The sequence below is a fragment of the Neptunomonas sp. CHC150 genome (genome assembly GCF_030397555.1).
GTDB classification, from domain to species: Bacteria; Pseudomonadota; Gammaproteobacteria; order Pseudomonadales; family Balneatricaceae; genus Neptunomonas; species Neptunomonas phycophila.
Window position 1 is genome coordinate 57,672 of the sequence record NZ_JAPNXU010000003.1, and the last position, 115,343, is coordinate 173,014.

At 44.4% G+C, this 115,343-nt stretch carries 105 protein-coding genes, 1 tRNA gene and 2 pseudogenes (2 of these 108 cut by a window edge); 35 read left to right on the top strand and 73 right to left on the bottom strand.

Annotated elements, in window-relative coordinates:
• From cyoB to OW491_RS02810, 4 genes are all read right to left on the bottom strand, one after another.
• On the bottom strand, nt 1-331 hold the 5' portion of the coding sequence (gene cyoB / locus OW491_RS02795) for a cytochrome o ubiquinol oxidase subunit I (protein WP_075180120.1). 1,646 nt of this gene lie to the left of the window's left edge; only the first 331 of its 1,977 coding nucleotides appear in the window; it begins with the start codon at nt 329-331; its stop codon lies off the left edge, out of view.
• Nucleotides 331-1,257 (bottom strand): ubiquinol oxidase subunit II, encoded by a 927-nt coding sequence (gene cyoA, locus OW491_RS02800; RefSeq protein WP_083609937.1) that lies wholly within the window; start codon nt 1,255-1,257, stop codon nt 331-333. The genes cyoB and cyoA overlap by 1 nt, the downstream gene beginning before the upstream one ends.
• Nucleotides 1,258-1,406: 149 nt before the next feature.
• Entirely contained in the window at nt 1,407-1,703 is a 297-nt protein-coding gene (locus tag OW491_RS02805) for a hypothetical protein (RefSeq protein ID WP_075180119.1), read from the bottom strand.
• A 395-nt stretch (nt 1,704-2,098) separates the two neighbouring features.
• Complete coding sequence (locus OW491_RS02810) at nt 2,099-2,308, bottom strand: cold-shock protein (protein WP_075171840.1); 210 nt, start codon at nt 2,306-2,308, stop codon at nt 2,099-2,101.
• A gap of 320 nt (nt 2,309-2,628) precedes the next feature.
• Here OW491_RS02810 and msrB point away from each other — a divergent pair.
• Both msrB and msrA read left to right on the top strand, forming a co-directional pair.
• Nucleotides 2,629-3,069 (top strand): annotated as a pseudogene (msrB, locus tag OW491_RS02815) (peptide-methionine (R)-S-oxide reductase MsrB); the annotation flags it as partial.
• 21 nt (nt 3,070-3,090) lie between these two features.
• Nucleotides 3,091-3,603: pseudogene (msrA, locus tag OW491_RS02820) on the top strand (peptide-methionine (S)-S-oxide reductase MsrA); the annotation flags it as partial.
• A gap of 61 nt (nt 3,604-3,664) precedes the next feature.
• On the opposite strand, the gene OW491_RS02825 reads toward msrA, so the two are convergent.
• Genes OW491_RS02825 through OW491_RS02845 form a run of 5 tightly spaced genes read right to left on the bottom strand, consistent with a single transcriptional unit; the run spans nt 3,665 to nt 8,022 of the window.
• Nucleotides 3,665-4,111 (bottom strand): hypothetical protein, encoded by a 447-nt coding sequence (locus OW491_RS02825; RefSeq protein ID WP_075171838.1) that lies wholly within the window; start codon nt 4,109-4,111, stop codon nt 3,665-3,667.
• 17 nt (nt 4,112-4,128) lie between these two features.
• Nucleotides 4,129-4,905 (bottom strand): heme ABC transporter ATP-binding protein, encoded by a 777-nt coding sequence (locus OW491_RS02830; RefSeq protein WP_075180116.1) that lies wholly within the window; start codon nt 4,903-4,905, stop codon nt 4,129-4,131.
• Nucleotides 4,906-4,938: 33 nt separating this feature from the next.
• Nucleotides 4,939-6,033 (bottom strand): iron ABC transporter permease, encoded by a 1,095-nt coding sequence (locus tag OW491_RS02835; protein WP_290034571.1) that lies wholly within the window; start codon nt 6,031-6,033, stop codon nt 4,939-4,941.
• Nucleotides 6,026-6,934 (bottom strand): hemin ABC transporter substrate-binding protein, encoded by a 909-nt coding sequence (locus tag OW491_RS02840; RefSeq protein WP_290034572.1) that lies wholly within the window; start codon nt 6,932-6,934, stop codon nt 6,026-6,028. The genes OW491_RS02835 and OW491_RS02840 overlap by 8 nt, the downstream gene beginning before the upstream one ends.
• A gap of 8 nt (nt 6,935-6,942) precedes the next feature.
• On the bottom strand, nt 6,943-8,022 hold the full coding sequence (locus OW491_RS02845; RefSeq protein WP_290034573.1) for a ChuX/HutX family heme-like substrate-binding protein: 1,080 nt from the start codon (nt 8,020-8,022) through the stop codon (nt 6,943-6,945).
• 260 nt (nt 8,023-8,282) lie between these two features.
• Here OW491_RS02845 and OW491_RS02850 point away from each other — a divergent pair, with 260 nt between their 5' ends.
• Complete coding sequence (locus OW491_RS02850; protein WP_290034574.1) at nt 8,283-10,472, top strand: TonB-dependent hemoglobin/transferrin/lactoferrin family receptor; 2,190 nt, start codon at nt 8,283-8,285, stop codon at nt 10,470-10,472.
• 136 nt (nt 10,473-10,608) lie between these two features.
• Here OW491_RS02850 and OW491_RS02855 read toward each other — a convergent pair whose 3' ends face one another.
• The 9 genes from OW491_RS02855 to OW491_RS02895 form a co-directional block, all read right to left on the bottom strand.
• The gene (locus OW491_RS02855) at nt 10,609-11,826 is read right to left on the bottom strand and encodes an MFS transporter (protein ID WP_290034575.1); all 1,218 of its coding nucleotides are present in this window, start codon (nt 11,824-11,826) and stop codon (nt 10,609-10,611) included.
• A gap of 174 nt (nt 11,827-12,000) precedes the next feature.
• Nucleotides 12,001-13,608, bottom strand: a complete 1,608-nt coding sequence (locus OW491_RS02860) for an ABC-F family ATPase (protein WP_075171833.1) — start codon at nt 13,606-13,608, stop codon at nt 12,001-12,003.
• Between the two features lie 163 nt (nt 13,609-13,771).
• Nucleotides 13,772-14,965 (bottom strand): iron-containing alcohol dehydrogenase, encoded by a 1,194-nt coding sequence (locus tag OW491_RS02865; RefSeq protein ID WP_290034576.1) that lies wholly within the window; start codon nt 14,963-14,965, stop codon nt 13,772-13,774.
• Nucleotides 14,966-15,081: 116 nt separating this feature from the next.
• The gene (locus OW491_RS02870; RefSeq protein ID WP_075171831.1) at nt 15,082-16,818 is read right to left on the bottom strand and encodes an ABC transporter substrate-binding protein; all 1,737 of its coding nucleotides are present in this window, start codon (nt 16,816-16,818) and stop codon (nt 15,082-15,084) included.
• A 246-nt stretch (nt 16,819-17,064) separates the two neighbouring features.
• Nucleotides 17,065-17,340, bottom strand: a complete 276-nt coding sequence (locus OW491_RS02875; RefSeq protein WP_075171830.1) for a DUF2160 domain-containing protein — start codon at nt 17,338-17,340, stop codon at nt 17,065-17,067.
• Between the two features lie 11 nt (nt 17,341-17,351).
• A complete protein-coding gene (locus OW491_RS02880) occupies nt 17,352-18,158 on the bottom strand; it encodes a carbohydrate ABC transporter permease (protein WP_075173437.1) in 807 nt (268 codons plus the stop codon).
• A 10-nt stretch (nt 18,159-18,168) separates the two neighbouring features.
• The gene (locus OW491_RS02885; protein WP_075171829.1) at nt 18,169-19,035 is read right to left on the bottom strand and encodes a sugar ABC transporter permease; all 867 of its coding nucleotides are present in this window, start codon (nt 19,033-19,035) and stop codon (nt 18,169-18,171) included.
• Nucleotides 19,032-20,132 carry an ABC transporter ATP-binding protein gene (locus OW491_RS02890; RefSeq protein ID WP_215152051.1) on the bottom strand — a complete coding sequence of 367 codons (1,101 nt, stop codon included), beginning with the start codon at nt 20,130-20,132 and terminating at the stop codon, nt 19,032-19,034. The genes OW491_RS02885 and OW491_RS02890 overlap by 4 nt, the downstream gene beginning before the upstream one ends.
• A gap of 3 nt (nt 20,133-20,135) precedes the next feature.
• Nucleotides 20,136-21,230, bottom strand: a complete 1,095-nt coding sequence (locus OW491_RS02895) for an ABC transporter ATP-binding protein (protein ID WP_075171827.1) — start codon at nt 21,228-21,230, stop codon at nt 20,136-20,138.
• 347 nt (nt 21,231-21,577) lie between these two features.
• Between OW491_RS02895 and OW491_RS02900 the strand changes: the two genes are divergently transcribed.
• Entirely contained in the window at nt 21,578-23,515 is a 1,938-nt protein-coding gene (locus tag OW491_RS02900) for a sigma-54-dependent Fis family transcriptional regulator (protein ID WP_290034577.1), read from the top strand.
• Nucleotides 23,516-23,565: 50 nt separating this feature from the next.
• Here the strand turns inward: OW491_RS02900 and glpK are convergent, their stop codons facing one another.
• Nucleotides 23,566-25,044 (bottom strand): glycerol kinase GlpK, encoded by a 1,479-nt coding sequence (gene glpK / locus OW491_RS02905; protein WP_290034578.1) that lies wholly within the window; start codon nt 25,042-25,044, stop codon nt 23,566-23,568.
• Between the two features lie 269 nt (nt 25,045-25,313).
• On the opposite strand from glpK, the gene OW491_RS02910 reads away from it, so the two are divergent.
• Nucleotides 25,314-26,072 carry a DeoR/GlpR family transcriptional regulator gene (locus tag OW491_RS02910; RefSeq protein WP_075180111.1) on the top strand — a complete coding sequence of 253 codons (759 nt, stop codon included), beginning with the start codon at nt 25,314-25,316 and terminating at the stop codon, nt 26,070-26,072.
• A 252-nt stretch (nt 26,073-26,324) separates the two neighbouring features.
• A complete protein-coding gene (gene glpD / locus OW491_RS02915; protein ID WP_290034579.1) occupies nt 26,325-27,884 on the top strand; it encodes a glycerol-3-phosphate dehydrogenase in 1,560 nt (519 codons plus the stop codon).
• A gap of 35 nt (nt 27,885-27,919) precedes the next feature.
• Here the strand turns inward: glpD and OW491_RS02920 are convergent, their stop codons facing one another.
• The 3 genes from OW491_RS02920 to OW491_RS02930 all read right to left on the bottom strand — a co-directional run bounded on the left by OW491_RS02920 (nt 27,920) and on the right by OW491_RS02930 (nt 32,478).
• Complete coding sequence (locus OW491_RS02920) at nt 27,920-28,735, bottom strand: tetratricopeptide repeat protein (protein ID WP_290034580.1); 816 nt, start codon at nt 28,733-28,735, stop codon at nt 27,920-27,922.
• Nucleotides 28,736-28,848: 113 nt separating this feature from the next.
• Nucleotides 28,849-31,326: an EAL domain-containing protein gene (locus OW491_RS02925; protein WP_290034581.1), complete on the bottom strand. Its 2,478-nt coding sequence runs from the start codon at nt 31,324-31,326 to the stop codon at nt 28,849-28,851.
• Nucleotides 31,327-31,329: 3 nt separating this feature from the next.
• Nucleotides 31,330-32,478 carry a substrate-binding domain-containing protein gene (locus tag OW491_RS02930; RefSeq protein WP_290034582.1) on the bottom strand — a complete coding sequence of 383 codons (1,149 nt, stop codon included), beginning with the start codon at nt 32,476-32,478 and terminating at the stop codon, nt 31,330-31,332.
• 91 nt (nt 32,479-32,569) lie between these two features.
• On the opposite strand from OW491_RS02930, the gene OW491_RS02935 reads away from it, so the two are divergent.
• Nucleotides 32,570-33,700 (top strand): substrate-binding domain-containing protein, encoded by a 1,131-nt coding sequence (locus OW491_RS02935; RefSeq protein ID WP_246813439.1) that lies wholly within the window; start codon nt 32,570-32,572, stop codon nt 33,698-33,700.
• A gap of 82 nt (nt 33,701-33,782) precedes the next feature.
• Here the strand turns inward: OW491_RS02935 and OW491_RS02940 are convergent, their stop codons facing one another.
• The 3 genes from OW491_RS02940 to OW491_RS02950 form a co-directional block, all read right to left on the bottom strand.
• A complete protein-coding gene (locus OW491_RS02940) occupies nt 33,783-34,586 on the bottom strand; it encodes a helix-hairpin-helix domain-containing protein (RefSeq protein WP_290034583.1) in 804 nt (267 codons plus the stop codon).
• A 523-nt stretch (nt 34,587-35,109) separates the two neighbouring features.
• Nucleotides 35,110-35,538 carry an OsmC family protein gene (locus OW491_RS02945; RefSeq protein WP_277252768.1) on the bottom strand — a complete coding sequence of 143 codons (429 nt, stop codon included), beginning with the start codon at nt 35,536-35,538 and terminating at the stop codon, nt 35,110-35,112.
• 267 nt (nt 35,539-35,805) lie between these two features.
• Entirely contained in the window at nt 35,806-36,711 is a 906-nt protein-coding gene (locus tag OW491_RS02950; protein ID WP_290034584.1) for a LysR family transcriptional regulator, read from the bottom strand.
• Nucleotides 36,712-36,825: 114 nt separating this feature from the next.
• On the opposite strand from OW491_RS02950, the gene OW491_RS02955 reads away from it, so the two are divergent.
• The 3 genes from OW491_RS02955 to OW491_RS02965 all read left to right on the top strand — a co-directional run bounded on the left by OW491_RS02955 (nt 36,826) and on the right by OW491_RS02965 (nt 39,077).
• Nucleotides 36,826-37,269: a DoxX family protein gene (locus OW491_RS02955; RefSeq protein WP_217693898.1), complete on the top strand. Its 444-nt coding sequence runs from the start codon at nt 36,826-36,828 to the stop codon at nt 37,267-37,269.
• Nucleotides 37,270-37,282: 13 nt separating this feature from the next.
• Nucleotides 37,283-37,978 (top strand): pirin family protein, encoded by a 696-nt coding sequence (locus tag OW491_RS02960; protein WP_277252770.1) that lies wholly within the window; start codon nt 37,283-37,285, stop codon nt 37,976-37,978.
• Nucleotides 37,979-38,192: 214 nt separating this feature from the next.
• Entirely contained in the window at nt 38,193-39,077 is an 885-nt protein-coding gene (locus OW491_RS02965) for an AEC family transporter (RefSeq protein ID WP_290034585.1), read from the top strand.
• Here the strand turns inward: OW491_RS02965 and rlmF are convergent.
• The 12 genes from rlmF to OW491_RS03025 form a co-directional block, all read right to left on the bottom strand.
• On the bottom strand, nt 39,063-40,115 hold the full coding sequence (rlmF, locus tag OW491_RS02970; protein WP_290034586.1) for a 23S rRNA (adenine(1618)-N(6))-methyltransferase RlmF: 1,053 nt from the start codon (nt 40,113-40,115) through the stop codon (nt 39,063-39,065). The two genes, OW491_RS02965 and rlmF, sit on opposite strands and share 15 nt — an antisense overlap.
• Before the next feature lie 107 nt (nt 40,116-40,222).
• Entirely contained in the window at nt 40,223-41,821 is a 1,599-nt protein-coding gene (locus tag OW491_RS02975) for a glucan biosynthesis protein D (RefSeq protein WP_290034587.1), read from the bottom strand.
• 62 nt (nt 41,822-41,883) lie between these two features.
• Nucleotides 41,884-42,375 (bottom strand): NYN domain-containing protein, encoded by a 492-nt coding sequence (locus OW491_RS02980; protein WP_290034588.1) that lies wholly within the window; start codon nt 42,373-42,375, stop codon nt 41,884-41,886.
• Nucleotides 42,376-42,393: 18 nt separating this feature from the next.
• Complete coding sequence (locus OW491_RS02985; protein ID WP_290034589.1) at nt 42,394-44,181, bottom strand: BatD family protein; 1,788 nt, start codon at nt 44,179-44,181, stop codon at nt 42,394-42,396.
• Nucleotides 44,175-46,148, bottom strand: a complete 1,974-nt coding sequence (locus tag OW491_RS02990; protein WP_290034590.1) for a VWA domain-containing protein — start codon at nt 46,146-46,148, stop codon at nt 44,175-44,177. The genes OW491_RS02985 and OW491_RS02990 overlap by 7 nt, the downstream gene beginning before the upstream one ends.
• 19 nt (nt 46,149-46,167) lie before the next feature.
• Complete coding sequence (locus OW491_RS02995) at nt 46,168-47,160, bottom strand: VWA domain-containing protein (protein WP_178968517.1); 993 nt, start codon at nt 47,158-47,160, stop codon at nt 46,168-46,170.
• A gap of 34 nt (nt 47,161-47,194) precedes the next feature.
• Nucleotides 47,195-47,695, bottom strand: coding sequence for a DUF4381 domain-containing protein (locus OW491_RS03000; protein ID WP_290034591.1), 501 nt, complete (start codon nt 47,693-47,695; stop codon nt 47,195-47,197).
• Nucleotides 47,696-48,622: a DUF58 domain-containing protein gene (locus OW491_RS03005; RefSeq protein ID WP_290034592.1), complete on the bottom strand. Its 927-nt coding sequence runs from the start codon at nt 48,620-48,622 to the stop codon at nt 47,696-47,698.
• A 25-nt stretch (nt 48,623-48,647) separates the two neighbouring features.
• The gene (locus OW491_RS03010; protein WP_290034593.1) at nt 48,648-49,634 is read right to left on the bottom strand and encodes a MoxR family ATPase; all 987 of its coding nucleotides are present in this window, start codon (nt 49,632-49,634) and stop codon (nt 48,648-48,650) included.
• Nucleotides 49,635-49,907: 273 nt separating this feature from the next.
• Complete coding sequence (locus OW491_RS03015; RefSeq protein ID WP_290034594.1) at nt 49,908-51,374, bottom strand: DASS family sodium-coupled anion symporter; 1,467 nt, start codon at nt 51,372-51,374, stop codon at nt 49,908-49,910.
• Between the two features lie 158 nt (nt 51,375-51,532).
• Nucleotides 51,533-52,372, bottom strand: a complete 840-nt coding sequence (gene fghA, locus OW491_RS03020; RefSeq protein ID WP_290034595.1) for an S-formylglutathione hydrolase — start codon at nt 52,370-52,372, stop codon at nt 51,533-51,535.
• 59 nt (nt 52,373-52,431) lie between these two features.
• Nucleotides 52,432-53,556: an S-(hydroxymethyl)glutathione dehydrogenase/class III alcohol dehydrogenase gene (locus OW491_RS03025; protein ID WP_290034596.1), complete on the bottom strand. Its 1,125-nt coding sequence runs from the start codon at nt 53,554-53,556 to the stop codon at nt 52,432-52,434.
• Between the two features lie 118 nt (nt 53,557-53,674).
• On the opposite strand from OW491_RS03025, the gene OW491_RS03030 reads away from it, so the two are divergent.
• On the top strand, nt 53,675-54,541 hold the full coding sequence (locus OW491_RS03030) for a LysR substrate-binding domain-containing protein (protein WP_290034597.1): 867 nt from the start codon (nt 53,675-53,677) through the stop codon (nt 54,539-54,541).
• A 20-nt stretch (nt 54,542-54,561) separates the two neighbouring features.
• On the opposite strand, the gene OW491_RS03035 is transcribed toward OW491_RS03030, so the two are convergent.
• The 6 genes from OW491_RS03035 to OW491_RS03060 form a co-directional block, all read right to left on the bottom strand.
• The gene (locus OW491_RS03035) at nt 54,562-54,894 is read right to left on the bottom strand and encodes a DOPA 4,5-dioxygenase family protein (RefSeq protein ID WP_290034598.1); all 333 of its coding nucleotides are present in this window, start codon (nt 54,892-54,894) and stop codon (nt 54,562-54,564) included.
• A gap of 26 nt (nt 54,895-54,920) precedes the next feature.
• Complete coding sequence (locus tag OW491_RS03040) at nt 54,921-56,489, bottom strand: diguanylate cyclase (RefSeq protein WP_290034599.1); 1,569 nt, start codon at nt 56,487-56,489, stop codon at nt 54,921-54,923.
• A gap of 329 nt (nt 56,490-56,818) precedes the next feature.
• On the bottom strand, nt 56,819-57,568 hold the full coding sequence (locus OW491_RS03045; RefSeq protein WP_290034600.1) for an anti-sigma factor: 750 nt from the start codon (nt 57,566-57,568) through the stop codon (nt 56,819-56,821).
• The gene (locus OW491_RS03050) at nt 57,565-58,134 is read right to left on the bottom strand and encodes a sigma-70 family RNA polymerase sigma factor (protein WP_215152076.1); all 570 of its coding nucleotides are present in this window, start codon (nt 58,132-58,134) and stop codon (nt 57,565-57,567) included. The genes OW491_RS03045 and OW491_RS03050 overlap by 4 nt, the downstream gene beginning before the upstream one ends.
• Nucleotides 58,135-58,250: 116 nt before the next feature.
• On the bottom strand, nt 58,251-58,802 hold the full coding sequence (locus tag OW491_RS03055; RefSeq protein ID WP_215152077.1) for a DUF3455 domain-containing protein: 552 nt from the start codon (nt 58,800-58,802) through the stop codon (nt 58,251-58,253).
• 215 nt (nt 58,803-59,017) lie between these two features.
• On the bottom strand, nt 59,018-59,929 hold the full coding sequence (locus OW491_RS03060) for a diguanylate cyclase (protein WP_290034603.1): 912 nt from the start codon (nt 59,927-59,929) through the stop codon (nt 59,018-59,020).
• Nucleotides 59,930-60,208: 279 nt separating this feature from the next.
• On the opposite strand from OW491_RS03060, the gene OW491_RS03065 reads away from it, so the two are divergent.
• From OW491_RS03065 to OW491_RS03080, 4 genes are read left to right on the top strand one after another with little or no spacing between them, the layout of a single operon-like run.
• Nucleotides 60,209-60,487, top strand: coding sequence for a DUF2282 domain-containing protein (locus OW491_RS03065; RefSeq protein ID WP_075171796.1), 279 nt, complete (start codon nt 60,209-60,211; stop codon nt 60,485-60,487).
• A 9-nt stretch (nt 60,488-60,496) separates the two neighbouring features.
• Entirely contained in the window at nt 60,497-61,420 is a 924-nt protein-coding gene (locus tag OW491_RS03070) for a DUF692 domain-containing protein (RefSeq protein WP_290034605.1), read from the top strand.
• Nucleotides 61,404-62,168: a DNA-binding domain-containing protein gene (locus tag OW491_RS03075; RefSeq protein ID WP_290034607.1), complete on the top strand. Its 765-nt coding sequence runs from the start codon at nt 61,404-61,406 to the stop codon at nt 62,166-62,168. The genes OW491_RS03070 and OW491_RS03075 overlap by 17 nt, the downstream gene beginning before the upstream one ends.
• A 43-nt stretch (nt 62,169-62,211) precedes the next feature.
• Complete coding sequence (locus OW491_RS03080) at nt 62,212-62,682, top strand: DoxX family protein (protein ID WP_215152081.1); 471 nt, start codon at nt 62,212-62,214, stop codon at nt 62,680-62,682.
• Nucleotides 62,683-62,699: 17 nt separating this feature from the next.
• Here OW491_RS03080 and OW491_RS03085 read toward each other — a convergent pair whose 3' ends face one another.
• From OW491_RS03085 to OW491_RS03100, 4 genes are all read right to left on the bottom strand, one after another.
• Nucleotides 62,700-64,328: a methyl-accepting chemotaxis protein gene (locus OW491_RS03085; protein ID WP_290034611.1), complete on the bottom strand. Its 1,629-nt coding sequence runs from the start codon at nt 64,326-64,328 to the stop codon at nt 62,700-62,702.
• Nucleotides 64,329-64,534: 206 nt separating this feature from the next.
• Nucleotides 64,535-64,611: transfer RNA gene (locus tag OW491_RS03090), tRNA-Val, on the bottom strand.
• Nucleotides 64,612-64,676: 65 nt separating this feature from the next.
• Complete coding sequence (locus tag OW491_RS03095) at nt 64,677-65,309, bottom strand: response regulator transcription factor (protein ID WP_075171792.1); 633 nt, start codon at nt 65,307-65,309, stop codon at nt 64,677-64,679.
• Nucleotides 65,310-65,326: 17 nt separating this feature from the next.
• Entirely contained in the window at nt 65,327-66,673 is a 1,347-nt protein-coding gene (locus tag OW491_RS03100) for a cache domain-containing protein (RefSeq protein WP_215152089.1), read from the bottom strand.
• 305 nt (nt 66,674-66,978) lie between these two features.
• Between OW491_RS03100 and OW491_RS03105 the strand changes: the two genes are divergently transcribed.
• Nucleotides 66,979-67,428 carry a hypothetical protein gene (locus OW491_RS03105; RefSeq protein WP_075171790.1) on the top strand — a complete coding sequence of 150 codons (450 nt, stop codon included), beginning with the start codon at nt 66,979-66,981 and terminating at the stop codon, nt 67,426-67,428.
• Between the two features lie 26 nt (nt 67,429-67,454).
• On the opposite strand, the gene uvrB is transcribed toward OW491_RS03105, so the two are convergent.
• Nucleotides 67,455-69,470: an excinuclease ABC subunit UvrB gene (gene uvrB, locus OW491_RS03110; protein WP_178968506.1), complete on the bottom strand. Its 2,016-nt coding sequence runs from the start codon at nt 69,468-69,470 to the stop codon at nt 67,455-67,457.
• Nucleotides 69,471-69,726: 256 nt separating this feature from the next.
• Between uvrB and OW491_RS03115 the strand changes: the two genes are divergently transcribed.
• Nucleotides 69,727-70,914: a pyridoxal phosphate-dependent aminotransferase gene (locus tag OW491_RS03115; protein WP_290034612.1), complete on the top strand. Its 1,188-nt coding sequence runs from the start codon at nt 69,727-69,729 to the stop codon at nt 70,912-70,914.
• A 256-nt stretch (nt 70,915-71,170) separates the two neighbouring features.
• Nucleotides 71,171-72,487, top strand: a complete 1,317-nt coding sequence (locus OW491_RS03120; RefSeq protein ID WP_290034614.1) for a TolC family outer membrane protein — start codon at nt 71,171-71,173, stop codon at nt 72,485-72,487.
• A gap of 85 nt (nt 72,488-72,572) precedes the next feature.
• Here the strand turns inward: OW491_RS03120 and OW491_RS03125 are convergent, their stop codons facing one another.
• From OW491_RS03125 to OW491_RS03160, 8 genes are all read right to left on the bottom strand, one after another.
• Nucleotides 72,573-73,376: a hypothetical protein gene (locus OW491_RS03125; RefSeq protein WP_290034615.1), complete on the bottom strand. Its 804-nt coding sequence runs from the start codon at nt 73,374-73,376 to the stop codon at nt 72,573-72,575.
• A 210-nt stretch (nt 73,377-73,586) separates the two neighbouring features.
• Nucleotides 73,587-74,231, bottom strand: coding sequence for a hypothetical protein (locus OW491_RS03130; RefSeq protein ID WP_306460961.1), 645 nt, complete (start codon nt 74,229-74,231; stop codon nt 73,587-73,589).
• Between the two features lies 1 nt (nt 74,232).
• On the bottom strand, nt 74,233-74,799 hold the full coding sequence (gene dcd, locus OW491_RS03135; RefSeq protein ID WP_075171785.1) for a dCTP deaminase: 567 nt from the start codon (nt 74,797-74,799) through the stop codon (nt 74,233-74,235).
• Nucleotides 74,800-74,939: 140 nt separating this feature from the next.
• Nucleotides 74,940-75,779 (bottom strand): iron-sulfur cluster carrier protein ApbC, encoded by an 840-nt coding sequence (apbC, locus tag OW491_RS03140; RefSeq protein ID WP_075171784.1) that lies wholly within the window; start codon nt 75,777-75,779, stop codon nt 74,940-74,942.
• A gap of 130 nt (nt 75,780-75,909) precedes the next feature.
• Nucleotides 75,910-79,362, bottom strand: a complete 3,453-nt coding sequence (locus tag OW491_RS03145; protein ID WP_290034617.1) for an acyl-[ACP]--phospholipid O-acyltransferase — start codon at nt 79,360-79,362, stop codon at nt 75,910-75,912.
• The gene (locus tag OW491_RS03150; RefSeq protein ID WP_290034619.1) at nt 79,356-79,967 is read right to left on the bottom strand and encodes a TetR/AcrR family transcriptional regulator; all 612 of its coding nucleotides are present in this window, start codon (nt 79,965-79,967) and stop codon (nt 79,356-79,358) included. The genes OW491_RS03145 and OW491_RS03150 overlap by 7 nt, the downstream gene beginning before the upstream one ends.
• Nucleotides 79,968-80,062: 95 nt before the next feature.
• Nucleotides 80,063-81,151 carry a tRNA (uridine(54)-C5)-methyltransferase TrmA gene (gene trmA / locus OW491_RS03155; RefSeq protein WP_290034621.1) on the bottom strand — a complete coding sequence of 363 codons (1,089 nt, stop codon included), beginning with the start codon at nt 81,149-81,151 and terminating at the stop codon, nt 80,063-80,065.
• Between the two features lie 93 nt (nt 81,152-81,244).
• Nucleotides 81,245-82,468, bottom strand: coding sequence for an HDOD domain-containing protein (locus OW491_RS03160; protein WP_290034623.1), 1,224 nt, complete (start codon nt 82,466-82,468; stop codon nt 81,245-81,247).
• Nucleotides 82,469-82,644: 176 nt separating this feature from the next.
• Here OW491_RS03160 and metG point away from each other — a divergent pair, with 176 nt between their 5' ends.
• The 6 genes from metG (at nt 82,645) to OW491_RS03190 (ending at nt 89,781) form a co-directional block, all read left to right on the top strand.
• Nucleotides 82,645-84,681: a methionine--tRNA ligase gene (metG, locus tag OW491_RS03165; RefSeq protein WP_290034624.1), complete on the top strand. Its 2,037-nt coding sequence runs from the start codon at nt 82,645-82,647 to the stop codon at nt 84,679-84,681.
• 404 nt (nt 84,682-85,085) lie between these two features.
• Entirely contained in the window at nt 85,086-86,102 is a 1,017-nt protein-coding gene (locus tag OW491_RS03170) for an amino acid ABC transporter substrate-binding protein (protein WP_075171778.1), read from the top strand.
• Between the two features lie 99 nt (nt 86,103-86,201).
• Entirely contained in the window at nt 86,202-87,395 is a 1,194-nt protein-coding gene (locus OW491_RS03175; RefSeq protein WP_215152099.1) for an amino acid ABC transporter permease, read from the top strand.
• Nucleotides 87,396-87,407: 12 nt separating this feature from the next.
• Nucleotides 87,408-88,505: an amino acid ABC transporter permease gene (locus tag OW491_RS03180; protein ID WP_215152100.1), complete on the top strand. Its 1,098-nt coding sequence runs from the start codon at nt 87,408-87,410 to the stop codon at nt 88,503-88,505.
• A 17-nt stretch (nt 88,506-88,522) separates the two neighbouring features.
• A complete protein-coding gene (locus OW491_RS03185; protein ID WP_075171775.1) occupies nt 88,523-89,284 on the top strand; it encodes an amino acid ABC transporter ATP-binding protein in 762 nt (253 codons plus the stop codon).
• 146 nt (nt 89,285-89,430) lie between these two features.
• Nucleotides 89,431-89,781 carry a HopJ type III effector protein gene (locus OW491_RS03190; protein ID WP_075180076.1) on the top strand — a complete coding sequence of 117 codons (351 nt, stop codon included), beginning with the start codon at nt 89,431-89,433 and terminating at the stop codon, nt 89,779-89,781.
• Nucleotides 89,782-89,887: 106 nt separating this feature from the next.
• Here the strand turns inward: OW491_RS03190 and OW491_RS03195 are convergent, their stop codons facing one another.
• Both OW491_RS03195 and dinB read right to left on the bottom strand, forming a co-directional pair.
• Complete coding sequence (locus OW491_RS03195) at nt 89,888-90,472, bottom strand: hypothetical protein (protein WP_075171773.1); 585 nt, start codon at nt 90,470-90,472, stop codon at nt 89,888-89,890.
• A 29-nt stretch (nt 90,473-90,501) separates the two neighbouring features.
• Nucleotides 90,502-91,554 (bottom strand): DNA polymerase IV, encoded by a 1,053-nt coding sequence (dinB, locus tag OW491_RS03200; RefSeq protein ID WP_075171772.1) that lies wholly within the window; start codon nt 91,552-91,554, stop codon nt 90,502-90,504.
• A gap of 157 nt (nt 91,555-91,711) precedes the next feature.
• On the opposite strand from dinB, the gene OW491_RS03205 reads away from it, so the two are divergent.
• The gene (locus tag OW491_RS03205) at nt 91,712-93,472 is read left to right on the top strand and encodes a lysophospholipid acyltransferase family protein (RefSeq protein ID WP_075171771.1); all 1,761 of its coding nucleotides are present in this window, start codon (nt 91,712-91,714) and stop codon (nt 93,470-93,472) included.
• A gap of 129 nt (nt 93,473-93,601) precedes the next feature.
• Nucleotides 93,602-94,072, top strand: coding sequence for a DnaJ domain-containing protein (locus tag OW491_RS03210; protein ID WP_290034626.1), 471 nt, complete (start codon nt 93,602-93,604; stop codon nt 94,070-94,072).
• 2 nt (nt 94,073-94,074) lie between these two features.
• Here the strand turns inward: OW491_RS03210 and OW491_RS03215 are convergent, their stop codons facing one another.
• Nucleotides 94,075-95,037: a hypothetical protein gene (locus OW491_RS03215; protein ID WP_290034627.1), complete on the bottom strand. Its 963-nt coding sequence runs from the start codon at nt 95,035-95,037 to the stop codon at nt 94,075-94,077.
• A gap of 65 nt (nt 95,038-95,102) precedes the next feature.
• Between OW491_RS03215 and OW491_RS03220 the strand changes: the two genes are divergently transcribed.
• From OW491_RS03220 to OW491_RS03240, 5 genes are all read left to right on the top strand, one after another.
• Nucleotides 95,103-95,690 (top strand): TetR/AcrR family transcriptional regulator, encoded by a 588-nt coding sequence (locus tag OW491_RS03220; RefSeq protein WP_290034628.1) that lies wholly within the window; start codon nt 95,103-95,105, stop codon nt 95,688-95,690.
• Nucleotides 95,691-95,900: 210 nt separating this feature from the next.
• Nucleotides 95,901-96,236, top strand: a complete 336-nt coding sequence (locus OW491_RS03225) for a hypothetical protein (RefSeq protein ID WP_215152107.1) — start codon at nt 95,901-95,903, stop codon at nt 96,234-96,236.
• Between the two features lie 100 nt (nt 96,237-96,336).
• Nucleotides 96,337-97,731 carry a HAMP domain-containing sensor histidine kinase gene (locus tag OW491_RS03230; protein WP_215152108.1) on the top strand — a complete coding sequence of 465 codons (1,395 nt, stop codon included), beginning with the start codon at nt 96,337-96,339 and terminating at the stop codon, nt 97,729-97,731.
• Nucleotides 97,728-98,240, top strand: coding sequence for a hypothetical protein (locus OW491_RS03235; protein WP_075171765.1), 513 nt, complete (start codon nt 97,728-97,730; stop codon nt 98,238-98,240). The genes OW491_RS03230 and OW491_RS03235 overlap by 4 nt, the downstream gene beginning before the upstream one ends.
• 3 nt (nt 98,241-98,243) lie before the next feature.
• The gene (locus OW491_RS03240) at nt 98,244-99,623 is read left to right on the top strand and encodes a sigma 54-interacting transcriptional regulator (RefSeq protein ID WP_075171764.1); all 1,380 of its coding nucleotides are present in this window, start codon (nt 98,244-98,246) and stop codon (nt 99,621-99,623) included.
• A 93-nt stretch (nt 99,624-99,716) separates the two neighbouring features.
• Here the strand turns inward: OW491_RS03240 and ybaK are convergent, their stop codons facing one another.
• The 6 genes from ybaK to smrA all read right to left on the bottom strand — a co-directional run bounded on the left by ybaK (nt 99,717) and on the right by smrA (nt 104,760).
• On the bottom strand, nt 99,717-100,190 hold the full coding sequence (gene ybaK / locus OW491_RS03245) for a Cys-tRNA(Pro) deacylase (RefSeq protein WP_290034630.1): 474 nt from the start codon (nt 100,188-100,190) through the stop codon (nt 99,717-99,719).
• Nucleotides 100,191-100,201: 11 nt separating this feature from the next.
• Nucleotides 100,202-100,429: a DUF3820 family protein gene (locus OW491_RS03250; RefSeq protein ID WP_075171762.1), complete on the bottom strand. Its 228-nt coding sequence runs from the start codon at nt 100,427-100,429 to the stop codon at nt 100,202-100,204.
• Nucleotides 100,430-100,474: 45 nt separating this feature from the next.
• Nucleotides 100,475-102,769 (bottom strand): GNAT family N-acetyltransferase, encoded by a 2,295-nt coding sequence (locus OW491_RS03255; protein WP_290034632.1) that lies wholly within the window; start codon nt 102,767-102,769, stop codon nt 100,475-100,477.
• Nucleotides 102,756-103,388: a hypothetical protein gene (locus OW491_RS03260; RefSeq protein ID WP_290034634.1), complete on the bottom strand. Its 633-nt coding sequence runs from the start codon at nt 103,386-103,388 to the stop codon at nt 102,756-102,758. Before OW491_RS03260 ends, OW491_RS03255 begins: the two co-directional genes overlap by 14 nt.
• A 165-nt stretch (nt 103,389-103,553) precedes the next feature.
• Complete coding sequence (locus OW491_RS03265; RefSeq protein ID WP_215152113.1) at nt 103,554-104,159, bottom strand: DUF924 family protein; 606 nt, start codon at nt 104,157-104,159, stop codon at nt 103,554-103,556.
• Nucleotides 104,160-104,184: 25 nt separating this feature from the next.
• On the bottom strand, nt 104,185-104,760 hold the full coding sequence (smrA, locus tag OW491_RS03270) for a DNA endonuclease SmrA (protein WP_075171758.1): 576 nt from the start codon (nt 104,758-104,760) through the stop codon (nt 104,185-104,187).
• 163 nt (nt 104,761-104,923) lie between these two features.
• Here smrA and OW491_RS03275 point away from each other — a divergent pair, with 163 nt between their 5' ends.
• Both OW491_RS03275 and OW491_RS03280 read left to right on the top strand, forming a co-directional pair.
• Nucleotides 104,924-105,907 carry a hypothetical protein gene (locus OW491_RS03275; protein WP_290034637.1) on the top strand — a complete coding sequence of 328 codons (984 nt, stop codon included), beginning with the start codon at nt 104,924-104,926 and terminating at the stop codon, nt 105,905-105,907.
• Between the two features lie 20 nt (nt 105,908-105,927).
• A complete protein-coding gene (locus tag OW491_RS03280) occupies nt 105,928-106,548 on the top strand; it encodes a glutathione S-transferase N-terminal domain-containing protein (RefSeq protein WP_290034639.1) in 621 nt (206 codons plus the stop codon).
• Here OW491_RS03280 and OW491_RS03285 read toward each other — a convergent pair.
• Nucleotides 106,545-107,132 (bottom strand): DUF1285 domain-containing protein, encoded by a 588-nt coding sequence (locus OW491_RS03285; RefSeq protein WP_290034640.1) that lies wholly within the window; start codon nt 107,130-107,132, stop codon nt 106,545-106,547. The genes OW491_RS03280 and OW491_RS03285 overlap by 4 nt on opposite strands.
• A gap of 156 nt (nt 107,133-107,288) precedes the next feature.
• Between OW491_RS03285 and OW491_RS03290 the strand changes: the two genes are divergently transcribed.
• Complete coding sequence (locus OW491_RS03290; protein WP_290034643.1) at nt 107,289-108,254, top strand: methylenetetrahydrofolate reductase; 966 nt, start codon at nt 107,289-107,291, stop codon at nt 108,252-108,254.
• 28 nt (nt 108,255-108,282) lie between these two features.
• Here the strand turns inward: OW491_RS03290 and OW491_RS03295 are convergent, their stop codons facing one another.
• The 4 genes from OW491_RS03295 to OW491_RS03310 form a co-directional block, all read right to left on the bottom strand.
• Nucleotides 108,283-109,050: an aspartyl protease family protein gene (locus OW491_RS03295; protein ID WP_290034644.1), complete on the bottom strand. Its 768-nt coding sequence runs from the start codon at nt 109,048-109,050 to the stop codon at nt 108,283-108,285.
• Nucleotides 109,051-109,054: 4 nt separating this feature from the next.
• On the bottom strand, nt 109,055-109,429 hold the full coding sequence (locus OW491_RS03300; RefSeq protein WP_290034646.1) for a translation initiation factor Sui1: 375 nt from the start codon (nt 109,427-109,429) through the stop codon (nt 109,055-109,057).
• A gap of 34 nt (nt 109,430-109,463) precedes the next feature.
• Nucleotides 109,464-110,795, bottom strand: a complete 1,332-nt coding sequence (locus OW491_RS03305; RefSeq protein ID WP_215152120.1) for a deoxyguanosinetriphosphate triphosphohydrolase — start codon at nt 110,793-110,795, stop codon at nt 109,464-109,466.
• A 109-nt stretch (nt 110,796-110,904) separates the two neighbouring features.
• The gene (locus OW491_RS03310) at nt 110,905-112,596 is read right to left on the bottom strand and encodes a methyl-accepting chemotaxis protein (RefSeq protein WP_075171750.1); all 1,692 of its coding nucleotides are present in this window, start codon (nt 112,594-112,596) and stop codon (nt 110,905-110,907) included.
• Between the two features lie 278 nt (nt 112,597-112,874).
• Between OW491_RS03310 and OW491_RS03315 the strand changes: the two genes are divergently transcribed.
• A complete protein-coding gene (locus OW491_RS03315) occupies nt 112,875-113,459 on the top strand; it encodes a peptidylprolyl isomerase (protein ID WP_290034647.1) in 585 nt (194 codons plus the stop codon).
• A 75-nt stretch (nt 113,460-113,534) separates the two neighbouring features.
• Here the strand turns inward: OW491_RS03315 and OW491_RS03320 are convergent, their stop codons facing one another.
• The 3 genes in view from OW491_RS03320 to OW491_RS03330 are tightly spaced (at most 18 nt apart) and all read right to left on the bottom strand, a layout consistent with a single transcriptional unit that may run on beyond the window.
• On the bottom strand, nt 113,535-114,092 hold the full coding sequence (locus tag OW491_RS03320) for a nitroreductase family protein (RefSeq protein ID WP_290034648.1): 558 nt from the start codon (nt 114,090-114,092) through the stop codon (nt 113,535-113,537).
• A gap of 18 nt (nt 114,093-114,110) precedes the next feature.
• Nucleotides 114,111-114,935 carry an NADPH-dependent 7-cyano-7-deazaguanine reductase QueF gene (gene queF / locus OW491_RS03325; RefSeq protein WP_290034649.1) on the bottom strand — a complete coding sequence of 275 codons (825 nt, stop codon included), beginning with the start codon at nt 114,933-114,935 and terminating at the stop codon, nt 114,111-114,113.
• Nucleotides 114,935-115,343, bottom strand: partial view of an ABC transporter permease gene (locus OW491_RS03330; RefSeq protein ID WP_075171746.1) — the 3' portion only. Its footprint extends 365 nt past the window's final position; the window shows 409 of its 774 coding nt (coding positions 366-774); its start codon lies off the right edge, out of view — the gene reads right to left on this strand; its stop codon occupies nt 114,935-114,937. Before OW491_RS03330 ends, queF begins: the two co-directional genes overlap by 1 nt.

Sequence of the window (115,343 nt, forward strand, 5' to 3'; positions counted from 1 at the left end):
TAATGACGCCGTGAGCAGTAAAGATCTGGTCATAGTGATGTGGCGGCAAGTAGCCTGGGTCGCCATTGGTTGCTAGCGCCAATTGCGTACGCATCATAATCGCATCTGCGAAGCCGCGAATCAGCATGACAAAAGCAAGCACGATATACATGATACCCAAGCGCTTATGGTCAACAGACGTTAACCAATCGCGCCATAGAACGCCGAGCAAGTTGTTACGAATAACTAGGTACGCGATCACAATACCAACAATACCCACTACAATCAGTGTAGTGATTACAATTGGATCGTGTGGAATCGCATCCATAGAGATTTTGCCTAGAAAAGACATTATTTATCAGCCTCCGTATGCGCTTCTTGAGTGTTATGCGTACCATGACTCACACCTTCAGAGTCATTGAACAGCTCAATCTGACCGTGATCTTTCATGAACTTCATAACGTTGTCGTTGAAAATACCCGGCTTAACTGTGCCGAAATACTCAACAGGGTGATATTCAGTTGGCTTAGCCAGTTCGTCATAGCTTTCTTGCGTTAACGACTTACCAGATGCCCTAACTTTCTCAACCCAAGCATCGAAGTCCGCTTCAGTTGGTGTAGCAATGGCATCAAACTTCATACCAGTAAAGCCAGCACCACTGTAGTTGGCAGAAATTCCGTCAAACGTGCCCGGCTCGTTAGCAATCAAGTGCAACTTGGTCACCATGCCAGCCATTGAGTAAATTTGACTACCCAACTGAGGAATGAAGAACGAGTTCATCGTGCCTTCAGAAGAAATCTTGAACTCAACCGGAACGTTAGCTGGGAAAGCCAACTCATTCACTGTCGCAATGCCCTGCTCTGGATAAATGAACAACCATTTCCAGTTCATAGACAGCACTTCTACTGTGATGTGATCTTTTTCATGATCTAGCGGCTTGTAGGGGTCTAACGCATGCGTTGACTTCCATGTAATAACACCAAGAATGATGACAATTACAATAGGAACACCCCAACAAACAGCCTCGATCTTAGTAGAGTGAGACCATTTTGGTTCATAGATTTCATCACGCCCTTCGCGGTATTTCCAAGCGAAATACAACGTCAAAACGATCACAGGAATAACAACAAGCAACATAAGAAGCGTAGCAACAATAATTAATTGCTTCTCTTCTATGCCCACTTGTCCTTTAGGATCAAGAACACCACCCTGACACCCAGCAAGTAGACTTACTGTTATGATGGCCAAAGTAATTTTACTTAGGATACGAGTTAACAAAGATTCATCCTCTAACCCTGAGGTTTACATCACTACCAGTTCATAAAGAACAGTAGCCCGAATACCGGAAGACCGGCAGATTTTGACACACACACACTCATCACTTCACACAGCACTAGAAAGAGCCGTGATTAAGCAAATCGTCCGTGTTATGCCGAAATAGGGGGAGCGCGACATCCGTGAGCAGCCTGAACTACATCTTTAACTTCAGGCACAGTGGCTGCTGGAAGCAGCTCAACGAAAGACACGAGAAAATAAGGGTTAGGCTCGTCGTCAGGTAGTACAAACCAACGACGAAGCAAAAAGATATTGAGAAGAAACGCGGATAAGCACAAGGCGTAGAACGAAACCTCATCACTTAAGAGTAAAACCAAACCTGTAGGCTCGTACAAAACACCACACAGGTATAGCATGTAATATGCAGCTAGCAATAACAGTGTAAACATACAGACATAACGCATCCTTGTTACCAATGACTTGGATAACATCCTTTCAAATAACTGTTCTTTGCAGGGCAATGTTTCTGAAAGTAGTTTCAATTGCGTGTCCGGTCGTTAGATAAATTGGTCAATATCTATCCAAAAAGTACTGATCTAAATCAAGCAGAGTACATTTTGGCTAATTTTACTACAGAATTGGCATGACGCAAGCTTACTGGGTTTAAAAGCGACAATGAAAGCCAAAACTGCACCCTTTGCATGCAATTATTTAAGATGGTTACTCGATTTTCACCCCTTGCTCGGAATTATTTTTAAAAAGGCAAAAAAAAAGCAAATCCGAAGATTTGCTTTCTATGCTTTAAGCAGCGTCTACAAAGCAGACCTGCTAATCATATCACTAATTATAGTGCTACGATGTTCTCAGCTTGTGGGCCTTTTTGACCAGTAGTAACAGTGAACTGTACTTTTTGGCCTTCAGCAAGAGTTTTGAAACCGTTGCTTACGATAGCGCTGAAGTGAGCGAAAACGTCTGGACCAGATTCTTGCTCGATAAAGCCAAAACCTTTAGATTCGTTGAACCACTTAACAGTGCCAGTAACAGTATTAGACATTTTAAAATCCTGATAAAAAATAATTTATGGGCGCCCCCTATGAGGCGGGTCAGCCAAAAAAATATAGACTAAGACTTAGAAACTACAGGACGTGGAACCAAAAGAATCGACGTAATGGAGATTTTAAACTACAGGCTTACTTTCTAGCTGCGATCATTCTATCCTACACACAGACGATGTCAACTAATAATTTTCTACATAGACATCCTTGTTAAGTGATTGTTAAAAAAAAGGCTTTCATTAAACACGGAACATCCCTTCCCCCCCTCTTGTCGTATAGATACTATATAATAGAGAATGTATTGAGGAACTAAAACGTCATGTTGACATGGTTAGATATCAAACGCTTTACAAAACAAGGCAACCCGACTGCTGATCGCTGCGTAACTAAAACCGATGAGCAGTGGCAAGCAGAGTTATCGCCAGAAGCCTACCGAGTCACCCGACAACAAGGCACTGAAGCCGCTTTTAGTTCCGGTATGTGCAACCTATTTGAACCGGGGCTTTACGCCTGCATTTGCTGTGACACTTTACTGTTTGACTCCAATGAGAAGTTCGACTCAGGCACCGGATGGCCTTCTTTTGTACAACCCTATACACCTAATGCCGTCGCTTATCACGGTGACAACTCATTTGGCATGCAGCGCGTTGAAACCACTTGTAATACCTGCGGTGCACATTTAGGCCACGTTTTCCCTGATGGCCCAGCTCCAAGCGGCCTGCGCTACTGTATAAATGCTGTCGCTTTGAAAAAAGTAGAAGCCACAACAGAGAAAGCCACATTCGGCGGAGGCTGCTTCTGGTGTACTGAAGCCATGTTTCAAAACTTAGCTGGCGTTATCAGCATAAAAAGCGGTTATAGCGGCGGACAAGTTAAAAACCCAACTTACCGTGAAGTCTGCAGTGGTTTAACAGGCCATGCCGAAGTGATACAAGTGGAGTTTGATAACACGATTATTTCATACTCAGACTTACTTAAGCTTCACCTGAGCAGCCATGACCCCACGACCCTCAACCAACAAGGCGCGGATAAAGGCACTCAGTACCGCAGCATCATACTTACTCACAACGACGAGCAAGAAAAATCAGCTACGCAGGTTGTCGCCCAAATGCAGCCCCTATTTGGCAACAATATTGTTACCGAAATAGCACCATTTGAAGCGTTCTACACAGCTGAAGAAGAGCACCAAAACTATTACCTCAACAATAGTGATGCAGGCTACTGTCAAGTTGTCATTGAGCCCAAGGTTGTTAAGTTCAAAGCCGCTCATCAAGATAAACTGCAAAAGAAATAATTCTAAATGCGCCCATCGGGGCGCAGCACTGCCTCTTCACCCCGCCGCTCAATAGCAACGGCTAGTGCAGCGAATCACTGATATATTCTCGCTGATATAAGTGCATGTTTAAGTGCGATTTAACAAAGTCGTTGTGAGCTGACTCGTCACATAATGTCTTAAAATACTTAGAATCACTCAGTGTGGCGGGCTTTTCTTCTAGCAATAATTCTTGTGTGTATAAAATGACTTGATCCGACTCTTCTTCACGATCCATGTGATGCAAAATGTTAGAAGCGTAAATGGCGGATAGGCTCATTAAGTTCAATATTAAGGGGGCATCAGGGTTACGTTTAATTAGCATTGTAGCCAGATCAAACGCACCTCCAACAAAAGGGAGCGCGTTTTTCCACTCCTTATTTTGATAAGGCGTTTCAGAGCCTTGCATCCAATGAAACCAATAGTTAATCAAATCCTGATCACCCAAGTTTTCATACTTCTTTCGATGTTGCTGACAGATAAAAGCCATAACATTCTCCCTGTCGGCTAACTGGCTATAACCAGCGGCCTTGCTTGCGTTGGGTGCGGAATAACATCCACCACCGTGTTATAAATCCTGCTCAATAATGCTGGTTGCAATACCTCTTGTGGCCGCCCTTTTGCCTGTACGCTAGCTTGATCCATAAAGACCAATTCATCGGCATAGCTGGCCGCCAAATTCAGGTCATGCAATACCGCTAGCACCCCCACCCCTTGACGAGTCAGCTCTTTAACTTGACGAAGAACCTGGTGCTGATGGCACAGATCTAACGCGGAAGTAGGCTCATCCAACAAAAAGTAGCGAGGGCCTAGCCCCGTGTCTTCCCACACTTGCGCTAATACACGCGCCAAGTGCACACGCTGCTTCTCACCACCGGATAAAGAGGGATAGGCTTGATTAGTCAAATGCGTTAAATCAACACGCTCTAACACGTCGGATACAACCGCCATATTATGCGGCGTACTCGTCAAATGAGGTAAGCGTCCCATCAGCACGACTTCTTCAACGGAAAACGGAAAGTTAAGAGAAGATTGCTGTGGTAGCACACCCAAAACACGGGCACGCTGGGCGCTATTCCAATGATGATACCGTTCTCGGTTTAGTGACAGCTCGCCAGAGAAGCCAGTATATTCACCTGCCAGTACCTTGAGCAGAGTCGACTTCCCTGCCCCGTTAGGCCCCATTAGCGCTATCATTTTTCCGGGCTGCACATCAATCGACACATCAGACAGTAAACGTTTAGTACCCACCATGAGATTGACACGAGTAGCCGACAGTTTCATAAAGCATTCCTTATCCGGCCGCGGCCAGATCTGTTATAGCGCGCCATATTGGCCTCGATACATAATCAAACCAATAAAGAAAGGCCCACCAATAATGGCTGTAACCAAACCGATAGGGATTTCAGCTGGGGCTAAAAATGTACGCGCGATCATATCCGCGACCAAAAGAAATAGCGCTCCAGCTAGTGCACTGGCGGGCAGTAAATAACGATGGTCAGGCCCCAATGTCATGCGCACTAAGTGTGGAATCACAAGACCTACAAATCCGATCATGCCAGATACCGCGACTGCCACTCCAACGGCCATCGCGCTGAGTGAAATCAAATGAAAGCGGACAGACTGAACATCAACCCCCAAATGGCCAGCCTCAGCCTCACCTAATAACATAGCGTTTAAACGCGAGGAGTAGCGCATCATCAACAGACAAGCAGGTACTATTAAACTAGCAGCAGCCATGACTACACCCCACGTTGATCCACCTAAGCTTCCCATTTGCCAGAAAGTGAGCGTACGTAATTGAGTATCATCAGCAAAATAAGTAATAACCCCAACACCCGACATTGTAATAATACCAATCGCAATCCCCGCTAGAAGCAAGGTTGATATAGACATACCCAATGACGAAGTGGCTATACGTGCTACTAACAAGGTCACAACTAAACTACCGATAAATGCAGCAAACAATAACGCATAGCTTTGTAACCAAGGGGGTAAATAAGCGATAAAAGACTGGCCAAAAACAACGACAGCGACCGCAGCTAATGCTGCGCCACCTGAAACTCCAATCAATGCAGGGTCGGCCAATGGATTACGAAAGACACCTTGTATAGTGGCGCCACTGACGGCAAGAGCTGAACCCACTAACAGCCCTAACACCGCCCGCGGCAAACGAATAGATTCGATAACTTGAGCCGTGGTTAACGACGGTGTGTTATCGAACCCTAAATATGAAAGCAACAAGGACACAACATCAGCAAAAGGAATAGAAAGGGCACCCGTCGCCAAGGACATAACAAATGCAAAGACTAAACCAATGGCTAAAACTATAATCCAGCACTGACTCTTCCAAGCACGTCCCTTAGCCAACGAAACACCGGTAGAGATTGATGCCTTCTGATAGCTAGTCATCTGCCAGCCCACTCTTTGCGGACACTAAAGCCTGACCGGAATACAACGCCTTATTCAACGTATCTATAGCTAAGCCAGTTCTCGGACCTAACCCCAGCAGCATCATGCCATCCATTGCAATTAAGCGCTGATCGCTAGCCGCTGGTGTTTGATTAAAACCCGGCTTTAAAAATAAAGTATCTGACGTAATCTGAGGGTTGCGACCTTCCATCATCAACACCACATCTGGCGCCATCTCGACTAAAGCTTCAGCAGAAATAGGTTTAAACCCGTCAAAGCCGGACGCTGCATTTACCCCTCCTGCTAGGTTAATCATTAAATGAGCAACCGTTTCGGAGCCTGCCACCATAGGGCTACGATCACTAAAACTCAGAACAAATAATACTTTAGCCGGCTTTTCCGGCAGAGGGCGGTTCATTGCCGATTCTATTTGCGTTAAAACTTGGGCCCACAGCGCTTTACCTTGATCTGGAATACCAAGCTGCTCAGAAACACCCAAGATTTTTTCTTTTACACTGGCCAGTTCAGGAGCAGCGCTGTAGTTTTGCAGCTTAATACCGGCTTGTTTCAACTGATCAATAACAATCGCTGGCCCGCTATCATCAGTCGTCAAGACCATGTCCGGCATTAAAGACATAACCCCTTCCACAGACAAAGCTCGTTTATAGCCAATTTGAGGAAGCGCTTTAGCTTCGCGCGGATAAGTAGATGTGGTATCGACCCCGACCAAGTGTGACCCATAGCCCAGAGCATAAACAATTTCAGTCAACGATCCATCTGTTGAAACTAAGCGCTGCGGTACTTCAGGCTCACTTGATTGAAGGCCTGAATCATCCGCCAAAACGGACGTTCCAATCAGGTGAAAACACACAAGAAAAGTGGCTAAATATCGATTAAGCATACAAACCATTACATGCCACCGTTACTTAATGCACTTTCAGCAAGCCGACGCCATTGCGGATTTTCAGCCATACCTTCTTGGCGCACTCCAAAAAACTGAACAAGCAATATCCCCGCTTTGTCATAAAACTCCAGCGAGGTCACCACTCCATCGCGCGTCGGTTTACGCACCAACCACCCCGAAACAAGCTCGGTTGTTAACAAGTGCAAATTGAACTCCCTATCCAATACATTAAGCCACAGGCCTATTCGCTTAATATTGTTCACAACACCGCTGTGGATTTGAATATTTCCATCGTTACCCACAAAACACATAATAGGGGTTTGTTGTGTAGCCGCTTGCACAAGTACTTTTTCTAAAGACTCAGGTTTGAAAGGAACCGCATACAACTCACCCACTAGCCGCAGTGACTGCTCTCGCGCTACTTCATGCTTGCGCAGCAATCGCATAAACTGATGCACATCTGTTAATGCACTCCAATCTTCCTGCAGCTGACCAACATCAACTTGATCATCAGGTGTAGAAGGCTCAGCTGGCAACTTACACGCGAACGCGATAGGTGTATTTTGTTGCTCTGATTTAAAGCCCTGGATGATATCGAAATAAGCTTGGGTATTACTTTCTGGTTGCAGGTAGATCTTTTGAATAGCCTCGCCATAACGATCAAAAAACTGAAGGCTATAGCGATAAACACCTTTCACTAATTCACAAACGGCATAACCACAATGCCATTGCGATAAAATGATACGCAAATCAATTTTGCGATCATTACTGATGACCAGCCCCATCGACCCTTTAATGGAAACGTTATCGTATATACCTTTACGCTCATGTACCGCGCCGCTATTGCGGGTTAATGACATGATGTAGCCCAGCTCAGGCAACGTATAAATCAAATCGGAGAACGCTTGATTCAAGCGTATACGGCCAACGCCACATGAGTGCTCTATTAACTCTGCTTCTGACACCGATAACCGTTCAGCGATGTCACGTCTTCGCAAACCGGGCTCTGATTGCACAAGCGCTTTATAGGATTCACTGATTACTGAGCTGATTTCAGTCTCAGCCTGAAAGATAGCAACTGGCATACCCATGACTCACCCTCTCCAAATACGATGCAAAAGTGGCATTCAATCTAACAACGAGATGTTCACATTAAGCAAAACCACTAATTAATGAGAACTATACTCATTTGCATTATCATTGCAATATTATTTCACCGTAAACCATGCCTCTTTTACATCGCTAACTCCTGATGCAAAGCCACTCATAAAATAAATAATCAAATAATTTATTGATAATGATATTGATTCGTATTTAGAATAACACCGCATTCACTAGGAGCTGTATGATGATTGTTGCGAAACCTTTACCACCCTATTCACTATGGGTTGCTACGCTGACGGCAGGTATCTTCTGCCTACCCAGCTATGCAGCAGAAAACGAGACACCCAAAGCTAATGCCACATTCCTCGATCAATTAATAATTAATGCAAGTCCTGTTAGCCAAACGAACCAACAGAGCGACAGTGCCATTACCAGCTTGTCCTATGACCAATTAGCAACAGAAAACGCGACTTCTGTCAGCGATATCTTTCGATACACCCCTTCAGTCTCGGTTAGCGGAGGCGCACAAGGTGATGGCTTAATTACTATACGAGGCATAAGTGGCAACCGAGTCTTGATTGCCGTAGACGGGGTAAAACAAGCCAAGAACCTATCTTGGAGTTCGCTGAATTCCAGCCGTAACCTCATCGACATCAACGCGCTTAAACAAGTTGAGGTTATCTCTGGCCCCGCATCAGCTTCATTTGGTAGCGATGCGCTGGGCGGTTTGGTGTACTACACAACAAAAGATCCAAGCGATTTTTTAGATAATCCAAGTAATACCGCAAATCAAAGCACTGCGGGTCAGTACCGTGTTATCTATAACGGGGCAAACAAAGGTCTGAGCAACTCAATAAGTTTAGCGGGCAGAAACGACAGCATTGAAGGCATGCTGATTTATACATACGAAGACGCCAGCGAAAAACAAACACCAGTTGACGATTCTGCTCAAGGTAGTGCACGCCGATCTACAGACCCCAAAGACACCCAAAACGAAAGTGTACTCGCTAAACTGAAATATCAACTGGATGAGCATCAAGCTGTAAAGATATCAGCGGAGCACTTAAGCTCAGATGATGATACCCAAGTACTTAGCTCAAACAGCCAAGATGAACAATTTTTAGATATTGAGCGCCGCCAGCGTTTATCTGCCGAGTATACCAATGATAAAGCCACTCGCTTCTATGATGAGCTGACCGTGACGGTTGATTGGCAGAAAACAACAAACGACCAAACACAGAAATTTTACAATGCCAGCGCACCGTATTTTGGCGACTACGTTTACGATGCGGATTATGACGAAACAACACGAGACTTAAAGCTAAGCCTGCAAAAAGATCTCGATTTTTCAACCACTGCGCACCAAGTCAGCTACGGCCTAAGTTACGAGCAAACCTTATTTGAGCAACAGCGTACAAGCAGCTTGTCAGGCACTAACCGCTCCATGCCCCGAGCAGAAAGTAAACTCGTTGGGATATGGGCTCAGGATTTAATTGAGTGGTATGACTCAGGCCTTAGAGTTACGCCGGGTATTCGTTATGATGCCTACACTGTCGACGCACAACCTGATGCAGCCTATCTGGCAAGCAACCCAATAGAGTTAGATCCTGGTACAAATACCGACCAAAAAATCAGTCTAAAACTCGGGGTTAACTACCCGATAACTGACGCTGTTACAGTGTTTGGGCAGTTTGCCCAAGGCTTTAAAACACCAGACATGGACCAACTGTTTGCCAATTACGGACGAACAGGAGCCTATCAATTTATTGCCAACTCAAATTTAAAACCGGAAAGCAGCAACAGTCTCGAATTTGGTTTCCGTTATAACCATGCAGGCATTTCTGGCGAAGTAGTCGCCTTCTACAATGACTACAAAAACTTCATCGACGAAACAATTGACTACAGCAACCCCAGTTATCCTTACGGTATTTACCAACAAACCAACTTAAAAGGTGCGGTCATCAAAGGGGTTGAATTTAAAACTCAATGGGATCTGGGCATGACACAGCAAGCTTTGCGCGGCCTATCCCTAAATGCATCACTAGCTTATGCAACGGGCACTTACGATGAATCAGGAGAAAGCCAACCAATCGATTCCGTATCACCGTTAAGCGGCGTACTTGGCTTACATTATGATCACCCAAATCAACAATGGGGAAGCTCCGTAATTGTAACAGCGGCTAAAGGAAAATCTGCAAACGATGTCAGCGACTCTGCGACATTTAGGCCAGCGGGATATGGCGTGATTGATCTTGCAGGCTATTACCAATGGACGCCATCGTTACGGATAGATGCGGGAGTTTACAACCTCAGCGACAAAACTTACTGGCAGTGGGACACCGCTCGCGATCATACACAAAGCACAAGCGGCCTAGAGCGATTTGCCGAGTCAGGACGGCATCTGAGACTTGGGCTTACCTATAACTTTTAACCTAAGGAGGATTAGCACACACATTAAATTTCCCCTCGCTAGCGACCTAAGTGCGCGTAAGGGTTGATCTGTATGCTCCCCCGCTATGGATCAATCATTACAACCATCTAGGCCGCTAGCTCCCCAAGGAAAGCCTTTATTTTGCGCCACCAGCCAGCTTCACTGCATCTGGATGCGCCCTAAGCAACGACATAGCAATAATTCCCACTACCGGGCCTGGAACCAACAATAAAAACGCCCACTGCCATCCACCTATCCATTCAACAAAAATAGGAATCCAAGAAATAGCTAACACCGTTAGTGCAAAGCCTATTCCTAATTGAAGGGCCAAAGCAGTGCCGACAAAGTGATGATCTGCTAGCTCAGTAACCGCCGCCGAAAATTGAGCACTATCACCTATAATGGTGACTCCCCACATAATGGCGATGACAGCTAAAAGCCAAGCCGGACCATCAAAGAAAAAACCAATAGCGAATGCGCACACCCCTGAAGCAAACATCATCCCGATCGTAGTTAAACAACGACCAAATTTATCCGATAGCACGCCTCCCAATACACAGCCAATGCTGCCTGCCGCGACAATCACAAAACAAAACATGGAGGTAGACCCAAAAGGCACAACAGTTAGCTGAGAGGCAGCTGCATTAGTAAAGGCCAAAATCCATGCCCACATAGCATACAATTCCCACATATGACCAAAATAACCAAGGTTGACCAGCAACAGGGGCTTTGACGTAAACACCTGTAAACACTGCCGCGGATTAAATACCGCACGGCCAAAAGCATTAGGCCCTTCTTTGACCACAGTTATGAACAGCAGCGTTCCTACAAGCGTTGCCACAGATGACCCTGCCACAACCCAATGCCACTCAATATCATCAATTAGCGCCCTAAATAAATGAGGCGCAGATGAGCCAATGGTTAAAGCACCAATGAGAAACCCCAAAGCTAACCCTCGCCCTTTTGTAAACCATGTGGACATAATCTTTAATGCCGCAGGGTACACCCCAGCCAAAAAAACGCCCGTCAGAAAACGCAAACCTACCGCTAACTCTATTGAAGGCTCTAATAGCAACAAGCCGTTCGCAACCGCTGCTCCTAATGCGGATAAAGCCATCAGCTTTGGTAAACGGATAATATCGGGCAGGTTAACCAAGGATGACGCGATCGCTCCTACAACAAACCCTATTTGCACACCGTTCGTTAACCACGCCGCTTGCCCAGCCGATAACTCCCACGCTTTGATAAGCTCCGGAACAACGGCTGTAGCCGAGAACCATGTTGTGAGTACACATACAACACCGATACAAATAACAAATAAGGCAGACCAGCGATTCATATTTTGTAATGCCATTACATCAAGCTCTGTTTATTTTTGATAATCAACCTAACACCATTTCCCCGGGTACAACACCCTTCTAAAGCGTTAGTTTTACGCAATACATTGATGCTATTTAACAACTGAGCATCCACAAAAAAGCCCACTATTTGTGGGCTTTTTTTAAAGAGAACCTGAATGGTTTCAGGTTTATTTATTACCAGCTTGCTGTGCTAATTGATGCGCCAAAAACTCTTCATACGTTCCTTGGAAATCATTTAGCTTTTGGTCTTTAATCTCAATAACACGCGTTGCCAATGACGATACAAATTCACGGTCATGGCTTACAAAAATGAGCGTGCCAGGGTAATTTTCCAATGCAAGGTTCAATGCTTCAATCGCTTCCATATCCAAATGGTTAGTCGGCTCATCCATCACCAGAACGTTAGGATCAGACATCATCAACTTACCAAATAATAAGCGGTTCTTTTCACCACCGGAGCAAACTTTCACCTTCTTGTTGAAATCATCAGCAGAAAATAAAAGCCGACCCAATGTTGCACGCACAATCTGGTCATCGTGGTTTGGCTTGCGCCATAGACTCATCCAATCAAACAAAGTCAGATCGCAGTCAAAATCTTCTGTGCTATCTTGAGGACAATACCCAATAGTTGCATTTTCAGCCCATTTTATATCCCCTTGCTGAGCTTCTAACTCACCGATCAAACAACGCAATAAGGTAGTTTTACCTGCACCGTTCTCACCAATAATGGCCAAACGAGAACCCGCCTCCAGCAGCAACTCGCCTCCCTTAAATAACAAGCCTTCCTCGTAACCGTGGCCTACATTTTCTAATGTTAACGCTTGACGAAAAAGCTTCTTATCTTGGTTAAAACGAATGTACGGGTTTACACGGCTAGATGGCTTTACTTCATCCAGCTTAATTTTTTCTAGCTGCTTAGCTCGAGATGTCGCCTGTTTCGCCTTAGAAGCGTTTGCAGAGAAACGACTAACAAACTGTTGTAAATCAGCAATTTGTGCACTTTTTTTCGCATTTTCTGAATGTAAACGCTCACGTGCCTGTGTCGATGCCATCATAAAGTCATCATAGGTACCGGGGTAAACACGTAGCTCACCATAGTCGATATCCGCCATGTGAGTACAAACAGCATTCAAAAAGTGACGGTCATGTGAAATGATAACCATGGTACTTTTACGCTCGTTGAGAACACCTTCCAGCCAACGAATCGTATTAATGTCCAAGTTGTTGGTCGGCTCGTCAAGCAACAAAATATCAGGATCAGAAAATAGAGCCTGCGCCAATAAGACACGTAACTTCCAACCCGGAGCGACCTCGCTCATCGGCCCAAAGTGCAAGTCTTGCTCGATACCCGCACCTATTAAAATCTCTTGAGCGCGGCTCTCTGCGCTGTAACCATCCATTTCAGCAAACAGCACTTCAAGTTCAGCGACTTTCATGCCGTCATCTTCTGACATATCTGGTAAGGAATAAATACGATCGCGCTCTTGCTTTACTTCCCAAAGCTCTTTATGGCCCATAATCACCGTATCAACCACGCTGTATTCTTCAAACGCGAACTGATCTTGATGCAATTTACCTAGGCGCTCGTTAGGAGTTAACGACACATTTCCAGAGGTGGGAGTTAACGAACCATCCAAAATCTTCATAAAGGTGGACTTGCCGCACCCATTCGCACCAATCAAACCATAACGGTTACCGTTACCAAATTTGACGGAAATATTTTCGAACAATGGCTTAGCGCCAAATTGCATGGTGATGTTAGCGGTAGAAATCACAATTTAGGTCCTGGAGTTTCGTTGACGAGGCAATTCAATACGAGAAAAAGCGGATGCGTACTATATAGCATTTGCACCCGTATTCATAAGGCTATCTACTCAACTCATACGGCAATCCTGTTTACCCAAACAGGTTATTAGACCTAAATGACTATCTTGTTACTTAAATGCAAGCGAGGAGAATTGCTTCAAGCTCATCAGGCGATAATTTTATCGGGTTTGTTTTCATACTATTACCCCCAGAAGCCGCCACGATAGAGGCAAAATCCTGCTCAGTAATGCCGAAGGATGATAACGAAGGCAACTGTGCCTCACATTGCCATTGGTGCATCAAGGCTACCAACTCATGTGTGCCACCACAGCCTAGCAACTCTGCTACCTTGTGATACCGACACAGCGCTACATTATCTAAATCTCTCGCTTGCATCGCCGCTACATTAACCGCAGTCGTGTCAGCCAGCAAAATACCGCAAGCTTCTCCGTGAGGTATAGAAAAATAAGCACCCAAGGGCGAAGCTATACCATGAACAGCTCCTAAACCCGTTTGCGCCAAACACAACCCCGATATCATCGCCGCATATGCGATACCAGCGTAATCGTTAACGGGTTGGACCTGGCCGGGATCAAAGGCAGCAACAAAATGTGTTAAACCGCTTTCGACTAACGCCAATGTCATTGGATTAGCCTTAGGCGATGTGTAGGATTCAATCAATTGGGTTAGCGCATCCATCGCATTAGCCACCATTACGGACCGCGGGCATGAATGAAGCAGCTCAGGATCAACAATAGCAACTTTAGCCAGTAATTGATCATCACGGAAAGATTTTTTAAAGCCTCCAGCTCCATGCTGGGTGATGACCGCATTTTTTGTTAACTCACTCCCTGTTCCTGCGGTAGTTGGAACCGCAATAAAAGGTAAAGACGGCCCAGTATAAGCGCGTTCCACCCCTACACCTTCCAAAAAATCCCGAACAGCAAATGGTTCAGGTAGCCCCAGCAAACCTGCGATGGCTTTAGCGGCATCCAATGCACTCCCTCCGCCTAAACCCACGACCACATCTACTTGTCCAGAAAACTGCGTTACGGCTTGATCAACCTGATCTGGCGTTGGCTCACCAGCAATAGCATAGGTCTCATAGGTTATACCGGCATGTGTTAACTCTTCGATCAAGGTCGACCATTGTCGAGTTTTCCGAAAAGAAGAAGCCCCTGTGACTAATAACGGCCTTTTCCCCCAACGGATGATGTGAGAAACCAACTGAGAAAACACCCCATTACCAAAGCAGATTTGTGGCAATTGGGTCATATTAAAAGGTGAAATTAATGATTGATTGTACGACTGTGCTAAGGTTTTCATACGGAGTATCTCAACCCAAAAACAAGATAAAAAAACAACAGGCCTTTAATGCAAAAAGACCCCTAACGCTTACGCGAAGGGGCCAAAAGCAACATGCTACAACGTCTTCCTTGCTGTTACTGCTGCCAGCTTTTCAGTAACTCTTCGTAAGCCACGGTTTTACCTTGCGGCTTTTCATTAGCTAGCTTAGGTTTAGGTGCTCCTGGCTGATCAAACCAGTACTGCGCATCGCGCTCTGGATTTAACTTAGGACCGCACTCACCTTGAACATTAGCGCGCTCTAAACGCTGCATCACTTTATCCTGAGCACCCGCTAAACCATCCAATGCTTCTTGGGCTGTTTTTTCACCTGAAGCCGCTTCAGAAACGTATTTCCACCACAGCTGAGCTAGCTTAGGATAGTCAGGTACGTTAGTGCCTGTCGGACTCCACTGCGTACGCGCTGGACTGCGATAGAACTCAACCAAACCACCCAACATAGGAGCCGCTTTAGTCATAGCTTCTGATTGAATGTCAGATTCACGAATAGGCGTTAAACCGACAAGTGTCTTCTTCAATGAAACCGTTTTAGCGACTGTAAACTGAGCATAAAGCCATGCAGCCAAGCGTTGTTTCTCTGGCGTAGAAGTCATAAACGTCCAAGCGCCCGTATCCTGATAGCCCAGCTTCATACCTTCTTGCCAATAAGGTCCTTTAGGTGAAGGAGCCATGCGCCATTTTGGTGTGCCATCTTCATTAACAACCGGCAACCCTTTTGTGGTCATGCTAGCCGTAAAGGCGGTGTACCAGAAAATTTGCTGTGCAATAGCGCCTTGTGCTGGCACAGGGCCTGCTTCAGAGAACGTCATACCTTGCGCTTCTGGTGGCGCGTAATCACGCATCCAATCCACATATTTTTCAGTAGCATAAACCGCTGCTGGGCCGTTAGTTGCTCCGCCGCGTGTTACGCTTGAGCCTACAGGGCGACAACCTTCAACTCGGATACCCCACTCATCGACTGGCAAGCCGTTTGGAATCCCTTTGTCACCTGCCCCTGCCATAGAGAACCATGCATCAGTAAAACGCCAGCCCAATGATGGATCTTTCTTACCATAATCCATGTGGCCGTAGACGGTTTCACCATCAATCGTTTTTACATGCTTAGAAAAGAATTCTGCGATGTCTTCATAAGCAGACCAGTTAACGGGTACACCCAAATCATAGCCGTAAATTTCTTTAAATTGCTTTTTAAGATCGTCACGTGCGAACCAGTCAGCACGGAACCAATATAGGTTAGCAAACTGCTGCGTTGGTAATTGATAGACTTTACCGTCGGGCCCAGTGGTGAAGCTCAGACCTATAAAGTCTTCAAGATCTAAAGTTGGCAAGGTGTAATCTTTGCCATCGCCTTCGATCATGTCCGAAATAGGCACAACTTTGCCGTAACGGAAATGTGTACCGATCAAGTCTGAGTCATTGATATACGCATCATAAATATTACGACCCGACTGCATTTGCGTTTGCAACTTTTCGACCACATCGCCTTCTTGGATCAAGTCATGATTGACCTTAATCCCTGTGATCTCTTCAAATGCTTTGGCAAGCACTTTGGCTTCGTACTCATGTGTAGCTATGGTTTCGGATGCAACATTAATGGTCATGCCGCGGAACGGCTTGGCCGCTTCAGTAAACCACTTCATTTCCTCTAGCTGAGCTGCTTTATCCAGCGTCGATTCAGCAAACTCATCAGCGACCCATTTGTTAGCCGCATCTAGGTATTGATCAGCATACGCTTGGATGCTCATCCCTAATCCCGCTGCAGCAACGGCAACGCTCATCAGTAACACTTTTGGTAATTTATTATTTTTTTTCATCTTAACCTCTCGGAAGTGAGTGATGTTTAAAAGTAGAGCTTCTCCACAAACCCTACTTTTATTCGTTTTCAACTTTCATTCATTCAATGAGCGCATCGGTGAAAAGAAAATCGAAAGCAGTAAATCGAATAATCAGGAACGAAATTAATTCGTTTTAGAACATATTTCAACCCTGATTTGTTCGATTTCGAAATTATTTGAGTATTTCTCGCGCCAAACTGAACTAAGTTATACCAATTACCTAGATCAACCCCAGCGCATAACAATAGCCAGCCACACTACCGAGATAGTAAGCGGTATCCACAAGGTCATATCAGATACAGCTAACACCCCTAAATGAATGTAAGCAGATGTTAATAAACCAATGAATAATCGATCACCTCGCGTGGTAGCAATAGGCAAAAAGCCACGGCGTTCAACACAAGGATTACGAACTTCATACACGGTCATACCCACTAGGATTAACGCTATGGTCGAGAAAAAGATTGCGACCACAGGGGTCCATGCCATCCAACTAAACATATGATGTCTCCTTAAACTCGGCCCAGTGCAAAGCCTTTAGCCACATGGTTACGGACAAACCAGATAACAAGCAGCCCAGGAATAATAGTTAACGTACCAGCCGCTGCTAAAACGCCCCAATCAATACCAGTAGCACCAACGGTACGTGTCATGATGGCACCAATCGGCTTAGCATCGACAGACGTCAACGTGCGCGCCAGCAATAGCTCAACCCACGAAAACATAAAAGCAAAGAAAGCCGTTACGCCAATACCCGAACTGATCATAGGAATAAAAATACGGCCAAAGAAACGAGGAAAGCTGTAGCCATCGATATAAGCTGTTTCATCAATTTCACGCGGTACGCCCGACATAAAACCTTCCAAAATCCATACAGCCAAAGGCACGTTGAACAAACAGTGCGCCAACGCAACGGCGATATGTGTATCGAACAGCCCCACTGATGAGTAGAGCTGGAAGAAAGGCAGCAAAAAGACAGCAGGCGGTGCCATGCGGTTAGTTAATAACCAAAAAAACAAATGCTTATCACCAACAAACTTATAACGGCTAAATGCATAAGCTGCAGGTAATGCAACCAACAACGTCAGCACCACGTTCATAAATACATAAGCCATTGAGTTCAAATAGCCGTTGTACCAAGTTGGGTCGGTAAAGATCACATGATAATTAGCCAACGTGAAGTTCTCGGGCCAGAAAGTCAGCCCTCCTAATATTTCTTCGTTGGTTTTAAAGGACATATTGATCAACCAATAGATTGGGACCAACACAAATAAAATATACAGCGCCATACCCATGGACTTGCGTTTTGAATTCATCATTTCATCCACCTCACTTCGCTTTATCCATGTGGCTAATCGTTGTAAAGAACAACCAAGACACCAGTAATACAATCAAGAAGTAAACCAAAGAGAATGCCGCCGCTGGCCCTAAATCAAACTGGCCAATCGCCATTTTGGTTAGAGTTTGGCTAAGAAAAGTCGTTGAGTTACCTGGTCCGCCGCCTGTTAATACAAAAGGTTCGGTGTAGATCATAAAGCTGTCCATAAAGCGCAGCAGAATCCCAATCACCAACACACTTTTTAGGCGTGGCAGCTGGATATAGCGGAAAACGGCCCATTTTGATGCTCGGTCGATTTCAGCCGCTTGGTAAAAAGCATCAGGGATTGCCCGCAAACCCGAGTAACACAACAAAGCAACCAAAGGTGTCCAATGCCACACATCCATTAACAGCACCGTTGCCCATGCATCACCCGTGTTAGCGGAGTAATTGTAATCGATGCCCATTCCATTGAGCGCCGCACCAAATAGACCGATATCAGCACGTCCGAAAACCTGCCAAATAGTGCCAACAACATTCCACGGAATTAACAAAGGAATCGCGACCAGTATCAGGCACAACGAAGCCATTTTCCCTTTGGTTGGCATCACAAGTGCGACACAAATGCCTAGTGGAATTTCAATGGCAAGGACGGCAAATGAATAAATAAATTGCCGAATTAGCGAATCATGCAAATCTTCATTACGCAGCACTTCTCTAAACCATTCAGCGCCAACAAAGTACGCTGTATTTTGATCAAAAATATCTTGAACCGAATAGTTCACTACCGTCATTAACGGGATAACTGCCGAAAATGCGACCAGCACAAACACCGGCAACACTAGAAACCACGCTTTATTATTTTCTGTTTTATTCATAGCGCATCCTCCTCTAAAAGGAATTCGTCTACATACACCTTCAACCACTGCTGAGGAAAGCTGACATAAGCCTTACCGTTAGGGATGGGCTGATCTTCGTCTAAACGCGCTTTAATTTCTTGGCCGCCCAAACGCATCGTTAAGATTTTGTAAGTCCCCAAGTCTTCACATGCGGTCACATCGCACTGCAAAGCCTCTTCTGACGCCTCATCCCACACGTGAACAAACTCGGGTCGAATACCTACCTTGATATTGTCGGACGGGTGATCAGATAAAAAGCGGGTCAATGTATCGCTTAAAGGAAGATGGATGCCATCGAAAGACACGCCGCCATCAGCACGGTTCACTTCGATAAGGTTCATACCCGGGCTACCAATAAAGAAGCCAACAAAAGTATGGTTGGGTGATTCAAATAGCTCACGCGGTGTACCAAACTGTACAATTTGTCCGCCATACATCACCGCTATTTTATCGGCAAAAGTCGAGGCTTCTAATTGATCATGCGTGACGTAAACCATGGTCAAATTAAACTGCTCATGAATTTGCTTAAGCTTACGGCGCAACTTCCATTTGAGGTGCGGATCAATAACCGTTAGCGGCTCATCAAATAAAATAGCCGAAACATCATCACGAACTAGACCTCGTCCCATGGATATTTTTTGTTTTTCATCAGCGGTGAGGTTCTTCGCCTTATTTTTTAGCAGAGGTGTTAACTCAAGGATGTCTGCCACTTCACTGACTTTGGCCTTAATTTTCGCTTCTGGCATTTTGGCGTTGCGTAACGGGAACGCCAAATTATCGTAAACGCTCATTGAGTCGTAGATAACCGGAAACTGAAAAACCTGTGCAATGTTTCGTTCTTTGGGTGATAGCTCATTAACACGAACACCATCAAACAAGATATCGCCATCTGAGGGTTGCAAAAGCCCAGAGATAATATTTAGCAAGGTACTTTTGCCACAGCCAGAAGGCCCTAACAACGCATAAGCCCCGCCTTGATGCCAGATATGATCCATCTCTCGAATGGCATAATCAGCAGGAGACTGCGGTGAGGCACTATAACTATGCGCCAATGACTTTAAATGTATTTCTGCCATGATTTACCCCTTAAGAACCTGAGCTTGTACCGGTGCTTGGATTAGCAAGCCGTCCAAACCAAACACAAATAATTTATGTGTTGGCAGGTACACCTTAATCGGCGTGTCAGTGCGGTATTCATGCACACCAGACAATTGCAGGACCAAGCTAAAATGATCATTACGCACATGCATAAAGGTTTCGGAGCCACTGATCTCAGCCAGCTCTACCTGCATCGACAATTCCAAGTCATCATCGTTATGCGGAACTAAACCGATATGGCTAGGGCGAATACCAAACTGATAATCGCCGCGCGGCAGATCGCGTAAGTCTTGGTTTAAAGGGAAATGAGCATATTGATCGAACGTCACCTCGGTATCGGTAACCGTTCCGCGCATCAAATTGATAGGTGGTTCACTGAACAGTTCAGCGGCTTCAACGTTAACTGGATTACGGTAAACCTGATTAACAGGGCCAGACTGCAAAACACGCCCTTCGTGTAGGAGTGTTGTCACCCCTCCTAAGGCCAATGCTTCGTTAGCTTCGGTTGAGGCATACACGGCTATTGAGCGGCGCTCTTTAAATAGCTCACGCAGCTCGGCTCGCAGCTCCTCTCGTAACTTATAATCAAGATTGACGAGCGGCTCATCGAAGAGAATCAAGCTGGCGTCTTTAACCAACGCTCTCGCCATGGCAGTACGCTGTTGTTGCCCGCCAGATAACTCAAGCGGACGTCGCTTTAAGAATGGCTCTATTTGCAGCATCGCGGCCGTTTCCTGAACACGGCGTTTAATTTCCGAATCAGGCATGCGCGCTAAACGCAAAGGCGAAGCAATATTCTCGTAAACCGTTAAGCTGGGGTAGTTAATAAACTGCTGATACACCATTGATACATTGCGCTGTTGAATCGGCAGATGCGTTACATCTTCACCGTTCATTAGCACTCGGCCTTCGTTAGGTTTATCCAACCCAGCCATTAACCGCATCAAGGAGGTCTTACCGGCTAACGTTCGGCCTAGTAATACATTGAATGAGCCCGGTTCCAAAGTGAGGTCGATATCCGTGAGATAAGGCACGCCATCAACCACACGGGTCACACTTTCAAGAGTCAGTGACATGTGGTGTCCTTGTTCTTTTTATTATTTGCTAAATTAACCAGTGAGTGAACTGTTCAGCACACCAGAAAATTCGTTTTCGAAAAAAAACAAAGCCAAAACCATGCCAAATATTTCACTCAGGTTAAAACCCTACCAACTAACATTAAAAAACAACACGTTAGATACAACCCAAACACACGATAACGAACAAAAACAAACACAAAACGAAAAGCAACTGTTCAAAAAGTGTTGACATCAACAGTGTTCACATCAACAATTGAACACTTAGAGCCTAAGTTGTGATTAATATTGAACACTATGGCTCTGCTCCCCTGACTAAAAATGATAATAAAATAGATGAGCTGCTCATGCGTAACGACGATTTAGTAGACGATCATACCGCTACCATTCAAGCTTCGTGGCAGCGCTGCGAAGAATACGGATTAAGCCACCAATCCAGCCCACACCTTGAGCGCCTACCGGAAGCAGACTATAGAAACCTACAATGGATGTACGGTGATCTAGTCAAAACAACAGCAACGGAAGTACTGCCGTACTACGAGAACATTTTATCCAATAGTAAATGCATGGTGATGCTGGCAGACGCAAAAGGACAAGTCCTTCAAAGCTGGGGAGATTCTCGCTTTGTCACCCCGCAACAAAAACCTTTTTTTCGCGAGGGCGTGAGCTGGCAAGAGCGAACCAATGGCACGAATGCAATAGGTACCGTATTAGCCTCTGGTCAGCCAGTACAAGTATTGCGGGATGAGCATTACCTAAAAGCCAACCGCTTCATGATAGGCTCGGCTGCTCCTATTTATGATGCCAATCATGATCTATTGGGTGTTTTAGATGTATCCAGCGATGCTTATCTCCCCCAAGCACACACCCTTGGTATGGTTCGTTTAATGTCTCAATCTGTCGAAAACAGGCTTATTTTTAAAAAATTTGCAGATGAGCACTTCTTAATCACCTTCAACACCAATATCGATACGCTTGATAGCCAATGGTCAGGCCTATTAGTCGTCAACGAGGACGGCATGATCATATCGGCCAACCGACGCGCAGAACTGCTATTAAGCTTTGAGCTGAGCATGATCAACATCAGCGATGTATTTGATACGCGTTTTTTTGATATGAAGCACCAACCCGACAATCTACCAATGCGACTGCGCACGCAACATGGCTACCAAATGCAAGCGATTATACGCAAACCCGCACAAGCGATTGTTGATGCGGTCGATTTTCGCAACACGCCAACTAAAAACACAGCCCCTACGCACTCCCCTACTGTTTCGCTTAATCGGATCAGCTTTGGTGATCCGCGAGTCGACAAATGCGTGCAACAAGCCTCGCGTTTAATAGAGAAAGATATTCCTATTCTTATCCACGGAGAAACGGGTGTGGGTAAAGAGGTATTTGTAAAAGCCTTACATGAACACAGTTCGCGCCATCAACATTCACTGGTGGCCGTTAACTGCGCGGCTATCCCAAGCGAGCTGGTTGAGTCAGAACTCTTCGGATATGTTAAGGGGGCTTTCACTGGTGCTAATCAGAAAGGCGCGATTGGGCTGATTAGAAAAGCCCACAAAGGCACTCTCTTTTTAGATGAAATAGGTGAGATGCCAACCAAGGCTCAGGCCCGGTTACTGCGCGTGCTTCAAGAGCGCAAAGTAACCCCCTTGGGCTCAACCGAATCCTTCCCTATTGATATCCGGTTAATATCAGCCACTAACCGAAGTCTAAAGGATGAGGTACAACAAAATAACTTTAGGCAGGATCTATACTACCGAGTGAGTGGGCTAAACTTGGAACTACCGCCCTTGCGTGAGCGTCTCGATAAGCGGCAGCTCATCCAAGAAATATATAAGATGGAAGCATCACCAGAACAAACGCACCCGCTTTCGGAACAACTTTTACATTTATTCGAACAGCACCCATGGCCTGGCAACATTCGTCAGTTGGTCAGTGTTATCCAAATAGCATTAGCTATGGCTGATAGCGATCCAATAAATAGCAGCCACCTACCCGATGACTTTTTTAACGATCTCGAAAACTCACCATTAGCGATGGCACAAGCAACTGATACAGCAGCCAGCTTACAACACGGCCACCCAGCAATATCTCCTGATTCCCAAATAACCCATTCAGATATTAAAACTACGGATACGCTAAGTGATGACATACAAGCCCAAACACTGAGCATGTTTGAATATTATGAAGGCAACGTCTCAAAAACAGCCAAAGCGCTCAATATAAGCCGTAATACGCTCTATAAACGCTTAAAAGTAGCGGGTATACGTTAACCCGCTACTGTTGAGACAATTAGCCGCTAATGCGGCTGAGAAACACAGTTTTAGCTTTGCACTTTATCAATTGCTTTAACCCAGCCAGCATACAAACCATCACGCTTTTCTTTGGTCATTACCGGCTCAAAGCGATGTTCACAGCGCCATCGACTCGCCAAATCGTCTAATGAAGAAAATACGCCAGCCTTGAGGCCAGCCAGATAAGCCGCACCAAGCGCTGTTGTTTCAATAATTTCAGGGCGATCGACCGTCGCTCCGAGTACATCAGCTAGAAATTGCAGCACCCAATTATTCGCGACCATACCGCCATCAACTCGTAACGCTATTGGACGCTCTCCATCTTCTTCCATTGCTTTTTGTAAATCTTTAGTTTGATAACACACAGCCTGAAGACCCGCAGTCACAATCTCTTTAATCCCGGTATCTCTGGTTAAACCAAAAATAGCGCCGCGCGCATTCGGGTCCCAATGCGGAGCACCCAGCCCTGTAAAGGCAGGCACGAGATAGACGCCGTGGTCTACATCCGTCTGCACCGCCAGCGGTTCAGCATCTTTTGCGTTTTCAATGAGCTGTAAACCGTCACGTAACCACTGGATGGTAGCGCCGGCAATAAAAATACTGCCTTCCAGTGCATAAGTTGGCTTGCCGTTAATCCGGTAAGCGACCGTGGTTAACAAGCGGTGTTCCGAGCGCAGCGGCTTATCACCCGTATTCAACATTAGGAAGCACCCCGTACCATAGGTGCTTTTTGCCATACCAGGCTTGAAGCAGGTTTGACCGACCATTGCTGCTTGCTGGTCCCCTGCCACCCCATAAACCGGAATGGGCTTACCTAAAATATCAGCATCCAAGGAGCCAAAATCATCCGATGAATCCAGCACTTCGGGCAACATACTGGCAGGTATATCAAACAAAGATAACAGCTCTTCATCCCATGATTGGCTATGGATATTAAACAAGAGGGTTCGTGAAGCGTTAGTAGCATCCGTCAAGTGAGAGCGCCCACCTGTTAAGTTCCACAACAGAAAAGTATCAACCGTTCCAAATACCAACTCACCCTTTTCTGCTCGCTCACGTACGCCGGGCACTTCATTAAGAATCCAGCGCAACTTGGTTGCCGAAAAATACGGATCAATTAACAACCCCGTTTTATCGGCTATCATGTCGGCGTAGCCCGCCTCGTTTAAGGATTCACAATAAGCCGCGGTGCGTCGGTCTTGCCATACTATAGCGTTGTAAACTGGCTCTCCGGTCTTACGATCCCAGACCAGTGTCGTTTCACGCTGGTTTGTTATTCCGATGGAACCAATATCAGCCACATCAACATTATTGTCCTGAATAACATGTCGGCATGTCTGAAGTACCGAACTCCAAATATCACCGGGTTCATGCTCGATCCATGCATCCTTCGGGAAATGCTGTGTAAACTCTTGCTGACTGGTAGCGTGTATACTTCCATCATAATTAAACAGAATAGCGCGCGAGCTTGTTGTGCCCTGATCAATTGCCAGAATGTACTGATTCATGAGGTGATCCTGAGAGTAATTGTTCTTTTTTGTTCGTATTTTTACTTTTTCGAAAAAAAAAGCAACTCCTTTATAACGATTATTTTGTTTTTATCCCTACACACCACTCCATTAGCGACTTATAATTAGTTATATAATTCTATTAATTTATTCCCAATTATTAATAGTTTACTTGTGCCGTCACACGGTGAATTAACACATATCAGTATGGCGCAAACTCCATTTAAAAATAATTGCTAAACACCCGCATTAAAACAAGAGATCAACGAATGACTCAAAAAAGGCGCCAAGACCAGATCTTTGAAATGATCCAACAAAAAGGGTTTGTCACTATTGATGAGCTAGTTGAGCATTTCCAAGTTACGCCACAAACCATTCGTCGTGATCTGAATCAACTTGCCGAATCCGACAAGATTAAACGCCATCATGGTGGCGCAGGCATAGAATCCAGTACGGTCAACACCGCGTACCAAACCCGCAAAATCATGAACTTGGAAGCAAAGCAAAAGATAGCAACGGCTATTGCCAAGCAAATCCCTGACGGCTCCTCTTTGTTTATTAACATCGGCACTACAACGGAAACCGTTGCACAAGCGCTTTTGCATCACAAAAATTTGCAAATTGTGACTAATAACTTGCACGTGGCAACCATTTTGTCGGTTAAAGAAGACTTCAAAATTATTATTGCTGCAGGCGAGGTTCGCCATCGTGACGGTGGCATCATTGGTGAAGCAACGGTAGATTTTATGAACCAATTCCAAATGGATTTTGGGATTATTGGTATTAGCGGTATCGATGAAGATGGTTCCCTGCTCGATTTTGATTACCGAGAAGTTCGAGTTGCACAAATGATCATTAACAACTCTCGCCAAGTTTTGCTTGGAGCAGACAGCGATAAGTTTGGCCGCAGCGCGATGGTCCGCTTAGGGAATATTACTCAGATGGATCATGTCTTCACCGAAAAATCCCCTAGCCAAGATATGTGCCGACTCCTGAAAGAGCATAACGTAGTTTTACATACCAGCTAACCAACAAAACGCTCTTCACAGTTCACTCTGCCGCTCTGCCACGCTGCATCTTTTACAACCCCTTCGAAAGCGAACCAAAACCCCAGTAAAAATTCGTAATCGATGTAAATAAATTCCAAAATACGCCTTTTAATGTTCGTTTATGGTTGATTTATTTCACTTTCGAATCCATTATTGATTCATTCTAACTGGGTACATTGCTAAATCTCACTTTGCATAACCTAATAATAACGACGTAATAGAGGACTCCACATGGCAGAACATCAAATGACATACGATCTAGTTGTGATCGGTGGAGGCGTTAACGGCGCCGGGATTGCGATGGATGCCAGTGGTCGTGGTTTACAAGTGATGCTGTGCGAAATGAACGACCTAGCCTCTGCCACTTCCTCTAACAGCAGCAAATTGATCCATGGTGGCTTACGCTACTTGGAGCACTACGAATTTAGGTTAGTTAAAGAAGCGCTCGCCGAACGAGAGTCCTTGCTCAATAACGCGCCTCACATTATGTGGCCCTTACGCTTTCGTCTTCCTCACCGCCCCCATCTGCGCCCTGCATGGATGATACGCATTGGCCTATTCTTATACGACAACCTTGCCAAACGTGAACGCTTAGCCGGTTCGCGCTCTATAAAATTTGATGCCACTAGTCCTATGCAATCTTCCATTACCAAAGGGTTTGAGTACTCGGATGGTTGGGTTGATGATGCACGCTTGGTAGTGCTGTGTGCTCAAGCGGCTCACGCTAATGGAGCTGACGTAAAAACAAATACACAATGCCTACGAGCCAAACGTGTTGGCGCGTTGTGGGAGTTAACACTCAAAGATAAGCGCACGGGTGTCGAACAAACGGTCATGAGCAAAGCATTAATAAATGCAACGGGGCCGTGGGCCAGCCACTTTTTTGAAGAGGCGATACAGGTTAAAGCACCCAAACAGATTCGCTTAGTCAAAGGCAGCCACATTATTGTGCCGAAGATACATGATGAGCCTGAAGCTTATATTCTTCAAAATGAAGATAACCGTATCGTTTTTGTGATTCCTTATGAAGATGAATTCTCACTCATTGGAACTACAGACGTCGATTATAAAGGCGATCCGTCGGCAGTAAAAATTTCCCAAGACGAAGTTAATTACTTATGTTCAGTGGTTAATGATCACTTTAAACATACCATTCAACCAGATGACATAGTGTGGGCCTACTCTGGGGTCCGACCATTAATGGACGACGAACGCGGCGAAGCTCAGAAAGCCTCTCGCGACTATTCATTCGAGCTCGACGCCCCTGCGCAACAAGCTCCATTACTCTCCATTTTTGGAGGTAAGATCACTACATACCGGAAATTGGCCGAAGCTGCTACGAATGCTATCGAGCCATTTTTCCCAAATAGCACGGGAGCTTGGACAAAAACAGCGAAGTTACCAGGCGGAGATTTTGAATCCACCGAGAACCTAGCAAAAACCATTACTGAACAGTACCCTTGGTTGCCGGCAGCTTTAGTAAATCGTTTCGTGCGTACCTATGGCACAGCTTGCTACAGCTTTTTAGAGGGGTGCCAGTCTATCAGCGATTTAGGTCAACATTTTGGTGCTTCGTTGTACCAGAAAGAAGTGGACTATTTAATGACTCATGAATGGGCTGTTAGTGAAGAAGATGTCTTATGGCGACGTACAAAAATGGGCTTACGCTTATCTGAAGAAGAAAAAAGTTTTCTCACTTCGTACATCAAGAGCACAACACCAGCGTCTCCTCCACCGACAATAGATGCTGACCCAACCAGTATAGAAGTACCTGAAGCAATTCAGGTTTAATAGAGCTCAGATACTGAGCTAGCCGAACAGTGTACTTATTCGGTTAGCTCAACAAGTACTTTAATAGCAGAGGGGTGATGTTGCGCAGCGGCTTTACGAAGCCACTGAACCCCTGCCGCTTTATCTTTTACAACCCCTGTCCCCGTCAATGACATTACCGCAATTGCGTATTGTGCATCGGCACTGCCCCCTTCGGCTGCTTGGGCGAATAGCGTAGCCGCCTGATTGAGATCTTTCTTGACACCAATACCAGCCTCGTACAACCAAGCCAATTCAGCTTTAGCGTCAATATTACCTAATTCCGCTAAGGTGATTAATTGATTTGCCGCCTCTACATCCTTGCCTTCGGCTAATAAAACACGCACCTCAACCATATCATCATTTACATTATCCAAACGCCCAAGCATGCGCGCTGCATCTTTGTCACCACGTAAGGCCGCTATTGATAACCAATGGTTAGCCAACGCCTTATCGCTAGCTATGCGTTTGTCATGGAGGTAAATTGCTCCTAACTGGTAGGCAGCAGCACGACTACCCGACTGCGCGGCGGCTTCGTAATATTGAATAGCTTGCGTTAGGGATGCTTCTACCCCTTTGCCCTCATCGTACAAAATACCTAAGTTAAACAACGCTTCTGGGCGTGCATTTCCTTGGATGTTCTGCCACATCATTTTGGCCATTTCATAATTGGCCATCTTGAACTCAGCGTACGCTTTAAAGAGTTGAATAGAGGGCTTTTCAGACATAAACCCATCGGGCAACTCGCTGTCTGCCTGAGACCACCCCACGGATGGAAGCAGCAGTGACAGCCAGGTAACCCAAACAGCACAATAACGCAGCCAAAAACGCATAATTCCATCCTACGGTTTTTTATTTGAGTAAATCACAAAGCAACAAGTAAACAATGGCACTTTGGTACTCTTGCGGCTAACACAGCTAAATAGGCAAGCGCGAGCCTACTAGATTACGAAGTTCTAGGTAACGCATTATTGTATGCTGATAATAATAGCATCCACTGATCTTCTCTTAATGGATAAGCAAAGTGGTAGCCCTGGGCATACTGACAATCAATCGATATCAAGCTATCAACCTGATCTTGGGTCTCAACGCCTTCAGCTACAACACTTAAACCCAGCTCTTCAGCCAATGTCATGACCGATTTAACAATCGCCAAATCACGGTCCGAAGTAACTATATCCAATATAAAGCTGCGATCTAGCTTTATTGTATCTGCCGGTAAATTTTTAAGTGATGCCAGTGAAGAATATCCCGTACCAAAATCATCAATTGATACACGATAGCCCCGTTTACGTAAATCTTTGATGGTCGCCGCACTCAAATCAAAACGGCTCATCATGTCTCGTTCTGTAATTTCTAGTACTAACTGAGTGGCTGAGCAATCGTACATAGCGATCACATCATCCAATTGTTTACCCAGCCCTGGTTCAAAAAACTTCCGACCGGAGAAGTTCACCGAGAAAGATATACCGTCTAAATTAAAGCCTTGTGACTTCCATTCAGAAACTAGCGCAGCCACTTGTTTAAATACCCAATCATCAATATCTAAGATCAACCCTGTTTGCTCTGCAACATCCAAAAATGCATCCGGTGAAAGCTGACCTAGTTCCGGATGGTTCCAGCGAATAAGGGCTTCAGCCCCAATAATAGTAGGGGCAACAATATCAAATTGAGGCTGAAACAGAAGCTCAAACTCATCGTTCTCCAACGCCCTTCTGATCCCTGCACTTTTATAAATTAGATCATGTGCTTCATGCGTCATTGCGTCCGTGTAAACACAAAACTGATCTCGGCCTTGTCTTTTTGCGTAATACATCGCGGTGTCAGCATTACGTACTAAAGTTTCAACATTATCCCCATGCTCAGGGTACTGGCACACACCTATGCTACTTGTCACATAGATAGGCTCACCTTCAAGCGTAAACGCTTTTCGTAACGCTCTATTGATTGCCTCCGCAAACACGCTAACGGCTTTAATGCTCTGGACATTCGGGAACAGCACCATGAACTCATCGCCACCTAAACGAGCCACATGCCCATTTGCACCGATAACGTCTAATAGCCTATCTGATACTTCTTTGAGTAGCTGGTCACCAGCACCATGCCCTAAAGAATCATTGATGTTCTTAAATTGGTCGACGTCTAAATACAATAAGGTAAATGGTTTACCCTGCTTTCGAGAATGAGCAATCACCGAGTCCAATTGCTGGTTTATGTATAACCGGTTCGCCATCCCAGTTAAGGGGTCATGATGAGCTAAATAATTGAAGTTTTTCTTTTCGTTATTTAATTGACGATAAATTTCTTCTAAACGACTCGCCATTTGGTTGAACGCTTTCTCGATTGTGTTCCATTCGTCTGTTCGATTCAGCGATATACGTTGGTTAAACTCACTAGACTCCAGCTGATAAAAGCCATCAATCAGGGCATCCAAGGGACGCCGTATGTGCCGCTTTACCATTAAGCTGATAAAAACCACTCCAAATATAACGGCAACCAGAGCGGTTACCAACACCACAAACCGAAGGTCCCCAATATCTTGTTCTAAACGCTCTTTTAGGCTGAGCGCGCTTTCTTGCACTTGGTATTCTGTTGTTTCCACAAAGCTAAGAAGTTGATTTTGCGAATCAAGCAACGACTCCATCACAATCCATCGTTGATCTAAATTCGCTCGTAATTTACGTAATACGGCGGTGTATTTTGCCAATGCTCGCGAAAGCTGCCTTTTATCTTGTGCGATAGCCTCGTTAGAAGCTTCTAAGTTTGCTAGGTGTAACCGGAAAATATCTAGCTCTTTAAGCACTTCTAAAATAACGACTTTTTCTGTTTCGGGCGTAATGCGACTGCGTATAGCCCCTACCATCTTACCTACTTCGAGATAGCTTTCCCGGAGCATGTTCATTAAATCGATATGATCCGTAATGTAAGTGTATTTCTTGTCCAGTAGTTGATCGACCTTATCTTCGGCCACTAATAAATCTAGCTGATCTATTTGCTCTCCTAGCCCAACATCAATGTGCCCTAACTCTTGCAGAATACGATTTAGCGTCAGTGAATTACCTAAAAATCGGTGAAAGTCTTCAATAAACAGGTCCATGTGCTTTTTAAAGTCATCATTTGTTGATAAACCACGCATCAGCTGAAGCTGCTCATCAATATTGAATCCCTCCTCTGTCAGGATAGATTCATTGTATAAAAACGTTTGCTCTAGTAATTGAACACGTGTCGACAGTTCAAATATTTGACGGCTCACTACCGAGTTTGTGGTCAAAGAAGAAACGTGTTCACTCGACTCTGTTTCTAAAATAGATTCCACGGAATATAAAGCGCTGATAACAATACCAAAACCTACCCCTGTTATGGCCATCAGCATAAAGACTGTTATAGCTAAACGTGCACCTAGCGTTAACACAGCTTTCTTCATCGTCTACTTTTTCCACATATCTAAATAAGACTCTCGATACTCATTGGGAGGGTCATAAATGCCCGCACTATTTACAACCTGATCGATATTTTCATCTGTCACCAAGTGAACCGCAGCCGAATACCCGCTGGGCTTTTGGAGAAGAAAAGCGCGATTAAACTCATCTACAATTTGCCAACCATGTAGAAGAAGCGGCTCTGCCACGGTTGCACCTTGATGCACGCCTTCACGTATACGCTGGAAAGCAGCTGAGCTACCATCTCCCGCTGATAGGCTAATAGGCGCTGTACCATGATCAAACTTTTCAGATTCAATAGAAGGAATCGCAAAGTCGATATATAGATCATTAATCGTCAGAAAATGAGTAATGCCCCTGTGTTCTTTAAGTAAACGCCCAACAACTTGTGGCATTTGCTCAGCGGTTTTATCCAGCGGTACATGTTCGATACCAATCAACTCACAATGCAGGCACTCTCTGATAACTTCCGCCATCCTGTCTGATTTTGATAACGCAATAGTATAATTGGGGTCTGTAAATATAACGACACGGGCATAACCATTAGCCTCTACCACCGACAACAGTGCCGCTATTTCTGCTACTTCCCTAATATCCGTTGTAATATTCGTAAAGACACCCAGCTCTTCGTCTCCCTTAGCGTCAGGTAGAGCGTGCCAACCGATCACTGTTATCCCCAGCTCTTTGGCTGCCTGAAGTATCTTTGAATGACGTTTGGCATCAATCCCGCCTAACACAATACCATCAGGCAAAAAGCCAATTGCTTTACGAATAGCAGCACCTTGACGCGTTTCGGAGCCCGCTCCATCCAGAAAACGTAAATTCCAGTCTAAATGCCCGATGGCTTCAGACACCCCTTTTGCCACTCCATTGACACCGCCATTACGTAAGTCTGAAGCGATAAAAATGATATTTTTCCCCAAACCGGCTGCCGGCCCTTTGGTAGGCCCTCTCCATTGAGACTCAACCTCGATGGCCTCAGCAACACGGGCTTGCGCCTCATTCAGAAAGGCGGCTTGTACCGAAAGCGGTAAAACAGCCAAAAACAAAGCCAAATACAGCCAAAGTTGGTAGATTAACGATTTATTAACTGAAGTTTTGATGAGCAGCACCGACAACAATAGGTATAAACGCATTATATTTCGAGATACGGCTTTTCATTGGCTGCATCTCAACTTTTTATACTCGCCGTCCCTGCGACTAACCTAAGTATAGGCAATTTTTACGATGATTATTTTTAGGATGTTTATTTTATGGCCGGGAATGCTAATAACTATTCTCTTATCTTCGACTTCCCTAGCTGATACTACTTTACCGGGGGCTGATGATAGGGATTATTGGCTACCTCAGCAAGTTAACGCACCGGGTATTTTATCGGCCTTTCAAAAAACCGTTAGTAGTAAAAGCGATCCTTACATTGGAGTCAGTAAACCCGTCAATATCGCTCTTATTTACCCCAGTGCCGATGTCTCAGATTTTTGGACACGCAACTATTTGGCGCTAACTCGTCGACTATCTGAACTTAACATTCCCCATACGACTCAAGAATTCTCATCAAAGCAAATAGAGCATGCATTACAGTCCAACCACACCGATACTGTGCTCTCACAATCAGATGAATTTGACTATGTTATATTCGGCCCATCCGAGCTAGAAGTTCAATCCGAAAATATACAACGTTTGTCCTCAAGCCCTGATTTCAAAACCTTTATTTGGGCATTCCATACTCCTAAAAAAAAGTGGCAACATACACCTAAAGCTTGGTTCGACTTTTCTAGTTCAATTGGCGCAAAAGCCCTATGCGACTTTTTAATTGACCACTTAGGGGAAGACATCATGTTTGCCATGAATAGAGGTATCCCCGGAATTACGGATGATCAACGATCTCAAGAGTTTAGTGACTGTGTGCAAGAAAACGGCTACTGGTTAAATATCTATGAACATTTCGGACAATACCAAGAAAAAGGCGGCGCCGACGGCGCGGCATTAATCCTCAAAAACTTCCCTGAGGCAGATGTGCTTCACAACGCTAATACGGCAATGGCAATGGGTGCTGTCAATACACTAGAAGCAGCAAACAGTATCGATCGGCTATTCGTTACTGGCTGGGGAGGTACAGCAAAAGAGCTACAAAAGGTTAAAGAAGGTAGCCTTAATGCCACCCCAATGCGTATGGGGGATGACGTAGGTGTTGCTACTGCCGAAGCGATAAAATATATTTTAGAAGAGCGTGATAACGAGCTACCAACAGTATATCTTGGACGGATAACAGTGATTAGTCGTTCAATGAGTGACGAAGAGATAGACCAGTTAGCCGATGAAGCTTTTCGCTACTCTGGCAAACCTGTTATTCCTTGAACACTTATCCATGATGGACACAAAAAAGCTAGGGTAAACCTAGCTTTTAACGACCAATACAGCTGATTACTACTCGTAATAATTACAGTTTTATCAAGTGCTCAATCTTTTTAAGTAGTTTTGGTCCCATGCCTTTTAGCGCCAATAACTCGTCAATTTTTTTATGCGGGCGAGTTTGAAAAATCAACTTTGCCACTTTAACGGGCAAACCTTTAATACTTTCAAGTTCACTTAACGATGCTTTGTTAATGGATACTTTTTTAGCGATAGCCTTGCCTGACGGGTTTACTTTGCTAGCACGCTTACCCGATTTAACCGCTTTTTTCGGTGGAGCACTCTCTGCATCACACTCGTGGTTTAGTGGACTATCTTTAACAACCTGACTAGGTGCTAAAGAGTCTAAACGGTTTTGGTTGTTAGCAGAGTGATCAACATGACCAAAATCAACCGAAATAACATTATCGCTAGTACTACGCGAAACAACAGGCTTAGCCTCAACACAAAATAGGTTCTCGTAATTCACATAATCACGCGTGATGTACTGACTGCCGTCCCATTCCCGAACCATCAGGGTAATGTACCACTGGCCTGGCGTCGGAGAAGTGAAAGGTAAATTAAAGCATAAATTAGGTAAGTAACACTGACCAGAAAGTGGCGCAAGGCTTGTATAAGCCAGCAACTCACCACCAAAACCACCACCTAGATATTGGGTAGGCAACGCCCACAATTCTAGCATCAAGCTGCCACTTATATTAACAGCGGAGCGATTGCTCAAAAGCTGTTCGATTGAGAGAGTAACTCGATCTTCCTGTATGCAATAACCGCTCCCTTGGATAGAGAAATCACTCACAGGCGATTCAGTATTGCATAAATGGGACACGTTCATAGGAAAAATCCTTTTATATTAATTAAGCGGTGGGGATTCTAACGTGATCAACCATAAAAAAATATTGCAATATATTAATAGTAAAATGCCCTAAAATAGCGCATTTTCTGCTTTCTTCTACAAACTCCACATTAGCACTAGCATACCAGCTGAGACTAAAATGACTTAACACAGTGAATTCAGATACTTAAGATCAAGATTAACCCACCGCTGTCTATGATCGTTAAACAAATATACGGCGCAATATGAAGTTTGCTAATGCCTTAACATGGTGCGCTTAATGTGACCGCTTATACAGCCTGGGTTAACGGCCTGCTCACGATATACCAATAAGAACAGCCAACCATTTCACTTGCCTGCATAGCGAGGAATGAAAAAACGTTTAAAAACAAAAAGATTAATATACTAAAAAAGTATAAATAAAAGGCAAAAAAATACCGGGTATAAAAATACCCGGCAAGGAGCTCTATCGGAAAGGTAAAACTTACTTTCAATAACTAAGACCCAGTTACGAATAATAAGTTCACGACAAAGTATAATTTAATGTAATCTCAGCATCTAATAATTTTGATATTGGGCAACCTGTTTTAGCTTTCTCTGCTATTTTAGAAAACTCTGTTTCAGAAATGCCTTCAATAGATGCTTTTAAGGTTAAGCTAGACTGACTGACCTTAAAACCTTCGCCCTCTTTATCTAAAGAAATAGCGCATTCTGTCTCTAGTTCGCCTTCTTTATAACCTGCCGACTCCAGAGCAAAAGACAGAGCCATGGTAAAACATGACGCATGAGCCGCTGCTATCAACTCTTCGGGATTTGTCCCGGCTTTGCCTTCAAAACGCGTGTTAAAGCCATATGGTTGATCACTTAACACACCGGATTCAGTGGATACATACCCTTTACCCTCTTTACCGAGCGACTGATAGCGAGCACTACTTTTCTTGATAATAGACATAAACTCTCCTTAGCAATGTGCTAATAAAAGAAAACATAGGGATACATAACTTAGAAACACCTTATGTTTTCTTCAATACATGTGCTTCATGTAGGCCACTGTAGTTAACTTAAGTTCATTCTGATTGACAAGGCGGGATTAAAAGTCCCGCACAGGCATTTAATACTACGGTTGTATTATATAATTTGACACTTGAAATTATTATCAGCCAAAAATCCTCAAAGATAATATTCACGTGGTCGTCAGTATTACTAACCGTATAAACAGTTATAGCTTAGGTAATAATAATGTAGATTTTTGATCACAGCCCTTAATAATTAGATCTGCTAAATATTGAGTTGCCTCTCCTGTTTTATCAATATCTGCATGATATAACTGAAAGTCCATAGAACGCTTAGCCCCAACTAACAGAGGAAGCGGCTTTAAGCTGCCATTTTCAAGGTATGTACTAATCGCTGATAAGGGTAACCAAGCATAACCTAGACCTTGCACTACCCATGCAACAGAAGTGTGTAAATTGGAAGCAGTCCATCGCTCCTGTGCTCCCAACCAGCCAACGTTAATGGAGTGCTTTGAAGATGAATCGCGCACAACTATTTGCCGGTAGGGCTCTAAATCACTTTCTGTTAATACCGTTGAGTGGTGTAACGGATGGTCAGGACGAGCAACTGCAATAAAGTCTATATTCATTAAGAACTCTCCTAAACGACCTGATAGGCTGCAAGGTGTAATCCCTAAATCAGCCTTGCCGTCGCTTATAAGCTCTTCAGTGCCTGATAAAACGGTTTCATGTAACTCAACTCGGGTTACCGGATAGCGTTGCGAAAAAGCCGTGAGTACTTGGCTAAGTATCCTCTCTGGAAAAGCTTGATCAATTGCAATGACAACCTCTGTCTCCAACCCAACGCTTAAGTTATCTGCTAGCGCTTCTAAGTTCTGGACGCTTTCTAAAATACGCTCAGCTCGGCGCAACAACACACTTCCCGCCCCCGTTAAATGAGCCTTACGCCCCTTTACTTCCAATAAAGGAACACCCAGCAAACTTTCCATTCTATGAATAGCATGATTGATACTGGAAGGGCTTTTGTGAATAGCCGATGCCGCTTGAGCAAAACCTCCGTGCTCAACAACTGCACGCAACATACGCCATTGTTCAAGAGTTACTTTAGCCACAGCACTTACTTCCTATTTTTTCGAAAAGTTTATCATATTTAATTCGCTTTTTTAGAAACAAAACCTGATTTATCGTTACGGCATCTCACAAAGTTATTTGATAAGGAATACATGATGGACACGGCAATTATTCGTAAGGTTTTATTTTCTGACGCGGGCTTTGCACCATTAGCTCTAAGATTTCCGTTAGGGATCATTTTTATGGTTCACGGAGCCCAAAAGTTATTTGGCTGGTTTGGGGGTTATGGTTTAGAGGGTACCGGGCAGTGGATGGCATCTCAGGGCATAGAACCTGGAGTGCTTATGGCAGGCCTTGCAGGTTCCGGTGAGTTCTTTGGTGGCTTATTTATTTTAATCGGTTTACTTACTCGACCAGCTGCTTTAGTGCTTGCCTTCACCATGCTAATCGCCATTGTTAGCGTTCATTTAAGTAATGGATTGCTATTAACTAACAATGGATATGAATACGCATTAGCGCTGCTCGCAGGTTCTATCTCATTATTGATCAGTGGAGCTGGTCGGGTATCTGTAGATTCGTTAATCACTCAAAAATCATAGGAAGGTTAATAGTATGATCTCTGTTCTTAAAAGTGACGAGCGTGGGCAGGCCGATTTTGGGTGGTTAAATTCGCGCCATACCTTTTCATTTGGCTCTTATTATAACCCGGAACAAATGGGGCTATCTCATTTGCGCGTTATTAATGATGATCATGTCAAACCCGGTTATGGCTTTGATACTCATGGCCATCAAGATATGGAGATCATCAGTTATGTTCTTGAGGGAAGAATTAAACACAAGGATACATTGGGTCATACCGAGTACTTAAGCGCCGGTGAAGTACAAGTTATGAGTGCAGGAACCGGTATAAAGCATAGCGAGTATAATGCCTCTGCTAGCGAGGCATTACACTTTTTGCAAATATGGGTCATTCCTCGCCAATCGGGCTTAACTCCTAGCTATCAACAAAAAGATTTTTCAGCGTTTAACGGCCTTAGCTTATTAGTGTCACCGGATGGAAGAAACGGTTCACTGAGCATCTCTCAAGATGTTGAGATTTACCGTTTGCAAGCGACAGATGCCCCGATCGAAAAGGTCTTAGATACAGCGACCATTGGTTATATCCACGTTGCCACAGGTGATGTTTTAATCAATGGTGAACGCTATTCAGCAGGTGACGGCATAACTATAACCGATGAGAATAAAGTACAAATGCAAGCATCAGACAATAGTGAAGCTCTACTTTTTATTCTGCCAACAATCGCTTAATCGCTAACCCCTTTAAAAAGTACACACTGATCTAGTCTCAAAATGTGTACTTTTTTGCCCTTCTCACTCCATTAACCTTTGGTCATCCTCGTAATAAAAGTAATCAGGCCGAGTTTTCCTGCATTAAATGCACAGCTAGCTAGTCAGGAGAACAGAGATAAGGCAGACTAGTGCCTCATTAAAATCAGTATGCTATTTCGGAGTTTCTTTACCGATGACACAGGCGTTTTTAATCGCCCTGATGCCCGTTTTCATCATAACCGCACTTGGCATCGTACTTGGTCGTAAAACCTCATACCTAGACAACCCAGCGCTGAGCCAATTGGTTACTAATGTAGGCTTACCCTGCTTACTACTAAGTTCTGTTCTAAAAATGAACATGAATGCAGGGGGAATGATGACGTTAATGGCTGCAACAGCTTGCGCCCTCAGTGTTTTAGCATTAATTACGTTTGTTATTTTACGTTTAGCTAGATTACCTGTGCGTTACTACATTTCGGCTCTGGTTAACCCTAATGCAGGTAATCTTGGTATCCCCGTTGTATTTGCATTGGCAGGCGAACAAGGGCTTGCTGCCGCTGTTGTTATTTCTTCCGTTGTACAAATTAGTCATTTCACTCTGGGTGTCGGGGCAATGTCAGGGAGCTATCAACCCAAACAGTTGCTGCGCAACATGCCCGTCCTTTCGCTAGTCGTAGGCTTATTGATTCTACTTGTCGGCCTTCCTATACCCACGTTTGCGTTGGATACCCTATCGATGCTGGGCAGCGTTACGGTCCCCATCATGTTGCTACTATTGGGCAAAACCGTATCTAGCTTATCATTGGGTGATAAAAGTCACTGGACTCGCTTAATTAGCCTAGCCGTTTACAGGCCGTTAATTGGTACTCTAGTCGCCTTAGGCATTATAGAAATTTTTCCGTTAGCACCTGCTCAAGCTTTGGCCTTATTACTCCAGAGTGCTATGCCTGTAGCGGTTATAAGCTACATATTAACCACTAAATACAACGGCCCTAAAGAAGACATAGCATCCTTAATTGTACTTTCCACGCCCGTTTCTCTGGTCATGGTTACATTACTGTGGTTATTGGTTAATTAACCAACGCTCATTAGCCCACGCCGCTTGCTCGGTTTCGCTAAGAAAGCTCCAACATAAAATACGAGTTTGCTTATTACCTTGTTGCATATTAATGACACGGCTTTGGGCAACACCCATCTTGTTTAATAAAGGCTTGAGTAGGCTTAAGCTCTCTTGCTTGGAGACCAAACTTGTAAACCAAAGACATTGATGCGAAAAATCGCGGCTTTCTTGCATCATTCTTGTGATAAACGCGACTTCGCCGCCAGGACACCACAATTCTGCGCCTTGGCCACCAAAATTAAGAAACGCTGAAGAAGAATTATCAGAAGGGTTAACAGAGGAATGCATAGGCGACTTTTTAGCTGAGTTTTTTGCTAAATTTTTTATTTTCCGTTCAGACCCTTCTGTTGCCTCCTCAATGGATCGGTGAAACGGAGGATTACAGAGTGTCACATCAAAGCGCTCATTGGGCGCAACCACCCCTTTAAAAATCGATTGGCTATCGGATTGTAAACGACAACGTATATGAGATTTAAGCGTTGCGTTCATTTGCGCTATCGTATTCGCTGTGTTGACAGCAACCGCATTGACATCAGAGCCTACAAATTTCCAGCCATATAGACGCGCCCCAAGAATAGAGTAAATACAGTTTGCTCCCATCCCTATATCCAAGGCCGATACACGTTTACCTCTTGGGATATGCTGTTCTGAGGAAAGCGCCCCTTTTAACGAAAGCGATAATAAATCAGCAATGTAATGAATATAATCAGCGCGCCCTGGAATAGGAGGACATAAATAACCCTCGGGTAAGTCCCAAAAATCAACCTGATAGTGTAATTTGAGCAGAGCCTGATTTAATAACTTAACCGCACGGGGATCCGAGAAGTTAATCGATAAGTTGCCAAACTTGTTTTCTGTAACCACAGAACTAAGCTCTGGCGATGCTGCAATCAGCTCGGGAAAATCATAACGTGAATTATGGATATTTCGCTGATGCAGACCTTTCCCTTGTGATGCCGGTGAACGAGAGACTGTTTTGCGGGATTTGGGTTTCATGAGGTCACTGCTAATAAGGGAATAGTGATCTCATTATACAACATGATAGAGACGTATGAGCGAGGAAGAGCCCCTCGCCCATCGTGTTTACTAGACTTGCTCGCCCCTTATAAATGCCCCGGATTTTGCAAGTGTCTATCTTCTTGAGCCGGTGGGGTATATTGGTACACCCATGTTTCGGTCAACGGTTGACCGTTAGACTCTAGATATAAACGCAAGTTGATAGGTGTTGTGTCATTGTCGACCGGAACCAGATCGAACATGGCTCGGTAGCCACCAATGTACTCTTGAACACGTGCAGAGGTTAACTCGACTCTACCCGCTGATGTTGTGATAACCGGAGTGACTTCACTATCTTTGCTTAGCATGCTTAAGCTTCCACCTTTGAAGTCAACGACAAATCGCTTACTAAAATACGTTCTCTTTTGACCAACAACACCACCAATACCTGTAAAAGTATCTACAGCTTTTGCGTATTTAGTTTCTTTAGCTGGCTTGCCGCTCCAATGTAAATTGTAGCTAAATAAAAGTTCCTGCCCAGCTTTCACCTCTGTTTCTGGGTTCCAAAAAGCCACAATATTATCAAATGTCTCGTCCAGTGTAGGTATCTCAACTAATTGGACAGAACCTTTTCCCCAGTCACCAATAGGCTCAATCCATACACTAGGACGCTTGTTATAAAACACACCGTCGTCTTGATAATGATCAAAATTACGATCGCGCTGAATCAAACCAAAGCCTTTTACATTGTTATCAGCATAGGCATTGAAAGCTAGGTTTTTAGGGTTAACTAAAGGCCTCCAGATCCATTCGCCTTGGCCAGTTAATATCGAGAGCCCATCAGAATCGTGGATTTCGGGGCGCCAATCCCAACCCGCCGCTCTGTCATTTTCGCCTACCATATACATACTCGTTAAAGGCGCTACGCCTAAACGCTCAATTGACTTACGAGGGTATAAAGCCGAATCCACACGCATGTGTAATGAGGGCCCTGGCTGTATTTCAAAACGATATGCGCCAGTAATACTTGGGGAGTCTAACAAGGCATACACAACTGCTACATCATTATTACTACTCGGCTTTTCTAACCAAAAATGCGTAAACGTAGGAAACTCTTCAGGCCGGTTTAGTGCCGTATCAATAGCCAAGCCACGTGCTGACAAACCATATTGCATTTCTTCACCAACCGCGCGGAAATAACTCGCACCCAAAAAGGCCACAACATCACGTGTCCAGTCACTGTGAAACTGCATTCTAAAGCCGGCAAAACCAAGGTCTTTATCGAACTCGCCGCCTTTAACACCCGACTTACCATAATCAAACAGGCTTTTACTGTACTTGATCTCGTGAGCCACTTTATCAGCATCAAGCTCGTATATATGAATAGGCGTCTTAAAAAACAGCCCTAAATGAAATAGCTCCGCTCTAAACAGGCTTTTCTTATCTCTTTTCCATAACGCTTTGTCATGGTTATACCTTAATTGCTGGTAATCATCCCAGCTTAGGTTGTTTAGCGATTTCGGAATATTGCCTTCATTACTTTCATACGGCATTAATGACTTTACACGCGCCATTTCTTTTAAGCGGCTTAAATCAAAAGGAGCTTCTTCTGCCTTAGCTGCCATCACAGAAGATACTTGTAACAGGCTCAATAAAATAACAACTGCACGAATGGGGCGTATAGCTTTTAACGGTAGTATATGCATATTTAGTCCTTTAATAGTAAAGCGTAAAATTTAACAAGGCATCTAACAGTTACGGGTAAAGCCTACTTTCCCAGTAGCAGATGGTCCTTTATAGGCGTGAAACTTGTTGCAGCATTAATCAGCGAAGCGGCTGTGAACTGCGGCACACCAAAAATCTCGACACGCTTGCGTAATACGGTACGCACTTTGTCTGCTAACAGATCAAAATCACCGTCCCCTGTCACCAAGACAAGCGTATCGGCATGCGGGGCATGCTCCATTGCATCTAGCGTAATCCCCACGTCCCAATCGCCCTTGGCCGACCCGTCCGCTCGCTGTATGTAGGGTTTGAGACGTACCTCAAAGCCTATAGCCCGCAGAATATTTTGAAACTGACGCTGCTTTTCATCGCCTTTGTCCACTGCGTAAGCAATCGCTTTAACGACTGTTCGGTCAAAGGTTACACATGCCCAAAACTCGTTATAATCGAAGTTGGCTTGGTAAGCCTGCCGAGTGGTGTAATACACATTTTGCACATCGACTAATATAACCACTTTCTCAACAGGCTTAGTCATAGCGTCTTTTCCTTTGGTTTAGGTGGAATGCATGGGCGAGAGAGGAACCAGCGTAGAACGTGATTGAGTATCAGCGTCTGGTTGGTAGCTTTTTATGACGTCCCAAAGCTCACTTCCCTGCCATTGATGATTGGCTTGCGAAGCACTAGCGGTAGAAGTTGACTGACTATAAGCCTGACGCTGCAACTCGGCAATGGCTATTTTAAGCTCGGGGGAAACTCTACGCATTAACTGATTCAGATTGCGGCAATCGGGCCATACCTGCTGCCCCCATGCAATTAACGCATGGCGTGTGGCTCCAACATCATTAGCTAAACAAGCATCCTTGATAGCTCGCTTTGATGCGTCTGTATTTCCAGTATGGGCGTTTGATAAAGTCGTCGAACGAGACAAACTTTCATTTGCTGGCAGCTGCTGACGAGGAAAGAGCCGGATGCACAAAACGGTCACCAAACTCCCCAACACGCCAGCAATCACGGCAAGCCACCAATAATCCACCCATGAAGACGGCGGGTTAGGCGATGGTTCAACTAGCACCGCAGTGGAGTCAGTGCTTTTTGGCTCAGTGGGTTGTGTGCCTTCGGTCTCAGGTAATGGCGTAGTCTGTGTACTATTGTTCTGTTGGACCACTGACTGGGTAATACTATTACCTTTGGCTACCGTCATTTTGCGGGCCGCCAAGCTAGCGACCTCTTCGGTATCACTATTCACATTCCACCAAGGTATTTGCAACGCGGGTAATTCCAACGTTCCTTCTTGGGATGGAATCAAAGTCACTTCCACTGACATGGTTGATGAAAGTTTGCCATCAGTAAATGCCTGCTCTAACTGAGGGGTGCCTGCATACTGCTTTAGGCCAGTAGCATCAGGTAAAATCAGCGAAGAGAGCTGATTACTCGTAAGGCCATTCGCTGTCAGCGTGATAGTTCGGGTAACAGGCTCGCCGACCCTAAACTCATCACTACTCCAACTTTCTTCTAGCACCACTGAGCTTGAGGGTAACCAAGTAGCGCCGGTGAAGTCAGCAGGAATCCCTGCTACGTCCAATTCGTAGCTATCTGCCGAAAGTTGAAAACGTCGTAAGTTACTAGGATCAATGTAACGGCTGTTAAATGTGCGATTAGTGGTGCCTTGCGCGGGTATTTGCCCAATTAATGAAGCGCCTTCAATGGAAAGCACTCCACTTTGTTCGGGTGTAATTAACCATGACTGTTCAACCACCGTGACAACTTGACCGTCAACGTATTTTTGAGATTTGGTTTGATCCCCTAAAGCCTCAATAAGAGCCTTGCCTTGAGTAACCTTAGGCTGCTCAATAGAGCCATTATAAACCTGCTGGCCTAACAGTAAGCTCGCGGTATAAATAATGGGTTGCTGAACCCGAGGAGTTTGGGTGGATAAGCGGGCATCCAGTTCAATACCGCCCTCAGAAGCTGCAGGTAAATCAACTTTAGACACTCTAATCGCATGCGGTGCTGTTGTATCGCCATCGACCGTCAATGCAGGAACTGTTACATCACCCGATTGCTTAGGTAGCAGGACTAAAATGAGCTCACTAGTGCGCTGATAATCACCATTAATAATGGTAATACCGGATTGTTGGCCGCGTTGAAGAATATCAAACTTACCTTCAAGGGGAGATAAATCAACACTATCAGCATCTTTGCCTGCTAGATCAATCGTTAACCGTATTGACTCTCCTTGGTTAATAACGGTTTGACTCACCTGACTTTTCACCGTTGCGAATGCACTAACACTTGATAAGCACAACAGCACGGCCAAGCAAATGCCTTTACGCATTACCATGTTTTACCCCCTGTCTCTTTTGGCTCGTCTTGACGGTACTGATATAAAAACTTACGACGCCATAAACCAGCAGGATCATCCACTATGCGATTGATCAACTGTTGACGAGCTTGTTCGGATTCATCAATTGGCTGAGTATCAGACAAAACGGCTGCCTGAGCCCCTTCCTGCGTTCCCTGCTCTGCTTTATCCAATTGTTCCTTTAGATATTCTGAAGCTTGTTGTTGCTGCTGAGCTAACGCTTGTTCGGACTGCTCTGAAGCGGGCTGCGGTTCAGCTGGTTCTTGTTCGCCTGAGGCACCTTCAGCTTCCTCTCCCGCTTTCGAGTTTTCGGACGTTTGAGGGGGTTGCTGATCAGAATTTCCGGAAGCCTGTGACGAAGATGATTCCTCCCCCGATTGCTCATCGCTTTGCTGTTCTTGAGAATCGGACGCTTGATCTGAATTTTGTTGCTCTGAGGCTGAGTTAGGCGGCTCTTGGTTTTGCTGGCCTGCCTCGCCTTGCTGATTTTGTCCGCTAGAGTCCTGTTGCTGGTCTTGCTGCTGCTTTTGCTGTTCTTTTAACTTTTCGAGTTGCTCCTTGTTGTAGGCTGCATCCTCAAAATCTGGCAGTAATGCTAGTGCGTTATTGTAAGCATCAATAGCAGAATCAACATCGCCCATTTTAGCCAGTATATTACCCCGGTTATACCAGTCAGTTGCCGTTTCGGGTTGAGTTAAGCTGTTTAGAGCTGCTTCATAATTGCTGGATTCGTATTCAGCGACCTGCTTCCAGCGCGGGTCTAAGAACTGTTGAGCCGCGGCTTCTTTATCGCCTTGTTTAAAGGCCGCTTGTGCCTGCTGATCGGGAGTCTGCCATAAATCCTGCCATACGCCAGCATGCACAGGCGACACATGGGTCGCCATTAAGCTGATAAATACTGCCGGTAGCAGTATATTGAGAAAACCACGACGGAATAAAGGCAATAGAAACGGTAAAGCCAATAAGGCAAACCAAGGGCCCTCTGCAATCCAAATATCGACTTTGCCGGCGTCCTTTTGATTCAGTTCTGTTGCGGCTTGTCGCTCTGCCTCGAAACGGCTAACCAACTGGGTGATATCCGAATCGTTGGCAACCAATTGATAGGCACTTCCCCCTCCTAACGCGGCGGCTTCTCGCATGGCAGGCACGTCTGTGCGCGCAACAATAACCTGCCCGGAATTATCCTTCATTGGCCCAGCCTGAGTAGGGATTGGCGCTCCTTGCTCGGTGCCTACCGCTAAAATGGATAACGTCCTGCCTTGCTGAGCTACACTCGTGGCTTGAGCCGCTACCTGCGCCGGATCAACTTCGTCGCTCACTAACAGAATATTGCCTTGCTGTATGCCAGCCTGTGTCAGCATATCATTCGCTTTTCGAATGGCTATATCCGCACGATTGCCCGGTGCAGGCATGATACTCGGCTCCATCACGGGTAGTTGAGCCAAAATAGTATTGGTATCCTGAGTCAAGGGCGTAACGGCAAAAGCATCACCTGCATATACCAGCAAGGCTATCTGACTATCAGGCAAGCGCTGAATTAAATCCTCAATTTTAAAACGAGCACGTTGCAAACGGGTGGGTTTTAAATCCGTGGCAAGCATCGATGCTGATAAATCCAACGCGATAACAACTGCTCCACCTTGTTTAAAAGCAGGCACAGGCTGTTTCTTCCATACCGGCTGAGCCGCGGCGACAGCCAATAACGCACTTACAATCAGCGTGGTTACTGGTAATGCAACCTTGGTTATCCCCTTTTTGGAAGATGATATTTGATCGCCTTGCGATAGCAAAATAGGTAACAGCTCCGGATCACATACTTGCGACCAATGGTCCTTTCCTTCGTGAGAGCGTTTCCATAAATAACCCATCCCAAGCAATAGCGGAAATAGCAATAACCATAGCGGCTGCTGAAAGTGAAACGATGCAAAGAGGCTATTCGAGAACATACTTAACTCCACTGACGGCCTACGCCTTGCGTCTTTGTAATATGCTAACCAAACACAAAGCCAAAATGCCGCCTAATAACGGCCACTGGTATAAAGAAATAATGGGGCGATAATAATCTGAGCCTTGATCCACAGGCTCTAACTTATCTAGCTCGGCATATATCTCAGATAATTGCTGCAGATCCGTAGCGCGGAAGTACCGACCGCCAGTTTTTTCAGCAATATTTTTAAGTGCCGCCTCATCAATTTCAGGGGAACCTCCCCGCCCTAAGAACCGTCTTAATAAATCTACTTGGCTGCTGTCTCGGCCAATACCAATGGTATAAACAGTCACATCTTCGGCAGCAGCCAATTCTGCCGCTTTATTAGGCGATAGCACACCGGCTGTTGTTGTTCCGTCGGTTAACAACACCAACACTCGCTGCTGGCTCTTGCCTTCTTTAAAACGCTTCACCGCTAACCCGATCGCATCACCAATTGCAGTTCGTTGTCCTGCTAAGCCGATTTGCGCTTCATTTAACAATTGTTTAACTGTTTTTAAATCACGTGTTAACGGTGCTTGAAGGTATGCTTGCTCGCCAAATAGAATCAAACCGACTCGATCCCCTTCACGTCGTTCAACAAAATCGCCTGCTACCACTTTGGTTGCAACCAACCGGTTGATTAATTGCCCGCCTAATTGAAAGTCTTGCTCTTGCATACTCTCGGATAAATCTATGGCGAGCATCATATCGCGCCCCTCTAGTTGTTGAGGTACAGGCTCTCCTAACCATTGAGGACGGGCTGCCGCCGCTAAGAGTAAAAACCAGGCAAGATACGCTAATAAAATGAGACCCAAACGACGGCTTTGATAAGCACTGCTAGAGACACCCTCTACTGCATGACCAATCGCGCGAATAAAAGGCACTTTCATGCCTCTTTGCCTATCAGAATTAAGCGGGCTTAAAAGCTGCCTTACCACCCAAGGCAAAGGCACGAGCACAAACAACCACGGCCAAGCAAACTCAAACATCTTTATTTCCCAGCATTGTTATTGTTAACCATCGCTATTTCCAAACACTATCATTAGCTTTTGCCTTGGCTTGACGTATCCACTGACGACAAAAAGTTATTAAGCTTGGGATATCCGCATTAAATGAATCAAGCGCCTGATAGGGTCCTAACACGAGCGGTTGAACTGTTTCATCCTTTGCATTTTTACTGTGCTGCTTTAAGAACTGTATCCAGTCTTCTCCCGATAGACGGGCTATATCAGCCTGAGAGTACAAAGAAAGCGCTGTTCGCTTGAGCAACACATTGCACTCAACTAAGGCTTGTTGTTGATCCAAGGGGGTTTTCTTGCTGGTCTGATAGCGACGGTCTATTTGCGCTAATACACGCAACGCATAGCGCCGCGGGCTAGTTCGGTAATGACGGAACCGCCAAACTCCCAACCCCACAGTAATAATGATGAGCAACAACAATAGCCACCAGCCGTAGGCTAATGGCCACCAGCTAATTGGCTCAGGAAGATGTATGTTGCGCAACTGAAGCTGACTAGTATCCATTTATCGCCCCTCTTTTGCTGTAGGCGAGGCAAACAAAGGATGTTGATGCGTTTGCCAATGCGCAAATTCAACCCCTCGTAAATGGTGCACATAATCTAAACGCTGTACCCGCTCTTCAAACTGATTCACGTAACGGGCTTGTTGTTTTGCATTAGGATTAACTGTTATCTCTTGGCCTTCACCCAGGAAGCGGTAAGGCTTACCTTCAGGTAAACGCTGCTCTAACGGATCTGAAATAAGTACTAACTTTAACTCACACCGCTGAGCTAGACGCATTAAGTGCTGTTGCGCCGCTTCATCTACATCATGAAAGTCACTAAATAAGTAAACTAAAGTTCCGCTTGGTAAGTAACTTTCTGCCTGAGCCAGTGCGCTTGAAAGGGAAGTCAATGAGTGTGAGGTGGGAGGTTGACTACTCGCTTCTGCCAACGCCGACACCATTCGCATCACTTGTTGCCGATTGTTACTAGGCTTAAAGATGGTGCTTTGTTCTGTCCCTAGTAGTTGCCCACCAATGCGATCACCATTGGCCAAAGTTGTCCACATGACCATGGTTGCTGCATAACAAGCTAAGACCGATTTAAAATGGCCTTGCGTAGCAAAATACATGGGCGAACGCAGATCAACGAGCGCAAATACAGGCCTTTCGCGCTCTTCGCGATATAACTTGGTATGTGCTTCTCCGGTCCTCGCCATCAAGCGCCAGTCTAAATGACGTATATCGTCTCCAGGCTGGTACTCACGTACGTCGTCAAATTCCATACCACGACCGCGAATATGACTCAAATGATGCCCTTCTCGAATAGCCATACGCTCACGGCTATGCCCACGAGCAGGAGGCCAGTATCGCAAATTAATCAGCTCATCCAACGAGACAACATGTCGCTTATGCGGTACTGGTCGAGGTGTTTTATCACCAACAAACATATCTCACCTTCTGCAAAAGCGCTTTTTAAGGAACGACGACTCGCTCGATGAGTTGAGCAATTAATTGATCTTTATCTAAGCCATTGGCCTCGGCAATATAACTAATACCAATACGATGACGTAGCACGCTGGGCGCCATTTCTTGAATATCATCTGGCGTTACAAAGTCTCGACCATTGAGCCACGCTTTGGCACGGACCGCCCTATCTAGTGCGATGGTCGCACGCGGACTAGCACCAAAGGTTAGGGTATCTTTTAAATCATCGCCATATAGCTCAGGGGAACGTGTCGCCATGACTAACTCTATTAGATAGTTCTCTAGCCCCTCCGACAAATAAACCGACATAACTCCCTGCTTAGCCGCCATCATCGTGGCTTCATCAACAGGAGTAAAAGGCTCACTGGTGGCTTGCTCTACATGCTCATTGCGTACTAATCGCAAAATGGCTTTTTCATCATCAAACCCAGGGTAATCGACACGAATGTGTAACATAAAGCGATCGAGCTGTGCTTCGGGTAGCGGATAAGTACCCTCTTGCTCTAACGGATTTTGTGTCGCCATTACCATGAAGGATCGTGCTAACGGGTAAGTTTTACCTGCCACGGTTACTTGGTGTTCGGCCATGGCTTCGAGCAATGCCGACTGCACTTTGGCAGGAGCTCGGTTGATCTCATCTGCAAGCAGCATATTGCAAAACAACGGGCCTTGGCGAAATTCAAATTCACCACGTTGCGTATTAAAAATTTCAGTTCCGGTGATGTCACTCGGCAACAAATCGGGTGTGAATTGTGCACGCTTAAAATCACCTTCTAATAAATCACTTAATGCATGTATTGTTCGAGTTTTTGCCAGGCCTGGTGGACCTTCTAACAGGACATGCCCATCGGTTAATAAACCAATCAACAAATGCTCAATTAAACTCTCTTGACCGATAACCTTAGTTTTTAATGCCTCAAATAGTGATACAAGCCGATCCTGAGGTGAACCAAGGGGTCCGACATCTGCTGTCATTTTATACTCCATGCAATCTTGCTGAGTGATTGAACACGTAAAAACGCTTAATGAGTGTCCAAACCAACCACTTAATTGTTACATAAAAACACCTAAGTCGTTGTTCTGTGACGCTCTATAGATTGCTGCTTTTTTAAAAAATTCAATGCCGGATCATAAAACTATCTAATCTATCATTTCACCTTACTCGACCTGCCCTCAAAAAAAACGCCTGGGTTTTATGCCCAAGCGCTTTTTCAGCTTCACTTTTTCGTCCAAGATGGATAGGAATATTTACCAATACCCCAGCACTTTCCACCACAGCCCGCCAACAAAAACCCAAATAGCGAGATTAACAACGCTCATCACAAGCCCCATAATCCACCACTGCTCAAGAGGTACAAAACCCGATCCAAAAATAATGGGCGATGTCCCCGTAGCGTAATGCGTCAACGACATCATCAATGAAGAAGCAGCGGCTAGCAAAAAGGCTAAAAATAATGGAGGAGCCCCTAGTGCCAAACCTGCCACATAAAAGGCAGCGAACATTGCAGTAATATGCGCGGTTGTACTTGCAAAAAAGTAATGCGCATAAAAGTAAATCGACAACAGTATCAATACGGATAACTGCCAGCCAAAACCAAACCCTTGAATGTTCGTTTCCACAACACTCGAGAACCACGCTATTAGCCCTAATTTATTCAAAAAATTCGCCATCATAACCAGCGCAGAAAACCAAACGACGGTGTCCCATGCCGACTTTTCTTTTAATACATCCTCCCATGTAAGCACTTGGGTAATTAAGAGAATAGATAAACCCAAAAATGCCACAGCTGTGGTGTTAAACGACCATGCTTCACCAAAAATCATGGCAGGTATTCCTGCCCAAAGGGTTAGCAGTAGTGCAAAGACACACACCATAATTTTTTCATGGCCTGACATCGCTCCCATTTCCGATAATTTGTTTTTAGCAAACTGAGAAGCGTCAGGTGTTTCTTTCACTTGTGGCGGATAAATCATATAAATAATAAGTGGCATTAACCCTATACACACCAGCCCGGGTAGCAAGGCTGCTAGTGCCCACCCTCCCCATGTAATACTAATTTCACTCCCCGTTGCATCCGCTATGAGTTTAACAATCAGTGGATTCGGCGCTGTTGCCGTAATAAACATGGCCGACGTAATTGGATTGCTGTGGTAATTAACTAGCGCAAGATAATGACCAATTTTCCTTGCACTCCCCTCCTCTGCTGAGGATCCAAAGCTGGTTGCTATAGCTCGCATGATAGGGTGGATAATACCGCCCCCTCGTGCCGTATTGCTTGGCGTAACCGGTGCAATCAATAGCTCAGATAGGGCTAACGAATAGCCTATACCGATCGTGCGCTTGCCAAATAAAGAAATAAAATAATAACCAATACGGTTACCTAAACCGGTCTTTGCTAGACCTCGGGAAATGATAATAGCGATGCCAATTAACCAAATGAGCGAGTTCGAAAAGCCGCTTAACGCATCTTTAATAGCCAAACTTGGGGAGCTGTTTGTCACGCCGGTGAGTGCGACGGCCGTAATCGCTAACATGGCAACCGCGCCTATTGGCAGCGCCTTACCGATAATAGCAACGATAGTACCGACAAATAATGCGAGCAGATGCCAAGCGTCAGCAGTTACCCCTTCAGGGACGGGTACTACAAACCAAATAACAGCGATAGTCGCGAGTGCAACAAGACCAGGGATAAAACGTACATCTTTATTCACCATACTAACCCCATTAACCAGTGTTAAACTTTAGTAGGGGCATAGTAAGGGATTTATTGCAGCAGACCTATGACACGCATCATATAAGCGGCAATACCTATAAAAAAAGGCTACTGATGAGTAGCCTTTAAGCAATACAAACCTCAGACATTTATTGCAGATTACTTATTAAAATAACCGGCATGAAAACGTACATGTTCTTCAATAAAGCTCGCAATAAAATAATAGCTATGATCATAGCCTTCATGACGGCGCAATTGTAAAGGATAACCGCTTTCATGTGCCGACCTGACTATGGCTTCCGGTTTAAGCTGACTTTCTAAAAAGTCATCTGCCTCGCCTTGATCAACAAGCGCTGGTACATGCTCGGTTGCCTTGCGCATCAATTCACTAGCATCATACTCACGCCAAGCCTCTTGGTTTTTTCCAAGATAGGCAGCAAATGCTTTCTGCCCCCAAGGGCAATCAACAGGATTAGTGATCGGGCTAAACGCCGACACTGACGTATAGCGTTGCGGATTACGCAGCGCTATGGTTAAAGCGCCGTGGCCTCCCATTGAATGCCCAGCAATTGCACGCTGATCAGTCACAGGAAAGTGTGCTTCTATTAACGCAGGGAGTTCATCAACAATGTAGTCATACATTTGATAGTGTCGCTGCCAAGGTTGTTCAGTTGCATTCACATAAAAGCCCGCTCCTTTACCCAGGTCATACCCGTCGTCATCGGCGACCGCCTCTCCTCGGGGGCTAGTATCTGGTGCAACGATAACCACACCTAACTCAGCAGCGATACGCTGAGCTCCAGCCTTTTGCATGAAGTTTTCATCAGTACAAGTTAGGCCCGAAAGCCAATAAATGACCGGTACTCGATGCGCTGTACTTGCTTGAGGTGGCAAATATATAGCAAAGCGCATTGTACAGTTGAGTACGGCTGATTGATGCGAATATTGCTTATGCCAACCACCAAAGCTTTTATTACAGCTTAGATTTTCAATTGTCATAACCTTGTCTCCTAACCACTTACTCAGTAAGTGGTTTTATGGATTCTGATAGCGTTTGCTTAGTAATGGATAACCGTGCGGATGCTTTTACCTTCGTGCATTAAGTCAAAGGCTTCATTGATACCCTCTAGAGCCATGGTATGCGTAATAAAATCGTCTAGCTTAAATTCACCCGCCAGATAGCGTTCTACATAATCCGGTAATTCGGAACGACCTTTAACTCCACCAAAGGCGGTACCACGCCAGACACGACCTGTTACCAACTGGAATGGACGTGTCGAGATTTCTTGACCAGCACCGGCTACACCAATGATGACCGATTCGCCCCACCCTTTATGGCAGCACTCTAATGCTGAGCGCATTACATTCACGTTACCAATACATTCAAATGAGAAATCCACACCACCATCTGTCAATTCAACAATGACGTCCTGAATCGGTTTGTCATACTCTTTCGGGTTGATGCAATCAGTGGCGCCTAGCTTGCGGGCCAAATCAAACTTACTCTCATTAATATCGATCGCTATAATACGACTCGCCTTTGCCATGGCAGCACCGATAACCGCCGACAAACCAATTCCGCCTAACCCAAATACAGCAACCGTATCGCCTTCTTTAACTTTAGCGGTGTTCATAACCGCTCCCATGCCCGTTGTTACACCACAACCGAGCAAGCAAATTTCCTCTAAAGGTGCCGTTTTATTCACCTTAGCCAGCGAAATTTCAGGTAAAACCGTGTACTCAGAGAACGTAGAACATCCCATGTAGTGGTATACGGGTTTACCATCGACCGAGAAACGAGTAGTCCCGTCAGGCATCAAGCCTTTACCTTGCGTTTCGCGGATTTTTTGACACAAGTTAGTTTTACCCGAGGTACAGAATTTACACTCACCGCATTCAGGCGTGTACAGCGGAATAACATGGTCGCCAACAGCAACACTGGTTACGCCTTCACCCACTGATTCCACAATACCACCGCCTTCGTGGCCTAAAATCGCAGGGAAGATACCTTCGGGGTCTTCTCCAGATAAAGTAAACGCATCAGTGTGACAAACACCCGTGGCTACGATACGAACACGTACCTCACCTTTTTGTGGTGGCATCACCTCTACATTCTCAATTGAAAGTGGCTCTTTTGGCCCCCAAGCTACAGCCGCTTTACACGTAATTACTCCGTTCGTCATGCTCACACCTCATTTACAACACTGTTATTAGATAGATGACTTCAATAGAACCATTGTAGTTGTTTCTGTGATGCTTATAATCAGCCAAATAACAATTCACCTTTACGAGATAGTAATAATGAACCCATGGGAAGGAGTATCTGAGTTCGCAGCCGTAGTTGAATCGGGTTCCTTTACCGCCGCTGCACATCAACTGGGAATATCAACAGCGCAAGTCAGCCGCCAAGTGAGCGCCCTCGAAAGCCGGTTATCCAGCAAGCTCCTTTACCGAACTACTCGTAAAGTCACGGTGACGGAAGCAGGACAAATCTATTATCAACATTGCCGTCCTGTTTTAGATGGGCTTAAAGAAGCAGAGCAAGCGCTTAATAGCTTGCAAAGCTCCCCGCGAGGACGCCTCAAAATCACTGCACCAGGGACCTACGGCGAAAGTAAAATCGCACCACTGATCAATGACTTTTTAACACTTCATCCTGATTTACAAATAGAGTGTGTTTTTACTAATCAACGAATTGATTTGGTTGAAGGTGGCTATGATTTAGCTATCCGTGTAGGCCATTTAGCAGATTCAAGCATGATGGCCACTCGGATCACTTCGCGTCACTTGCATGTGTGTGCAACACCTAGTTACCTAAAACGTTATGGTGAACCACATTCGCTTTCTGAACTTAAACATCATAATTGCTTACAAGGTACGCTGGATTACTGGCGCTTTGAAGTTAACGCCAAAGAACAAACTATACGCATATCAGGCAACTTACGTTGTAATAGTGGGCAATCATTATTAGACGCGGCACTTAAAAGTATAGGTCTAGTACAACTGCCAGACTATTACCTGCAGGCCGCCATTAACAATAAACAGCTGATTCCTTTGTTGCAGAATTACGAACCCAAGGACGAGGGAGTTTGGGCATTATATCCCCATAATAGACACTTATCCCCTAAAGTAAGAATGCTAGTGGATTACTTAAAAGAAAAACTATGAAAGCGAACCACAGACTAGGCTTATAGAAACTGATCTAACTTAAGCGGGCGAACTTTACCCATCCAGATTGCCGCATCACGGTGCTCTTGAAGTGCATTACCGGTCAGTGGATGAATAAACAGAACGAGCGCTTTACGATTAAGTGCAAGCCACCCCATTACCTCCCCCATCATTGCAGTAGGAATCGTTAACTGGCAACTCCAATCGGGATGCGGACCAACCGGTTTTTGGTGCATGCGTCCCATTTTAATAGCTGGATATAACGCTACAGCCGATTCACAAAGTTGTTTGGCAAGAGGCATCGATTCAGCATCGTAATAAACATGGGCATGGTAATAATGAATACTAGTCATGCTACAACCTTCATGTAATGAATATGTTAATTTTTAGAAAACTCAGCAGGGTCCTTAGGGTCAGATGAAGAAGTATCACTGTAAGCATAACCGTTCTTCCCTTCTCTTTTAACGCCATACATAGCCCTGTCTGCTTGGTCGAGAAGTGACTCAAAGCTACTTCCATTATCAGGGTAAAAAGACACCCCTAAGCTCGCACTGATGTTAATTACTTGGTCATCAATTGCTAGCGGGTGAGAAGCATTCGTTATTACTTTTGAAGCAATCTCCGTCACATCTTCCCTGTCTTTAAGACCTTCCACCATAATCAAGAACTCGTCTCCGCCAATTCGACAAACGGTATCGGCCGCTCTAACACTGCTTGCTATACGGCGCGCAATCTCAATTAATAGTTTGTCGCCATAACTGTGTCCATGGTTATCATTCACCGACTTAAAACCATCTAGATCAACAAACATCAACGCAATTTTAGTGTGATTTCGCTTCGCCAAAGCCAGTGCATGTTGCCAACGGTCTAAACACAAACTTTTTAGAGACAACCCCGTTAAACTATCATGCATGGCCAAATGGCGTATTTTAGCTTCCGCTTCTTTTAATTCAGTAATGTTCTCTTTAATAGCAATGTAATGTGTGGTTTCACCGTTACGTTGTTTAACAGGTGATATGGAGGCTATTTCCCAATACAACTCTCCATTTTTCTTGCGATTATAGAACTCACCACGCCATGTTTTTCCGGCTTTTAGTTCGCGCCATAATTGCTCGTACACTTCTGGCTTTGTTTGATCTGACTGAATAATAGAAGGCGTTTGGCCAAGCACTTCATCAACCGAATAACCGGTCAATTGCTCAAAAGCTCGATTTACGTATTCGATCTTACCGGCTGCGTCAGTAATAATTATTGATGAGGCGGCCTGTTTAGCCCCTTGAGATAGAATTCGATATTGGCTTTGCAGTGCGTCATGCGACATTAAACTAAACCCTAGAGCACTACCTCCTAATACAAATATCCCCATCAGTATCGTCCAGGCATGAATACCCGACGTTTCCATAAAAGGTAGATCGCTTTGACCGGACAGCGCCAAGTAAATGCGAACAGACGAACTGAAAGCAAAACCAAAATAAATAAGGGCAACCATTCTTGCAGACCATTGCCATTGAGGTTTAGCCGGTACTAGTAGATTAAAAGCAATAGAAAGACTGAATGTAAAGTAGACCGTCGAAATACCTAACACCCGAGCTGAGACATTGGGATCAATATACGTAAAATACAGAAAGTAGATCACAAAAAAGACAGGCAAAGCCCACTCAAGATGAGCATACATAGGCCTGCGGGTAAACACCCTCACGCCTTTGAGTACGTACAAAGACGTGAGGGCAAATAGAAGATTACCTAGCACAATAGAAATTAAATCAGGTACAACCCCGCGCAAGGACACGAGGATGCCAGCCAAAAATGAGCACCCAATACCAAACGCAATATAACCCACACCATTTTTATAAGGTTGGGACTTCCAAAGTGCTAGTAGCGTTATTGTCGCACTGAAACCGACAATCGCCAGTATGGCATGTAACGTTCTTATATCGAGTTCAGGCATAGGCTCATATTGGAGAAAACAAACTGGGATCAAGGTTAACACTCTAATGAGTCCCAGCGTTTTTACTGTTCGGAAAATACGCACCGATCAAAGAGCTAAATTAGTCTGAAATAGATGAGTACACTTATACGCCATCACATAATTACTGGCATCATTATGTTTTGAACATACCTGATTATGTATCATCAATCGATGGCGTTACTAATGTAAACGCCAGAAAATAACCTTAAGTATAACGATCGATCAAATTCGCTGGACAACAAAATACAGCATTTAGCGCATAAAAGTACTTATCCGTTAATCAGGACTCAACAGGCATTACTTCATAGCTAAAAAGTAACCACACCTCGCCCTATAGATTTAATTGGACCGGTAGGTAGCCCCGTAGGTGATCCTGTTTCCTCTTCAAGCGTGAGTTCAAACAACTGATTTTCAGTTAAAGGTGGAAGCTGGTCGATTGCAATTTTTAATGACTCACCTTTTTTCACTAATCCAAGAGAAATTGGCGCATCCCAGCCTTCCGCTTTCGTCCAAAACTGCAACGCTTTACCTTTAGGTATTTCGATCGCTCCTAATGGCACCAAGTGCATCTCATCTGTTTGATTAGTTTGAATCACCCAGCCTGGTGTTTTGTCTTCTGGCGTCACCAATACAGCAATATAAGAAGGATCAGCAACGCTTGGGGCCGACGTTTGCCACTGCAGACCAATAACAAGCGCCAACAAGAGACAAGCCGCTGAAAGGCCTCGCCAAATAGTCAGGTTATTCCAAAAATCTCTCATACCACCCATTGACTTGGCTGTAGTCGCTTTGGCGGCCAGCACGTCTTGTGCATCCAAACTACGCTCTATTCTCGCGGCCAAAAACGGTGAAGCTGGTATAGGCTCTAACTGATCCGTAATCGATAAAAAATGTTCTTGCCACTGATGCACAGCACGCTGTAATTCAGGTTGACGTGCCATTTGTTCTTCAAAATCATGGCGCTCCTGAAGACTAAGCGTGCCTAAAACATACTGCCCCGCTAAGGAATCATCTGTGTCAGGAAGGTCGCCTTTGCCAGAATGCGGATGTTGTTTCATTGTAAACACTCCTTCAAAGCATTAAGGCTACGTTTAATCCAGGACTTAACGGTACCTAGTGGTTTATTGAGCAAGGTTGCAATCTCATCTTGTGTGTAACCATCTACATAGGCATGCAAAATACAGAGCTTTGGCTCAGGTGCTAAATGGTCTATGCAAGTATACAGCGCCGCTTGGGTACGGCAGTCAGCCGCTAGCTCAGAAAACTCATCAATATGCTCTGCTTCTAAAGAATTGTTATCACACAGATCTAAAAGAAAATCAGGTTCAGCTAACACCTGACGCTGACTGTACTTGAGGGAATTTAGCGCTAAGTTTCGGGCTAGTGTGTAAATCCAACCACGCGCAGAGCCAAGCTCCTTGCTGTAACTTGCGGCATTATTCCAAATTTTTATAAATGCATCATGCACGATGTCTTCAGATAAGGAGCGGTTTTGTAAAATCCGCATAACAACAGCGAGCAGCCGTGGTGATTCTTGCTCATAGAGCTGCACTAAAGCACGTCGGTTACCTGACGCGCAGCTAACTAGCGCACCTTCATAATCAAAATCCATTGGTGAGGTCACGCTGAGCGCTCCGTAATGAAAAAACCCAGTGTACAAAACTGGGCTTTTTAAGTCATTAAAGACATAGGCTTACAGAGCGCATTCTATAAACCTAAGCCATTTATAACGATTCTAGATTATTTAGCTTTCCAGAACAGGTAGTCACCCGAATAGTTAACGACAACCTTGTGACCAATCAAATCAGTTGTACAACCTGATTCAGGAGCAGCACCGCCGTTTAAATTGATACGCTGAACATAAGTAACACCTTCTAAAGCACCTGGGCGTTCGGACTTATTCGCTTGAACTAATTGCATAGGAATACTGCCCTTAGCAGACGGTGACACGGCTAACTGGGTGCCTGTTATCGATGAGCCATCCACGGACTCCCAGGTTGCTGGTGGTCCAAAATAAGACACTAGTTGATTCCCTTTTTTATCGCTCAATATAGCGCGAGGGCCTGCAAATGCCCATTTAGCTTTTTCGGCATTATCTGCATCAGTTTTACATTCCCATGTAATATTACCTTCAGCCTTGGTGTACATAGCTACCATGTGACCTGCGGGAACTTGAACTTCTTTAGGTAATTTGTCCTGAGAGAAACTTCCGGCATGAGACTGCATAGCAACCGCTACAAGCACGGAGGCTACTGAAATTTGAAGGCCTTTAACACTCAATTGCTTATTCATTATTGTTTCCCTATTTGATTAAATTTTCAATTCAAAACAGTCAATGTCTTACTGTTAATAGGTACAACAATTGAGCGATACGTTTGGATGCAAAAAAGTAAATTATTTTTTCAGCGATGATCTTCTGGTCAGAAAAACGACTTTTTGTTACCAATAATGATGCGTTAAATACCGTTAAGCAGCATTGTTGTTTTTTGTTTTTTGTTTTTTGTCTTTTACCCTTCGATACGATTACGTCCATTTTCTTTAGCTTTATACAGCATGGCGTCTGCCCGACTGATCAGCTCTCTTTCACATTTGCCTGTTTCAGGCCTCATTTCAGCGATACCAATACTGGCAGTAAGGTAGTTGCCCGATGAGAGATTCGGGTCCAAATCATTCAATGCAGTGACTTGTAGCAAGAGCCTATCTGCGATGAGTTTAATTTGCTCTAAAGTGGTGTCACCACAGACCAAGGCAAACTCTTCCCCTCCATAACGCGCACAAATATCGCCAGGGCGATTTGCGACAGCTGCAAGCACCTTAGCCACGTCGATTAGACACTTATCACCGAACTGGTGGCCAAACTTATCATTAAGCACTTTAAAGTTATCTAGGTCGATTATCGCGAGGCTAATAGGCTGACTAAGCCGGTAACATCGCCGCCATTCTTCATGCAAAAACTCATCAAACACTCGCCGATTAGCAATACTGGTCAATCCATCTAAATTAGCCAGATTCTTAACCGACTCCTCAGCTAACTTTCTTTCAGTAATGTTTTGGTGGGAAATAACAAAGAAGCTTTCTTGGTTTACTTCAAACGGTGTGACACGCATCATAAACCATCGTTTCTCTTGGGGACTATGGCAAGGATACTCAAAATAGAAAATAGCATCCTCTTTGGCTATCACACGGCGTATGCCATCCCCTGCTTTGAGTCCAAAGTCATCTCCCATCTTTGCTGCTGCGTCACAGACCTCAATATAATTGACTCCATCCCAGCTATCATTGATATCACAATCATTATTTTTACCAAACACTGTCCAACTACGATTAGCAAACCTGATATTCCCTGCTTTATCGATAACTACGATATGCTCTGTGACCGAGTCCAGAATCATATTTAAAAATTCGCTCGAAAGCTCCATCTCACCTTCGCTTTTAGTAGTAATAGTTGTTAGTAACAGCTGCCTCTTCAAAGAAGCAGTATAAAGCACTAAACCCAAGACATCGCGCAGGTGCTGCCTACAAGAAGATCTCAAGAGTCTTCACATAACCTATAAAATAGTGGCTAACAAAAAAATAAACACAAAATTCTGAACTATACTTTCAAATAAGATACATACAAAGAGTAGTTAATGCTCTAAAACGCACACTGGCACTGCTGCCACAGTGAGATATAAAACCTCAATAGATAAGGATTGACCATGAAAAATTCAAAATCGACGCTAGCCCTAGCACTTGGTACAGCCGTTGCCATTTCTTCTGCGGTATCAGTTCCTGCTCACGCTGAAGGTAAAGAAAAATGTTATGGCGTAGCATTGGCAGGTCAAAATGATTGTGCTGCAGGCCCTGGAACCTCTTGCGCTGGCACCTCTAAAACTGACTACCAAGCTAACGCATGGAAACTTGTCCCTGAAGGCACTTGCGTTGAAATGGAATCAAAAACATCACCTACAGGGTTTGGTCAACTTAAAGCATTCTAAGAAACATATATGTCTCTTATTCAAGCCCCATCAACGCTCTGGCAAAACGAGAATCCCCCTTCTTCCCGTTTTGTGGAGCGTTTTTTATCGTTAACGGGCATTAGCCTTAAGCCAGCTTACTACCAAGCAATATTGGATACTCGACCATCGGTTGGTTTTTTTGAAATACATGCCGAAAACTACCTAAGTAAAGGTGGACCAGCACTTCATTACTTAAGACTGATTCGCGAACACTACCCTATAACCGTGCATGGCGTGGGATTATCAATAGGAGGAGAATCCCCAATCAACGCGGCACACTTGGAAAGAATCTCACATTTAATTAATGAAATTGAGCCACCCGTTTTCTCGGAACATCTGGCATGGTCCTCCCACGACAATACGTTTTTAAATGACCTGCTCCCTGTAGCCTACGATGAGCTAACGCTGGCAAGAGTATGCGAGCACATTGATCAGATTCAATCTCTATTAAAACGCCGTGTACTTATCGAAAATCCGTCGACTTATTTTGAATTTAATCGTAGCGAAATAAGCGAAACCGATTTTTTACGAGAAATGAGCCGCCGTACAGGCTGTGGACTTTTATTAGACGTTAATAATGTTGAGGTTTCTTGCTTCAACCACCAACAAGACCCCTATGACTACTTAAATTCATTCCCTACCGATAAAGTAGGCCAGATACATTTAGCGGGGCACTCAAGCGACGAAAACTCCGTTGTGCCGTTAAAAATAGACAGCCATGATCAACCCGTCTCACCCGATGTTTGGTCTCTTTATCAGCACACCTTAACTTTAGTGGGCGATTGCCCCACGCTCATTGAAAGAGACGGTAACATCCCCCCACTAGCGACGTTACTAAAAGAAGCAAACCAAGCAAATAGTTTACGGCAGCCAATACAATCGACGGAGACGAGCCGTGAACTCATTATTTAAAACCTCACTGCTGACAAGTGATGCTCGGTTCCTCACAGAGATTAAAGCGCCATCAGAACCTGAAAAAGACACAAGATTTAATGTATATCGCAATAATGTGATCGTCTCGTTAATCGATGCATTGGCAGATATATTTCCAGTAACGCTATCGGTGGTAGGTGAAGACTTTTTTCGCGCTGTTGCCCGTCTTTATGTAGTAGATAACCCACCAACGTCACCCGTTATTAGTGAATATGGCGGCGGGTTTTCTGATTTTGTTCGCCGTTTCGAGCCAGCCAACCGCTTACCATACTTAGCAGACCTTTTAGCACTTGAGCACTCAATGCTTGTGCTCACTCACAACGAAGAATTTAGCACCTTGGATCAAGAAGCCGTTGCCCAAGTCTTTTCCAACACCCAAGACCCCGGCGCTTTGCAGCTATCTATTCCGCCCACATCGCAAATTTTAGCCTCTCCGTTTGCGATTGGCTCCTTATACCTAGCACACGTAAACAAAGAGACGTCATTACTGCACCGGCTAGATATCAACCAAAATGAATATTTACTGCTAGTAAAATCTCACCTCTATGCACAGCTTCATGTTATTCAAGAAGAGGAGGCAGTGTTCATTAAAAATTTAATGCACCAAAAAAAATTAGAAGCCGCTATTCCACCATCAGAGACTTTCGATTTAGCGCAGACACTCGCCAAATTAATTGAGTGGAAAATCATAACCCACATCACACAGCACGACTTCGACCGGCAGTAAAAACAATGAAAAACAGCCAAGGGGCACAATAGAGGAAGTAACCATGTTGACTTTTATCAATGAGAAAAGCGAAGAAATATTCCGAAAAATACCCGAGTCGCTTATTCTATTTATCTCACGCTTTGCTATTGCGGCTGTTTTTTGGAAGTCCGGACAAACAAAAATTGAGGGGTTTTCTCTTGATATTATTGCGATGAAAGCGCAACTCGGTTGGCCCAAATTGGCTGAAACGACCGGCTTTCTGTTTGAGTATGAATACAACTTGCCTCTGATTCCACCTATGCTCGCTGCTATGCTTGCAACGATAGCTGAGCACCTATTACCCATTCTTATTCTCAGCGGCCTTTTTACTCGCCTTGCTGCATTTGGCATCGTTCTGATGACACTAGTCATCCAGATCTTTGTTTATCCTGATGCTTATCCAACCCATGCAACTTGGTTGGCTGTTGCAATGCTACTGATGTATAGAGGCGCTGGCGTTTTCTCGGTTGATCATTGGTTAGCTAAACGCTAACCAATGCCATAGAACATTTACTGTGGAAGTATAAATGCAGATGTTGCTTGTTTCGTTTGCTCCGCTGCTCCAGTTAAAGCGTCCGTCAGTGATGTTAAACGCAATGAGGTTTGATTGTTATTAACGCTAACTTCAACAATTTTGGTTATTCGAAGCGCTATATCATTCGCTTCTAAAGACTGTTGCTGTGCAAGGCCTGATAGGCCATCCAAACTTTTAAGCGACTCTTGTGAGTCCTTTTCAAGGCGCGTTAACGGCTCCACTACGTTTTCTATTTGTGTCACACCATGGCGCATACGTTCTTGTCCTTGTTCCATTTCGTCGGAAACCTGAACCGATAAATTAGTCATGGATGTAATGACCGCATCAATAGATTCGGTGACTTCAGCCGTATTTCTTGCAAGGTTTCTGACCTCATCCGCAACCACGGCAAAACCCCGACCGCTTTCGCCTGCACGCGCCGCCTCAATAGATGCGTTTAGTGCTAACAAATTAGTCTGATCGGCAATATTTCGTATATTGTTAACAAACTCAAGCACGGTTGTAGCGCTTTCTTTTAACTTAGCTACCGACAAAGACGTTTCTTCAACGTAAGTCGCTATCTCTGTGATATCTGTTGCCGCTGCATTAATAATTTCTTTGCCGTGCTTAGCTAGGTCATGCGCGGCTTCTGCTTGATTACGCGAAACAGTGACATGTTCCGCCATATTAGTAACGCCACTGGATAACTCTTTTACCGAGCTCTGTATCTCATTCGCCATAAACTCTTGTTTTTCAGAGCCTTGTTGAACACCACTCACACTGCTACGGATATTCCCAACAGCATCAACAACTGTCCGTGCGCTCAAATCAATTTTCTCGATAACGCCCGCCAAACTCATACGCATACTTTGTAAGCTGGCAACTAACTGCCCTATTTCACCTTTTGGCTTAATCTCAATATTCTGTGACAAATCACCTTTTGCCATACGGTCTAGGAAATCAGCAACTCGGCTCAACGGATTAACAATACTACGTGTAATTAACAACGCCATAGCGGCACCAATGAGTAGAGCCAAGATCCCCACCCCAGTAATCATCCAAATTGCTACTTCTGAATCTGATAAAACCTGCTGCTGGCGATCCTGCATCATACCTCGCTCGCTACCAGCAAGCGCTTTGGTTTGATTTAAAAAAGTTTGTAGTTCATTACGTGTCGGCCCCGCCATTTGTTTTTTTGCGTCGTCTAACTCGCCAAACTCCAATGCTTCAACTGTCGATTGCAGAGCTGCCTGATAAACACCACGCTGAGCCTTTAACGCCTCAACAGCCACTTTATTTTTTTCTGAGGTAACTAAACCCGCCATTGTCTCTAACGAAACATCCATATTGCGATTACGCTCATCTATTTCTTTATAAATGGCTACTCGCGCTTCCCGCTCTTCTAGAACAAACAGCAACAACAACCGGCTAGCAAGGCTTTCTGCATTTACATTGAGTTCACCAGTTAGCTCAACCAAAGCCGCATTTTCATCGACAATGCCACGAATATTGTCCGAGAGCGACTGAAAACGTACCGCTGAAAGTGCAATTACAACCAGCAAAAACACTAGTAAAACTAAATAACTTGCCGTCAAGCGACCTCGAATTGTTCCAAAATCCAGCATTAGCTATCCCCTAAATCACGTAGTAGATGACGCTCAAGTTAACGGCGAGAGTCGCGTTTTTTAAAACTCTGATAATGGGTTAACGGCTTAAACGTAGCAGGACTTTAGGATCTTATGAGTACAAAGAGGATAAGCAGAAGAAAACAGAATGAGCAAAATTGATCAAAAATTAGATTTTGCTATGGGTACTAACTGAGAAGGAATTTTGGTAGGACTAAGCAGATTCGAACTGCTGACCTCTACCATGTCAAGGTAGCGCTCTAACCAACTGAGCTATAGTCCTAAAAGGTGTGCGTATTATAAAGATGTTAACGGCCGGTGCAAGTATCCAAAGCGACTTTTTTCACTTTATATCATATTGTTTTCAATCGCGTATTTTGCAAGCCCTGCCGCCGTCTGAATGTTGAGCTTCTGTTTGATATTTTGGCGATGGGTCTCCACGGTGCGGACGGAGATATCTAAACGTCTGGCTATTTCTTTATTAGAATCTCCCTCGGCTAAATGCTTAAGCACCGTCTTTTCTCGCTTGGTCAACTCTTGCCTTTGGATATCTGTATGTCGGCCATGCTCAAACTGTTTCATTAACGTTTCGGATGCTTTTGAGCTGAAATACGTTCCGCCTTGGTTAACAATTTCAATAGCCGTGACTAGCTCTTCAGAGGGTACATCTTTTAATACGTAGCCTGCAGCCCCTGACTGAATTAGTTGTAGAATGTATTCGCGATTTTCGTGCATTGACAATATCAGTACGCGATAATCAGGAAAGCGACGTTTTAATTCTCGTGTTGCCTCTAAGCCGTTCATCACGGGCATGGTCACATCCATCAGCACCACATCCGGTGTAAGTGCTTCTGCTAACTCTAACGCTTCTAATCCATTATTCGCTTGGCCGACTACTTCGATTCCTGCCACATTAGAAAGGCATGCATTGATTCCTTCTAATACAAGTGGGTGATCATCAACTAGCAATACACGAATCATCGGTTTTCCTGTTTTTATTAAGATAAGGGTAGTTTAACGCGTAATTGAGTACCGCGCCCTATTTCAGATGTAATAGCAAACTCACCACTAAGCAGTTCGATACGATCATGCATATTTCGGATACCAATTCCGGCCTGCTGACTGGCTTTAGTAATATCAAAGCCATCCCCATTGTCTGATAGTTTGAGCACAATCTGGCTTCCATGAAGTGATGTTTTTAATCTCACTTCATCCGCTCCCGAATGCTTTTCTACATTACATAAGGCTTCCTGAATAACTCGGTACAGCGTAATTTCGATATCATCCGGTAAACGCTCAACAGGGAGCCCTAGCTCAGCTTCAACGGTTATACCGGTTCTGGCCTCATATTCATCGAGCAGGCTTTTTAATGCAGATTTGAGCCCTAAATCATCTAATAAACTAGGGCGTAGGTCATGAGAAAGGCGTCTTACTTCCTTGATGGCTTGGTTTAATACCTCCATGCCTTTTGATAGATCCTGGGAAGCGGTTAGATCTCCTTTCTTTATTTTATTGGCTGCCAGTTCAATTCTAAACTTCACTGAAACAATTAACTGATTGATCCCATCGTGGAGTTCTCGAGCAAAACGCCGGCGCTGACTCACTTGAAACTGGACGGACTTATGCGCCAATTGACGCAAACGGCCGTCTGCTAATCGCCCTTCATGTAAGTTTATGGCCACCCCAATAGCGATGATAATAACAGCCGATGCGGCAGTTAGCACAACAACCGTAAAAAAGCTGTTACGAATATTAATTGTTACTTGTTGGCGTACTCGCGATATTTCTTTAGCGATGTCATCAACATATAAACCCGTACCTAGAATCCATCCCCATTTCGGTAGCTCAACCACATAACCTAGCTTATCTTCTTCATCGCCTAACGAGGGCTTTCTCCATGTATAGCGATGATAACCGCCACCTTGTTTTGCCACGTTAAGTAAAGACGCAATGACTAGGTCTCCGGCGCCATCTCGTAAAGTAATAAGCGGCTGTCCAACTAATTCCGGTTGAGCGGGATGGACTAGATTAACGCCTTCGCCATCGTAAACAAAAAAGTAGCCGTCTTCGCCAAAAGTTAGCGAGTGAAGTATACGCTTTACCTCTGACTGTGCCGCCTCTTGAGTCAACGATTCATCATTAATTACTTGGCTAATAGCTGTTAACCCCAGCTCCACATAGTTTTTTAATTCGTTTCGCTTGGATGTCAGCAAATTTTGTTCAAACGTTTGTATTTCAAGCTCAGATAAGGTTTGAGCCTGATTTACATTAATCAAAGTGATGGTAGCCGTGACTAACAGCAAAGGAAGTAGCGCAAGCGTTAGAATTTTTAGTTTTAAAGACATGTTTCCTGGGCAACTTTTGTTTTAAACAAAGCCTATCCTGCACGACAAAAGCAGCGGTTTCTAGCTAAAACTTACGCCATCAGTACTACTTAGTACTTAAAAATACGTACTTTTACTGATTTTTGACGCTTTTTACAGTCAGGTTCGGTTAAGCAAGGCTGGCCTTCAATATGTTTAAAAATTGAGCGACATGCGTAATAATTATTGTGCATCGCAAAAAATCAATTATGATGCTTATAAGAGACAAACAGAGATTTTAGTTCTAATATGAAATCATTAGTCGGTACCACAGTAGGTAATCTTTGATGACCTTTGATGTAGACCAAGGGTATATCCGCCACCCAACTGATATACCCGCCAAAATTGCGCTCTGCTCTGATTATGGTGTAAGCCGCAATACTTGTAGCGAATCAGGCGTGGTTGGTATAAGCATCGTTACCCATGAATTCTTCTCCATCGACACAGCTCTTGATATTACTATATCCATTAGTGATCCCGCTTTCACAGCTTCTGGGCATGTAGCTTGGTGTATTCCTGACCGTAACGGCCACTATCGCACAGGCATTGTTTTTGATGACCCCGAAACGGCCTACGGTGTGAGAATGATCGAACAAATTTGTTATATTGAGCAATATCGCCAACAAATTCAAAAGCAAGAAGGCCGCACATTAAGCCAAGCCGATGCCGCTGAAGAATGGATTAGTCGTTTTGCTAAAGACTTCCCCAGCTTCAGCTTAACGACACCAGCTGTTTAACGAGAAGCGGACGCTGCATCGTACACTTACATTGCAGCGTGCTTTAGTTTCTCAAGTTCGTCACGATAATGCCCGGCTAACTCAAACTCTAAGTTTTTAGCCGCCTCATACATCTTGTCTTCGAGCTGACTCATCGCCTTAACTAACTCTTTTGGTGAGAGCGCGGATGCATCGACACTATAATCAGCGGCCTGATCAGCCACTTTTTTCGCTGTTCGTGCGGCTTTACGACCCGGAATAGTAGTAGCACCTTCCATAATGTCAGCCACAGACTTAATGATGCCTTTAGGCGTAATTCCATGTTCTTCATTGTAGGCTGTTTGTTTTTTACGTCGGCGATCGGTTTCTTCGATGGCTCGCGACATAGACCCCGTAATTCGGTCTGCATAAAGTACAGCACGGCCATTAACGTTACGTGCTGCCCGTCCGATCGTTTGTATTAGAGCAGTATCAGAACGAAGAAAACCTTCTTTATCAGCATCTAATATGGCAACTAGGCCAACCTCAGGCATATCAATACCTTCCCTTAGAAGGTTAATACCCACTAAGACGTCGAACACGCCAATACGTAAGTCCCTAATAATTTCTACCCGTTCAACCGTATCAATATCAGAGTGCAAATAACGTACTTTTACGCCGTGTTCTGCGAGATACTCGGATAAATCTTCAGCCATCCGTTTAGTCAACACAGTAGCAATAATTCGCTGATCTAGCTTGGTGACTAGGTTAATTTCAGATAGCAAATCATCAACTTGTGTACTTGCTGGGCGAACTTCTACTATAGGGTCAACTAACCCTGTAGGCCTAACAACCTGCTCAGCTATTTGCTGAGCATTCGCCGCTTCATATTTACTCGGTGTAGCCGATACAAAAATCATCTGCGGTGCCAATTGCTCCCATTCTTCAAAACGCAATGGGCGGTTATCTAATGCAGACGGTAACCGAAAGCCGTATTCAACCAGCGTTTCTTTACGAGAACGGTCACCTTTATACATGGCGCCTAACTGCGGAACCGTTACATGCGACTCATCAATAACGACCAAGGCATTATCTGGTAAATAGTCAAACAAGGTTGGCGGTGCAGCGCCTGGATCACGCCCCGATAGGTAACGAGAGTAGTTCTCTATCCCTGAGCAATAGCCAAGCTCCATAATCATTTCCATGTCATACATGGTGCGCTGTTCAAGGCGCTGCAGTTCTACCAACTTATTAGCTTCACGCAATTGGGCTAAGCGCTCATGCAGCTCTTCTTTTATTTTGTCTACAGCGCCTAGCAGTACATCACGCGGGGTAACATAATGAGTCTTAGGGTAAATGGTCGCACGCGGCACTTTACGTAGAACTTCTCCGGTCAACGGATCAAAGTAACTCAGTTGTTCGACTTCATCGTCAAACAGCTCGATTCGAACCGCTTCTCGCTCTGACTCGGCCGGAAACACATCAATCACATCACCGCGCACACGGTATGTTCCTCGGTGCAGCTCAATATCATTTCGTGTGTATTGCAGCTCAGCCAAACGCCTCAGGATTTGTCGCTGATCGGCCTTATCGCCACGATCTAAATGCAACATCATTGAAAGGTAAGACTGTGGATCACCTAACCCGTAGATAGACGAAACCGTTGCCACAATAATAGCATCGTCGCGTTCTAGTAGAGCCTTTGTGGCGGAAAGACGCATTTGTTCAATATGCTCATTGACCGAGGCGTCTTTATCAATAAAGGTATCCGAAGAAGGGACATAGGCCTCAGGTTGGTAGTAATCGTAATAAGATACAAAATACTCCACTGCATTATCAGGAAAGAACTCTTTAAACTCACCATATAACTGAGCAGCCAATGTTTTGTTATGTGCTAACACTATGGTTGGACGCTGCACTTCGGCAATTACGTTCGCTATCGTGAATGTTTTCCCTGAGCCGGTAACTCCTAACAAGGTTTGTGCTGCTAAACCCGCATTGAGTCCATCGACAAGCGTTTTAATAGCAGTAGGTTGATCCCCTGAAGGGGCGAACGGAGAATTGACGCGAAAACGTGATTTCATAGTGTTCTTATATCTCTCTTTCTGACCAACAACAAACGCAATCCCCTAGTATAACCTGCCATTAGCAGCGAGTCCTGCCTACTCAGACAAGGACATGTATAGAGATCCCATGAAAAATAGGAAAATTACGTGATTTTATTTCGTTTTTTACTAACTTTTAACCTAATAGCATTCAGTGTGTCATACGAATCCGATATACTTTGGTTGCTAAAAAATAGCGTCTCTCAGCTTATATAATTTCATAGAGGACTATGAATTGGACGTTCTACTTTCAGACCGCGTAAACAGTATCAAACCCTCCCCTACTCTTGCCGTGACTAATCGCGCTGCCGAACTGCGTGCCGAGGGTAAGGATATTATTGGCTTAGGTGCAGGCGAGCCTGACTTTGACACACCTGATCACATTAAAAATGCAGCTATTGAAGCCCTTAATAACGGTTTTACTAAGTACACAGCTGTTGACGGTACACCGGGTCTGAAAAAAGCCATTATTAATAAATTTCATAACGAGAACGGCCTAAGCTACCAAGCTAACCAAATTTTGGTTTCTTGCGGGGGCAAACAAAGCTTTTTCAATTTATCACTGGCCCTGTTAAATGAAGGCGACGAAGTCATTATTCCTGCCCCTTACTGGGTGTCTTACCCCGACATGGTGCTAGTGGCTGACGGCAAACCCGTCATTATCACCACTACGCAAGAGCAGCGCTTCAAAATTACACCTGAGCAATTAGAAGAGGCTATTACACCTCGCACTCGATTAGTTGTCTTAAACAGCCCATCGAACCCAACTGGCGTTGCTTACTCGCTAAGTGAGCTAAAAGCCTTGGGTGAAGTGTTAGCTAAATACCCCGATGTCTTAATCGCTACTGATGATATGTACGAACATATCCGCTTTAACGATGAGCCGTTTGTAAATATTTTAAATGCATGCCCAAACCTTTATGACCGCACTATCGTATTAAACGGCGTATCTAAAGCTTTTTCTATGACAGGTTGGCGTATTGGATATGCGGCAGGGCCGGCCAAACTTATTGGCGCGATGAAGAAGATTCAATCGCAAAGCACATCAAACCCGACTTCAATCTCTCAAGTTGCATCTCAGGCAGCTTTAGAAGGCGGAAACGATTGTGTAAAAGACATGGTTATTGCGTTTAAAGAGCGTCACAATTACGTTGTAGCAGCCCTTAACGAGATCAAGGGAGTTGAATGTATCCCCGCTGATGGCACCTTTTATGCTTTCCCTAGTTTTCAACACGTTATTGATAACGATGACCGTTTCAATAACGACATTGAGCTGGCCGAATTCTTGTTAGGCGAAGCCGGAGTTGCTCTAGTACCGGGATCCGCATTTGGCGCTGCAGGTAATATGCGATTATCCTTTGCTACCAGCATGGATGTACTTAAAGATGCTATTGCACGCATTAAAAAAGCACTAGAAAGCTAAGCTATGTTTAGCAATATCAAAGCCGAGCAATATGTTCGGCTTTTTTATTTCTTAGATGACTTTTTACGCCGTTTCTTCAATTATGCTTATCAATTAAAACATACCCTAATCGCAACAAATTGCTGCAAATATAAGGCCTTAACAGCGCCTGCAAACATGGTATGCTAACAGCCATTCGATTTTGCATATCAACGACGGATGTGACGCTAATCTATTACAAAATAGGCACTGCACACTCGGTTAAAGGATTCCACTTATGAAACCTGTCGCTGCTCTACTTCGTTACGCCGCTGCGAGCTGTTTACTTGGCACCTCACTATCAAGCTCGGCTGCCGCGCTAGAAGAAATATATCAGAAAGCGTTATACAACGACGCTCAACTAAAAGTTGCCGAAGCCACACTACGCTCCAACCAAGAAATACTCCCTCAGGCCAAAGCAGCGCTACTACCAAGCATTAACGGCACGGCAGATACATCGTATTACAATACGTCCGTTATTAACTATAACAACCATGGCTATTCGGTTAGCTTGGTTCAGCCCGTCTTTTCAGCGGCAAAATGGTTTGCCTTCAAGCGCGGACAAATCCTCGATAAGCAAGCGGCTCTCAGTTTTGATCTTGCACAGCAAAACTTAATTTTACGAGTGGTTAATGGGTACCTCACCGTACTCAACGCCAAGAGCAATTTAGAAACAGCTCAAGCACAAGAAAGAGCCATCAAACGTCGATTGGACCAGGTCAATGCACAGTTTGAAGTGGGACTTATTGCCATTACCGATGTGCAAGAAGCCAAAGCCTCTTATGATGCGGCCCGGGTCAGTCTAATTGAATCTAAAGGCGCTCTTGATAACAGTTTTGAAGCACTTGAGCGCATTATTGGCGAACAGGTTACCGATATTGACGAGCTAAGCGAAGATTACCCTATCCAGCAGCCGGAGCCAGCAACACCCGAAGAATGGGTTGATGCAGCACTTGAAAACAATATTGGTTTACAGGTAGCTAGTTTCGGCATCGACGCTAGCCGCCGAGCCGCACAAGCTGCCAAATCTGGTCACCTTCCTACTCTTGATTTCAATGCCACTTATGATCGCGACAATGGCTCCAGCACTCGAGTAGGCTGGGTAGATGGCTGGGTAACTTCAAAAGTGGTTGGCCTGTCATTAAGCGTACCTCTTTTCCAAGGTGGAGCTATCCAATCACAAACGCGCCAGGCCTATGCTGAACTGGATGTCGCACATCACAGTTTTGAAGACACTTACCGCGATGTAAAACAATCTACCCGTAGTTTGCTGCGCGATATTGAAACCAGTGTTTTGAGTGTTTCAGCACGCCGCCAAAGCATCATATCCAGCCAAGCCTCATTAGATGCAACCAGCGAAGGTTTTAATGTAGGGACTCGAAACGTTGTCGATGTTTTAACAGCCGAACAAGCGCTTTATGCCGCTAAACGTGATTATGCAGCGGCCCGTTTTGACTATATAGCTAACTTGTTTGCATTGAAACAACAAATAGGTAGTCTGAGCCCTGCCGATATCAAAGGGCTAGACGAGTGGTTAATTACTCAACCAGAATAAGGCGACAGCTCACAATCCAGCTGATCACCACACATAATAAAAAACCGGCATATCAAGCCGGTTTTTTATTGTCTAAGAGAACACCTCAATGAATAACGGGGTTGTCCTCTTCCCCCTCAGGAACAATCATATGCCCTGTGCTGTCATGCGCTAAACACCCTCTTTCTTCTGCCAGCGTCAATAATTGCTCAAGCAAAATACTGGTTAGGTGACCACTGATAATAATCCCAGCAGGCGGATCCCCCGCAAACATTTCATCATTTTTTAGCTCATCGGGGCGCAAACCTAAAAGCAATGGGTTTTCTTCAATCAAGGGAGCTATATCGTCAGGAGCAAAAATAGCGTAGTTACCGGATACCTGTAATGCAAGCGTATATGCATCATGAGCCTCGTTGTCCAATAGCTGGATATATTCTTGCTCTGCTGCTTGAAAAATCTGGTTCAGACGACTCTTTTTCCGGCTACTAACATTTTCAATTGCGGTAGACGACCGACTGTAATCCTCGGTTATCGGGAAGACAACATTGAGGTCTCCCAGATCACTAACGATCCGACCTTGATCATCGATCTCTAACCAGCCTTGCTCGAATGCAACCCCCAGCAACCCCTCAAAAGCCGCCTCTACAATGTTGCTGCAGATAATAATACCGACAGAAGGATTATCTTGCTCTTTTGGATCAGTGATAAGCTCACCCGCACGAGCGGCCAGCAGAGTTGGATCCTGAGAAATGATCTTAGCCAGCAAATTACTCCCTAAATACAGTTTCTCATGGCAAAGGGATTCAGCTGTAGCATACGCATCCTTACCCTCACTTAGGCCAAGATTGCTCATACGCTGCAGATACTCAGTTTCTAAGCCCTGCAGGATTTCTGATAAAATCTGGCTCATATTAATACATTTCCAAAGCAAGTAATTCTAATCAAGGCAATAGCGACCCGCGTGCTATTCGATTATAGATAGCATGGTCGCGTACGTAAGTTAAGCTTTTTTGTTAAGACTTATATGGATGTAACCCCTGAGAACTCAAGGGTGTAATGAAATATTTTATTGCACTGTCTGGGTACAAACCAACAATTGAGTGACGGGCCATCATTGATCTTAGTGAATCATAATACCGATTGCAGGTACGCCCGATTTTAAACGATCAAACGAGTCACGTAACTCAGCCAATGGCTTCAACCCATAATCGATTGGGTCTACCGGCAAATTGAGCCAATCCAGTGCCCAAACGCGTGTCATGAGTTCATACTCACCGATTAGCGCGTCTAAAAAAATCATCACAGCTTCGACGCGCGGATCCATATCTAACATAGACGGCGGTTCTTGCATGTAAATAGCCAAATGCAGCTTATTATCAATACTGTTCAAAGAGTACCAATAATCCCGCAATTCGCATACTTCATCAGCCACGTTAATAAAGTTTGGTATTGGGTCGTAGCGATGGTTGAATGCTTTGAAGCGAATTCCTGATAAAGCAGGCGCCGCCCCCACCAACGATAATACAGCGTGAATAGATTCTGGATAGCCATCACATCCAAAGATCATTTCAATCGGCCCTTCATCTTCATCTCTTTCAAAATGAAAAGTAAGGTTTTGATCAATTTTTTGCAGCGTGTCACGATACTCTGTTAACAGTGCATCTGCATCAAATTGGTTTTCATCTCGGCTATGCAAAAGCTGATCAATTGTCAGCTCCACCTGCGCCCAGAAATCCAGAATTTGCTGTTGGTTTGTTTGCATCATCTTAAGTACGAGGAACCACTACACCAGTTTGACCTTGGTACTTACCTTTACGGTCACGATACGATGTTTCGCAGACTTGGGCAGCACCTAAAAATAACATTTGAGCCACGCCTTCATTAGCGTATATTTTTGCAGGTAGCGGTGTAGTGTTCGAAAACTCTAAAGTCACATGCCCTTCCCACTCTGGCTCTAATGGGGTCACGTTCACGATGATACCGCAACGCGCATAGGTGCTTTTACCTAAACAAATAGTTAACACATCACGGGGGATTTTAAAGTATTCAACTGTACGCGCCAAAGCAAAAGAGTTAGGCGGAATAATACATACATCCGATTTGATATCGACAAAGCTGCCTTCATCAAAATCTTTTGGGTCCACAATTGATGAGTTTATATTGGTAAAGATTTTAAATTCGTCAGCACAGCGAACATCATAACCATAACTTGATGTACCGTAAGAAACGATAGGTCCGTTAGCCGTATGGCGGACTTGGTTCGCCTCAAACGGAGAAATCATTTCGTGTTCTTCCGCCATTTGGCGAATCCAGCTGTCTGACTTAATACCCATAAACCTGTTCCGATACCCAAAAAATTAAAAGCCGCTAATTGTAACTTTTTTCGTAAAAAAAAGCCGCATATATCATCGATATTAATGCGGCTTTTCTTATAACGAGGGCGCTTTACAGCACAAACGCTCAGTTTTGTTGGTTAATCATCACAAACTTCTATAAAAGGAACGGATGAAGGCTCAGCGTCGAGCTTCTCCAATTGCTTTACAACCTGCTGTGCAATCGCTTTATATCGCTGTGCTATCTCCGATTCTGGCTCAGCGAAGACAGTTGGTTTACCGTTATCAGCCTGTTCTCGTATTTGTAACGTTAACGGCAAACTGCCCAAAAGTTCCGTATCGTAGCCTTGGGCAATTTTCTCGCCCCCGCCCGCACCAAAAATATGCTCTTCATGGCCGCACTGGCTACACACATGAGTGCTCATATTTTCGATGACACCTAAAACAGGAATATCAACTTTACGGAACATTTCGATCCCTTTTTTGGCATCAAGCAAGGCGATATCTTGCGGTGTCGTAACGATAACCGCCCCATCTACAGCCACTTTCTGCGCCAACGTTAATTGTATGTCACCAGTACCAGGTGGCATATCAATAACTAGATAATCTAAATCATCCCATTGCGTCTGAGTGGCTAGCTGCTGCAAAGCACCACTGGCCATAGGGCCACGCCATACCATAGGTGTATTTTCATCAATCAATAAGCTGATGGACATCGCCTGCAAACCAAGCACCACAACTGGTTTCATACCATTCTCGCCCACAGGTTCTGGGCGAATACCGGCCGGAATACCCAGCATCATGCCTTGACTAGGACCGTAGATGTCAGCGTCTAATACTCCGACACGCGCACCACCTGCGGCTAACGCAAGCGCTAAATTAGCAGTGGTAGTTGATTTACCAACTCCCCCTTTACCCGATGCCACAGCAATAACTTTTTTAACACCAGGAAGACCATTTGATTTTGCAGCAGCCGGCATACTTATCTCCACGTTGTTTACCATCGCTGTTAAGCCATGGCATTAAAACCAAGTAATTTAGTCAGCTATTATGACAGTGAATCTAACTCATGACTAGCCAAGTGCTCAAGCACAACCGCTAAAGCATCAGTCAACTGCATGAGAGCGCCATCTTTTTAGCAGCCCCGAAGTCTGTTTTACCGCTTCCTAACACAGGAACTGACTCCACAAAATAAATACTGCTAGGAATCATTAACCCCGGCATTCCTGAATCGACCATCCGCTTGCGCGCCTCTGAGCTATCACCCTCTCCTTCGATCAGCAACACGACCTTTTCACCTTTCTTACTGTCCGGTAAGTTAACGGCAACCATCGGCGTTTCCGGCAAGGCTAGAGCCTTCTTGGCACGCGCCTCAATATCGGATAGCCCAACCATCTCACCACCTAATTTGGCAAAACGACTATAACGGTCGACAATGGTCAGGAAGCCATCTTCGTCTAACCACCCCTTGTCGCCACTTTTGTACCAACGGACACCATCACGCAGCACAATCACATCCTGAGTTTTTTCAGGGTTATTTAAATAGCCCTTCATGATTTGTGTACCACCAATCAGAATCAGCCCAGCCTCTCCGGTAGGAAGTGTCTCCAGAGTATCAGGATCAACCACCCGAAACATGGAGCCTGGCAACGCCATTCCGATAGTGCCTGCTTTATTACCTTTTTGAAGCCGCCACCATTGCGTATCTAAATAATCAGGTAAATTAACACCAGCCACCGGTGTGGTTTCCGTACAACCATAACCTTCTACAATTTCTGTCTTAAAACGCAGCTCAAATTGCTCCCTAACTTCGGGTTGCAATTTTTCAGCGCCAGATACGGTAATACGTAAACTACGAAACATCTCAGGTAGTAGTTTTTTATTACGAGAATACAAACGGAAGAAAGTTGACGTTCCAAACAAGAGCGTCGCTCGATAACGTGCTACGCCTTTACCAACGGCCACAGCATCGGTGGGGTCGGGTTGACACACCATAGGAACACCAGAAATTAATGGCATATAACAAGTAGCCGTCAATCCAAATGCATGGAAAAGAGGCAGAGATGCCATGACCACATCATCATCTGTCATATTCAGCACATCTGCAATTTGCTTCGCATTAGCCATAATATTGCGATGGCTAAGCATGACGCCTTTGGGCAACCCCTCACTCCCAGATGAGAAGAGAATCGCGGCAGTATCATCCAACGCTTTTGAACGACAATATAAAAGACTAATCAAGCTTGCTGGCAATAGCTTGACCAACGCTAACATTCGCAAGCGGCTAGCGGCAGTGAATGTATCGCGAACATCTTCTAAATAAACAACTTCACAACCATCTAGCCATTCTCCTATGGCAAACCCTTTTGTTTTGAGGCGTGCCATAAACAATTTTGAAGTGATTACGGTGTTAATCTCAGCCTGTTCTATCGCTGCACCGACCGCTTCCTCTGAGGCGGTATAGTTTAGATTAACAATCGTTTTGCCTGCCATTAATCCGGCCATATTGGCTATGGCACCGCCCGAGCTTGTCGGTACAAGAACGCCGATATTTTGTCCCTTAAGTCTCTTTATGTGCTTTCTAAACAGCAGTACTGCCGTTAGTAATCGACTATGGCTTAATGGCTGCCCTTCAACATCTGTGATTGCCCAAGCAGCGGGGGCCGCCTTCATAGTTTGAACAAAGGCTTTATCTATACAAGGCAAAGTATCTGTATATGTTTGCCATGCACTAATCGACAACTCAAATACCTTTTGCTTCACTTGAGCCGCCGTTGAATCTGCACTCATCGCTTCGCCGTAAGCAACGATTACATCTCGCTTCATCCCGCCTTTAGAGGTCTCTTGAAGCTTACTACCGGATCGAGAAAAACGACTACCCCATAGTCCACGAAGATAAAAAGGCACAATAACCGCATTACTGTCCTTAGCAGCTATTTCAAATCCGCGCTTAAACTCCCCCAATTGCCCAGTGTGACTTATAGCACCTTCAGGAAACAGACAAACTACTGCGCCTTCTTTTAGCAGCTGGTTAACATCTTCGAGTGCTTTACGGCTATGCCCGCCCGAAATAGGAATTACCTTATACGCATTAAGAAACCACTTTAGGTACCAACGTTCGTAAATTGATCGCTCCATCACAAAGTGAATATGACGAGGGCAAGCCATTTGAATCATTGCCCAATCCAACCAACTAATATGATTTCCCAAAAGCAGCATACCCTGACCTTCAGCTGCTAAATTATGGAAGCCCAACACTTTGAGGTTATATTTACGACGAATGATTGTAGACACGAGCAAGCGGATCAGCGCTTCAGGCAACTGCTTAACCGCATGAAATGCACCTAACGTAGCCACGCCCGCTAGAAGATATAAGAGCCACCCAGCTCCTAACGCCATGACCGACGCGACAACTGTCACCATGAGACCGGCTATCATGGCAATATTTTGAATAAAATTATTACCCGCCAATACTGTGCTCAATTGTTTTTCTGGAGCATGAAACTGAATTAATGCGTTTAAAGGGATAATCATTAGCGCTCCACTAACGCCGATTAAAAAGAACATCCCTGCTGAAAAAATCATTGATGTAGCCGATGGGAGCAACCACAACCCCAACGCAACGCCCAACGCACCTAGCGGAATAAGCCCGGTATTAATATGTTGGTGAGATAACCGGCCTGCGATCGCCGAGCCGATCATAATACCAATCCCAGCCAGCGCCATTGCCCCTTGAATAATAAACGTATTGGTTTCACCCAGATTCTGCTCAGCATACGTCGGAAAAACCGCCAGCATAATTTGGCTAATTGTCCAAAACACAGCCAGGCCAAATACTGACTCTATTACCCGCCGACGGCCCCACAGTGCCTTCATATTTTCACGCAACAAACGTCCACGAGTATAGCCCGACCAATCAAATGCAACATGCGGACTCTCGGGGACATGATTCGGCAAACGTTGCGCCATAATGGCCTCGAACACAGCGAATGCAATCAAAAACCATCCCAAAGGCGCAATCTGAGTCAGTATTTGGTCAGGGGGAAGCCCCAAGGAGCCACTCGCTAAACGCCCTTCAAACATCAATGAAAACACTACGATACCTGACAGGATCGCCACCATCGTTACCGACTGGATCCAACCGTTACCCTCGCTCAAGCGATCAGCACCCAATAAATCACGAATAAAGCCATACTTGGCAGGCGAATATACCGCGCTCTGTAGTGCTAACAAAAAAGTCAGCGCAAACGACAGCTCGAACCAACCTTGGTAATAACTCAGAGTAATCAGTGAGGTAATAACAACAGCACTGCGCGCCGCCCAACGCATGACAGTCGGTTTAGAAAAACGCGTAGATATGAAACCTGAAGGAGACAACATCAATATAAAAGGCAATAAAATCAGCGCATTAACGACAGCTGTCAAAATAATCTGCTGATCACCATCAAACGACTTAAACAATGTATTTTGTATGATGATTTTATGGCCCAAATCAACAAATGCATTTAAAAATGCAACCATCAAAAACGCCAAAAACCCAGGGATTTTTAAAAGTGTTAACACGCTGGTTTCTCCTTACACCAACCCTCTAAAAAAGAGGAAATTAAGCAATCTAGCATCGCGATTTCTGCGCCATCGATCGATAAAAATAACTTTCGGTTAACGGCTAATGTGGTAATACCATGGACTCCGCTCCATAACGTCTTAGCGGCGAGCGCAACTTCTTTGGGTGTTTTGCTTTTATTCAAATGCATCAAAGGACGTTCAATTTGCGCAAATAAATCCTCAATTTGTGCTGTCAACTTAACAGGTAACGCATCGCAGGTAGAGGATTTATGTTCAAACAACAATGACCAAGAGCTTGTATGCCGTATGGCAAACTCGCAGTAGCACAGCGCATACGCGTGCAATTGCTCTTGGGCCGCACAAGGCTGTTCAGACTCAACCAGTTGCTGTAAGAGTACCGACAAAGTGCGACTGTTTAGCTCCCAGCATAACTCATCAATGCTCGCAAACAGTTGATATAGAGAGCCAGCCGAGTAGCCAATGGATGCAGCCACTTTTCTAGCAGACAAGCCCGACAAACCTTCTTTTGCTACCAGCGCTTCAGCCGCATTGAGAGCCAGTTCCCTTAGCTCCTCTTTAGTGTGATCATTTCTTCTAGCCATCCACCAGCCCACCCAATTAAACAGTGTTCAAAATATAATTGAACACTGTTTAATTATCAAGCTATAGCGTATAAAGAAAAAGTGAACCTATCAATTTATTTACGAACGAGATAAACGCCGCACTCTAAATGGTGTGTATAGGGGAACTGATCGAATACCGCAAAGCGTTCAACTCGGTGGGTCTGCGTAATGGACTGCAAATTCTCATGCAAGGTCTCGGGGTTACAACTGATATAGACGATATTATCGTACAGTTTCACTTGCTTGATAGTTTCAACATCGAGCCCCGACCGAGGAGGATCAACCAACACAGTGCTAAACTCACATTGATCCAAATCTAAACCGGCCACTTTACGGGTTTCTTTTTTACCTTGCAGTACCGCGGTTAGATCTTCCGAAGGCATACGAAGTACATTAAGGTTATCGATGTTATTGCGTGCTATGTTTTCTTCAGCGGCTCGCACAGAGGTTTTAGAGATTTCGCAAGCGACAACACGTCGAAAGTTTTGCGCCAACGGCAAAGTAAAATTACCACTTCCGCAATAGAACTCAACCAAGTCACCAGAGGCATGCTGAGTCACATCTAGCGCCCACTCAATCATCTTTTGGCAGACAATGCCGTTAGGCTGAGTGAAGCTGTTTTCTACTTGTTTATAATGATACTCACGGCCATTAATCACTAACGTTTCCATCACAAAATCACGCTCGACGATCAGCTTCTTTTTACGTGACCGACCGACGATATCGATACCAAAGCGTCCGCGAAGAGGCTCAATGGCAGCCTTCCACGCATCATCGATAGGACGATGATAAAGCAAGCTAACCAGCAGCTCACCCGATAGAGTACTTAAAAAATCAATTTGAAAAAGCTTAAAACGAATGGCCGGATCATCTTTTATGACGGCTATTAGTTCGAACATCATGTCATGGATGCGCGGCGAAACCATTGCGCACTCATCTAAGCGAATCGGATTTTTATTATCACCGGGTTCAAACATAACATAATAGAGGTCATCGCCATCATGCCACACACGAAACTCAGCGCGTAAGCGATAGTGAGTCTTGGGAGATTCGAAGACCTCAATCGAAGGCACATCGAACGCTGAAAACTGCGCCTGCACACCAGCCACTTTAGTCGCTAAAAGATTGTCATATTGAGACGGCTGAATATCAGGAAGTGCCATCGAGAACCCCAAATGTAAAGTTTAAAATAAAAAAATGCCCAAGGGCGGGCATTCTATCAGGGCAACAAGCAAGTGCAACGACAATAGCGCTCGCTATACTCCATCCATACGATCACGGTATTCACCCGCTATCATTTCCCAATAATTAAGTTCACCTTTTAGCCCCAATCGCTCAAGATATTTAATAGATATCTGACTAGTGACACGACAGTCAATTACGGTTCCTACCGGAGGCAACAGGGAGTCAGCTATGTGCACTGCGGTCAGCGGTTGAAACTCATTAGACGGACAGCTGTTAGGAAAATGATGAAACAACACGGCTTCGACAACTTTTGGCGGCAAATTCCACAACCCAAGCAGATAAGCCCCTGCTTCGGCATGAGACACACCTAGATCTAGTTTCTCAAGTGCATATAAAGGTTGCTTTAACTCAGCGGCCTTTTCCATCACTGTTCTGTATTTTTCAGGATCATTAGATGCCAATACAATCATCCCAAAATCATGCAGCAGCCCTGCCAAAAAAGCGAGCCCTTGAATATGACGATCCGCTTTAACCGCACGGCATATATTCTGCGCAAAACGCGCCACAGTTAGCGAACGAGTTTGAATTTGTGCGAACGAAAAACTACTCCAACTACCATCTTGAGGGAAGGCTTCGAATAAATGATGAGACAACGCCAAATCGCGGATTTGCCTCACACCTAGAATCGTTACAGCTTCGTTTAATCGGTAAATATGTCGTTCTAAACCAAAGAAAGCCGAATTCACTAACTGAAGTACTTTTGCCGACATAACGGCATCACGCTGGATAATGCCCGCTATCTCTTTTGCACTGGAGTTTCCATTAATCAAAGCTTGATTAAGCTCTTGATATACATCGGGTAAGGAAGGAAGACGTTTTACACGGCCAATCACTTCACGAATTTCTTTTTTATTGATCATCGCACTTGTTTTAAGTGCTTGTTCTACAGCTTGTGAGATTTCAATTTCACCACAACCTTCTTGCAGCGATGAATGCGCCACTTCGGCAACGCGAGCGGCCAAAACAGGTGAAAGATGACCAGAAACGACAATACGGATAGTCTCCGGTCGGATTCGAATGATATCAGTTAGCGCATTTAACGTGCGATCAGGGCTTTCTGATAACCCAACAATTAATACATCAAAATGTTCACTCTCGATCCTTTTAGTAAGCTCATCGATCGATGAAACACGCGACACAAACCAGCTGTTTAAATCAGCGACTAAATTTATCTCATCATTATCGATCGATGCGGAGTTACACACTAAAATGCTTTTTTCTAACGTAATCCGCATGTTACCAGCCTCCATCCCGGAGCCCCCTTAGCAAAATATAAACAGGCAAACACTATTAGTTCTAGACGAGGATGTACAAACTTTCCACTAAATTCATATATTATGTTCATAAAAATCAACGAAAACCGTAAACTACAGGTCTTTGCATCCAATCACGCTAATCATTGTTGGAAACCATGTCAGATACGCAGCGAAAAATCCTTGTTACAAGCGCCCTTCCATACGCCAATGGCCCTATTCATTTAGGCCATTTAGTCGAGTATATTCAAACCGACATATGGGTACGCTTCCAAAAGCAACGCGGTCATCAATGCACTTATGTTTGTGCTGATGATGCGCACGGCACACCAATAATGCTCAAAGCTGATCAAATGGGTATCAACCCGCAAGCACTCATTGATCAAGTCAGCCAAGAGCACCAGCGAGACTTTGCTGGCTTTATGGTTGGGTTTGATAACTATTACTCAACACATTCAGATGAGAACCGTGAGTTCTCCTCTCTCATTTATACCCGCCTGCGGGATAAAGGCCATATTGCGCGTAAAACAATTACCCAAGCCTATGATCCTGAAAAAGAGATGTTTCTACCTGATCGCTTTGTGAAAGGTGAATGCCCTAAATGTGGTGCTGCCGATCAATATGGCGACTCATGTGAAAAATGTGGGGCAACGTACAGCCCAGTAGAACTCAAAAACGCTTACTCGGCTGTGTCTGGCGCAAAACCAATCGAAAAAGAATCTGAGCATTACTTTTTCAAATTAGGGGATTTTGAAGCGTTCCTTCGTGATTGGGTCGACAATCATGTGCAAGAACAAATGATCCACAAACTCAACGAATGGTTTGAGTCTGGTCTTCAAAACTGGGATATATCGCGCGATGCACCCTACTGGGGCTTTGAGATTCCAGATGCGCCAGGTAAATATTTTTACGTGTGGCTAGATGCCCCAATAGGTTACATGGCTAGTTTCAAAAACTGGTGCGTAAAAAATGATGTCGACTTTGACGAGTATTGGAATGCCGACTCAACCACCGAGTTGTATCATTTTATCGGTAAAGACATTGCCTACTTCCACACTTTATTCTGGCCAGCCCTGCTTGAGGGATCTGGTTTTAGAAAGCCAAACGGTGTTTTTTGCCATGGCTTCTTAACGGTAGATGGGCAAAAAATGTCTAAGTCTCGTGGTACTTTTATCATGGCCGAGACGTACTTAAACCATTTACGCCCAGAGTACCTTCGTTATTACTTTGCCGCCAAACTAGGTTCTGGTATCGATGACATCGACCTAAATCTCGAAGATTTTCGTATGCGTGTCAATGCTGACTTAGTCAACAAAGTCGTCAACATAGCATCACGCTGCGCAGGCTTTATCCGTAAGCTTTCCGGCGGACAATTATCTAGTCAATTACCCGATAATAACCTGTATGCAGAAGCTGTAACTGCGGGTGACAAAATAGCCCAAGCTTACGAAAGCCGCGAGTATAGCCGCGCAATGCGTGAAATTATGGCAATCGCAGACAAAGCCAACCAATATATCGATAGTGCAGAGCCTTGGGTACTTGCTAAACAAGCAGGTCAAGAACAAGCCGTACAAGATTGCTGCTCATTAGGGATCAATCTTTTCCGGGTGATTTGTACTTATCTAACACCTGTACTTCCTCAAATTTCTGAAGAGGTAAAAGTATTCCTCAATGTTGAAGATATGCAATGGGACAGCATTCAAACGCCTTTACTGGATCACACAATCAATAAATTTAAACCGCTCATGCAGCGCGTTGAAGCTGACACCATTACAAAAATGACAGAAGAAAGTCGCGAGACGCTAGCCGCTATCGCCAGCCCTACGGCCACTCAACAAGACTCCGAACTGTCAAAAGAACCGGTCGCAGATACGATTACGTTTGACGAGTTCGCCAAAGTGGATTTACGAATTGCTAAAATCGTAAAAGCTGAGCATGTCGAAGGTGCTAAAAAGCTTTTACAGCTTACATTAGACATTGGTGGCGAAACTCGTAATGTATTTGCTGGTATTAAATCAGCATATGCACCTGAACAACTGGAAGGCAAGCTAACAGTAATGGTAGCCAATTTGGCTCCACGCAAAATGAAGTTTGGCATGTCCGAAGGCATGGTACTCGCTGCCGGTCCTGGCGGGAGCGACTTGTGGATTTTAGAGCCGCATGAGGGCGCTCAACCTGGCATGCGCATCAAATAGCCAGCAAACAAAACTACAAAAAGGTCCTTAAGGGGCCTTTTTTGTTATCTGTACCAAAGTCGCTGTTTTATTTGACTAAATCAACGCACCTGCTAATGTGTAATTATGGTGCAGGCGCACCAAAGTGAAACATTAGTACCATAAGCTAACAGTCACGACCAAAAGATAATCAGGGCTTACCCCTACGTAGTTTATCCATTGAAAACTATGTTTATTTTTGGAAACTTAGTTAGCAGAAACGCTCGGTAACTTAGTCCGCTGATTTACACGACGTTTAATAAAAAATATAACAATAACAAAAAGTAGGTATGACCCTTGCATTGTTCCATCCCGAAGGTTGCTACTAAAAGCAACAACTTAAAATCCAGAAGAAAAATATCCCTGATCCCAGGAGGATTTATCCAATGTTGAAAAAAACCATAATCACTACTGCAATTATCTCTGCCGGTTTCGCAGGCACCGCAATGGCTGATGGCACATTCGATGCTGTTAAAGAACGTGGTGTTGTGCAGTGTGGTGTAAGCACAGGTTTACCTGGTTTCTCGGTAGCCGATGATAAAGGTGTTTGGACAGGACTGGATGTAGATGTCTGTCGCGCCGTTGCTGCTGCAACTCTAGGTGACGCATCAAAAGTTAAATACATTCCATTAACCGCTAAAGAGCGTTTCACCGCCTTACAATCAGGTGAGATCGATATCCTTTCTCGTAACACTACATGGACCCAGACACGCGATACTACATTGGGTCTTAACTTTGCTGGCGTAAACTACTACGACGGCCAAGGCTTCATGGTTTCTAAAAACCTAGGTGTAAGCAGTGCTAAAGAGCTAGACGGTGCAGCCGTATGTATCCAAGCGGGTACAACAACTGAGCTTAACCTAGCTGATTATTTCCGTATGCTTGGCATGAGCTACTCACCAGTTGTATTTGACACTTCAGACCAAACAGTTAAAGGTTTTGAATCCGGCCGTTGTGATGTCCTAACATCAGACCAATCTCAACTCTACGCTTTACGCATCAAGTTAGAAAACCCTTCAGATGCAATGGTACTGCCTGAAGTTATTTCTAAAGAGCCACTAGGCCCTGTTGTTCGTCAAGGCGACGATACTTGGTTCAACATTGTGAAGTGGTCTTACAATGCGATGGTAAACGCTGAAGAGCTAGGTCTTACTTCCGCTAACATCGACAAGATGAAAACATCAGATAACCCTAACATTGGACGCTTTGTTGGTAACGACGGCCCTAAAGGTAGCGGCATGGACTTACCAGACGATTGGGCATACCAAATCGTTAAACAAGTGGGCAACTACGGTGAGTCTTTTGACCGCAACGTAGGTGAAGGTTCAGCGCTTAAAATCAGCCGTGGTCTAAACGCACTATGGTCTGAAGGTGGTCTTCAATTCGCTCCACCTATGCGTTAATCATTGTCAGACAGACATGGGCTTGAGGCTCATGTCTTTTTCTCAATGCGTTTCAGGCAGGGAGTTAACTCAACCCCCTGCTTCTTCTTGGAGAGTTAAATGTCGGCATCTGATCGATTAACCTCAGAGACTACCGCAGCATCTGGTCATTTTTGGAATGACCCAGGCAAACGAGCAATTATCTTTCAGTTGCTACTGATCGCCGGACTTGCGGGTATTCTCTACACTATTATCAACAATACTTTAACCAATTTAGACCAACGGGGTATAACGACTGGCTTTGCTTTCTTAAACAACCAGGCTGGCTTCGGTATTTTACAAACACTAATTCCATACACAGAAGCTGATACATACGGCCGCACTTTTATAGTTGGCTTACTCAATACAATATTGGTGTCGGTTTTAGGCATTATCGCCGCTACCATCCTTGGCTTTTTTATCGGCGTTGGCCGCTTGTCCAACAACTGGCTTATCAACAAAATTTGTAGCATCTACGTAGAAATTTTCCGTAATATCCCGTTATTACTGCAAATTTTCTTCTGGTATTTTGCTGTTCTTCGTACACTACCCAGCCCTCGTCAGAGCTACGAGTTTATGGGCGGTTTCCTTAACGTACGAGGCCTGTATCTACCGAAACTAGTAGGCTCAGATGGCTCAGGTATAGTATGGCTATCACTTGCATTTGGTATTATCGCTACATTAGTTATCCGCTCATGGGCTACTAAACGCCGTGAAGAGACCGGGCAAGGCTTCCCCGTTTGGCAAACAGCTGTCGGCTTAATCCTTGTTTTACCCACACTCACCTTCTTTGCAATGGGCCAGCCTTTCACGGTCGACTACCCTGCTCTGAAAGGTTTTAACTTCCGTGGCGGTATGACGCTAATACCAGAGCTAATAGCACTTTGGTTTGCTCTCACTATTTATACTGCTTCATTTATTGCGGAAATCGTTCGTGGTGGTATTTTGTCTGTACCCAATGGTCAATTAGAAGCCGCCAGCGCGTTGGGTTTACCCCGCGGCAGAACATTACGATTCATCATTTTGCCACAGGCCCTACGAGTCATTATCCCTCCATTAACTAGCCAGTACTTGAATTTAACTAAAAACTCATCACTGGCTACGGCTATCGGTTATCCAGATCTTGTTTCTGTTTTTGCAGGCACAACTCTCAACCAAACAGGCCAAGCTATTGAAGTCATCTTCATGACTATGGCGGTTTACTTATTACTGAGTATTCTCACCTCAATATTCATGAACTGGTACAACACGCGCAAAGCGCTGGTTGAGCGATAGGAGGCTGACGATATGAAATACGAATTACAAGAAGCTCAACCGGCTCCTAATACATCTACTGGTTTAGTTGGCTGGCTTAAAACTAATCTGTTTAACAGCCCAATAAATAGCATAGCGACCATCGTTTTAAGCTATTTTATTATTAGCTTTCTAATACCAACGATTGATTGGGCATTTATTAAAGCAGATTGGATAGGCACAAGCCGCGAAGCCTGCACGAGCGGCGGCGCATGTTGGGTATTTATTACCAACCGTTTAGACCAATTCATGTATGGTTTCTACCCAGAAGAGCACTACTGGCGCATCAACCTTACTTTTATCATTTTTGCAGCCTGCATTGCTTGGTTACTTATTGATAAAACGCCTTACAAAGGTTTAGTGGCTATATTTACTCTTTTCATTTTCCCTGTGATTGCTTTCTTTCTTCTATATGGTGGAGCTTTTGGCCTAGAAGTCGTTGAAACACACAAATGGGGAGGGTTAAGCCTTACATTGATACTCGCAATAATAGGTATCGTTGCCGCACTTCCTTTCGGCGTAATACTTGCGCTGGGTCGCCGCTCTGAAATGCCTATCGTTAAATCATTTTGTGTTGTGTTTATCGAATTCTGGCGAGGAGTACCGCTTATTACCGTGCTATTTATGGCGTCGGTAATGCTACCTCTGTTTGTTCCTGAAGATATCAGCTTCGACAAACTACTACGCGCTTTGATTGGTATTGTATTGTTCCAATCTGCTTACATGGCCGAAGTAGTACGTGGTGGTTTACAAGCTATCCCTAAAGGGCAATATGAAGCGGCGGATGCGCTGGGTTTAGGCTATTGGAAAAAGATGATTTTTATCATCCTCCCTCAAGCTTTAAAGCTCATGATTCCGGGCATCGTAAATACTTTTATTGCCTTATTCAAAGACACCAGTCTTGTTTTGATCATCGGTTTGTTCGATCTCCTCGCCATTGTGCAAGCAGCATTGAATGATCCAGATTGGTTAGGTTACTCGACTGAAGGTTATATTTTTGTAGCGCTGGTTTTCTGGGTGTTCTGTTTCAGTATGTCTCGTTATAGCCAGAACCTAGAAAAACGCCTACAAACAGGCCACAACACACGCTGATCGTGGTGGAGAGAAATATGAGTACTCAAGCAAAAGACGCTGAAAAATTAATGATCCAACTGCGTGATGTCAACAAATGGTATGGCGACTTCCACGTACTAAAAAATATCAATTTAAATGTTAAACGCGGCGAACGTATCGTTATTTGTGGGCCATCCGGCTCAGGAAAATCAACGATGATTCGTAGTATTAACCGTCTAGAAGAACATCAAAAAGGCGATATAATCGTCAATGATGTCACCTTAACTAACGACTTAAAAAACATCGAAACCATTCGTAAAGATGTTGGCATGGTGTTTCAGCACTTCAACCTTTTCCCTCACCTAACCGTATTGGAAAATTGTTGTTTAGCGCCGATATGGGTTAAAAAAGTGCCGCGTGCAGAAGCAGAAGCAACAGCGATGCAGTTCCTTGAGCGTGTTAAGATCCCTGAACAAGCTAAAAAATACCCTGGCCAATTATCCGGTGGGCAACAACAGCGGGTCGCTATCGCACGTTCATTATGTATGAACCCTGATGTAATGCTATTTGATGAGCCAACATCGGCACTCGACCCCGAGATGATTAAAGAAGTACTCGACGTTATGGTTGAGTTAGCTGAAGAAGGCATGACTATGCTATGCGTTACCCATGAGATGGGGTTTGCTAAAACAGTAGCCGACCGAGTTATCTTTATGGATGCTGGTCAAATCATCGAAGAAAACGAGCCTCATGAGTTCTTCAACAACCCACAGCACGAGCGTACTCAATTGTTCTTGAGCCAAATTTTGGAACATTAATCTCGCTCAATCGCTATTCAAAAAGCGGCCATTAGGTCGCTTTTTTTATGTTAGCGCTTTGCCTTCAGATGACTCATGCTTGTAAGCATGGTAAAACACCCCACACATTTCACCTGTAAACTATTGAAGTAATGGGACATAACACAATGACTGTATCGGATTTCATAGCTAAATTAAGCACCCCTTCAAATGTCGACTTCGAAGACACGATGACCATCATCAATGAGCATTATAATTATCAACCTACCGCTTTTAGTAATGGTACAGGTGATAGCAAAGTAACTAACGACGCCGGTCAAAATGAAGGCTCTTGTAAAATCTTTGCCTTTGCACAGTTAAATGAGCTATCCCAAGAAGCGACTCTTTTGTGTTTTGGTCGCTTTTATCAGGACGTGCTCAATACGCCGCAAGGCACAGATCACAGTAATATTCGAAATTTCATCAAGGACGGCTGGGCAGGTATAAAATTTGAAGGGACTGCATTATCGGTTAAATAACTCCGCCGGTTAAAGCAAGCGCGAGGTATAACTATACTCGCGCTTTACCCTGTTAGCGAATACAGTCCGCCATAAAAATCAGCTCAAAGCCAGAGACTAAACTACGCTAATGGCTATCAAATACGACTTCAAACTCATGTTGACCAACACGTTCGTTCATCAATTTTGCGCGTAATTCTGGCATACGCGCTTGAGCAATATCTTTTGCTAACAGCTTAAGATCAGAACTGATATGCGCTCTGTAAAACGATTGTAATGAGGCAAGATTTCTCCAAGCTGGCGGCATGTGGTCTATCCGATTAACCATGCCTCCAACTGCATCATCTACCATATATTTGATGATACCGATCCCACTCAAGATAAGACGAGACAAACACATAGGACAGGGTTCTAGAGAAACAACTAATTTCAGTTCATCTGGCTCATATTTTGAGCGATAAGACGCTTCATATAGGTCCAGCAATTTCATTTCGGCATGGCCAGAGGAGCAAAACCCATCAGAAAAAACGGCATTTTGAGAAAAAATCAACGGGGCTCCGTCAGGGTCCAACAAAATAGCACCTACCCCATAATCACCATTTTTTAGCGCCGAAAAAGCCAACTGGCAGCATTGAAGCCCTACAGCATCATCTCTGAACTCAGGGTCAGGTTTGTAGGCAGAAAGGCGCTCTTCGATGTGTGAAAAATCCATATTACTTCCTTGTTTTGCCTATGCCAGGCTTACCAGAGCGACAGCTGTTGCTGCAAATCCGTGCTCTGCTTAGTTAACCGGTACCCAATGCCCAATAAACGCACAGGTTTTTGTGAACGATGCCAAGCCTGAACTAATAAAGGCGAAAATAAGGCCTCGTCTTCATAGGTGACTTGTTGTTCGATGGTGGTTTGCGTGAAGTCATGAAACTTTACCTTAACAAAACACCCTGCCACGGCAGCTTCAGAGCGATATTTGCTGTAGCGCTGCTGTAGTTCACCGCATAATAGGGGTATTTTGGCACAACATTCGTCCAAGGTCATCAAATCCTCAGCAAAGGTGTGCTCAACGCTAATGGATTTTCGCTCTCGTTCATTTGTTACCGGCCTATGATCAATGCCTCGGCTTAAATGATATAGACGCTCACCGAATTGCCCAAAATGCTCTCTTAGCTCATGAAGTGGTATTCCTTTTACATCATCGCAAGTAAATATGGACATAGCGTGTAAGCGCTCAGCTGTCTTCTTTCCCACGCCATGCAATTTATTGACCGGTAAAGTAGCTAAAAACGCCTCCACATCATTAGGGGCTATTACACATAAACCATTAGGCTTATTCCAATCACTGGCTATTTTTGCCAGAAACTTATTGGGGGCGACTCCGGCTGAAATTGTGATGCCTGTTTTTTCAGCGACTTGGGCCCGCAACCATTGCGCAATTCGAGTCCCGCTACCCGAGAACAAATTACAAGCTGATACATCCAAATAAGCTTCATCCAACGACAAAGGCTCTATAAGATCGGTCACTTCTTGATAAATAGACATAATTTGGGCTGATACTTCCCGGTACTTAGCCATATGCCCGGGGATCACTTTTAGATCAGGACACAATCGCAAAGCCGTCTTTGTTGGCATTGCAGAGCGCACACCAAACCCTCGAGCGATATAGTTACACGTTGCTATAACGCCACGGCGATCGGAATGCCCCCCTACCGCTAAAGGGATATCCCGGTAATCTGGATTATCGCGCATCTCAACCGCTGCAAAAAAACAGTCACAATCGCAATGAATTATCTTTCTCATCAAGCCCACCAACCACTGGATATAAAAACAGTACCATTAAGTAAATAGTTTCTCAATCGCCGACTAGGCGTCACCTAACTGTCATCTTTATGTCAGCACATCGTCATATACTTGCCATAATCTTCTCGAGCATGTTGTTAAGCTACAGGGTCCTCCGATGATCAATGTTGAACAGGTGCTCACATCTAAGTTTCCTTCTTTTACGAATAAACCGGCGCCTTTACGTAACTCCACGCTTTTTTGCTTACGCAAATTGATTCATGAAGACGAAATCAATCGTTTTCTACGCGAACACGAGGAAAAAACAGGGTTTGAATTTGTTGATTGCGTTCTTGATTACTTTAACTTTGGTTACACGCTCAGCAATAAGGATCGACTCAACATCCCATCAACCGGACGCGTTGTCATCGTTGCAAACCACCCTCTTGGAGCCTTAGACGGCTTAGCTTTATTAAAAATGGTGGGAGAAGTCAGGCGTGATGTACGCATTGTTGCTAACGATGTATTAAGCCATTTTGATCAGCTCAACTCATTGTTTTTACCAGTCGACAACCTCGGTAAAAGCACTATGAAGCGCGACATTGCCCGTATAGTCAACTCACTACGAAACGAAGAAGCTATCATAGTCTTCCCCGCTGGCGAAGTATCGCGAGCAGGAGTAACAGGCATTAAAGACGGCAAATGGAATAGTGGCTTTTTACGCTTTGCTAAAAAGGCCAACGCACCCATTCTGCCTGTTTACGTGGGTGGCAAAAACTCTCCCTTGTTTTATGGTATTTCCTATCTAAACAAATCAATGTCAGCACTACTGCTGGCTCACGAAATGTTTAACAAACAATCGGTAACTCTACCGATCAGAATCGGCGAGCCTATTCCGAGCAGCCAAATAGATAGCATCCCTCTTTCATTTAACGAGAAAGCCAAATTACTGCGCAAGCATTTATACCGAATCGCAAAGCGCAAAAGCCCGCTATTCGTTACAGAAAAAACGATCGCACACCCGCAAGACAGGCAAGCGTTAAAACAAGAGCTAAAATCCGCCGAGCTCTTAGGCGAAACATCCGATGGGAAAAAGATCTTTCTTTTTGACCATCAACCCGATTCAGCTGTCATGCAAGAAATAGGGCGTTTACGTGAAGTCTCATTTCGCTGCGTTGGTGAAGGTACCGGACGTAATAAGGACCTTGATAAATATGATCACTATTATCGCCACCTTATCTTATGGGATGAAGATGACTTAGAAATAGCAGGGGCTTACCGTCTAGCCGAAGCTCACAAGCTTGTCTTTGATAAAAGCAGCCCACTCTATAGCGCTAGCCTATTTCAATACTCTGATGCCATGCTCCCCTATTACGAGCAAGGGATAGAATTAGGAAGAAGCTTTGTTCAGCCTAAGTATTGGGGGAAACGTAGCCTAGAGTACTTATGGTACGGTATCGGCGCTTATCTCAAGAAAAACCCCGATGTTCGATACATGTTCGGCCCTGTTAGCCTTAGCAATAGTTACCCTAAGTCGGCTAAAGATTTACTAGTCTGGTTTTATCAACATTATTTTGATGATACCGAGCTACTGGCTAAAGCTAATTCCCCCTACCGAATCAGCGCAGAGGTAGCCGATAATATCTTCACATTGTTTGATGGTAATGATTATAAAGCTGACTTCAAACGCTTACGTGAGCAACTTGATTATTTGGGTGCTTCCGTCCCCACATTGTTTAAGCAGTATAGCGAACTGTGTGAAACCGGCGGCGTGCGTTTTTTAGACTTTGGTGTAGACGCCAGCTTTAATTACTGTGTCGATGGGTTAGTCTTGGTAGATATGCACTATTTAAAACCCAAAAAACGAGCTAAGTACATGCAAGAGAATCGCACACCAAAAACCAGCAGTCTTGAGTTATTACAAGCATCCTCTGAGTAATCCAGCAGAGAGCACTTACAAACCAATTACCATTTACCCAACCAGCGCCCTTGTGACAGACACACGGGCGCTTTCTTTCGACTGCTTAGCGCGTTACTCTTAATCCTTCCTATGATTTAGAAAACGACTATGACCCCATTTGTAATTGTTATTTTATGCGCTCTTCTGATTTACAGCCTGTTTTGGCTAAAGCGCCAACCGGCAGCACAACGACCAAGAGCCACGTTAAAACTACTGTTTATCATTGCGGTGGTTTTCATTGTTATATTAACGATAACGGGCCGACTTCATTGGTTTGGAGCCGCCTTATTAACGGCTCTTATTTTTGTTAAAAAATATAGCTTTCTTCTTTTACGTGTTTTTCCATTTTTACGCACTCTATTGCGAGGAAAAACAAAGAAAACAGCTCAACAGCCCAATAATGGAAGCCTTTCTCGTCAAGAAGCGCTTGATATCTTAGGCGTACCTGAAGGGGCAAGCCACGCAGAGATTATTGCTGCGCATAAGCGCTTAATGCAAAAACTTCACCCAGACCAAGGCGGAAGTAATTTTTTAGCCAGTCAGATAAACCAAGCACGAGATACACTGCTTAAGGAATAACGTTACTCAGATCGCTCCAGCGCTAATGAGGCATTACCAAAGATCTCACTATAGCCATACGGCACAAGAGCCCCTTTAGCGCTACGCTGCATAACAAGTATTGTTTGTTGAGCTAGCCCATTAACAGAAAAGAAGTTCAACTCTAAACGGCCACTTTTATTCAACTGCCAATTACCTTCTAAAATACTCAAAGGTTGTCCATTGCGATAATCAACCAATAGTTTTGCTTGATGACCCGCTAATAAATCCAACACAACAAATGATTCATCAGGAGCTAGGTCATTACTGTAACGCCCCGGAATCGACCTACTCATTAAGTCTCCCTCGCGCGCGCAGCCTTTGAGCACTTTACCATCGAGGTTAACTTCAGCCACCAAGGGATACCAAGCCCCTACCGCATCACGACAAGTTTGGCGCCTAAACTGCATTTCGAGATCATGAGTGCGTCCTTTAATACCTGTAATACTCGACTGCCAAGTAAAAGGTAAGCTGGGAGATTCTGAAATAGGGAAGGTCATTGATCGCAATTCATGAATAATTTCGACTCGTATATGATCGCCAAAGACATCGGCAACCCACACTGGATTCACACCGCCTGCCCGGTACTCTACATTTCGTAAATCAGTATCGCAGGCTTTACTCCCACCACCAGCTAGGTTGACACCGTATAGATTCCACGCCAGATCGACCTGCTGATAGGCCCAAAGCTCCATATAAACTGGCAAACGACTTGTAGGGGATTGTTCATTGTATCGTCGCGATAATAAGCCAGATGTATCAACTAATTGTCGTTTAGTTTGGCTAAAACAGGGCGTGATTGTAAAACCATCATCATCTTTTATAACAGCGCCACGTATAAACTCGTAAGGCTTGTCACTATCCACACTTGGCTTGATAGGAGAACAAGCAGACAAAAAGAACAAAGGTAGCAATAAGTAAAACGGGCCGGATAAATTACGCTTCATTGTTGACGAAACCCAAGGTTTGTATCATAAATAAAATAAACTATAAGAATAGTACAGGTAAAGCCATGTCAAGGCCCTCTGAATTTGATAGGCAAGAAGTACTCGATAAAGCCATGCATGTTTTCTGGAGCACAGGTTATTCTGCAACTTCAATTAACCGGCTTGTTGATGCGACTGAGCTTCAGCCTGGCTCGCTATACAGCGCCTTCAAAAGTAAGAAAGGGCTGTTTTTAGAAGTCATTGATGTTTACGCGAATCGAAGCTTAGCACGAATCAGATCCTGTCTAACGACCTCTCCAAATGCAATCGATGGAATAGAACAGCTATTCCTTAAAATAGCGGAAGAAATGAAGCACGACAACACAAGCAAAGGCTGCCTTATGGTGAATACCTTACTAGAGCTTGCTCATCGCAATGACGAAATAGTCAAAAAAGTTATCGCCTACTTAAGCCTAATAGAAAGCCTTATCAAAGATGCGCTTTTACAAGCAAGACAAAACGGTGAAATAGACAAGCGTGCGAATTGCACCGGCCTTGCCAAGACGCTGGTCGCAAGTATCTGGGGGTTACGCGTAATGAGCGCGACTACCCCCTCACCTGTGACCTATGACACAACCGTTCAAAACTTTATGAAGATGATTCCCAGAATCTAGCATGTCTCTTTTTTGATACACCATAAGTCATTGATTTATAAAGACTAGACTCTAGTAACATCACCTCTGTATCTATATAGATACACTATTAAATGCACACAACAGTTTCCTTCGAGAACAAAACACATAAACCACTGATTTATAATACATTTTCAAATAATGGAACGCTTTTTGATACACTCTTCTGTAGTATCGGAAGGAGAATAAATAATGCGCTTTATCACAGTAGCATTGAGCACGGTTTTGGTTAGCAATATTTGTCTGTCAAACGCAATGACGGCGAATGCTTCTACACAAAAAGACCAAGATGGTACTCATAAAGTACAGGCTCAAAAAAAGCACTTACTGAAAAAATTAGACAGAAATAATGATCAGCGCCTTAGCTTTATTGAAGCCATGGAGGATCTAAATTTCGCAGAAAACTTTCTTGAACTCGACCTAAATAAGGATGGATATATAAGCAGCCAAGAACTCAACGCACCTCAATCAATGATAACCGGCCAACTGAAACACCTACTCGGTAGCACGGCGCTAATACAGCTCTGATTGAAGGCAGACCTACCTTTTCCTTGCGAGCCTCACGGCTCGCTTAACCTATGAGGAGAAACACTGCATAATTCATTTATTTCCTGAAAGAAGTCTAACAATGTCCTTTAATGCATTTTGGCAACCTCGGTCCCTCAAGCGATTAGTGATGATTGCGTTTATACTTATCATCACCCCCATTGGCTTTATGCTCTATAAAACCAGTGACGTTCTCGAAGCTCAACTGCAACTTAGCTACCTTCAAACCCAGAACGCTATTGAGATGAGCCAACAAGGTAGTCTCTTAGAACGCAGTGCAGAAGACATAGTGCGCTCGGCCAACCAATATCAAATTGTGCAATCAGATACATTAAGAGAAAGGCTTAATGAACAAATAAACGCGTTTCGGAATTTACTAGCAGTTCAAACTTTTTTAACTGAAAAAAACACGACGCTGGTTAAATTTACTCAAATTTTAAACAATATAGAAAACAACCCAGCTTCGGAGTTTATTAATGATTTACCATTAATGAGCCGCGAATTGGCTGAACTCAACGTAAAGGAGATGGGAGTTCGTTTCTCAGAACTTCAGGAAAACGCCAAACTAACTCGCAACGCACTGTGGATCCAAACTGGTCTGTTAATATTCGCCACCCTCATTTTGATGCTGCTACTATCGACAATTATTTCTAAACCAATAGCCGGACTCATCACTCGAATTAAAGCCATTGGACGTCGTGAACCGCTACCCAACACTCCTCTAAAAGGCCCAGCTGAAATCATGCAGCTTGATGAACAACTGCAATGGCTAGACACACACTTAACGGAGCTTGAAGCGGCCAAAGGTCAATTCATACAACACATATCTCACGAGCTAAAAACACCACTGACCACAATTAGAGAAGGTGCAGATTTACTTGAAGAGCAAGTCCCTGGTCCACTTAACAATAGACAAACACACGTAGTGTCTCTAATAAGAAACAGTAGCTTAAACCTTCAATCATTAATTGAGCAACTGTTAGACTATAACCAACTCCAACAGTCTTACACTCTGAAAAAAGATAAAGTGAATATACAAAAGCTGGTGATGTCTTCACTCTCTTCTTTACAATTATTAATAGCCGAAAAAGATCTCGCGGTTACCGTACCCGAAAGCGCCCCCATAATTGAAGTTGATCGATCAATGTTGCAAAGAGTAGTAAACAATTTGATTTCAAATGCGGTATATTATACTGACAAGAATGGCCAGATCAGTATTGGAACCAAAACCATTAAAGACAATCTGATTATTGATGTGAGTAATTCAGGACAACCTATCCCTGAAGATGACACTCAGCGTATTTTTGAGCCATTCTTTCAAGGCAGTAAACGTCGAACAGGGTCCATGAAAGGGACCGGTATCGGTTTAAGCATTGCAAAGGAAGCGGCAAGTGCGATGAGTGGAGATTTAACCCTCATCGAGAACTCAAAAGGATGTATTGTTTTCCGATTAAGGATTCCATTGGAACCTGTATGATGTTAATAAAATATAGTCTAGCTTTTACTAGCTTGGCACTGTTTACGGGATGCGCAACGCTTTCTGATCCCGCAAAAGAACCTGTCGAACAAGCTCAACAAGCTGGGTGCTTTGTAAAAGAAAACGATTTACATGTTTTCCTCGACGATGAACACACGTTTATCCTAGCTGATAAACAACAAAAAAAAGCACTTATTGAAGCCTTTAAACATGACACTGCGCGCCAAGCAAACTTGCTAAGTAGTGAAATAAGTAATAAAACGGCACTAAGGTCAGCACTGGGGTTATTTAAACAACTCCCCTTACTGCCAAGTAAAACATGCTATGCAGATAGGTATCTTTATCTGAGGTTCAGACAGACTCAGGCAAACTTACGACAGCTCGAATCCAAGGATGTAGTAAATGCAAGATATGCAGAGGCAAAAAAGACAATTGCCAAGCTGCAGGAACAAATCGACGCACTTACTGAGATTGAGCAAGCAATAACACGTCAACGTGAGGAACATTAAGGAATGACGCAACTCACACGCATTCTATTGGTAGATGATGATGATAGTATTCTATCGCTTCTCTCCATGCGGCTCGAAGCTTCTGGTTATAAGGTAATTACTGCCAGAAGTGGTGAAGAAGCTCTACGTACACTGCCAACAAACCCTGTTGACTTGATCATAACTGATCTTTTAATGGATGAAATGGACGGTATGACGCTGTTCAAATACGTTCAGCAAAAATGGCCAGCAGTCCCTGTTATTATTATTACAGCTCACGGCTCTATTCCAGAAGCGGTATCAGCTACTCAACAAGGTATTTTTGGCTTCTTAACCAAACCAATTGATAAAGTTCAATTACTGGACACGGTTAAAGCAGCATTAGTATCAGCTGAGCGACGTCGAGACACGCGCTGGCGTGATGGTATTATCACCAAAAGCCCATCTATGATTCAGTTGCTAGACCAAGCCCACCGTGTTGCCGAGTCTGATATTAGCGTACTCATCACAGGGCCTAGCGGCACGGGCAAAGAGCTGCTCGCTCGCGCCATACATATGGCTAGCCCCCGAGCAAACCAGCGCTTTGTGGCTTTAAATTGCGCGGCAGTACCCGAACACTTACTAGAAAGCGAATTATTTGGCCACAGCAAAGGGGCATTCACGGGTGCCGTTTCTGAGCACGCGGGGCTAATTAAAGCGGCTGAGGGTGGTACGCTATTTCTCGATGAAATAGGCGATATGCCTATTCAGTTACAGGTTAAGCTGCTTCGTGTTTTACAAGAACGTGTTATCCGCCCTGTTGGCGCAGTGAATGATATACCCGTGAATGTTCGGGTTATCTCAGCGACTCACCGTAACCTTGAACAAGCTATGCAGTCTAAAGAGTTCCGTGAAGACCTCTTCTATCGCTTAAATGTGGTTAACCTTGTTTTACCACCACTGCATGACAGACCTGAAGACATACCTGTATTAGCAAGACACTTTTTAGCGATTGCGGCTAAGAAGCATAACCGTAAAGTGCGGAATATTTCCCCTGGTGCTTTACACCTCTTGGCTCAAAAAGCATGGCCGGGGAACGTTCGCCAACTGGAAAACGTTATTGAAAAAGTGGTTGCTCTCGCTTCGAGTCCGGTTATTTCTGAAGGCTTGGTTAAAAATGCCACATCGAACCAGGAAGATGTTATTCCATCGTTTAACGATGCCAGAGCTGAATTTGAGAAGAAATATTTGATTCAAGTGTTACAAGTTACGGAAGGAAATGTAACGCACGCGGCTCGTATAGCTCAGCGTAATCGCACGGATTTTTACAAGCTACTCAACAAGCATGGCATTGAAGCGGCTGAATATAAAACGCGAAGAAAAACGGCGTTAACCAGCTCTGCAGTAAAACGAAAAGCCGGATAAATCCCGTAACGAATCAGCTTGAGCTAATCGCTTAGCGGACAAACTTTGTGTCCGCTAAGCGATCTAAAATGAGCATAAATGCTTACGTTTCAACTATCGACCTATATCGGCAAACTTAGCCGATGTCAGCACGTGCAAATCCCTAGGAGATAGTTCTATCTCTAAACCTCTGCGGCCTGCGCTAACATAAATTGTTTCAAATAAACTTGATGAGCTATCAATAATGGTTGGCAGTCTCTTTTTTTGCCCGAGAGGACTTATCCCCCCCACAAGGTACCCGCTAGACCTTTGAGCGGCAGCAGGGTCAGCCATTTCTACTTTTTTACACCCTAGCGCCGAAGCCATAGACTTTAAATGCAACTGCCCTGCGACAGGGACCACAGCAACGGCTAACTTTTTCTGATCGCCCTCCATGGCAACCAACAAGGTTTTAAAAACCTGCTTTACATCCGCTCCCAACGCTGAGGCCGCCTCCTCGCCATAAGATTCGACTGCTGGGTTATGGTGGTACTCGTGTACTGTATAGTGGATACCGGCTTTTTTGGCGATATTGATAGCGGGGGTCATGCCTTTTCCTTTTACTGCTCTCGCAACGGCGTCAATAAACTTTCTAGTCCGTTAACTTTTATTTCGTATAAGGTACGAAGAAGGATTCCTAACTCACCGGAAGGGAAGCCTTTTCTCTCAAACCAACACAAATAAGGCTCAGGAAGATCGACCAACACTCTACCGGCATATTTTCCAAAGGGCATCTTCATAGTCGCTAATTTTTTTAGAATAGCAGCATCGGGAGCAAGCCGTTCCATGTGATCAGTCACCTTTAGTAAACGTACTATTTAAATTGGCTCGTATTAAAACACAAGCTTAGCCAACCAAGCAGCCGCTTGTCGTAAGTTTTTAATAAGCATCTTTTGCCCTGTTAAGGATAAGCGTTTTATAACCGCTGCTTCTGTTTCTTGTTGCAACACCCTTAGGTCAAGTAACCCTTTATACAATTTAACCGATTCGTCGTCATCAGTGCTTATCGTCAAGAAATGAGGGTTATTCTTAGAAAGCTGCTCTAGTAACCGATGCAAAACAAATGCGGTAGATTCATAAGAGCGAAAGTACTCAGCAAAGCCTATAATCAACGCCTGCTCAAAATCTGCTTTACTGATATCCCACACGCCGTCTGCACCAGCGTCTGCCTTATCAGAGCTAATCATTTGATAAAGCTCTGGATCCATACTGGCTAACCAATCTTGGCGTTGAAAAGCCAACTGAGCATAAAAGTAAGACCGCCACCCTTCATAGTCGCTAAACACAGTCGGCGAAAGAGGCTCGGCAACCAATAGAGAAAAACTTCCTGTCACTGGATCTGCTTGCAGCCCAACTCTTATAGGCCGCAAATTATTCTGCTCCCAAAACCTTAATAGCTGTGGCGTGGCTGAAAACGCTGCTCCCAACAGATCTATCGAGTGCAAGCACGCATACTCTTTAATGGACTGAATTAACTGGCTCGCATGTCCGGAACGACGTTTACTAACGCGTGTAGCAATGCGAATGATACGCAGTACTTTTAATGTACCGGCCCCTCTAAAGCCGACTTGCGACACTAATAATTGAGGGATTAAATGCCCCCGAGGCCTTCGGCGACCTTGCCAAATATCGGTTACCAACGAGGCTGGCAACGGACCTTCTTCTGCAACTAAACACGCGGCGACCACCTCGTCACCATGGTAAGTTATCCAGATGTGTAAATTCGGGCTATCAAGCAAAATCCTTAAATCACCCGGTGTGGTGCGGTAGTGAGCTTCGGTAAGCAAGCGGAACAACGAATCTAGTATCGCTGGGTTCGCTACTAACCAATCTGCCGACACTTTGACACAAGCCTCAGTAGGATGATCATGACTCGGTCTAACAGAACACGCTAATTCAACGGCTCTATTAGCCCCCAAAGATAAGTCATCTTTTTGATCAGACTTACTGTCCATTAATAAAAGCCGATTAAAAAAAGGCTCTAATCCGTCAAAAGGAGACCAACGTATGGGCTGGCTTAACTGATAAAAATGTAATGCCTGCCCTTGGCTCTCTTGAATACAAGCTAACTGAGAAACAAAGCGTAAAAGGAAGCCTTGCCCATTTCCTTCATAGCCTTGGGTCGTCGTAGAAAAAATGATGTGTGTAAAATACTGAGCTAAGTGTTGAAGCAAATGCACAGGCACCGCTGCCGCCTCATCAATTACCAATAGCGCTTCGGGCTCAATGCTGCCTTGATTACAACGTTTGACCAGATCCGTTGGCAAGTGAAATTGAAAGCGCTTATTTTCCCGTGCTAACTCGGCGAACTGGTATACGCTGATCAAAGCTTTTTCATTTGGGGCGCTAATATAAACAGGAAGATTTTTTTGTTTACACCATTCATCTACAACCATGCCAATAGCGGCCGATTTACCACGACCTCGCGCGGCCGTAAGTACAACTGCACACGGTCCGTCCAGCAATGCTTGGGTAGCAGACTTAACAAATTTGTCTTGCTCCGCACATTGCACCGCCTTTGTACCAGGTTCGCTTTCCTGGCTGGGCGTATTTAAGAACAGCGAAGGCTCGCTAAGTCCATGTACTTGGTCATGCCGAGTAACGACTGGGCTATCCATTAACGCCAGGGCAAAGCGCTCGAGAAAATGATTAGCCACATCCTTCTCAGTATACGGATAGACGGTTAAGCGTTGTTTTTCTGGATCCTCAAAGAACAATGAGCACGAGGGAGGCTCACTTAAAATAATTAATACACCGCCACCCGCAATCAAGCCACTTATTTGCCCCAAAGCATCAGGATTAACACCAGAGACGCAATCATATATTACGCAGCTAAACTCCTGACCTAGCAAGCGCTCAGCTCGTTGCGGGCTTACGATGACAACTGACGAATTAAAAGTATCGGACTCATCCGGCCTAAGTGCCTCTACCAGACGGTCAGACACTACAGCCAAATACTTATTAGGAATTTGTCTAGCAATCAAAGCAGCCGATGCTAACGTCCACTGAGCCTCGCCAGTGAGCCATAAGCAAGCACGAACATTCCCACGAAGGGCATGCTCGCGTAGTCTTGTATAGGTTGTGAGTATGCTCGTTGTCACCTTAAGACAATCGTCAGAGATCATCATGTAAAACAGAAGGATCGATTGGCTGCTCTATTAAGGACATTATCGCTTCTTTGTTTTGACGGCGATTGCTCTCAATTAGCCGCTGGAGCTTGGCGAGGACATGCTGGTCATTTAGTTCGGCGCTTGGTTGGAAAGTGCAAACAGATACTTTGGTACTCACCGTAATATTGGCCCGACTTAATTCACCATGACAACGTTCGCAAAACGCTAAGACGCGCTCGTTTGTAGATGGCAATAATAAAATAAATGTTGTGTCGTCCAAGCGGTATACGATATCGCCGGGCCTATGTAGCAATTGCTTAAGCACCATAGATACCAGCTTTACATCACGCTCAAGCGGCTCGCTCTCGGTCAGTGTAACCCCAATGATCGATAACGGCGAATACTCACGGATGGCACGCCTACACTCGGTTTGTAATTGGAGCGTTAATGCATCTTTCCCAGCCAAACGGGTAACAGGATCTTTAGATAAGTCTGCTTCCAGCAGGCTATACCGCTCTTTAAGATAATGTTTTACTTTATTGTGGACATGCCAAATAAGAAGAATGGCAACAAGCCCTAGCAGCACTATCAGCCCAAAGGTTACTGGCCGATCAAAAGGCTCCAAAATGCTCAACACTACGATGCTAGCAACTAAAAAACTCAGCGAAACCGTCCAACACCAGCAACAGATACTTTTTATATGAGGTGAGTACAACAGAACCTCCACAAACCATACAATCTTTTAGTCAGTATACGCAGAGAATCACGAAATTACATGGCTCTCAGTATGTATTTAACTAACCTACTGCCCCCAGCGAGCATGAGATTGGTTTAAATAGGCCAGCTCATCTTCCGTGGACTCTCGTTCTAGTGCTTGATTTCGATGCGGGAAACGTCCAAATCGCTTAATAACATCGCGATGTTGAACTGCAAAATCTAGAACGTTTTCAAACATTCCACGTCTATCAACAGGGATTTGTGCTGTCAACTCAGCCATACAAGAAACGCTCAAGTCTTGAGCGGGTAATGATTCGGCATGTTCTAGTGGCATGTAAAGAAATAAACGTTCGGTAAACTCAAGCGCTTGATCGTAGCCCAATTGAATTGACTCTTGAGTGATCGCCAAAGCCTGAGCATCACCACTAAACGCAGCACCTGAACCTCGATAAATATTACGGGTGAACTGATCCAGCAATAATATTAACGCCAGACGGCCACGCGGAGTCTCTTTCCAAGAATCCAAAGTTCCTTGCAGCGCCTGACGAACACGATTAGCAAAAAGCTCCGTTATCTGCTGATCGATTTCCTGCGAGCCGCCCCACCATAATGTACTCTTATCGGCAACGGGAAAGCCTTCTTTCAAATCACCAAACCAGAACTGCAGTACTTCATCAATTTGCTCTCGCATATTGAGAACCCTATCTTAATCTTATTTATCGACGTCTTGAATGCTTTTCAAGGTTGGCCTGGCGGGCGCTTTCGCTTTTCTTAAGCAAAATATAAACGGCTCCGGTGCCCCCATGCTGAGGCATGCAGGAATGAAAACAAAGCACATAATCCAATTGCGGCAACCAATTACATAAATAGCTTTTTAACTTATTGCCTATGGTACTCGCATGCTTACCTTTACCGTGATTAATAAGCACGGTTCGTATCCCCAGCCGCATTGATTCGTTAAGAAAGGACACTAGCTCTTCTCTAGCCTGTGCGGGAGTTTTGTTCATTAGATCAAGCCTAGCGTCAAGCTGATACTTACCTAATCGTAAATTACGGTAAACCCCTTGTTGCACCCCTTCGCGACACCACTCGATAGGGTCTAAAGGATGCAGCCAATCAATTGGGTCTGTAGTTAACCCTTGATCACTCCCTTGCGTTGCCGACTTGCGGCGTAGATCAAATAAGTCTGCATCTGTTTTGGCCTTAGCCAATTGATGTCTAATTTTAGGTTTTAACGGCGTTACACCTTCATGCTGCATCGCCTCAAAAAAAGCACTCTGATCTTGCCCCATCAGTAATCACCTCTTCAACCTGACAAATAAGACAGTGCCAAAAAAAGAGCCTTTTAATAGCACTATTTACCTTCACTATTCCCCATTCTAACGCTTTATTCAACCAGCAAAGTCCATTAGAGTCTTATCAATAGATTAAAAATCCTAATAAAGGGGAGCAAGCATGTTGCGATGGTTAGCCATTTTTCTAGTGGTCATTATTATTGCTCTGGCCTACTTTCGTGTAGACGTGCTAAATGTACCTTTCATTCAACAAGCCATCCTTTCTTTGGACGACAGCCTGTTAAACCCTAATGAAGATGCACCAAATACCTTTGAACCAGTAACGCCAGACACAGATCAATTCAACAATTATCAAACCGGTGCGCAAGAGCAGTCCTCTTTAGAGCAGGCCCAAGCACAAAAAGCCCGCGAATATTTAGACACATTAGTACTCCCCGCCACACAACCAATCGACGCCCTCAATGCAAAGCATTTTGTTACCGCTGACCAGCTCATTAATTTACCTAATATTGATCAGCAAAAAGCTCTGCTAATCCCTGTCACCCCTATTACACATGATATGGCATCAAGTGTAGAAACAACTCTGACAACTGAGTCGCCAATTAATAACCTGACCATTACACATGACGCAGCCGCACAAACATTTGCCGTCGATCCCGTTCGCTTTCAGCCCAATGTTGCTGACAATGATTTAACCACACATAACCAAAACATTCGTAAACTCACCGCTCCTATCGCGGTAGGCCAAACAATCCAACTACGCGAGTTACTCGACAACACTGACAGCAACATCAAAAGAATTTTTTACATACACGCAGTAAGCCCTGAGGACGAGCAGGGCCTTTGGGGAATTATGCAAGGAGGCTTAACAGAAACGTTTGCTAAAGGCTTTAAATTACCGCAGATTAAGCAAGAAATAAGTGCCACTATCCCAAAAGAAGCCGACGAGGTACTAAGTACTAAACACAGCTCATACCTTGGAAAACTGTTGCATGAAAAAGTAAACACCACCTATATTTACAACTATGAGCAAGGCTTGGTTGGCCAGAACCCAAATCTCATTAAGCCGGGGCAGCAACTCATTATTGTTACTTTTACCGAAGACGAGCTTCTCGAAATCTACCACCAATTTAGCCACCGTTAGCTGACAATAAGGACCTCCACATGATCGACTTATACACTTGGGGCACGCCCAATGGCCGAAAGGTATCCATCATGTTAGAAGCCGTAAAAGAAAACTATCAAGTGCACTCAGTTGACATCACAGCTGACGAACAATTCGCTCCCGATTTTCTTGCCATTAGCCCCAACAATAAAATCCCCGCCATTGTGGATCAAAATCCTCTTGCGGGAAGTCCTATTGCTCTGTTTGAGTCCGGTGCGATACTTATTTACTTGGCAGAAAAACACGATATGTTTTTACCCACTGACATAATCAAGCGTATGGACGTTTTGCAATGGCTAATGTGGCAGATGGGTGGTTTTGGACCTTTCTTAGGGCAGGCTCATCACTTCAATCGGTTTGCAACTCAAAGCGTGCCTTATGCCAAGCAACGCTACAACAACGAAGCTAAACGCCTGTGGGGAGTGTTAAACACGCAGTTAGCTGAACATGAATTTGTCGCAGGCGAAATCAGTATCGCTGACTTCGCCATTTATCCATGGGCTATGCGTCACGAATGGCAGTTAATTGATCTTACTGAGTTTCCCCATGTCTTACGCTGGACCAAAAAGCTCCAAACAATACCGGCTGTTAATAAGGGGATGCTGGTGCCTTGCGACTAATCATTATTATCAACAGCACCTAACACAAACTCGCAACCTGCACTTTCAATAATCAATTGCTCTTGGCCATCAACCAACCGGGTACTTGCCCGTTCTATTAACTCATAAAACACAGGACGGCTAATCAGCGCCTCCATCCCATAACGCACAAGCACTAATGGTGAGGGCTCTGAAGTGATAGGATCAAGCCTTAAACGTATGGGATGTGCTTGATCTAATGTAACAAGATCACCCGTTAGCGTCGTGAACTGAATCGCACTATTTCCTTCAGAATCAATTACATCGGTCATTTTCGTAACGTGAAACGGGGTATCCTCTACTTGTATACCCATTTTTTCTACAGGCGTTTTTAAATAATAACGCCCATCCTCGAGCCATAGAACACGGGCAAATAAGTTAACCATAGCAGGCCGGGTAATAGGGCTTTGTTGATACAACCACTCGCCATTACGTTTAATAAGCAAATCTATTTCGCCGCAAAAATCGGGGTTCCACTGGTCAACAGGTGCTTCATGAGGTGAACTGGCTGGGGCCGTAAGCTGCTCTTTAATCACGTCTAGGTTTACGCTTTTTTTGTTATTCATTACCTGCCTACTTCGTTACTATGAAGTAACATCATGCTGCTTTATTAAGGAAACTCAACTTAACTCCTAAAGATTTCATATCAAACTTCAATCACATGAATAGACTTCACTGTTAGAATAGCAACCCATTACCCACATTGATCAAGAAGTTAGATTATGAGCTCGTTACTAGAAACACGTTTTGCTGACCACAACCGCGGTGTCTACTTTGTAGGTACCACCCCTCCTCGGAGCAATACGTCAGTTGAGCGCGTAGATGAAATTGCTGATAAGTTACTAGAACGGCTCTCGGCGTTAGATATTGATGGCTTAATTGTATACGACATTCAAGATGAAAGTAGCCGGATTGATAAGCCGCGCCCATTTCCTTATATGGAAACACATGATCCTCGCGAATACTCAAAACTTATTCGCGAAAAATCAGGCCACCCAGTAATTACCTACAAAAGCGTTTCTCAACGAGACAAGGCCGATTTTAATCAATGGTTGAACGAGGCTTGGGATCAGTACGGTATTCGTGACATTGTTATGGTTGGCTCGCCCTCTTCCACCGGCCAGGTGAAACTTTCACTGAACGATGCATACAGCACGTTAAAAGAAAGTCCACTCGACTTTAACCTTGGGGGCGTAACAATAGCTGAACGTCATGCAAGCAAAGGCGACGAACACCACCGCCTCATGACCAAGAGTGAGCAAGGTTGCGATTTTTTTGTCACTCAAGCGGTATATAACGCTCAAGCCACTATCGACCTCCTTTCGCGATATGCCGTTGAATGCCGTGACAAGCAGATTGAGCCTAAGCGAATTGTATTAACGTTTACGCCTTGCGGTAGTTTAAAAACACTTGAGTTTATGGAATGGCTGGGTATTTCAGTACCAGAAGCGACTAAAATACGGATCATGAATGCTCATAGTCCTTTATCGGAATCTATCAAAATATGCCGCAACAGCTTAGAGCAAATTGTTGAAGCTTGCTTACCATTGGGTGTTCCATTAGGCCTAAATATCGAAAGCTTAACCAACCGCAAAGACGAGATTGATGCGTCTATTCGATTATTCAAACTTTTGAAAGCAACACTCGATCTTAAATTAGCTGAGCGTGAGGCCGCTGCCAGTTTTTAGATCTAGCTAGAGCTGTTTTTGATATTTGCTACTTTTTAGCAGAGGTATCGTTTAACTCTGATACCTCTGTTATTGATTTCTTAAGTTGGTGGTATTTTTTGGGGTTCCAAATAATAACTTGCCGAGCCTTGTCCAATTCGTATTCAACATTCATTAAAAAGTCCATCCCCAATAATCCATCAAACCCACCGCCTACATTCTTATTCTGCATCACATAAGCGTTTAAATTACGCGCTTTATACGGGCCTATTTTAATACTGTCGAACGCTATGGTACTTAACTTAATAATGCCACCACCCGCCACACGGGCATAGCCTGCTTCCTGCTTTTTCGGTTCTAACTTCTCTAGGGCATCATGATGAAAAACCGTACCGCTAGCCCCTGTATCCATCAGCATTGTCACTTGAGCAGAGTAGCCATGATATGTCACAGTCACCGGAACCAGCACTTGGTTATTAGCAATCTTAACTGGAGTTTCCATTTGCTCTAGCGCCCTTAACATTCGACGCTCATCTCTGTTTTTCTTTAGTAATGAGCCTGCAGAACGATTTTTATCAGAAAACTGCGACACATTACTCACTGCATCCGTAGGTACCTGCTCGACTATTTGATCACGATAAGCTTGAGGGACTTGACTCAAACTGCCCACATAAACTTTTTTACCATTTGCATCAGTATATTTATAAATACCCGCTTGGCTTTTCCCTAGCATCATCAAAATAACCACGGCTACAATGCAGACAAACATAGCAACCCAGCGTAATTGACGACATCGTTTACAGTCCCTTTTACTCAATCTACTAGCCTCCTGCCAGTTTTACAGTAAATCCCTGTGTTTCTAACAGCCCTTTAATTTTCTCCCGATGATCACCTTGGATTTCTATAACGCCATCCTTGAGTGACCCGCCGGTACCACATTGCTGTTTTAGCTGCTTAGTTAATTTTTTTAACTGAGCCTCTGCCACGGGCACCCCGGTAATAGTGGTAACCCCTTTCCCTTTTCGGCCTGACGTTTCCCGGCGGATACGTACAATTCCATCTAAACTTGCCAGGCGCTGGTCATCAGCCAAATCTTGGCACTGGCATTCTCTCTTTGGTTGACGACAACTTGAACAGGTATCTCCGCCCTCAGTTGAGTAAACCAGACGACTTAATTGATCTTGTAACGATGGCATAAAAATTCACACTACTTTTAGTCGGTTATTAATCTTACGAAGATGAGGATAAGCCACCAATCTGACGACCAAGATAGGCGGCGTAGTTATCCGTCATACCACTTATAAAATCCAAAGCACGCATATAGGCATGATACAACGACCAATCGGGTTCGGGGGCATGAATGCCCATCAAACTTATGATTTTTTCACTTCGGTAACTTAAATTATCGGTCCCACCTTGTTGGTACTGCTCAAAAACAGCATGACAAAATGCATCCAACAAAACGCCCAATGAACTGTATGCCCCCACCTCAAGCTCCGTTTTACGCGTGTCTGGAAATACTCGTGTCTTCGCTAGATGCTTAGCCGCTTGCAGGCCATCTTTAACATGCACAGCGCCATCAGCGAGTAACTCCCCTTGATACTTACCTTCCATGATCTCATCGTAATGCTTAACAAACGCCTGCAAAGCAGAATCGAGCATGCTTTCCATCGCTTTGCCCCGCAACGCCGAGATCTTACGGCGCGCCGATGCCGCACTATTGAAAATTTCATCATCAAAAGACTGGTCACCACATAACTGCAGCAGGATTGGTTTAACCGTTTCAAAGCTCAGAATATTAAGCTCTATGGCATCTTCCAGATCGAGAACGGCATAACAAATATCATCTGCCGCCTCCATTAAATAAGCGAGTGGATGCCTAGACCACCAATGCTCACCCAAGGGCACTAAGCCCAATGCATCACCCAACTTATCCAACATCGGGATCTCTGTTAGATAGGCGCTAAATTTCCCTTTTTTAGTCGCTCGCTCCGCAGTCCATGGGTATTTTAACAATGTACCTAACGTGGGATACGTCAGGCGCAGCCCTCCGTCATAAAGGTGGTTCTCGATACAGGTGACTACCCTAAAACCTTGAGCATTACCTTCAAACGTTTCTAAATCTAGGCGCTCAAAAGCTGACAGCGGCTTTAAAAAATCTGCTTGCCCAGCTCGTTTAAACCAATCACGAATCGCATATTCACCCGCATGACCAAAGGGAGGGTTCCCAATATCATGAGCCAAGCATGCAGATTGGACGATCATACCGATATCATCAGGCGTAGCCCACTCAGGCAATTGATCACTTAGCCACTCGCCAACACGAATTCCTAAACTGCGACCAACACTGCCAACTTCTATCGAATGGGTCAGGCGTGTATGTATATGATCATTCAATGCTAGTGGGTGGACCTGTGTTTTACGACCAAGCCGTCTAAACGCACTGGAAAAAACAATTCGATCATGGTCTTTATGGAAATGACTGCGCCCCGCTTCTGAATACTCTTGGTGCTCATGCCCATAGCGCTGTGTGGTCAATAGTTTAGCCCACTGCATTCTCATAAAAAAATCCTTAATTCAGACGACAAGTCAGCCTGAAAGAGTCGCATAAAAAAGCCGGCGCATGCAACTACAAGCGCCGGCTTTACTTAGATTAATCCACCAACAGGACTTACACTTTAAAGTGCCCTACCAATGATTGAAGTCGTTTCTCTAAACGGCTCATTTCATTGGTTGTGGCTTCGAGATTATCCGCATTTTTCGCTGAGTGCTCCGCAATATCCGCTATCTGTTGAACACTACTACTGATTTCGTCGGCTACAGCTGTTTGCTCCTCAGCTGCACTGGCTATTTGCATGTTCATGTTGTTAATCGTGCTTACTGACGCGGTGATGACCCCCAGTGATTCACTTGCTTTAGCAGCGCGCTCCACCGTCGTCTCCCCTTGGCTGCGGCTAGTTTCCATCACACTGACCGCTTCACGAGCACCTGTTAGTAAACGCTCGATCATCATTTGGATTTCCTGCGTACTTTCTTGTGTGCGGTTTGCTAAAGTACGCACTTCATCCGCAACAACTGAAAAGCCTCGCCCATATTCGCCTGCTCGCGCAGCTTCAATAGCAGCGTTTAATGCTAACAGGTTTGTCTGGTCGGCAATTTCTTTAATAACGTTAACAACAGAGCCTATTTTGTCGGCATCATCATCCAAACGTGAGATAACTTCTGAAGATCGATTTACATCTTGGTACAACTGCTGCAATGCACTAATCGTCGCTTCAACTTCTTTTTGACCGTCGCTTGTCGCATGATCAGCCTGATCTGCCGCAGACGCCGCCCCTCCGGCATTAGACGCCACTTCTTGTGCGGTAGCAGCCATTTCATGCACAGCCGCCGCCGTTTGCGTCGTTTCGTGACGCTGACGCTGCACATCAGCGTTCGTTTTTTTCACTACCTGATTCATCTGTTCGGTAGATCGAGACAATTCCTGAATGCTTTTTTTCAGGTCCACGACCAAATGCTGAATTTTGTCGGCAAAGTTATTAAAGCCTGTAGCCACTAACCCTACTTCATCACCAGTGGAAACGGTTAATCGGCGGGTTAAGTCTCCCTCGCCAGCACTAATATCTGCTAAAGCCTCAGCAACATCACGCAGTGGACGAGTAATTTTAGAAGACATCCACAAAGCAATTAAAACAAACACAACTAATAATAAGGCCCCTAAAGCCGCAATGATTAACATGGTGTTTTGAATATCAGCATTGACTTTTTTCTGTGTAACCGCCAATTTATCTTCGATGTCGTCTATATAAAAGCCTGTGCCAATCATCCACTTAAATTCGTCTATTGAATCTGCGTAACTGAGCTTTGCTACGTCCATTTCTTTTGAAGGCTTAGCCCATTTATAATTAACATAGCCTCCTCCTGATTTGGCGGCGCTTATCAGTTCTTTAATAATTGGTACGCCATCAGGGTCTTTGAGATCAATTAAGTTTTTACCTTCTAACGTCTGCTTTGGCCCATTAACAACATTTACACCGTCATAACTATATACAAAGATATAGCCATCGTTCGCTTCCCCGTATCTCATCGTCCTGAGTATATCTGCAGCTTGCTTTCTAGCTTCGGCATCACCGATTTCACGGGCATTATCCAAAATAGGCTGGACGGTTGAGACAGCTAATTCAATAAATCCTTTGAGCGACTCTTCTTTTAAGGCTATGAGCTCAGCGTTTATGGTGGAAATTTCTTTTTCACCTAACTCGGCAAGTTTCGCTTGCACTACCAGCATCACAGCGACAATTGAAACAACTAACGGGATAATCGTTAGTAACAGCATCTTTTGCTTGAGTTTTATCGAATGCATTCTTGGGTCCCTAGGTAATCGTCAATTACAAGTCATTGTTTTTGTTATCCATGTATTATCGGCGTAAGGTAATCAATCTAAAGAACCCTTTAATCTCAATCTTCCATATCTACCCCTTTTACTTGCTTAATATTCAAGTATAAGTCGCCGCTAAGTGCTGTTCGTCATCAAATTAATTGATTATGATCGCATCACTTATCATGGGTACGCTTTACAGTGTAGTCTAAAAAAAAAATTAAACTTGGCCCAAGCCAGGCCATAGCAAAAAGGATGATTATATGCAGCTATCGAAAGCTCCATTTTATCAATTGATCAAAAACACCGCGGTAGCAGCAGCTTTCATGGCGGCCTCAAGCTTGGCGCTTGCTGAACAGCACGTCATGATGAAAACGAGCCAAGGCGACATCACAATCGAACTTTTTGAAGAAGAAGCGCCGCTTACCGCTCATAACTTTTTGAACTACGTAAAGGATGGCTTTTACAGCGGCACACAGTTCCATCGTGTTATCAGCGGCTTTATGATCCAAGGTGGTGGTTTTACGGTTGATATGGAACGAAAACAAACGAAAGCGCCAGTAAAAAATGAGTCTACCAATGGTGTAAGTAACAAGCGTGGAACTATTGCAATGGCACGGACGCGTGACCCAGATAGTGCTACAGCGCAGTTTTTTATCAATGTCGTTGATAATTTAAATTTGGACGCGATGGGGCCACGCCCAGGCTATACAGTTTTCGGACGTGTAGTGGAAGGTATGGAGGTTGTTGACAAGATTGCAGCAACTAAAACAACGACAAAATCATCGTACAGAGATGTTCCAGTCAAGCCAATTATCATCGAGTCGCTTGAGATAACCAGTGAATAATCAGTAAGTTTGATGAAATGACTGGATGTTGATACTCAGCAATTCAGTCATTCCAACGTAGATAAGAGAATAACGTTAGGCCCCCCAAACGCTTAGTTTCTCACGGTCTAACGATAAATCTGCTTCCCTAAAGCGCTTGGTTGTACCCAAATATATAAAGCCAACAATATGCTCATGGGATTGCAATCCAAGTCCAGCCTTCACAGTGGGATCAAAAGCCATTTCACCCGTGCGCCACATTGCACCCAGCCCCATAGCATACGCGGCTTGTATTACACCTTGTGCAGCACAACCTGCCGTTATTATTTGCTCAACTTCCGGTACTTTGGGATGCTCTTGTGTCACAGCAATTGCCACTAAAATCGCCGGAGCCCTTAGAGGCATTTTTTGTAATTTAGCCACTTTCTCATCATCGATCATCGCATTAGCGGCTTTTCCTGCTTTAACGTACAGATCTCCGAGAACATGGCGAGCTTCTCCCTCAACCAACATAAACCTCCATGGCTTCAATTCGCCATGATCTGGGGCACGTTGAGCAGCCAACAACATTGAGTCTAGCTGCTCTGCATTTGGGCCGGGTTCCATAAGCACAGGGGCTGATACACGCTTATGAAGTAACTCTAAAGCATCCATAATATTTCCTTTTTACTGTTACTGCCGATTTAAACGAATATTAGATGGTACATCGGCTTCGGAACTACGATAGGGGTTAATATCTAAACCACCTCTTCTAACATAACGCGCATAAACGGTTAAAGCCGAAGGCTGGCATTGCTCCCAAATATCCATAAAAATATTTTCTACACACTGCTCATGAAAATCACCATGCTCGCGGTAAGAAATAAGGTATTTGAGTAAGCCCTCATGCTCTATTTTTGTACCCGTGTACGCTATCTGAATACTTGCCCAGTCGGGCTGCCCAGTTACTGGGCAATTAGACTTCAATAAGTGACTATAAAGTGTCTCGCTTACTTGGCCCGTTCCTTTTGATAGCAACTCGGCATTTGGTTCATAGTGCTCAACAGAAATGTCGAGATCATCCAAGCACTCGCCAGTGAAGGCCGTCGGCTGAACAAACGTATCTGGGTGGAATAGCTCAACGTTTACCGCACCGCCCGCGGCCGAGGATAAGTCTAATTCCATCGCGTCAATGACGGCTTTCTCATCTTTAAAACGGCTCAAATTGAATGAGTTGAGGTAAAGCTTAAACGACTTTGATTCAATAATGTGCGAGGACTTCGCAGGAATCGTAAATACAGCAATCCGTGCCATTGGCTTACCTTTTAGATTGAGCCAAGAGATTTCATAACCGTTCCAGAAATCAACGCCTTGGAATGGAAGTTCATGCCTATCAATTCCTCGTTTTTGCCAATTAAGGTCGCGCTCAATTGGAAATAAAACGGATGGATCATATTGATTGATATAAGCTGTTTCACTGCCTAACGGCGATGCTTCAAGTACCTGCTCTTCATTCATTAGCTGCGGATTCCTCTACCACTATTTAACAAACGTAATGCAACGAAAAAAAGCACAACGTTAAATAGCACTATCATACTAAAGGCAAAACCTACATGGATATCACTTGTACCTAAAATTCCGTAACGAAACGTATTTACCATGTACAAAATAGGATTAAGCTGAGACACGCCCTGCCAAAAATCGGGTAACAATTGAATCGAATAAAATACGCCCCCTAAATACGTTAGCGGCGTTAGAATAAATGTTGGGATAATGGAAATATCATCAAACGAGTTAGCAAACACGGCATTAATGAAACCTCCCAAGGAAAACAACACAGCCGTTAGTGCAACGGTTCCAATAGTAATCCATACATTATGAATCTGCAGGTGAGTAAAAAATAACGATAACAAAGTCACTATAAAG

Excerpts from the sequence above, each read along its gene's own strand:
- OW491_RS03190 (WP_075180076.1), top strand. The coding sequence starts at position 89,431 with ATGACTGTATCGGATTTCATAGCTAAATTAAGCACCCCTTCAAATGTC.
- OW491_RS03025 (WP_290034596.1), bottom strand. The coding sequence starts at position 53,556 with ATGACGAACGGAGTAATTACGTGTAAAGCGGCTGTAGCTTGGGGGCCA.
- smrA (WP_075171758.1), bottom strand. The coding sequence starts at position 104,760 with ATGGGGCAAGATCAGAGTGCTTTTTTTGAGGCGATGCAGCATGAAGGT.
- OW491_RS03060 (WP_290034603.1), bottom strand. The coding sequence starts at position 59,929 with ATGGAGCTTTCGAGCGAATTTTTAAATATGATTCTGGACTCGGTCACA.
- OW491_RS03215 (WP_290034627.1), bottom strand. The coding sequence starts at position 95,037 with ATGAAGCGTAATTTATCCGGCCCGTTTTACTTATTGCTACCTTTGTTC.
- OW491_RS02805 (WP_075180119.1), bottom strand. The coding sequence starts at position 1,703 with ATGTTTACACTGTTATTGCTAGCTGCATATTACATGCTATACCTGTGT.
- OW491_RS02945 (WP_277252768.1), bottom strand. The coding sequence starts at position 35,538 with ATGTCTATTATCAAGAAAAGTAGTGCTCGCTATCAGTCGCTCGGTAAA.
- OW491_RS03210 (WP_290034626.1), top strand. The coding sequence starts at position 93,602 with ATGACCCCATTTGTAATTGTTATTTTATGCGCTCTTCTGATTTACAGC.
- OW491_RS03030 (WP_290034597.1), top strand. The coding sequence starts at position 53,675 with ATGAACCCATGGGAAGGAGTATCTGAGTTCGCAGCCGTAGTTGAATCG.
- OW491_RS03225 (WP_215152107.1), top strand. The coding sequence starts at position 95,901 with ATGCGCTTTATCACAGTAGCATTGAGCACGGTTTTGGTTAGCAATATT.
- OW491_RS03160 (WP_290034623.1), bottom strand. The coding sequence starts at position 82,468 with ATGCGGATTACGTTAGAAAAAAGCATTTTAGTGTGTAACTCCGCATCG.
- OW491_RS02880 (WP_075173437.1), bottom strand. The coding sequence starts at position 18,158 with ATGATGAATTCAAAACGCAAGTCCATGGGTATGGCGCTGTATATTTTA.
- OW491_RS02885 (WP_075171829.1), bottom strand. The coding sequence starts at position 19,035 with ATGAATAAAACAGAAAATAATAAAGCGTGGTTTCTAGTGTTGCCGGTG.
- OW491_RS02960 (WP_277252770.1), top strand. The coding sequence starts at position 37,283 with ATGATCTCTGTTCTTAAAAGTGACGAGCGTGGGCAGGCCGATTTTGGG.
- OW491_RS03265 (WP_215152113.1), bottom strand. The coding sequence starts at position 104,159 with ATGCGAGAGCAAATTGATGAAGTACTGCAGTTCTGGTTTGGTGATTTG.
- OW491_RS02965 (WP_290034585.1), top strand. The coding sequence starts at position 38,193 with ATGACACAGGCGTTTTTAATCGCCCTGATGCCCGTTTTCATCATAACC.
- OW491_RS02990 (WP_290034590.1), bottom strand. The coding sequence starts at position 46,148 with ATGTTCTCGAATAGCCTCTTTGCATCGTTTCACTTTCAGCAGCCGCTA.
- OW491_RS02840 (WP_290034572.1), bottom strand. The coding sequence starts at position 6,934 with ATGCTTAATCGATATTTAGCCACTTTTCTTGTGTGTTTTCACCTGATT.
- OW491_RS02895 (WP_075171827.1), bottom strand. The coding sequence starts at position 21,230 with ATGTCACTGACTCTTGAAAGTGTGACCCGTGTGGTTGATGGCGTGCCT.
- OW491_RS03235 (WP_075171765.1), top strand. The coding sequence starts at position 97,728 with ATGATGTTAATAAAATATAGTCTAGCTTTTACTAGCTTGGCACTGTTT.
- OW491_RS03185 (WP_075171775.1), top strand. The coding sequence starts at position 88,523 with ATGAGTACTCAAGCAAAAGACGCTGAAAAATTAATGATCCAACTGCGT.
- OW491_RS03045 (WP_290034600.1), bottom strand. The coding sequence starts at position 57,568 with ATGAAACAACATCCGCATTCTGGCAAAGGCGACCTTCCTGACACAGAT.
- OW491_RS03055 (WP_215152077.1), bottom strand. The coding sequence starts at position 58,802 with ATGAATAAGCAATTGAGTGTTAAAGGCCTTCAAATTTCAGTAGCCTCC.
- OW491_RS03195 (WP_075171773.1), bottom strand. The coding sequence starts at position 90,472 with ATGGATTTTTCACACATCGAAGAGCGCCTTTCTGCCTACAAACCTGAC.
- OW491_RS03230 (WP_215152108.1), top strand. The coding sequence starts at position 96,337 with ATGTCCTTTAATGCATTTTGGCAACCTCGGTCCCTCAAGCGATTAGTG.
- OW491_RS02995 (WP_178968517.1), bottom strand. The coding sequence starts at position 47,160 with ATGTTTGAGTTTGCTTGGCCGTGGTTGTTTGTGCTCGTGCCTTTGCCT.
- OW491_RS03305 (WP_215152120.1), bottom strand. The coding sequence starts at position 110,795 with ATGAGAATGCAGTGGGCTAAACTATTGACCACACAGCGCTATGGGCAT.
- OW491_RS03000 (WP_290034591.1), bottom strand. The coding sequence starts at position 47,695 with ATGGATACTAGTCAGCTTCAGTTGCGCAACATACATCTTCCTGAGCCA.
- fghA (WP_290034595.1), bottom strand. The coding sequence starts at position 52,372 with ATGACAATTGAAAATCTAAGCTGTAATAAAAGCTTTGGTGGTTGGCAT.
- OW491_RS02810 (WP_075171840.1), bottom strand. The coding sequence starts at position 2,308 with ATGTCTAATACTGTTACTGGCACTGTTAAGTGGTTCAACGAATCTAAA.
- OW491_RS02835 (WP_290034571.1), bottom strand. The coding sequence starts at position 6,033 with ATGACTAGCTATCAGAAGGCATCAATCTCTACCGGTGTTTCGTTGGCT.
- apbC (WP_075171784.1), bottom strand. The coding sequence starts at position 75,779 with ATGCCGGCTGCTGCAAAATCAAATGGTCTTCCTGGTGTTAAAAAAGTT.
- OW491_RS02850 (WP_290034574.1), top strand. The coding sequence starts at position 8,283 with ATGATGATTGTTGCGAAACCTTTACCACCCTATTCACTATGGGTTGCT.
- OW491_RS02890 (WP_215152051.1), bottom strand. The coding sequence starts at position 20,132 with ATGGCAGAAATACATTTAAAGTCATTGGCGCATAGTTATAGTGCCTCA.
- OW491_RS02825 (WP_075171838.1), bottom strand. The coding sequence starts at position 4,111 with ATGGCTTTTATCTGTCAGCAACATCGAAAGAAGTATGAAAACTTGGGT.
- OW491_RS03320 (WP_290034648.1), bottom strand. The coding sequence starts at position 114,092 with ATGGATGCTTTAGAGTTACTTCATAAGCGTGTATCAGCCCCTGTGCTT.
- OW491_RS03085 (WP_290034611.1), bottom strand. The coding sequence starts at position 64,328 with ATGCTGGATTTTGGAACAATTCGAGGTCGCTTGACGGCAAGTTATTTA.
- ybaK (WP_290034630.1), bottom strand. The coding sequence starts at position 100,190 with ATGACCCCCGCTATCAATATCGCCAAAAAAGCCGGTATCCACTATACA.
- OW491_RS02910 (WP_075180111.1), top strand. The coding sequence starts at position 25,314 with ATGACTCAAAAAAGGCGCCAAGACCAGATCTTTGAAATGATCCAACAA.
- OW491_RS03180 (WP_215152100.1), top strand. The coding sequence starts at position 87,408 with ATGAAATACGAATTACAAGAAGCTCAACCGGCTCCTAATACATCTACT.
- OW491_RS03285 (WP_290034640.1), bottom strand. The coding sequence starts at position 107,132 with ATGAATAACAAAAAAAGCGTAAACCTAGACGTGATTAAAGAGCAGCTT.
- OW491_RS02935 (WP_246813439.1), top strand. The coding sequence starts at position 32,570 with ATGATTATTTTTAGGATGTTTATTTTATGGCCGGGAATGCTAATAACT.
- OW491_RS03220 (WP_290034628.1), top strand. The coding sequence starts at position 95,103 with ATGTCAAGGCCCTCTGAATTTGATAGGCAAGAAGTACTCGATAAAGCC.
- dcd (WP_075171785.1), bottom strand. The coding sequence starts at position 74,799 with ATGGGTATTAAGTCAGACAGCTGGATTCGCCAAATGGCGGAAGAACAC.
- queF (WP_290034649.1), bottom strand. The coding sequence starts at position 114,935 with ATGAATGAAGAGCAGGTACTTGAAGCATCGCCGTTAGGCAGTGAAACA.
- OW491_RS03170 (WP_075171778.1), top strand. The coding sequence starts at position 85,086 with ATGTTGAAAAAAACCATAATCACTACTGCAATTATCTCTGCCGGTTTC.
- OW491_RS03010 (WP_290034593.1), bottom strand. The coding sequence starts at position 49,634 with ATGACAGCAGATGTCGGACCCCTTGGTTCACCTCAGGATCGGCTTGTA.
- OW491_RS03205 (WP_075171771.1), top strand. The coding sequence starts at position 91,712 with ATGATCAATGTTGAACAGGTGCTCACATCTAAGTTTCCTTCTTTTACG.
- OW491_RS02870 (WP_075171831.1), bottom strand. The coding sequence starts at position 16,818 with ATGAAAAAAAATAATAAATTACCAAAAGTGTTACTGATGAGCGTTGCC.
- uvrB (WP_178968506.1), bottom strand. The coding sequence starts at position 69,470 with ATGAAATCACGTTTTCGCGTCAATTCTCCGTTCGCCCCTTCAGGGGAT.
- OW491_RS02940 (WP_290034583.1), bottom strand. The coding sequence starts at position 34,586 with ATGAACGTGTCCCATTTATGCAATACTGAATCGCCTGTGAGTGATTTC.
- OW491_RS03280 (WP_290034639.1), top strand. The coding sequence starts at position 105,928 with ATGATCGACTTATACACTTGGGGCACGCCCAATGGCCGAAAGGTATCC.
- OW491_RS02830 (WP_075180116.1), bottom strand. The coding sequence starts at position 4,905 with ATGAAACTGTCGGCTACTCGTGTCAATCTCATGGTGGGTACTAAACGT.
- OW491_RS03255 (WP_290034632.1), bottom strand. The coding sequence starts at position 102,769 with ATGATGATCTCTGACGATTGTCTTAAGGTGACAACGAGCATACTCACA.
- OW491_RS02875 (WP_075171830.1), bottom strand. The coding sequence starts at position 17,340 with ATGTTTAGTTGGATGGCATGGACCCCTGTGGTCGCAATCTTTTTCTCG.
- OW491_RS03300 (WP_290034646.1), bottom strand. The coding sequence starts at position 109,429 with ATGCCATCGTTACAAGATCAATTAAGTCGTCTGGTTTACTCAACTGAG.
- OW491_RS03080 (WP_215152081.1), top strand. The coding sequence starts at position 62,212 with ATGTTGACTTTTATCAATGAGAAAAGCGAAGAAATATTCCGAAAAATA.
- OW491_RS03290 (WP_290034643.1), top strand. The coding sequence starts at position 107,289 with ATGAGCTCGTTACTAGAAACACGTTTTGCTGACCACAACCGCGGTGTC.
- OW491_RS03065 (WP_075171796.1), top strand. The coding sequence starts at position 60,209 with ATGAAAAATTCAAAATCGACGCTAGCCCTAGCACTTGGTACAGCCGTT.
- glpK (WP_290034578.1), bottom strand. The coding sequence starts at position 25,044 with ATGAATCAGTACATTCTGGCAATTGATCAGGGCACAACAAGCTCGCGC.
- OW491_RS02925 (WP_290034581.1), bottom strand. The coding sequence starts at position 31,326 with ATGAAGAAAGCTGTGTTAACGCTAGGTGCACGTTTAGCTATAACAGTC.
- rlmF (WP_290034586.1), bottom strand. The coding sequence starts at position 40,115 with ATGAAACCCAAATCCCGCAAAACAGTCTCTCGTTCACCGGCATCACAA.
- OW491_RS03250 (WP_075171762.1), bottom strand. The coding sequence starts at position 100,429 with ATGGAACGGCTTGCTCCCGATGCTGCTATTCTAAAAAAATTAGCGACT.
- OW491_RS02865 (WP_290034576.1), bottom strand. The coding sequence starts at position 14,965 with ATGAAAACCTTAGCACAGTCGTACAATCAATCATTAATTTCACCTTTT.
- OW491_RS02845 (WP_290034573.1), bottom strand. The coding sequence starts at position 8,022 with ATGCCAGTTGCTATCTTTCAGGCTGAGACTGAAATCAGCTCAGTAATC.
- OW491_RS03100 (WP_215152089.1), bottom strand. The coding sequence starts at position 66,673 with ATGTCTTTAAAACTAAAAATTCTAACGCTTGCGCTACTTCCTTTGCTG.
- OW491_RS03240 (WP_075171764.1), top strand. The coding sequence starts at position 98,244 with ATGACGCAACTCACACGCATTCTATTGGTAGATGATGATGATAGTATT.
- glpD (WP_290034579.1), top strand. The coding sequence starts at position 26,325 with ATGGCAGAACATCAAATGACATACGATCTAGTTGTGATCGGTGGAGGC.
- OW491_RS03310 (WP_075171750.1), bottom strand. The coding sequence starts at position 112,596 with ATGCATTCGATAAAACTCAAGCAAAAGATGCTGTTACTAACGATTATC.
- OW491_RS02930 (WP_290034582.1), bottom strand. The coding sequence starts at position 32,478 with ATGCGTTTATACCTATTGTTGTCGGTGCTGCTCATCAAAACTTCAGTT.
- OW491_RS02955 (WP_217693898.1), top strand. The coding sequence starts at position 36,826 with ATGGACACGGCAATTATTCGTAAGGTTTTATTTTCTGACGCGGGCTTT.
- OW491_RS02920 (WP_290034580.1), bottom strand. The coding sequence starts at position 28,735 with ATGCGTTTTTGGCTGCGTTATTGTGCTGTTTGGGTTACCTGGCTGTCA.
- OW491_RS03150 (WP_290034619.1), bottom strand. The coding sequence starts at position 79,967 with ATGGCTAGAAGAAATGATCACACTAAAGAGGAGCTAAGGGAACTGGCT.
- OW491_RS02975 (WP_290034587.1), bottom strand. The coding sequence starts at position 41,821 with ATGCATATACTACCGTTAAAAGCTATACGCCCCATTCGTGCAGTTGTT.
- trmA (WP_290034621.1), bottom strand. The coding sequence starts at position 81,151 with ATGGCACTTCCTGATATTCAGCCGTCTCAATATGACAATCTTTTAGCG.
- dinB (WP_075171772.1), bottom strand. The coding sequence starts at position 91,554 with ATGAGAAAGATAATTCATTGCGATTGTGACTGTTTTTTTGCAGCGGTT.
- OW491_RS03005 (WP_290034592.1), bottom strand. The coding sequence starts at position 48,622 with ATGTTTGTTGGTGATAAAACACCTCGACCAGTACCGCATAAGCGACAT.
- metG (WP_290034624.1), top strand. The coding sequence starts at position 82,645 with ATGTCAGATACGCAGCGAAAAATCCTTGTTACAAGCGCCCTTCCATAC.
- OW491_RS03315 (WP_290034647.1), top strand. The coding sequence starts at position 112,875 with ATGCAGCTATCGAAAGCTCCATTTTATCAATTGATCAAAAACACCGCG.
- OW491_RS02900 (WP_290034577.1), top strand. The coding sequence starts at position 21,578 with ATGCGTAACGACGATTTAGTAGACGATCATACCGCTACCATTCAAGCT.
- OW491_RS03070 (WP_290034605.1), top strand. The coding sequence starts at position 60,497 with ATGTCTCTTATTCAAGCCCCATCAACGCTCTGGCAAAACGAGAATCCC.
- OW491_RS03095 (WP_075171792.1), bottom strand. The coding sequence starts at position 65,309 with ATGATTCGTGTATTGCTAGTTGATGATCACCCACTTGTATTAGAAGGA.
- OW491_RS02980 (WP_290034588.1), bottom strand. The coding sequence starts at position 42,375 with ATGACTAAGCCTGTTGAGAAAGTGGTTATATTAGTCGATGTGCAAAAT.
- OW491_RS03275 (WP_290034637.1), top strand. The coding sequence starts at position 104,924 with ATGTTGCGATGGTTAGCCATTTTTCTAGTGGTCATTATTATTGCTCTG.
- OW491_RS02985 (WP_290034589.1), bottom strand. The coding sequence starts at position 44,181 with ATGGTAATGCGTAAAGGCATTTGCTTGGCCGTGCTGTTGTGCTTATCA.
- OW491_RS03015 (WP_290034594.1), bottom strand. The coding sequence starts at position 51,374 with ATGGTGAATAAAGATGTACGTTTTATCCCTGGTCTTGTTGCACTCGCG.
- OW491_RS03125 (WP_290034615.1), bottom strand. The coding sequence starts at position 73,376 with ATGAGCCAGATTTTATCAGAAATCCTGCAGGGCTTAGAAACTGAGTAT.
- OW491_RS03040 (WP_290034599.1), bottom strand. The coding sequence starts at position 56,489 with ATGCCTGAACTCGATATAAGAACGTTACATGCCATACTGGCGATTGTC.
- OW491_RS03120 (WP_290034614.1), top strand. The coding sequence starts at position 71,171 with ATGAAACCTGTCGCTGCTCTACTTCGTTACGCCGCTGCGAGCTGTTTA.
- OW491_RS03130 (WP_306460961.1), bottom strand. The coding sequence starts at position 74,231 with ATGATGCAAACAAACCAACAGCAAATTCTGGATTTCTGGGCGCAGGTG.
- OW491_RS03105 (WP_075171790.1), top strand. The coding sequence starts at position 66,979 with ATGACCTTTGATGTAGACCAAGGGTATATCCGCCACCCAACTGATATA.
- OW491_RS02855 (WP_290034575.1), bottom strand. The coding sequence starts at position 11,826 with ATGGCATTACAAAATATGAATCGCTGGTCTGCCTTATTTGTTATTTGT.
- OW491_RS03035 (WP_290034598.1), bottom strand. The coding sequence starts at position 54,894 with ATGACTAGTATTCATTATTACCATGCCCATGTTTATTACGATGCTGAA.
- OW491_RS03175 (WP_215152099.1), top strand. The coding sequence starts at position 86,202 with ATGTCGGCATCTGATCGATTAACCTCAGAGACTACCGCAGCATCTGGT.